Consider the following 109,859-nt stretch of genomic DNA (forward strand, 5'->3'; position numbering starts at 1 on the left):
CCGTTTTAATTGATGGTTTTTGGCATAGGTTTGTAACTGAAACCTTTGGCCAACTGAATGGCTAAATTGGTTTTCTATTCCGGTTGAAAAGGCTAACCAATCTTCATCTGTTAATCCGAGTCTTTGGATTATTGAAGGTGTATTTGGTGCGATGAACCCCCGTTTATCTTGCCTAATTTGTCGACCAGTCCAATCGACTAGTTCTAAATAATCAATTAATGAAAACGGAATATGGCTATTACAGCGCTTAAAGTTGGGTACTGACTCATTATTGGCTTTAACAAAAGGTAATAACTGAGCTGGTGCGATAGAAGCTAAATTGTCATTAGGTGTAGCTGTTTTATGTTTTTGAGAACCGTCTTTATTTTGATGATTATCTGTTTCTACTGTTTTTGGTGAAATGCCTAATCTTTGTTGAATAGAAGTGAAATCAGAGCTTTCAGGCGTATCTGCCATTTTGGCTCTAATTGGATTTAAATCAACATAAGCCATACAGGCTAAAACAGCGACATCATCTAATAAAGCTTGAGATTTAAACCGACCTTCCCAAAAGTGGCCTTTGCACTTATCTTCTGAATTTGCTTGTCTGGCAATAAACTCATTTAAAAAGCGCATAAACCAAGAGATACTCGTTAAGCGTTGGCGATAATCATGAACGCAATCATTCACGACCATTAGCTCGCACTCGGTTAAAGCATTACCTTGCTGCTTAGCCTGTAAATAACGGGCCACAATAGGTTTAGGCTGACACAAGGTATGCCAACGAGATAGAACCTCATCAGGGTTTAAAGTATCCGCAGCATCTGTATCGACTCTTAAAACTAAGTGATAGTGATTACTCATAACAGCGAAAGCAGCTACATCTATGGTGAAAATAGCGGCGAGCTTTTGAATGCGCTCAACTAACCAAACCTTCCTATGTTCAAAACTCTTTTTAGTGGTTTTATCATAACCACACAAATAACTACGCCTGACACAGCGCGCAATGCAATGATAATAAGGGGTATCAGATAATGATATTAAACTGCTTCTGGGTTTGGCCATAAGTTAACTGTGTTTATAGTCATGTGTGGTTATTTATACAGTTAAGTTTGGAGTGGATTGCTGATTTGTCAAATCAACAATTAAAAATAAATAGACATGAGTTGTAAGTAATTGTAATTTATATTTTTTAACAATGCCTGTCATTCAGGTTTTTCTATATTTTTTAACAATGCCTGTCATTCAGGTTTTTATAGATTACACATTTCACTCGAACCTCTGTTAACAAAATAAACATTTCCCCTGTTTAATTAACTATTTAGCAGGGAATTTTCACTGCATACGTTTGCATAAAACAGTCAGGTTCCATTTTTTTGTTTATAATTAAATTAACATATATTTAACGTCCCACTCAGGGACTGTTATCGACTCTAAATAGAAAAAGAGAAAAATGATTATGCGTAACAATAAAACATTGTTAGCTGCAAGCTTAGCGTTTGCTTTAACTGCCTGCTCAAGTAACGATACAAACTCTAGTGAAACAACCGACACACCTTCAAATGTATATGACACTAGTTACCTAACGCGCGATGTTAGAGACGATGTTTTTTATTTTGTCATGCCTGACCGTTTCGAAAATGGTGACAAAACAAATGATATGGGCAATCCTGATAAGCCTGAGTCATACGGAGGTTATGATCCAACACTTAAAAGTCACTTCCATGGCGGCGATATGAAAGGGTTGGAAAACAAACTAGATTATTTAGAAGGTTTAGGTGTTACTGCAATCTGGATGACCCCAATTCTACGTAATCAAGCAGTACAAGGTGAAATAACCGGTTATCATGGCTACTGGGTACTCGACTTTACCGAAATCGACCCTCATTTAGGCACCAACCAAGATCTTAAAAACTTAATAGAAGCAGCCCACAAACGTGGCATGAAAATCTATTTCGACATTATTACAAATCACACAGCAGATGTTATCAAGTTTGCCGAATGTCATGGTGAAGATGGCAGTAAATGGTCACTAGATGCAGGGCCTTGCCCATATAAAACACGGGATCAAGTACAATCTGGTGATAAATACACTTTGGTTATCCCTGAAGAATCGGCCAATATTAAAGTGCCTCAATGGCTTAATGACCCTAAATACTACCATAACCAAGGCGATTCAACTTGGCAAGGCGAAAGCTCTGTATATGGTGATTTTTCTGGCTTAGATGACATTGATACCGATAACCCAGAAGTTGTTGATGGCATGATTGATATTTTTAAAAATATCGTCACAGAATTACGTCCAGATGGATTTAGAGTAGATACAGTTAAACACGTTAACACTGAGTTTTGGGCTGGTTTTTCACCTGCAATTATTGAACACGCTAAAAAAGAAGGTATTCCGAACTTCCATATTTTTGGTGAAGTATATAGTGGTGACGTAAACGTTTTAAGTCACTACACCACAGATGGAAAAATGCCTGCTATCTTAGATTTTGGTTTCCAGGGTTTAACTTATGATTTATTTGTTAATGAATCTGCAACCGATAAGGCCAAGACATTATTTGATAATGACGATTATTATAATGATGGAGATAGCCGTGCAGACATGAATCCAACCTTCGTTGGTAATCATGATATGGGTCGGTTTTCTTACTTTTTAACCAAGTCAAAGACTCCATTATCAGAAGAACAAAGCCTAAATAAAATTAAACTTGCGCATGCACTTATGTATTTTTCACGTGGTATCCCAGTAATATACTATGGCGATGAACAAGGTTTTGTTGGTAAAGGAGGTGACATGGATTCACGCCAAGATATGATGCCTTCAAAAACTGCAACATATAACGAAGATGATGTATTAGGTACTGATTTATCAACCGCAGCTAACAACTTTGATACAAAGCACCCTCTTTATACTGCCTTTGCAGATTTAGCAAAAACCTTTAAAGCTCATAAATCTCTTAGACAAGGAGTACATCACACAAGAGCATTTACAACAGATGGCCCTGGTGTATATGCGTTTTCTCGCGTAGAAATCGACAACCCAGTAGAATATTTAGTGGTGTTTAATACATCAAATGAAGCGATAAACCCAACACTTTCAGCTACCAGCGCTCGTTATAACGATATTCACTCTAACGAAGCTATCGCTACACAAAATGGGTCAGTAACTGTTAATGTTCCAGCATTGAGTTATCGAATATTGAAAGCAAACTCGGCCGTCAGCTCAACCAAATTAGGTAATTTATCAATAACGAATTTTAACGATGGTGATAATGTAAAAGGTGAGTTCATATTTGAATACAGCCTTGCAGACGCAGGTAAAGCTGCCGTTCCAGTATTTGAGATGACAACCGAAGTGAGTGTTAATGGTGGTCAATTCGAAAAAATATCATTCGATAATACTTTACCGTTAAGTGCGCAATACGATGTTTCATTATTAAAGAACGGAACAAATATTAAGGTAGTATCAACTGTGACTAACTTTGCCGGTGAAGTTCAAAAACATAGTGCTAGTTTTGTAGTTAAAAATTAGCATATTATTGATAATAAACAGCCAGACTAATAAAATTGTCTGGCTGTTTATTTTTTAGTAAGTTTAATTGCTTGTTAATCTTTCTAGTTATGTGATCAAAAAAACGGCAACTATCTAGATGGCAATTATCTAGATGGCAACTATCTAGACAGGCATTCATAGAAAATAATTAAATCAATAGGTTATGGTTTATCCTATTCCTATTATTTAGCTTATTCTGTGTTAATTGATAGTTTAATCCTAGCCAGTACAGTAAAGGATGACAGTGGTCGTCGTAAAAACCGACGAATAGGGCGTTTATTTTTCCCAAATACCCTAATGGGAGTGATTAGAGCAATAACAATACTAATTGTTAGAACTGATTGACCGAAGCTTAATCCTTTTCAATTTTATCCACCCCTTGGGTATCCTTTCTCATATCTAATTTATGGTGAATAGCTGATTTAATCAAAACGTAACCACTAATTGGTGCTGTTATCAGCAGAAAAATTGAAATGAGGATTTCTTTAAAACTATAACTTGCGTGGGTTGCAGAGAAGTAAATCATGGCCGCGATTAACAAACATGCCATGCCTAGAGTGGTCGCTTTAGTTGGGCCATGTAAACGCATAAAAAAGTCTGGCATTTTAACTAAACCAATCGATCCAATTAAAATCAATATACCACCTAGTAATAATAAAACTGACACTATCCATTCGTATATCATGATTATTCGATTAAATCGCCTCTTAATAAAAATTTACATAGTGCAACTGTACTGACAAACCCCAGCATGGCTATTAATAATGCGGCTTCGAAATACAAACTGGTTCCATTATGTAAGCCGTACAGAACAATAATCGCAATAGAGTTAATGTACATGGTATCTAGGGCAAGAATTCGGTCAGGTACAGATGGCCCTTTAAATAGTCTCCAAATATTTAGAAGCAAAGACAACCCCAACATGGCAAATACTACAATAATGACACTACCTAACATTGAAAGATCTCCTTAAGTGGTGCTTCGTAACGCTTTTTAATTTGCTCAATAAGTTTATCTTCGTCGTTTAAATCCAACACGTGGATCAACAAATATTTTTGCTCTTGTTTATCCCAGTCATCATGCTCTTCACTAATTGGATAGACTTCCGCACTGACTGTACCTGGTGTAAGTGAGACTGTGCTTGCCAATAAAGTAATAGGTAGGGCTTCTGTCATATCTAAGGGCACTTTAATAAAAGCTGGGCGTAGCTTCTTATTTGGACCAATTATCAACATAGCAACTTGGATATTTGCACTAATAATATCAAACAATACCAGCAGTAATTGCTTGATTGCCAGCCATGGTCGTTTAATCTTTGGGTGATCATCTGTAAAAGGTTGGGTGATCTTAGGAATAACGAAGGCTAAAAAACTACCTAGTAATATTTGCCCAAAAGACACACTATTATTTAGCAATAACCAAACTATCAATAATAAAATGCTCGTCGCTGGAGCTGGGAAATAACGGTTCATTACTGGCCCCTTATTATTTGAGATAAAGCTTCTGCGTGGTGGATTTGCATAGCAGCCTGTAGACAAAAATCTGTAATAGGCTTAGCAAAAATCACCATCAATGGAGACACACAAACAAGTGTATAAACAGCTAAAACTTGCCAACGGTTGGCTTGTTTCACATCCACTTTAGCCATGTCATTAGATGTATTTTGCCAAAAAACAATTGCTCCAGCTCTGGTCACACCAGCTAACAATAACAAACTTGAAAGTAAATATATTGGCCAAAACCAAGTAAATTCACCCTGATAGGTGGCTTTTAATATCAAAACTTTACCTACGAATCCAGCCAATGGCGGCATACCAACCACAGCCAATGCGGTGACAAAAAATGCAATGCCGAGTAATAAACCTTGTTTAACGGGGCGGCCTGTTGTAATTCTATCTGCTACTTTTCCACGTTGGGTGGCTATTAAGTCAATACATAAAAACAAAGTCGCACAAATCAATGTGGAATGAATCAAATAATAAATCGCAGCAGCAGTCGCTTGAATATTTTGCATGCTCGCTAGTGCAATCAAAGTACCAGCAGACACAACAATTAAATTTGAGCACAATTTGCGTAAGTCCTTACTGGCAATTACACCTATAGTGCCGACAATAATGGTCGCTAATGCAGCATACCATAGCGTCTCTTGGCCCATAGAGCCAAGCGAACCACTTTCTGGACTAAACATTGAGTTATACACTCTGATAATCGAATAAATGCCGACTTTAGTCATAATTGCAAATTGAGCCGCTACAACAGGCATGGCATTTGAGTATGTATTTGGTAACCACATATGCAAAGGTAAAAGAGCACCTTTCAAGGCAAACACAATCAGCAACAATGAGCCGGCAATTTTTGCCAAGTAAATGTCATCTCTTTTTAATTGGCTAATACGAATACCAACATCTTGAATATTGAGACTACCAATTACCCCATACATTGTGCCAAGTGCAATTAGGAATATTGCGGATCCAACTAGATTAAGAATGACATACTGAAGCGCAGCGCGCGTGTTATGTTTGTCTGCAGCGTGTACTAACAAAGAGTATGACGCGATCAACAAGACTTCAAAAAACACAAATAGATTAAATAAGTCACCAGTTAAAAAAGCGCCGCATACACCCATCAACAAAAAGTGGACTAATGGATGATAAAAACTACCCGAAGTGTCATCCCCTGCACAGCTAAAGACAACACAACATAAAGTTAAAAAGGTCGCTAAACTGGTTAAAGAAACAGCAAACAAATCAGCATATAAAGCAATTCCAAAAGGTGCCTGCCAATTACCAACGGCATAACTTAATACGCCATCATTTAATATTTGTATTAATAAGCATAAATTAATACCAAGCGATACGATTAAAAAGCTTACGGATGCAACACGTCTTATTTTAACGCTTTTGCCACAAGGCGGCAGAAGCAAAAATAATGCACTCAATAAAGGGAATAAAATGGGTAATGCGACTAAATGCTGCATGACTATTTTTTCGCTCCTATTTTATTATTCACTTGAGTTTGTTGGTTAACATAATCATTACCTAAATCAGCCCTTGCTCTGATGGCTAAAATAATTGAAAAAGCGGTCATCGCAAAACCTATCACAATTGCAGTTAACACCAAAGCCTGCGGCAAAGGATCTGCATATTGCTCATTCGAACTCAAAATTGCAGCTTTATTTATGGTTAAACGGCCAGAAGAAAATAAGAACAAATTGACCGCATAAGACAACATAGTTAAGCCCAAAACGATAGGGAAACTGCGCGCTCTAAGGATTAAGAATACACCACAGCTAACTAATACGCCGACACAAACCGAATACAACAACTCCACTATTTGGCTCCTATTGATTTAGACTCTGACTTAGGATCGTCACTGGCAGTCTGCTGGCCTAAACTTGCTAAAATCATCATGGTTGCGCCAACAACGGTTATGTATACACCTAAGTCGAAAATCATGGCACTGGCTAATTCTGTTTTACCTACAAAAGGTATATCGAAGTAATCAAACCAGCTAGTTAAAAATGGTTTTTCGAATAACAAACTTCCTAAACCACAAATCGTCGCAATCATAACACCGCCAGCAATGGTTTTACGGTAGTTTAAAACCAGTCGAGTACCTACCCAGTTTGAACCGTGTGCAATATATTGCAAAATGATCGCCGTAGCCGTCACTAAACCAGCAATAAATCCACCGCCAGGTAAATTATGTCCTCGAATGAAAATAAAAGCCGAAACTAATAATGCCAAAGGCAATAAAGTTTGCGAAATCGTTGCAAGTAAAATTGGGTATTTTTCTTTGGCCCATTTACGTCCTTCACCATCTGTTGATGGGACAAACAAAGGCAAATTATTAAGTAACTTGTAAATACCGAGCGCAGCAATGCCTAATACGGTTATTTCGCCGAGCGTATCAAAACCTCTAAAATCTACTAAAATAACATTAACTACGTTGGTACCGCCGCCTCCAGTTTTTGCATTGGCAATAAAAAACTGAGAAATGGAGTCTAGCGGTCGCGTAATGAGTGCATAACAAATGCTACCGACAACTACACCGCAACCTGTTGCAATTAACACATCGCGTAGCACTCGAATGGAAGTTGATTCTTTAGGCGTTTTTTGTGGCAAAAAGAATAATGCTAACATCAACAAGACAATTGTAACTACTTCAACACTCAGTTGTGTTAATGCGAGATCGGGCGCAGAAAAACGGGTAAATGCAACTGAAACCATTAACCCAACAATTGAAATCATAATTAACGAAACCATACGTTGACGATGCCAAATTACTGTAGCGACAGCACCTGCGATCAGTAAAGCAGAACCAACAGCGTTAAACATATCAATAGGGCGAAGTTGGCTTTCACCAACTAGCTTTTGCATATCAAACAAAGGCGCACTGGCAAAAAACAAAAAGACCGCAATCAGAATTATGATATACCTTTGCAATGAACCATTTTCAAATTGCTCAATGCGCATTTGACACCATAGTAAAATACTTTCGAAACTTTTTTCAAATATGGAGCGACCTTCTAAAGTGGGTAAAGATGCCTGAAACTGAAATAGATGTTTCCTTAATGCATATATTGTTAATCCACCTACCACAGCCAGCGCGCTCATTAGTAGCGGGAGGTTAAATCCATGCCACAAAGCAATTTCAAAGACGGGGGTCTTAGTTGTTAAAACCGCACTAGATGCGACGTCTAATAGACCATCGACAACTAAATTTGGAAACATGCCAACTAACAAACAAATGGCAACTAAAATTTCAATTGGCACACGCATATAGCGAGGTGCTTCATGTGGTTGTTTGGGTAAATCAATTGGATCACCGTTAAAAAACACATCATGAATAAAACGTGCAGAATAGGCGACCGAGAGAGCCCCCGCCAATGTTGCTAACACTGGAATTAACCACGACATCGACCCTAACAGTTGAGAATGCAGAGTTTCCGCAAAAAACATTTCTTTTGACAAAAATCCATTAAGCAAAGGCACACCTGCCATTGCTGCAGCAGAAACCATAGCAAGGGTTGCGGTAAATGGCATATATTTCCACATGCCATTTAATTTCCTCATATCACGAGTACCGGTTTCATGGTCTATGATACCGGTAGCCATAAATAGTGAGGCTTTAAAGGTTGCATGGTTAATAATATGAAAAATGGCAGCAACGGTTGCTAATTCGGTATCTAAACCTAAAAGCAGCGTAATTAAACCTAAATGACTGATGGTTGAATAAGCAAGCAAGCCTTTTAAATCATGTTTAAACAAGGCGACATAAGCGCCTAATAATAGAGTCGCTAATCCAGTTAAGCTAACAATGATAAACCAGATATCTGTGCCAGCTAATACAGGATAAAAGCGCGCCATTAAAAAGATTCCAGCTTTAACCATAGTTGCTGAATGTAAATACGCACTGACCGGTGTCGGTGCTGCCATAGCGTGAGGTAACCAAAAATGAAATGGGAACTGTGCAGATTTAGTAAAAGCGCCTAACAGGATTAATACTAATGACACTTCATACCACTGGCTTTGTTTAATAAGTTCACCACTGGCCAGCACTTGGTCAATCTGATAGCTACCGACAATATTCCCCAATATTAATAAGCCAGCAAGCAGAGCTAAGCCCCCAGCGCCTGTTATGATTAACGCCATCAATGCGCCCTTACGCGCTTCTGCTTTATCTGACCAATAACTGATCAATAAAAAAGAACTTATGCTGGTTAGCTCCCAAAAAAACCAAAGTTGGAGCATATTGTTGGACATTACAATACCAAGCATGGCGGTCATAAAAAGCAACAGATAGGCATATAGCTTTGGCAGGGAATCTTTTTCGCTTAAATAATACCTAGCGTAAAAAATAACTAAGCAGCCAATCCCTAGAATGAGTAAGCTAAACAGCAGTGATAAGCCGTCAAATCTAAAGCTTATGTGTATTCCAACAATATCTAACCATTGGATATGGTCATAGAGTGTCTGACCACTATATACAGCAGGTGCATGGTAAAGACAAATAGCAAGAGCAATCAGCGGTGCGGTGAGGGCAATGGCTGCAGTTTCATTACGACTGAGTTTGGTCGTAAATGAAGAAAGTAAACTGCCTATTGTTGTTATTATTGGAACCCAAAACAAAGCCATATGAAGAAATCCATTGATTGTTAACGTGATGTCAGTATAGCAAAAACAATAAGATAACAGATTTTACTATAAGGTAAAAAGCATTCAACTCAAAAATAGTGGTTATCTTTTTTCATAATTTATCGGGCAAGGATTTATTTAGCTGATTTATTCTTTAACTGTTGAAATTAAAGCCTTTGTTACATTACTAGGGAAACCAAAGTTATCTGAGAAATCCGTAGATAATTAGCTAATTTCTTATCCAGAATTTAGGTTAACTAGGCAGGTAAAAAATTCGCTGTGCCAGTTTAGTCAATACTAAACATCAGCTTGAGATGAAGATTGGTTGGTAGGATCAAAAAAGCTCGCCGAAGCGAGCTTTTTAATTAAGCCAAACTGAAGCCTAAAGCAATACGCGAGCGCGGATTGTACCTTCAATTTGTTTCAATTCATCTAATGCTGCTTGGCTGTCGTCTGAATCAACTTCCAGTACAACATAACCGATTTTATCAGTTGTTTGTAAGAACTGAGCTGAGATATTAATACCTTTTTCAGCAAAAGCTAAGTTGATCTTAGTTAAGATACCAGGACGGTTTGTGTGTACGTGTAATAAACGACTGCGACCTTCATGAGAAGGTAAAGAAACTTCAGGGAAGTTAACCGCAGATAATGTAGAACCATTATCACTGTACTTAGCAAATTTACCAGCTACTTCGATACCGATATTTTGTTGTGCTTCTAATGTAGAGCCACCAATATGCGGTGTTAAGATAACATTGTTTATGCCACGTAATGGAGAAACAAATTCTTCATCATTAGACTTAGGCTCAACAGGGAATACGTCGATCGCAGCACCACCTAGTTTAGGTGAGTCACCTTTAAGTGCTTCTGCTAATGCATCAATATCTACAACTGTACCGCGAGAAGCGTTGATGAAGATAGCGCCATCTTTCATTGCCGCGAACTGCTCGGCACCAAACATATTTTGTGTGCTGTCAGTTTCTGGTACATGTAATGAAACAGCATCAGCTTGTGCTAAAAATTCATTTAAATCGTGAACTTGGTTTGCATTACCTAGTGGCAATTTATCTTCGATATCGTAAAAAGTAACGTTCATACCGATAGTTTCAGCCAAAATACCTAACTGAGTACCTATGTGACCGTAACCAATAATACCAAGTGTTTTACCACGAGCTTCGATTGAGCCAGTCGCTGATTTATCCCAGCCACCTAAATGAGCTTTTGCATTTTTCTCAGGAATTCGACGGAATAATAATAAGATTTCACCTATTACTAATTCTGCAACACTTCGTGTGTTTGAGAAAGGTGCATTGAATACTGGGATACCTAATTCTTGTGCAGCTTCAAGATCAACTTGGTTAGTACCAATACAGAAACAACCAATACCGATTAGTTTTTCAGCTTCAGCTAGTACTTTACTGGTTAATTGAGTTCTTGAACGAATACCAACAAAGTGAGCATCTTTAATTTTTTCGATTAGCTCTGGTTCTGCTAATGAAGTTTTTAAGTACTCAATGTTTGTATATCCAGCATTATTTAATGTTTGAATCGCACTTTGATGTACGCCTTCAAGCAATAAAAATTTAATTTTGTCTTTCGCTAATGAAAATTTACTCATTTGTATTTGGCCGTTTGCGTATCTGTTTGGAAGTATAGACGTCTAAAACTTTCGCTATTATATCGTTAAAAAAAGAAACTGCACTCTTTTTATGCACAGCTTTAACCGTTTTTAGCTAATTGTTTTAACGCCGTCTTTGCCTGCAACTAAAACAATATCTGCACCACGTTTGGCGAACAGTCCATTGGTCACAACACCAGTGATCTGATTCAAGGTGTTTTCTAGGCTGACAGGGTCAGTGATTTGCATGTTATGTACGTCTAAGATCACATTACCATTGTCCGTTACCACACCTTGGCGATAAACCGGATCTCCACCTAATTTCACAATTTCACGAGCAACGTAACTGCGCGCCATTGGAATTACCTCTACAGGCAGTGGGAACTTACCCATTACATCAACAGGCTTGCTATCATCGGTAATGCAGATAAAGCGTTTCGCAACCGCAGCGACTATTTTTTCACGCGTTAATGCCGCGCCGCCGCCTTTAATCATATGTTTTTGTGGATTAACTTCATCTGCGCCATCTACGTATATGTCGTAGCTGCTGACTTGATTTAGATCGAATACTTCAATGCCTAATGCTTTTAATCTTTCAGTTGAAGCTTCTGAGCTCGAAACCGCGCCTCTAATTTTGTCTGCTAAAGGTGCTAGTGCATCGATAAAGTAGTTTGTTGTGCTACCAGTACCGACACCTATGATGCTATCTTCTTCTACATATTGTATCGCTGCTTCTGCAGCAGCTCTTTTTTTATCTTTTTGATTCATTTTTATGATATATCCACATAATCAAGAGGCGGTATTATAGCTGACAACTAAGCTATATTTAAATTTGATTTAAAAATAATTATTGATTCTTTTGAGTAATTGATTTGTAGTAACTAACCTCAGTAATAAGAACTCGTTTTTTATAAGGGATTATATGTTTAATAAAAAAGAAGGAAGCTTGTTAAAGACGCTTATATCTAAAGAAATCGATCAACTAAGAGGGTCGTTAGAGTCTATAACCGAGCAGGCAGAAAGAGAAACAGCAGAAAACGAATTGATTTCTCTTGTGACTATCTACAACAAACTAAAACGCGATATTTTGAACCAACAAGACAATAAATTAGCTCATGCTATGCCTAGAGTTTTACTGGTTGATGATGTTGAATCAATGCGAGAAGTCGCTAAAAAAATGTTAAGTGAGCTGGGTTTTCGCAAAGTTGATGAAGCGAGAAATGCTGAAATCGCCTTAAAAATGTTAGACAAAGCTTACATAGAAGGCCAGCCATATAAATTAGTGATTACTGATTGGGAAATGCCGGGTAAAAGTGGTTTAGATCTGCTTAAAGACATACGTATTAATGAAAATATTTCTGAAGCAGACGTTTTTCTTTTAACCTCTCATGGCGCGCAAAAAAATATCGTTCAGGCAATTAATGCTGGTGTGACGGGCTATTTAGTCAAACCAATTAACTTTATAACCCTGCAAAAGAAATTTGGGAAATATTTAGCCCATATCGAAAAGCCAGCTATGGCTTAAATGTTATAGCTGGGAGATATTATTTTATCCAGTGGCACATCCCAAGATTCGATAGGAAGTTTATCTACTTTCTGGCAGTCGTGTGCTAAGCCTATTAGTTTGGTTTTAGGGTTTTTGTGCTCGAAAGTTCGGTCATAAAAACCGCCTCCCATACCGAGCCTGTTGGCCTCACTATCAAATGCAACTAAAGGCAAAAATACATATTCAAGCTGTTTGATAGGGCAAATGGTTGTGCAGTTTAATTCTGGTTCTAAAATACCATATTTGTTTTTTATCATTGGGGTTTCTGGCTGGTACAGATAAAAAGATAAATACCCAGTACAGAAGTGATGTAAAACGGGTAAGTAAACTTTTACATCTAATTGCCATAAAGCCTGAATAAGCAGATGAGTATCTAATTCTCCGTCATTCGATAAGTAAATCGCGACATGATCTTTGTCGGTAAAATCAAAACGATTTAACACTTGTTCTGCAATCTGTTGGCTTGCTATTTGTTGCTCGGTTGGTGTTAGGTTTTGCCTGAGCTTTCTTATTTTTTGTCTGATTTGTTTTCTAGATTCTGTCATCGTGAGTGTAGCTCTATAGAGATTGCTTTCTTCTTTGATTTATATAATACCAATCCATCCTAATTATTGCTCAATTTTACGGGTTAAAAAGCACGTAAACTGCGTTATGAATTTTGCTATTAGTTTACTAGTAGCGGCAATTCATGCCTTGTTAGCGCACTTTTTTTCTACGTAAACTATAGATCAAAAATTTAGGTGAACTGGTATAATTTATATTTGGGTTATAAAATTAATTATTTAAATTTAATTAATTTTTACATAAGTTTACTTATGAATGAGTTAACGGTGATTATAATTGCTGAAATGTAAACTTTGTGAAAAAAGTTCAATAAATAAAATGAAGGCTCTAGTTTAATGCCAGTCAGTAAAAAAATAACACTTTTGTTTAACGCGAATAAGGCGTACGACAGAAAAATAATATCTGGTGTTGCTAGGTATTTACAGCAAGGCGTAAATTGGGAGTTATTCTTAGAAGACGACTACCTAACTCATCTAGAAAAAATTAAATATTGGCAGGGTGATGGCGTAATCGCTGATTTTGATGACCCCAGTATCGTGGATTTTGTGTTAGAGCAAAATATGAAAGTTGTCGGAGTGGGTGGATCATTTCAAGATGCGAGTAAATACCCTGCAAACGTGCATTATGTTGCGACTAACAATCACACAATTTCAAAGTTAGCTGTTGAGCACTTTCTGTCTTTAGGTTACCAAGGTATGGCCTTTTATGGCGTACCGGATAGAGCCAACAATCAATGGTCTATTGAACGAGAAAATAGTTTTTGCCAATTGGTTGAGGAATTAACCGCGGGTCAAGTTAAGCCCAATATTTACCGTGGTCACCTAAGTAGTTATCGAAATTGGCATAAAGCCATGAAACGATTGCAGGATTGGATCATTAGTCTACCTAAGCCGATAGCGATTATGGCTGCAACCGATAATAGAGCTAGGCAGCTGATTGATGCTTGTCGTAATTTAGATATAAAAGTGCCAGAGCAGGTTGCTATTCTAGGGGTTGATGACGATGACATAGTTAACGTTTTAACCGGTAATAAACTCAGTAGTATTCGTCAAGGTACAGAGTATATGGGTTATTTAGCCGCATCAATTCTCGATAAGTTGTTAAATGATGAAGAAGTCGAGCCTCTAATTAATCTGGTTGAGCCAATTGGGGTCGTGCAAAATGCATCGACTGATCACCTCTCAGTTGATGATCACGTGGTAAAAAAAGCAATTAGTTATATTAAAGAACACGCTTGCGATGGTATACAAGCCACGCATGTTTTACGGCATTTGCAGTTATCTAGAGCGAATGTTGAAAATCGCTTTCGTGAACATTTAAACAGCTCTATCCATCAAGAAATCGTTAAAGTTCAGCTCGCGAATGTAAAGCAGATGCTGTTAAATACCGGCTTAACTTTGAGTGATATCTCGGAGAAAACCGGCTACAACACAGTACAATACATGATTATGGTATTTAAGAAGCAAACCGGACTGACACCAAGTCAATATAGAGAAAGGTTTATGTAATTAACCTTAACTCGGGAGAAAAATTTACTTTGTTGAGTGCTTTTTCCTGATAGCTGCATTGAATTAGCTAATTTCTTATCCAGAATCCAGAGTGGGGTGAATATAAATATAGGATAGGAAGTTAGCTAAAAGCCTCTTGATCTAACCTCAAGCATTAACGCAAACCCGAAAGTAAGTATAAACGCCACACAAACCTCAAACACAAAAGAAAATACGAGCGTTATGTCCACATTTATAGTCCGCCAATCAGGTGCATGGCTATCGATTTATATCTGTCTATTCGCCAATGTGAATACTTTTACTATGAATTAAATATGTAACTTAATTGTAAATTTAATGCTTATTTTTATTTGTATTGTTTTCTATTTATCGCTTAAAAATATCAGGTTTTGTTTAACCTTCTGATTTTAATTGTTTTATTTTTGTTTTTGTGTTTTTTTTAAATAAATGATTTAGATTCAATTTAATCATTTGTCACCTAACTGTCATGTTTTTGGCATGTTTCTGTCATTTTCTCTGCGTAATCTTCGACGCAAATAATTAAAGCTATTACTCAATTTAGAATAAATAAATATCGGAGATATTATGAATCTTAAGAACATTTTTGCGATGAGTGCTGTGGCAGCATCATTAGCTTTAGCAGGTTGTGGTGGTGATATAAACATTGACGCTAGTGCGGATGATAACAGCGTAACAAATATTACAAATGAAGGTGATAACACAGGTGGTGGCTCAACAGTTACTTTCCCAGCTGAATCACCAATTACATTAGGTAAAGCATCTAAAGATACTGTTTTATCTTCAGGTTTAGATAAAGATGTATATGTTTTATCTGGCACTATCACTGACGACATGGTTTTACATGCAGACGTTTACTGGGCAATTGAAGGCTCTGTTTTTGTTGGTAAAGATATCGCAACTGACGGTTATACAGCAGCTGATTCAGCTGAATTAGGTATCGAAGCTGGCACAGTTATTTTTGGTAAATCAGGTAGCGACGTTATTGTTGTTAGCCGTGGTTCAAAAATAAATGCAGTTGGTACAGCAGCTAAACCAATCGTATTTACAGCATTAAATGACGTAAACGAAACCGTAACTAAAAATGACTCAGGTTTATGGGGTGGTTTAGTTATTAATGGTCAAGCGCCAAATAGTAAAGGTGAAAACGTTGCTGGTGAAGCTAACACAGGTACATATGGTGGTAGCATTGCTGACGATAACAGCGGTATCTTAAAATATGTTCAAGTTAGATTTGCTGGTTTTAAAATTGATGGTGCTAACGAGTTAAACGGTATTGCTTTCCAATCAGTTGGTTCTGGTACAACAGTTGATTATGTACAAGTTCACAACAACTCTGATGATGGTGTTGAGTTCTTTGGTGGTACAGTTAATGTTAAACATTTAGTTTTAACAGGCAACCAAGATGATAGCTTAGATTGGACTCAAGGTTGGTCTGGTAAGGTACAACATGTACTCATTAAGCAAAACGAAATTGGCGGTGACCATGCATTAGAAGGCGACGGTGCTGCTGGTGGTATTCCAAATTCAGATCCAAAAATTGCTAACTTAACTTTCTTAGGTAGCAGTGCGCCAGACTCAAACGGCATGGATATCCGTAAAGGTTCACAAGGTGAATTTTATAACTTCCTATTTGTTGGCGGTAACGACAAAGCTTGTTTAGATATCGATGATGATAATGCAAAAGGATTCGCTGCGGATGATTCTTTAGATATCGAAAACTCAATTGTGAATTGTACGACACCTTATGCTGACGCTGATGGTGTTACAACTGTTGCAGATTGGTTCACAACGGCTGGCGAAATGAACTCATTAGCTGACGCTAAACTTGTTAACTACATGCCTGTTTCTAATTCTCCTGCGTTAGGCATGGGTAAAAATGTTGCAAATGAAGTTGATGGTTTCTTTGACTCGGTTGATTACATTGGTGCGTTTGACGGTCAAAATGACTGGACTCAAGGTTGGACATACGGTTTACACGATACAGTGACTAGCTGTCCGACAGGTACAACAGAAGTTGCTGAAGTTTCAGCTGGTCAATTAACATGTGCTTTAAGCGGCGTAATTACTGAAGATGTAACTTTATCTCAAGGCGCGGTTTATCAATTAACTGGTGCAGTTTTCATCGGTAAAGATGTTGCTTCAACTGGTTATACTTCTGCTGACTCAGCAACTTTAACAATTGACGCTGGTGTGACTGTATTTGGTCAATCAGGTGCTGATTACTTAGTTGTTAGCCGTGGCTCTAAAATTGAAGCAACAGGTTCAGCTGCTGCTCCAGTCGTATTTACTTCTTCTTCTGATGTTTTAGGTACTGTTACCGAAGACGATTCAGGTTTATGGGGTGGTTTAGTCTTAAATGGTCAAGCACCAAACAGCGAAGGTGTAAACGTTGCTGGTGAAGCTAATACTGGTACTTACGGCGGTAATATCGCAGACGATAACAGCGGTACACTTCAATATGTACAAGTTAAATATGCCGGCTTTAAAGTTGACGGTTCAAATGAATTAAATGGTGTTGCTTTCCAATCAGTTGGTTCTGGTACTAAGGTTGAGTACTTACAAGTTCACAATAACTCAGATGACGGTGTTGAGTTCTTCGGTGGTACAGTCAATGCGAAATACTTAGTATTAACTGGCAACCAAGATGATAGTTTAGATTGGACACAAGGTTGGAACGGTAACGTTCAGTATGTCCTAATCAAACAAAATGATTTAGGTGGTGACCACGCTCTTGAAGGTGATGGTGCTGCGGGTGGTACGCCAAATTCAAAACCAACTATCGCAAACTTAACATTTATGGGTAGCAATGCACCTAAATCAAACGGTGTTGATATTCGTAAAGGTTCAGAAGGTGCATTCTATAACTTCTTATTTGTAGAGCCAGCAACAGATGGTAGCTGTTTAGATATTGACGATGATATTGCAAAAGCAAATGCTGTTTCTGGTGAATTATCTATCGAAACTTCAGTTATCTCATGTGCTAAAGATTATGCAAATACTGAAGCTCAAGCTTGGTTTGAAAAAGCTGGTGCAGGTAATGAGTCTGTTGCAGCTGTCACTTTAGATGCAAACTATGTTGCTTCATCTACTGGTACTGTAACTGCGACTGACGTCAATGCTAAGAATACATTCTTTGATGCAACTGATTATGTTGGTGCTGTTAAAGATGTGAATGACACTTGGTGGAAAACTTGGACTCACGGCTTATAAGTAATATTAGCCGCTAATTAAGGCGCTATTTAGCGCCTTATTTTTTGTATCAAGAATAGTTTCCGAGGTAAGAATATGTTTAGTAATAAAAAATTGCTAACCAATAAAGTAAGCGCAGCGGTTTTGTTAGCCCTAGCTTCTACTGCCGTTAATGCAGCAGAAAGTGATGACGAGCTAATGGAAGAAGTTGTTGCAACTGCAAGTCGATTACAAGGTAGTGCTGCTGCGGTTATAGAAGAAAGAAAAAGCCAAGCTTTTGTTGCTGACTTATTGGGGTCTGAGCAAATATCTAGAACGGGTGACAGCGACGCAGCTTCAGCATTAAAACGTGTAACAGGTTTAACCCTAGTCGGTGGCAAATTCATCTATGTACGTGGTTTAGGTGAACGCTACTCTAGCACAACATTAAATGGTGCTAACGTACCATCGCCAGATCCAACTCGTAAAGTTGTGCCTTTAGATATGTTCCCAAGTGGTATTATCGAAAATTTATCAGTACAAAAATCTTATTCTCCTGATATGGCTGGTGAATTTGGTGGTGGCGCGATTGATATTCGAACTAAGTCAATCCCAAGTGAGTTTGTGTTTAAACTTAACTTTGGTTTGGGTTATAACAGTGAAAATAGCGACGATGGCTTGAGTTATGATGGCGGCAGTAGCTTTTTAGGTGAAGATAAAAGCAGAGCTTTACCTGAAACGGTTCGACGCAATGTCGAGCAATATGGCGTTATTAATGAATCTATTTTAGCTTCTACTTTAGGTGATGCAGATAAAGCTGCGCAAATTGTTGATGAGACAGTTCTAGCGTTTGATAATAGTAATCACATTCAGCCAGAGAGCCTTGACCCTGACTTTGGTTTTGGTTTTGCAGTTGGTAACCGATTTGATATTGGTGAAGACACTGTATTTGGTTTCTTACTCGCGTCAGAATATGACAATAGCTGGAGCAATTCTAAAGAGCGTAAAGTTCGATTTGATACAGCTGACGTTGGTATTAACGCTATCGAAGATAAGAAAATATTATCAACTGAGCACGAAGTAGAGCTCAGCAATATTTTGAATTTGGGTCTTGAATTAGGCAAAGATCATAAGTTTGAAACCACGACTATCTTCTTAAGAAATACACGCGATAAAGTCGACTTAGAGCAAGGCGACGATTTTGATTACGATGCGAATGCTGATGTATATGGTATTTTATACGAGCAACGTGAGTTAATTACGAATCAAATTCGAGGCATGCATAACTTCCCAAGCCTAATGAATTTAGGTGTTGACTGGCAGTTTAGTAAGTCTAAAGCAACGCGTAATGCTCCAGATGAAAGAGAAATTGTTTATTTACCACTTCAAGGTGAAATGGCGTTAGCAACAGATTCTGTGACGCCATCTTTAACTCGATTTTTTAGTGAGTTAGAAGATAAAGCAGAAACTTTTCAATGGAATGCGACTTTACCTATCTACTTAGATTCAGCTGAAATCGAATTAAAAGCCGGTGCTGACTTTTCTAAAAAATGGAGAACGTCTAACGGTTTATTCTTTCAATATCTTTCTAAGTTCACACCTGCAGAAACCGGTGAATCTAACTACTTAGCAGGGAACATTGATGAGGTTTATACTGACGAAGTGTTAACTTCTGACAGTACTAAGTTTCAGCAGTTATTGAGAGTTGATGATTATATTGCAGCACGTATGCTAGATGCTTACTATGGTCAATTTGATATTTTCTTTAATGATAAATATCGCCTAAGTGGTGGTGTTCGTTATGAAGATTGGCGCCAAGCTGTTGTTCCAATTGGTTTTGAAGATAACAAGAAGAAAGCATTGCAGCCAACTGCAATTTCTGAAGAAGAATTCTTACCTGCATTATCATTTACTTACATCATGAGTGATGAGCAGCAAGTTAGGTTGGGTTATGGTAAAACATTAGTTCGACCTGATTTAAAAGAGCTTTCTCCGGTACGTTATTTAGATCCATTAACCGATAACCCAGTATTTGGTAACCCAGACCTAAAAGTTACTGAAATTCAAAACTTTGATATACGTTGGGAGTATTACACTCCAACTTCAGATAATTTATCTGTCGCTGTATTTTACAAAGATTTAACTGCGCCAATTGAGAACGTTCAATTGCCAGGTGCGGATGAGTCGAATGTATCTTTTATTAACGCACAAAGTGGTGAAATATACGGTACTGAAATCGAGTGGATGAAGAGCCTAGACTTTATGGGTGATGGATTCGATCGGTTTTTCTTCTCGGGTAATATTACATTATCAGACTCTGAAATTGTGATTCCAGACCAATACTCATATTTCAGTTTAGCCAACCAAGCTTTATTGCCTATCACTAAAGACGATAATGCCTATGTGACTAATCCAACTAGAAAAATGACGGGCCACTCTGAGTACGTCGTTAATTTACAACTTGGGTTTGATTCGTATGATGGTGAGCACACAGCTTCATTGGTTTATAACCGATTTGCAGAGCGTATTATGAGTGCGGGTATAGATAGAATGCCTGATCTAATTGAATCGCCTTTCGATTCATTAGATGCTGTTTATACTTATTACCCAACGTTTGAAACAAAACTGACTTTTAAAGTTAAAAACCTAATGGGTGATTCTCAGGAATTTACTCGTAACGGTGAAGTTGCTGAAGCAGTTGAAACTGGACGTTCAATTAGCATGAGCTTTTCTTGGGAGCTTTAGGCTAAATAGCAAAGGGTGTGATATTTCACACCCTTTAACTTCTTATTTTTATTCACCAATCATCCCCTAAATCTCTTCTTAAACGCTATTACACCACAATAAAGACACTCTAGAATACATTCTTGTCTTTTATCTTGTCATATTACTGTCATTTCTGGTTAATCCAACTGTCACACAACCGCAATATTATGCTTCCAATTTCTTAGTTAAACTAACTTCAGGAAGCTTTCAGATGAGCCTTTCTCGTACATTAAAAGTAACAGTAAAAACGTCGGTCATTGCGACAGCAATCGCGATGAGCACATTTACTCAGGCTAACAGCCTAAAACCTGCAATCAATGCAAGTAAACAAATCAATCAGTCAGCTGAAAAATCGCAACAAAAAATCGATTCGATCAGTGACGATATCCAAACTCGTTTAGAACAATTCAAAGCAATCAATAAAGAAATTGAAGGTTTAGAAATTTATAACAAACAAGTTTCAGCGCAAATTTCTGATCAAGAAGCAACTATGCAAGATATCAATGATTCAATTGATAAAATCTCAGTTGTTGAGCGTCAAGTTATGCCTTTAATGACGCGTATGATTGACGGTTTAGAGCAATTTATCGCGTTGGATGTACCTTTCTTAAAAGAAGAGCGTAGTGAGCGAATTGCTAGCTTGAAAAAAATGATGAGCAGTGCTGGTTCTTCTCCGGCTGATAAATTCCGTCGCGTGTTAGAAGCTTATACAATTGAGCTTGATTACGGTAACACAATTGAAGCTTACACAAGTACGCTTGAAGTAGATGGTGTTGAACGTGATGTTGATTTTTTACGTGTCGGTCGAGTCGCATTTATTTACCAAACTAAAGACGGTAAGCAAAGTGGTGTATGGCAAGCAGACAAAAATGAATTTGTCGCTTTATCAAGTGACTACCGTACAAAAATTACCAAAGCATTACGTATTGCACGTAAACAACTTGCACCTGATTTATTAAGTGTACCGTTATTAACTGCAAAAAATGTAGCAGCTGAATAAGCCTGACATTCTGATTAGAAAGAGTATTTAACATGAAAAATTTAATTAAAGGTTTGATTACCTCAGCTGCATTAACATTTACGCTTACAGCAAATGCTGCAACTGAAAGCAATGCATTAAATCTTGATCAATTATTAAACCAATTAGAGCAAGGTAAGTTATTTCAGAATGAACAAAACCAGCAACGTGAAGCTGAGTTTTTGGCTAAAAAAGGTGAGCAAGTAAAATTACTTGAGCAAGCGATTGCACGCCGTGATGCTGAGTTACGTTTATCTGATAAATTAGAAACCCAAGCAGAAAACAACGACCAAACAATTAAAGATCTAGAAGCGTCATATGACAATAGATTAGGTTCTTTAAAAGAGTTATTAGGTGAGCTTCAGCGCACCGCTGGTGATGCAAAAGGTAGCTTAGAGTCGTCAATTATTTCTGCTCAGTATCCTAATCGTCATCAATTTTTAGGTGATTTAGCACAAAAAATTGGTGGTAGTTCAAAGCTAACTTCAATTGATGAAATTGAACGTTTCTGGTTTGAATTACAGCGTGAAATGACAGAATCAGGCAAAATCGTTAGCTTTAAAGCACCTGTTATTGAAGCAGAAACTGGCGCTAAAGTTGAAAAAGAAGTGGTACGAGTTGGCTCATTTAATTTAGTTTCAGATGGTAAGTTTTTAGATTATTCAATCGAAACAGGTTCATTATCTGAATTAGCACGTCAACCGGCTGCTCGCCACTTAGATACAGCGGCTGCAATCCAATCAAATGCTGAAGGCTTTGTTCAATTTTCGTTAGACCCAACTGCTGGCTCTATCCTAGGTTTATTAGTTCAAGCACCAAATATGCAAGAGCGAGTAGAGCAAGGTGGTACAGTTGGTTACATTATCTTAGCTGTTGGTTTAGTTGGTTTGTTAATCGCACTTGAGCGCTTCATTAGCTTAAGTATTGTTGGCGCTAAAATTAAGTCTCAGCTTAAAAATATTTCAACACCTAAAGCTAATAATCCACTTGGCCGAGTGTTAAGTGTTAAAGACCAGCACCCAACTGCTGACACAGAAACGTTTGAGCTTAAATTAAGTGAAGCTATTTTACGCGAAGTACCTAAATTACAACGTAACTTAACCTTTATTAAAATTATCTCTGTAGTGGCACCGCTTATGGGTCTACTGGGTACAGTAACCGGTATGATCAATACCTTCCAAGCGATTACATTATTCGGTACTGGTGACCCTAAATTAATGGCGGGTGGTATTTCACAAGCACTTGTTACTACTGTATTAGGTCTAGTTGTCGCTATTCCGACCTTATTACTTTACACCATGTTAAATACACGCAGCCGTGGCTTAGTTTCTATTTTACAAGAACAAAGCACGGGTCTTATCGCAGAGCGAGCTGAAAAAGCAGCTGAGTAAGGAGCATAAAGTGTTTGCTTTTAACGAAATGATGGAGGCTATCCAAGGTTTCATGGAAACCGGCGGTGATGTACTCCTTTATATCGGCTTGCTTATATTTGTCATGTGGTTGTTGATATTTGAGCGTATTGCTTTTTTCACAACCACATACCGAAAGTACCAAGCTGATCTTGTATCAGCTTGGGCTAAGCGAAACGATAAAAACTCTTGGAATGCGCATCAAATTAGAGAAGCGGTTATTTCAAGAGCAACAAACAAGTTAAACCAAAACCTGATGTTGTTAGGTGCTTTAGTTGCTTTATGTCCATTACTTGGTCTGATGGGAACAGTAACAGGCATGATTGAAGTGTTCGATGTGATGGCAATTTCTGGTACAGGTAATGCGAGATCTATGGCATCTGGTGTTTCTAAAGCCACAATTCCAACAATGGCAGGCATGGTTGGCGCACTATCTGGCGTGTTTGCATCTACCTGGTTAGGTCGAGTTGCAAAAAGAGAAGCGGAATTACTCGCGGATCATTTAGAAATAGAACACGAGAAAAAACATTAATTGTCTTCGCTTAAATTGATTAGCGAACAAAAACAGGATTGAAGAATTATGCGAGCAAGTCCTTTAAATCAAATAATGGAAGAAGAAGAGTCAACAATTGATATGACACCTATGCTAGATGTTGTATTTATTATGCTTATTTTCTTCATTGTCACTGCGTCTTTTGTAAAAGAAGCGGGTATAGACGTGAACAGACCTGATGCACCTACAGCTGTCGTTAAACCAAACACAAGCATATTAATTGCAATTAATGCTGATGGTGAAGTTTGGCTAGACAAGCGTCAAATCGATGTGCGCTCGGTTGAAGCAAATGTTCGTCGCTTAAAAGCTGAAAACCCTAAAGGTTCAGTTGTTATTCAAGCGGATAAAAAAGCAGACGTTGAAACCTTAATTAAAGTAATGGATGGCTCTCGCGCTGCGGGTGCTTATGACGTTTCAATTGCAGCGAATGACTAAAGATTATGATTAGATATTTAATAGCCATTGGGCTTGCCGTATCTGTTACTTTTTTGCTCTTTTTTGGCATGCAGTCACTTATTGCAAGTGGTGAAGGTGCTTTAAAAGAGCCAGCGAAAGGCAAGGTGTTAGACTTTGTTAGAGTTAAAAAAGAACAGGTTGTTGAAAAGCAAAGAGAAAAGCCGAAGAAGCCACCTAAGCCACAAGAGCCACCACCGCCAATGGATACGCCACCAATGGATACGCCAGATCCAGCGGCTAATGCAATTGTGACTAATTTTGCTGCAGAAGTTAAAGCCGATGTTGGTTTACAAGGCGGCTTGTCATTAGGTTCTGGTGATGGTGACTTTGTACCAATTACAAAAGTTGCACCTGTGTACCCAAGAAGAGCACAGCAACGTGGTATTGAAGGCTATGTCATCGTTGAGTTTACTGTGACTAAACTGGGTAAGGTAAAAGATCCAGTGGTCGTAAAAGCCGAGCCTGAAAATATATTTGATAAGGCGGCTGTAGCGGCTGCGATGAAATTTAAATATAAACCAAGAGTGGTTAATGGTGAGCCTATGGAAGTTGCTGGGGTTCAAAATAAAATTTCATTTGAAATTGATTAAGGTGATTTGAGATGAAAAAAACATTTTCTCCTTTGATATTAGCTTTAAGTTTAGCGATTGGTTTTAGTCCTGTTGCAACCTCAGTATATGCTGCGGATACAGCTACCACTAAAACTAAACGTGTACCAACTATGCGGGCTAAGGTTTATGAACAATTAGCTAGAGCTCAAGCTTTAGCCGATGAAGGTAAGCCACAAGAAGCCATTGCTGCACTGGATAATGTGAGCCGTAAGAAAAACTCTATGAATAGTTATGAAATCGCTATGATGAATAACTTTTATGCTTTTATTTACTACGGTTTAGAGGATATGCCTAACGCAATTGCGAGTTTTGAAAAAGTCGTTGCCGAAGAAGCCATTCCTGAAGGACTTAAGCTGAGTACGTTATACAGTTTAGCTCAGTTATATATGGCTGAAGAAAAGTTTGAAAAAACGGTTGAATATACCAATAAATGGATAGCTGAAAGTAAACCTGATACTAATTTTGTTAACGCTTATATCTTATTAGCCCAAGCAAATTATCAGTTGAAAGACTATGATGCAGCATTGGAACCTTTAATTAAAGCAATTAAGGTAACGGCTGATTCTGGCGAAACGCCACAAGAAAACTGGTTTGTATTACAGCGTGCAATTTATTATTCAATGAAGAAGCCAACTGAAGTTGCCGATGTAACTGAAACCTTGGTGAGACTATTTAATAAAGCTGAATACTGGTTACAACTAGCAGGCATGTATGGTGAGTTAGGTTGGGAAGAAAAGCAGCTTGCTATGATGGAAATTGCCTACCAGCAAGGTTTTGTGACAAAACGTTCTGATATTATTGCGCTGGCACAACTTTACGTTTATCACCAAGTGCCGGTTAAAGGCGCTGTCTTGATGGAAAAAGCCATGCAACAAGGCGTCGTTGAAAGTAATGTTAAAAACTTAACTTTTTTAGCGCAAGCCTACACTTTAGCTAAGGAAGATAGCAAAGCGATTCCGGTATTAGCTAAAGCGGCTGATTTATCAGAAGACGGTAATTTAGATGCTCAACTAGGGCAAACTTATTTAAACCTAGAGCAATTTGAGTTAGCTATTGAAGCGACAGAAAAGGCGCTTAAAAAGGGCGACTTAAAAGATGAAGGACGAGCTCAGTTAGTTTTAGGTATGGCTTATTTTAACCTGAAATACTTTGATAAATCACTCAAAGCTTTAGCTATTGCTGCCGAACATAATGGTAGTAAAAAAATGGCTCAGCAGTGGAAAAAATATGTCGCAAAAGAAAAGCAGCATGCAGAGCAGCTAAAACAAATGGCCAGCTAACTTTTATTTTCGCGGTAACCATTCTCCAGAAACGCTAAGCTGAAAAGCTAATAATGTTAAAGCCTGATTTTGAAATTTAATCGAAATCAGGCTTTTTTGTTCGTCCCCTTAACTAATTTAAAAATCCTGCCATAATTACTACAAATCAATTCTTCTTTAGTGGCTTATGGCGAACCAGTTAATTAATCAAAATCAATCTTTTATGCCTCTTTTTGATGTTATGCCTTGTGGCTTAATGCAAATCGATAAGTTGGGGGTTATTCAATTATTTAACCCTGCAGCAGAGCGAATCTTTGGTTATGAAGCTACAGACGTTATAGGTAATAAATTTGAAATATTACTACCCGAATCAATTAAGGCATTTCACCATAACTTATTTACTCAGTATTTAACTGAACCTGTTGCCAAAGGCATGAATAACCGGTCTGTATTTCCTGCGCTTAATAGTCAAGGTGAAACCATTTATTTAAAAATTAGCTTAGCACCAATAGATGAAGCGATTTGTGTGGTGATGGAAGAGGTAACTGAACTCACCATCGCTAAAAAACAAATTTTGTCACTTGATCAGCAAATGCAAATAGCGGCTGATGCAGCCAATATTGGCATATGGTGTTATGAACCTTCGGAAGATAAATTGATCTGGAATGATAAAATGTTCGAGCTGTATGGTAAAGCGCACAGTTCGTTCTGTTCGAGTTATCAAGATTTTATTAATTCAGTCTATCCAAGTGACGTGGATCATATAGATAAGGAATTCAAACAAGCACTAGCTAACCAGCAAAACTATAGCACTAAATTTAGAATTTTAGTTAGCCATAATCAAATTAGGTATTTATCAGCCTCAATTAAATTCAGCAAACTTGAAGCTGGCAAGGTGATTGTGACAGGCGTCAATCAAGATATTACAGAAGACGTCTTGGCTAAGCAGGAATTAGAGCGGAATGTAAAAGAGAATAATAAGCTCGCTAGAGTGGTAGAGTCCACAACTGAAGCTGTGATTATCACAGATGCGAAAAGGAAAATAACATGGGTAAATCAAGCTTTTACTGAGATTACAGGTTACAGCACAACAGAAGTATTAGGTTATTCGCCAAGTGTTATTTTACAAGGTAATAAGACAGATAAAGCTGTGATTCAGCGAATGAAAAATGCTTTAGATAATCGCCAGGCGTTTTGTGAAGAAGTCATTAATTACCACAAAAAAGGACATGAGTACTGGATAAGAATCAGTTGCCAACCTATTTATGAAAATGGCGTTTTTAGTGGCTTTATGGCAATAGAATCTGACATTACTAAGCAGAAGCAGGTTGAAAGGGCCTTAATTGAGTCCAGCCATTTTAATGAAGCCATTCTTAAAAGCGCAAACCTGTCGATTATCTCAACTGCGGTTGATGGTACGATTAAAACATTTAATCATATGGCTGAGGCCATCACAGGCTATAAAGCAAGTGAAATGATTAATCTCGCCACCCCTGCTATGTTCCATGATTTAGATGAGGTTACACAAAGAGCAGAGGTGTTAACCGCTGAATTAAACCGTAACGTCGAGGTTGGGTTTGAAACCTTTATCGCTAAAGCAAAACTCGGCTCTGTAGATGAAAACGAATGGACTTACATACATAAGAGTGGAGAAAGAGTTCCTGTATTACTCGCGGTTACAGCGATTGTTGATGATGATGGATCTATCTTGGGGTATTTGGGTGTTGCTCGTGATTTAAGGGTAGAAAAAGCGAAAGACTATGAACAATTACGGAACCATAAATTGCTTGAAGCGACCGGTAAAATGGCACAACTTGGCGGCTGGGAATTTAATTTAGTCAATGGCGAACTCTATTGGTCTGAGCAAGTTTATAAAATTCACGAGATAGAGGTAGGTACAGAAATTATTGTCGATGAGGCGATTAATTATTATGCCCCTGAACATCGCCAGACTATTTCAAATGCGGTTCAAAATTGTATTGAGAACGGAGCATCTTGGGATTTACAACTAGAGCTGATTACCGCGCTTGGCAATCGTATTTGGGTTCGCGCAACTGGAGAAGGGATTCGAGAACAAGGTAAGGTTGTTAAGTTAGTCGGCGCATTTCAAGATATATCCAGCATTAAAGCGGCAGAAGAAAAAGCCAAGGCAGCCAATAAGGCTAAAGGTGAATTTTTAGCCAATATGAGCCATGAAATTAGAACACCAATTAATGGCATATTAGGGATGAATGAGGTTTTATTAAACACTCAATTAACGGCGCAACAAACTCATTATGCGGAGCTCGTTGCACAAAGTAGCCGATCTTTGCTTAACATAGTTAATGATATTTTAGATTTTTCTAAAATAGAGGCGGGCAAGCTAAGCATAGAAAATATACGATTTGATTTAGTGGACTTGGTTGAGTCTTTGTCTGCTGGGATTGAATTAAGCGCAGAAGCCAAAGGGGTTAATTTTCAGCTCAAATTGATGGATACATCGGTAAGGTATCTGATGGGCGACCCAACCCGAACCAGACAAATTTTACTCAACTTATTATCTAATGCCGTCAAATTCACTGAACAAGGCGAAATTAACATGGAAGTGAATTTAGAGCAGCTTGAGTCGACTAAACAAGTTAAGGTTATTCTTATTGTTTCTGATACCGGAATTGGTATAGAGCAAAATAAATTAGATTTGTTATTTGATAAATTTAGTCAAGTAGACAGTTCGACCACTCGCTTGTATGGCGGGACAGGGTTGGGATTAGCGATTGTTAAAGAGTTACTCAGTTTGATGAATGGCTCTATTCAGGTGGACAGCAAAATCGGCAAAGGGAGTTGTTTTAAGCTTGAGATTCCAATGCAAGTATCGGAATCACAAGATAGAGAGGATGAGTTAGTTAAACCTGTATTAATTAGCCCTAATACCAGTATAGAGAAAAAGAAAATTTTGCTAGTTGAAGATAATTTTATTAACCAGCAAGTTGCTAAATCTATGGTCGAAAATCTAGGTTATTTGGTTGAAATAGCTGAACATGGCGAACAGGCTATTTCAATGCTAAATGAGTCTGAGTTTGATATTATTTTAATGGACTGCCAAATGCCCGTGATGGACGGTTATGATGCCACAAGAAATATACGTACTGGACATACTCAAGCTCAAATTCCCATTATTGCAATGACAGCTCACGCGATGACAGGGGACAAACAAAAATGTTTAGATGCTGGAATGAATGACTATATCTCGAAACCGATTGATAGCGAGTTATTAGAAAATTTAATAGCTAAATATAGCTATCCTTGATTTTGCTTTGAGTCACTATCAATTTTCAGCCATTTTTTTCAGGGACTTATTCTTTATTAAAGAAAGTATTTCGGATTATGTTGTAAAGAATTGCGCAAGCTAAAACTAAGGTAATGATATTCGCTATGATCATCGCCATATCTTGCTTTATCCAGCCATAAGCTAACCACAAGCCGACACCAATAGTAAAAATTAGATACATAGATAAGGATAGTGACTGTGTATCTCTCGTCTTTAGTACTTTTAATGCTTGAGGCATAAAAGCAATCGTAGTGCAAAACGCAGCTAAAAAACCTATTAAATCAGTTGAACTCACAGTTAACTCTTAGTTGTTATTTTTAATTGATAGTGTTTGCGTATAATACTGTAAAAATATACGAATTCTAGCTTTGAGGTAATATGTACGAAGAATATGACGCGATCATTTTTGATATGGATGGCACTTTAGTCGATAGTGGTCGCTTGCATCAAAATGCCTGGACATTAACCTTAAATAAATTTGGTATCCCGATTGAACCTGAACTCATGCGTTCTTTAGCTGGTGTGCCGACAAAAGAAACGGTAGAAATTTTAGTCGAACATTTTGAGATAGCCCTAAAAGCTTCAACTGACGAAGTCAATGATTATAAAGAAGCGATCGTCCAAGAAACTATTCAAAATTATGTTAAACCAACTCAATTAGCTGAATTTGCTTTGGATAATTTAGGTAAAAGGCCTATGGCGGTGGGAACTGGTGCCTATACTGAAGAAGCTAAATTAGTATTGGAAACCTGTGGTTTGAGCCATTTAATTGACTATGTCGTCGGTGCTGATCAAGTTTTAAATCCGAAACCAGCACCAGATACTTTTTTGCGATGTGCAGAACTGATGGGAATGAAACCAGAGCAATGTATTGTTTTTGAAGATGCAAAAGCAGGAATTAAGGCTGCACAAGATGCGGGAATGGACGTTATTGATGTACTGGAAGTATTTAAGATAGAAAACGATTATTTTTTGTCTTAGCTAATACAGCTAAAACTAAAGCAGGCATGGGCTTAGTTATATTGGTCGTTATTCAGCATAAAAAAGCCACGTCAAATAAATTTGACGTGGCTTATAAATTTCAGAAAAATGTTTTTCAGTGGGCTTATTCAGCTTGACCGAATTCAACACCTTTATCTATGTCGCCTTGTAATGTAGGTAACATATCATCTAATGCTTTTTGTTCAAATGCGCTTAATGAACCGTAATCAAGAATCGTTTCTACGCCATCTTTACCTAATTTAACTGGTTGAGCAAAGAAAGGTGCGTTGTCGCCACTACCTTGAACGTATGCACATTCAATTACTTCTTCACCGCTTAAGCCTTTAATTAAAGATAAACCGAAACGTGCCGCTGCTTGACCCATAGAAAGTGTCGCAGAACCGCCACCTGCTTTAGCTTCAACAACTTCAGTACCTGCATTTTGGATACGAGTTGTTAATGCAGCAATCTCTTCTTCAGAGAACTCAACACCTTCAATTTGAGAAAGTAGAGGTAAAATAGTTACACCACTGTGGCCACCGATAACGTCAACATCAACTTCAGAAGTAGATTTACCTTTAGCTTCAGCAACGAAAGTTTCAGCACGGATAACGTCTAAAGTTGTTACACCGAATAAACGCTTAGGATCATATACACCCGCTTTCTTTAAAACTTCAGCTGCAATTGGAACAGTTGTGTTTACTGGGTTAGTGATAATACCTAATAAAGCTTTTGGACAAACTTCAGCAACTTTACCAGCTAAAGTTTTGATGATACCAGCGTTGATATTAAATAAATCAGCACGGTCCATACCAGGTTTACGAGCAACACCCGCAGAGATTAAAACAACATCAGCACCTTCAAGCGCTGGTGTACAGTCAGGGCCACCAAAGCCATCAACTTGCACATCTGTTGGGATGTGGCTTAAATCAGCAGCAACACCAGGTGTTACAGGGGCAATATCGTATAAGCTTAATTTTGAACCAGCAGGTAAGTTAAGTTTTAGTAATAAGCCTAAAGCTTGACCTATACCACCAGCAGCACCGATAACAGCAACTTTCATTTTATTCTCCATTAGATTTGACAGATTCAACTCTGTTTTAATAGGCCTACAAGATAAAAGATCACAATTAAAATAACAATCGAACTTAATGCAATCTGCTATCAATAAACGCTATATTCAATATCAATTTTACAAACTTCACAATTATATACTTTATTCTACGTTGCAACACCCTTAGTTTGGACCAGCAAGTCGGATTGATTCTGCTACATCGTATTGTTCGAAGTTGGCTTGAAACAGTTTAGCTAATTTTGCTGCAGCTTGACGATATTTTTCATGGCTCTGCCAGTTTTTTTCTGGGTTAAGTAATTTTGAATCAAATCCAGCTAGGCTTACTGGGATATCAAGATTCATAATATCATTGCGTATGGTTTGGCAATTGACTAATTTACCTTCGACTATATTGTTAATTACACATCTCGTTTCTGGTATGGTAAACCTTCTTCCTTCACCGTATGACCCACCTGTCCAGCCTGTATTGACTAAATACACTTGTGCGCCTGAGTGCTCAATCCGCTTAATTAATAAATTCGCGTATTGAGATGCTGGACGCGGGAAAAAAGGAGCGCCAAAACAGGTGCTAAAGGTTGGTTTTATCGCTGAATCACTGCCGATTTCAGTTGAGCCGACCAGAGCAGTGTAACCACTTAAGAAATGATAAGCAGCTGCCTCTTTAGAAAGCAAAGATACAGGTGGAATAACGCCCATGAGATCGCAAGTTAAGAATATGACTGCTTTAGGTTGGCCGCCTGTATTCGTCGGGCTAATTTTTTTGATATGCTCAAGTGGGTAGGCTACCCTTGAGTTAGCTGTAATTGAGTCATCGTGATAGTTAGGGGTTTTATCTGAGTTTAACTGTACATTTTCAAGAACAGCACCAAATTTAATCGCATCCCAAATTAGAGGCTCATTTTCTTGAGATAAATCGATACATTTTGCATAGCATCCTCCTTCAAGGTTAAATACTTGAGTATCACTCCAACCATGTTCATCATCACCGATTAAATAGCGTTTAGGATCGGCTGATAGTGTCGTTTTTCCCGTGCCGGATAAGCCAAAGTAAAGGGCGCTTTCACCTCCGTCAGCTAAATTCGCAGAGCAGTGCATTGGGAGTACATCTTGTGAAACCAATAAATAGTTCTGGACTGAAAATATCGCTTTTTTCATTTCACCGGCATACGCCATTCCAGCCAGTAAAACTTTTCGTTGGGCTAGGTTGATAATGACCACTCCATCACTATTTGTGCCATCTAACTCGGGTTGGCATTTAAAGGAAGGCACATTTAACACCCGCCAAACTTCTTTGTTTTTAGGGTTGTAGTCGGATACTCGGCGGATAAACATATTGCTTGCAAATAATTGGTGCCAAGCCGTTTCGGTGTTTATTTCTAGAGCAATGTAATGTTCATCATCTTCGCCACTATGATATAGTCCTTGATATAGTGATTTATCTAATGTGTAGTTTTCGACCTTTTGCCAAAGTAAATCAAATTTTTCTTGTGGGAAAGGGCGATTTATCTCACCCCAATCAATAAATTTTGAGCTTGTTTCTTCATCTACTATGAATCTATCTTTGGGTGATCTACCGGTTCTTTTGCCTGTTTTTACCGAAATTGCACCTGTACTTGAAAACTCAGCTTCCTGATTTTTAATTGCATCTGTTATTAAATCTGTAGGACAAAGACGTTTAAGCATTTGCATAACCTCTCCTTGATAAATTTATATAAACAAAGATCAACAGACCCAAGGTTAGTCTAATCTTTTGATTAATTAAATTTAGCGCTCAAATTTATATTTTTCATTGATCCGAGACAATGAAAGTCGTGTCCAAGTTGTAAATTGAGGAAAATTGGATAGGGCTTGTGAGATATGTCTTAAAGTGGAAGGAAATGTAAATAAAGGTAAGCGCCTTAGCTGTTTTTGGTCTATCTTTCTTTTCCTAAGGTAATAATTAAGAACTAAGATTTACAAAAAGTAAAAGGAGCCAATATGTTGTTTAGCTTACCTCACTCTATCCGAATCGCTTTTGCGCTAGGTTCACTAGTGTTTTTATATGAGTTTGTGTTTGTTAAAGCAAGTGAAATTGATTGGTTTGCAGCCCCGGTAGTCACGGTTTTAACATTCTTATTGCTGCAATTCATCGGCTTACTACTTCGTCAACCAAGTGAATCACAACGAGATAACATAAGTTAGCTAACGTCTCGCCCCAAATGCAGGTTAAGTTAATTACACTTACTAAGCCTTATTACTTTATCTGATTTACTGCAAGAGCTTGTACGGTCAACTTTATTTTCCCAAACTTAAGAATGAGCTCCAGAGTTTAGTAACTCTGGATTTCAATTTTACTGAGGCGTTTCATTGGCATTAAGCAGATGTTGTAAATCTCCTGCTTTGAAAATATAGTCTTTTAAACAATACTCACACTTCACATTGATCTCATTTTGCTCTGCTAATATTTGTTTCAACTCACTTGGTTGAATGCTGGTTAATGCGTTTAAGCTCTTTTCCTTTGAGCAACCACAATTAAAGCTGACAAGACTCGGATCAAACAGTCTTACTTTTTCTTGGTGATATAAACGGTATAAAACTTCTTCAGCTTCTAAACTAAATAGCTCTTCTGTTTTGACTGTATTGGTTAATTGTGCCAAATGCTCTAAATCAGCAAAGTCTGTTGATACAGAAGCTTGACTCGGTAAACTCTGAAGCAGCATGCCTGCAGCAACTTGCTTTGTCGTGTCAGTAAACAACCAAATGTTGGTTGCCAGCTGTTCTGATTGTCTGAAATACTCTTCTAAGCAAGCTGCCAAATTTGCTTTATCTAAAGCGACTACACCTTGATATCTTTCCCCTTTACTCGGTGTAATGGTAATAACCATAATGGCCTTTTCACCAAGTAGATCTCTTAAGTCAGCTGATTTAGGGGCTTGGGTATATCTGGCTACGCCCCTTAGTTCTTGTTTGTGACTACCATTTATTGCGACATAAGAAACAGGACCATTATTACCTTGGAGCTGTACCGCAATTTCACCTTCAAATTTTAAAGTTGCAGTCAGTAAACTCGTTGCAGCAAATAGTTCACCAATAATTTGTTGAATTGGCTCTGGGTAATCATGATTTTGTAGCATAGCTTGGTAGCTTTCAGCTAGTTGAACTAGCTCGCCACGGACATTTACATTTTCAAAAATGTATCGATTCAGTTGATCTGTGTTTTTCATAAATTAAACTTTTTGCTGTTTTACTTGGATTAGTTGACGTCTTTGTTTTTTGTCCGGTTTGGTTTCTGGACTTGGGTTGTTATTGTACTGTAATTTACGCTGTAATGCCTGTTCTGTCCGTTTTTTTATACTCTCTTGGGTTTCTTGATAAAGTTGTTGCGCTTCTGTTGCACTACGTCTAGTTTCTGAAAGTGCTAAAACTTCAATTTGTTTAATCTCAACGCCTTGTTGCACTGTAATGAAAGCGCCGATTTCGACACTTCTGCTCGGTTTAGATTTTTGCTGATTGTATTTTACTTTTCCTGTTTCAACCATACTTTTAGCAATTGCTCGAGTCTTATAAAATCGGGCAGCCCAAAGCCATTTATCTAGCCTAGTAGGATTTTTTATTTCTTCTGAGGAACTTTTATGTTTCATATTTCACTAATATTTATTTGTTAATCCGAGTTTGTTTGATTAGCATGGTTAGCTTACTTTTTATCTGTAATTTAAATTAGCCCTAAATTTATTTTTGATTTAGGTATAATAAAAATTAAAAGTTTAAAAATTTGTAACTAAAACCTATTCATTTTGTCTGTATTATATAGGTTCAACTTGCAAATTAATAAAAAACGTAACATTCTGTTGGCATAATATTAGGCTTAACTATTTTTATTGCCGCTTTTTATATTTAAGTTTATTTGGTCGTTTATTTTGCAAGAAAAATTATTACACGGATTGCAGTTTTTACAGAAACTTCCGCAACATAAATTAAGTTTACTTACCCAAGTGATTCTCGGTGTTTATATTACTTGGTTATTTGCACAAATGACTTGGCAATTATTTCCTCAGCCAGTTCAAAATAGTATTTCTCAGTCTATGCCTGCACAAGCTAATCAAGCAGATAAGCAGATAGATGTTTCAAAGATATCTAGGCTGAATTTGTTTGGCAATTATAATGCTGCACCTAAGCCAATTGAGAGACTTCCTGAACCTGAAAACGCACCACAAACTAAATTGAACCTAAAGTTAACAGGGGTTGTCCCAAGTTCAGAACCAGCAAGAGCTGCTGCTATTATCGAAAAAAGTGGTTCTCAAGATGTTTACGGCATCAATGAAAAAATTGACGGTACACGTGCAGTGATTAAAGAGATCTTTGCCGATAGAGTTATTCTAGAGCAATCAGGACGGCGAGAAACCTTAATGTTAGAAGGCCGTGATTATAAAGCGGAAGCCGCAGGCTCTAGTTATGCCAGTTCTAATAAGTCTACTGCAACAAAAGAACAAGTAAGTGAACAAAAACAAGTTATTAAAGAAGAAGATAGAGCCGCAATTGAACAATTAAGAAAAGATGCATTTTCTGACCCAGGTAAATTAATTGATTATATAAAAGTTAATCCACTACGTAAAAATGGTGAGTTAATTGGTTATCGACTTTACCCTGGTAAAGATGCCAAACTGTTTAGCTCTGTCGGATTAAAAGCTGGTGATGTCGCGATTGAAATTAATGGCTATGACTTAACCAATTTATCTCAAGCCTTACAGGCTATGACCGAATTAAAGTCTGCTCAAGAAGCCAGTCTAATGGTTGATCGTAATGGATCAGTAACACAAATATTCTTTTCGCTTTATTAAAATGAAATTACTAAAAATAACGGAGCCCAAGGGCATGCGCACTAGAAAAAGCCCAAGTAAATCAGCTGCTATTCAAAAACGTTTAGGCGTTTTAGCTTTGTCTGCATTTTTCACCTTTATGAACCCATCAGCAGCGGTTTCAGCTGAGTATTCACCTAATTTTAAAGGTACAGACATAAATGAATTCATCAATATAGTCGGTAAAAATTTGAAGAAAACGATTATTGTTGATCCTAATGTACGCGGCAAAATTACGGTTCGTAGCTATGATTTATTATCGGAAGAGCAATATTATCAATTTTTCCTAAATGTGCTGGAAGTATATGATTACGCTGTTGTTGAAATGGGTAATGGTGTATTAAAAGTCATTCGAGATAAAGACGCAAAAACCTCTTCTATCCCTGTTGTTGAAGGTCAAGAACAAGGTGATGGGGATGAAATGGTGACTCGCGTTGTTCAAGTTTACAACGTTTCAGTTAAAGAATTATCACCTTTATTACGACAATTAAATGACCAAGCCGGTGGTGGTAACGTAGTTCATTATGATCCATCTAATGTAATCATGCTGACTGGTCGAGCTGCTGTGGTTAATCGTTTAGCTGAAATTATTGCGCGAGTAGACCAAGCAGGTGATCAGGAAGTTGAAATTATAAAATTAGAATTCGCTTCAGCTAGTGAAATTGTTCGAATCATTGAAACTTTAAATAAAAGCTCAGGAAAGGACAGAACCCCTGAAAACCTAATCCCTAAAGTAGTCGCTGACGACAGAACCAACAGCATTATTATTAGTGGTGAAGGCAAAGCACGTAAACGTACAATTCAAATGATCAAGCGTTTAGATAGTGAACTTGAGAATAACGGTAATACCAAAGTTTATTATTTAAAATATGCAAAAGCTGAAGACTTAGTTAAAGTTTTACAAGGTGTTAGTACTAGTCTAGCGGAAGATAAAAAAGCTGGTTCTTCTAGTAAAACTCGATCTAGTTCATCTTCTCGTGATGTTAATATTGATGCGCATGAAGACAGTAATGCATTGGTCATTACAGCTGAACCAGACATGATGCGTTCACTAGAAGATGTGATCCGCAGACTTGATATTCGCCGTGCACAAGTTCAGGTTGAAGCTATTATTGTTGAAGTGTTTGATGGTGATGGGTTTAACTTAGGCGTGCAATGGATTAGCGAAGAAGGTGGCATGGTTCAGTTCACTAATTCAACGCCAATTGGCTCTTTAGCGGTTGGTGCAGAACAAGCTCGCACACGTTATGGTCAAGATCAAATTACTTATCGTACTGATGCATCTGGCGACCCTGTTTACAATGCTGATGGTAGCCGAGCGATTGCAACTTTAGTCGAAGGTGAAGAAATTGTTGGTGACTTTAGTACGCTAGCTGGCTTATTAGGCGGTTTGAACGGTACTATGGTTGGTGTGGTTAAAGATGGATGGGGCGCAGTATTACAAGCAGTTACAACATCAACTAAGTCTAATATTTTGGCAACGCCAAGCCTAACCACGTTAGATAATGAAGAAGCTTCATTTATTGTAGGCCAAGAAGTGCCAACTATTACAGGTGCAACCGCTTCTAGCTCTAATTCAAACCCATTCCAAACAGTAGAGCGCAAAGAGGTTGGTATTAAATTAAAAGTGACGCCGCAAATTAATGAAGGCGACGCTGTTATGTTGACGATTGAGCAGGAAGTATCTAGCGTTGCTGGTGCAACCGGTATAGATGTGAGCTTTAATAAACGTGAAATCAAAACTACGGTTATGGCTGATAGTGGTGGCACGATCGTACTTGGCGGTTTGATTGACGAAGATGTGCAAGAAAGTGTGTCTAAAGTTCCTTTATTAGGTGATATTCCTATTATTGGTAACTTATTTAAATCAACCAGCAATACTAAGCGTAAGCGTAACCTTATGGTGTTTATTCGCCCAACTATTATCCGTGATGGTTTAAGTCAGAATAAAATTAGTCATGGTAAATATAACTTTATTCGCGCACAGCAATTAAAACGTCAATCAGAAGGTAGCTTCTTATCGTACAGCGATGAGATTCCGGTACTGCCTCAGTGGGATAGTTCGTTAACTTTGCCTCCTTCATTTGAGAAATACTTGATTGAAAAAGGTGCTTTGGATGAATATATGTCTGAAGAAGTACAAAAAGAATTAAATACTAACTCTAAATCGACGAAAGAGTAGGCAATAATGAGTGAATCGTTAGAGTCATTAGTTGACGCTGATCTAGTAGAAACGCCAGAAGACGAGATACTACCAATAGGTGCATCTCGTTTACCATTTAGCTTTGCTAATCGCCAAGGTGTGTTATTAGAAAAAGAAGATAACCAGTGGCGCGCTATTTGTCGTAATAATGTTTCTTTAGAAACCCTATTAGAAGTAAGACGCTTTTTAGGTGAAGAGTTTAGTGTAGATAAATTATCTGTTGATGCATTCGAACTTAGAATGACCACTGCTTACCAACGTGATTCATCAGAAGCTCGACAGTTGATGGAAGATATAGGTAATGAAGCTGATTTATTCTCACTTGTCGATGAATTACCAGAAACGGAAGACTTACTCGAAAACGAAGATGATGCGCCTATCATTAAGCTAATCAATGCTATGTTGAGTGAAGCGATTAAAGAAGGTGCGTCAGATGTTCACGTTGAAACCTTTGAAAAAGAGCTAAAAATTCGATTTAGGGTTGATGGTATATTACGTGAAGTCTTAAAACCAAATCGTAAGCTTGCTTCTGTGTTAATTTCGCGAATTAAGGTTATGGCTAAGTTAGATATCGCAGAGAAACGCGTGCCGCAAGATGGCCGTATTTCACTTAAAATAGCAGGCCGTGCGGTCGATGTGCGTGTATCGACTATGCCTTCTAACCATGGTGAAAGAGCGGTACTCAGACTATTAGATAAAAATAATGCACGCTTAAATCTTAAAGATTTAGGCATGACTAAAGCTAACCGAGATATTTTTGATCAGCTTATTCATAAACCGCATGGCATTATTCTGGTAACTGGACCAACTGGTTCAGGTAAATCAACGACTCTATATGCCGGCTTAACTGAACTAAACTCAGTCGACCGCAATATTTTAACCGTGGAAGACCCAATTGAATTTGCTTTGGAAGGGATAGGTCAAACTCAAGTTAACTCGAAAGTTGATATGACATTTGCAAGAGGATTGAGATCGATACTTCGTCAAGATCCTGATGTAGTCATGGTTGGTGAAATTCGAGACATGGAAACCGGTCAAATTGCCGTTCAAGCGAGTTTAACGGGTCACCTTGTTATGTCTACTTTACATACCAATACGGCTGCAGGTGCGATTACGCGTTTAGAAGATATGGGAATTGAACCTTTCTTATTATCTTCCAGTCTACTTGGTGTATTGGCTCAGCGATTGGTTAGAACTTTATGCCCGCATTGTCGAGTTGCACACATAGCCGACGAGAGTGAATGCAGCATACTCAATGTTGAACCAAGTGAAAATGTAACAGTTTATCGAGCAGCTGGTTGTTCTGAATGTAATCACACGGGTTATAAAGGACGAACGGGTATTCATGAGCTACTTGTTGTGACTGATGAGGTTCGTGAAATGATACATAATGGCGCTGGTGAACAAGCTATTGAAAAAGTGATTCGCTCTACGACTCCGAGTATCCGACAAGATGGTTGTGCAAAAGTCTTGACTGGAGAAACCTCTCTTGAAGAAGTGATTCGAGTAACTCGAGAGGATTAAGCCATGGCGGCATTTGAATATAAAGCAATTGACGCTAAAGGGCGCAATAAAAAAGGTTTAATAGAAGCTGATACAGCGAAAGGCGCGAGACAGTTACTCAGAGAGAAAGGCTTAATGCCGACTGAGATTAATTCTGCAGCGTCACAAGAAAAGCAGCTTGCAGGGCAAGCAAAAAGCTTTTTGAGTTTTGAAAGTAAAATATCAGCAGCCGATTTGGCCTTGATAACACGTCAATTGTCGACTTTAGTTGCATCAGGTTTACCAATAGAAGAAGCCTTATTAGCGGTTTCTCAGCAATGTGACACAGCTAAGATTGAGCGCATGATCATGGCGGTTCGTTCTAAAGTAACCGAAGGTTATACATTAGCAGACAGCATGGCTGAGTATCCGCATATTTTTGATGAATTATTCTGTGCCATGGTAGCAGCCGGTGAGAAATCTGGACATTTAGATACAGTTCTAGAGCGTTTAGCCGATTATACCGAGCAACGGCAAGCAACTAAATCTAAAATCACTCAAGCATCGGTTTATCCAACCATGCTAATGGTAGTTGCCTTTTCCGTGGTATATTTTTTATTGACCTCTGTGGTCCCTAAAATTGTTGATCAATTTGATCGTCTTGGTGGTGACTTACCTGCAACAACTCAGTTTATGATAGCTGTCAGTGAATTTTTAACGAGTTATGGTGGAACTATCATTTTAGTTGTTTTAGCCGCATCAGTTGCATTTCAACGTATGATTAAAAAACCTGATTTTAGATTTAAATATCACAAAGCGTTACTCAGCATGCCTATGATAGGTAAAGTTTCGCGTGGCTTAAATACCGCTAGATTTGCACGCACTCTGAGTATTTTAACAGCAAGTGCAGTACCGCTTTTGGAAAGTATGAAGATCTCTGGTGAAGTACTGACTAATGATTATATTCGCCAAGCAATTAAAGAAGCTGGGGCGAATGTACGTGAAGGGAGCAGCTTAAGAGCTTCGTTACAACAAACAAAATTATTCCCACCTATGATGCTGCATATGATAGCAAGTGGTGAGAAAAGTGGTGAGCTAGAAAACATGCTGGCCCGAGCAGCAGATAATCAAGATAGAGAATTTGAAGCCTTAGTCAATATTACTGTGAGCATCATAGGTCCTGCTATGGTGTTATCTATGGCTGGGATTGTCTTTTTTATAGTTATTTCAATTTTACAGCCAATTATGGCACTTAACTCAATGGTAGGATAAAGCAAGATGAACCGTAAACAACAAGGTTTTACCATATTAGAAATTATGGTTGTATTAGTTATTATTGGTATTTTGGCCGGTATGATAGCGCCAAACTTTTTAGATAAAGGTGAAGAAGCTAGAATTAAAAAAGCGGCAACTGATATTGTTTCGCTAGAGCAAGCTATGGATATGTATAAATTAGAAAACCATAGATACCCGACAACAGAGCAAACATTATCAGCATTAGTTGAAGAACCTACATTTGAACCAATTCCAAAGAAATACCCAGAGAACGGTTATATAAAGCGTTTACCAAAAGATCCTTGGGATAATGATTACATTTTGGTTAGCCCAGGTGAGAATGGCAAGATAGACATATTCTCAGTTGGACCTGATGGTGAAGCTGATACCGAAGATGATATTGGTAACTGGAATATTGACGAATTTTTATAAGCCAATACAGAAGTTTATTCGGTGACACAATTATACTCAGTTAAAAGCCGCAATCGCGGCTTTACTTTACTTGAAATCATGCTGGTTATGGTCTTAATGGCTGTAGTAATCAGTAGTGTCACCCTATCTTTTGATATTCGTAGTACAGACAAAAAAGTAGAAGATGAAGCTAAGCGTTTTCATGCGGTTTATCAGTTAGCATCTGACTATGCTTTGTTAAACAATTTGCAGCTAGGCATGGCAATTAGCCCAACCCGTTATCAGTTTTTAGTTTTCGATGGCGAAGGTTGGCAAACTATCAATGATGATAAAGTACTTTCGCCACACGAATTAGAGGAAGGCTTCCAATTAGAGCTCACATTAGGGGAGCTTGATTGGTTAGATGATGGCGGTTTTGATTTAGATAAAGGTCTATTTTCTGACGACGATGAGGATGACGATTCTAAAATTAAGAAAGTGATTCCGCAGATATATTTATTTTCGAGCGGTGAGATCACGCCTTTTACACTCAAGATAAGTTACGAATTAGCATTCTCTGGCGAAGATAAAATTGAGTATCAAATTGTTGGTGATAGTGAATTGCCTCTAAAAGTTGAAAATATGGCGGAGCTGACACTTGAATAAGCTACGCCAACGAGGTTTTACGATATTAGAAGTTATGGTTGCTATGGTGATTTTAGCAACCGCGGGCATAGCAATAGTGCAGTCGGCTTCTGTTCATATCACAAATCAAGATAGATTGAAGCAAAATACCTTTGCGACTTGGGTGGCGAGTAATAAATTAAACGAATTATTAATTGTCAAAAAATGGCCAATTAAAAACAATGAAAGAGGCAGTTCAGAGTTAGCTGGACAAGAATGGTTTTGGCAAGTCTCAAGATTAAAAACTGCCTATGGTGATGATTTAGTCGCTGTTACTGTTGAAGTGTATGCAGACGAAGCCCGAAAAGAATATGTCACAGAACTGACAACTTATATGAGTAAGCCATAATGACTTTTCCATATAAAATGCAGAGACAACAAGGCTTCACCTTAATTGAAATGCTTCTAGCAATTTCAATTTTTGCCTTAATGAGTTTGGCTGGATTTAATATTTTATCGAGTACAGTTGATAGTAACGAGTTATCGCTTAAACATGGCGATAAGATGGCAAAGTTACAAAGAGCTATGCTCACGATAGAAAGAGATTTTACCCAAATAAGTCAGCGTAAAGTTCGAATTAATGGTGAAGCGCCGAGTGCTAATTTATTAGCACATGGCGAGCTAATTTTAGATAGCGAATCGCAAGTTTTGGCTTTTAGAAGAGTAGGCTGGACTAACCCTATGAATATGTTGCCAAGAAGCGAAGTGCAGTCACTGGCTTACCGTATCTTTGATGGCAACTTGGAGCGTTTGCATTATGTGTTTCCAGATCCGGTGCAGGGAGAAGAGCCTAAAGTACGAGTGCTTTTAGAAGATGTGGAACAAATCGAATTTGAATTTTTTGACCCTGAAGCAAAATCTTGGCAAACCACTTGGGAAAAAACAAGCTTACCATCTGGTGTCAGCATTAAATTATACAGTCAAGATTTTGGTGAAATTCAGCGTGTTTTCAATTTGGTTAACTAGGTAATAATAAAGAATGGTTAAGCAAAAAGGGGTTGCCTTAATAACAGTTCTGCTGATTGTCGCTTTAGTGACTATAGTCGCTGCAGAAATGGCTGTGAGGTTACAGTTTCAGATTAAACGTACTGAAAATTTGGCTTTCAATCAGCAAGCCTATTGGTTTGCAATGGGAGGCGAATCTTTAGTCTCTCTTGTACTGAATGAATCGCTTGCTGCTAAATCAGGACAATTTAACTTGTCTCAGCCTTGGGCAGTTGAAGAAATGAGCTTTCCACTGGAAGGTGGCGCAACGATTAGTGGCAGTGTAAAAGACTTAAGTAGTTGTTTTAATTTGAATGCGAGTATTGAACCGCCTGCTAAAAATGAAGATGGCTCTAAGCCAAATGTTTCTAATGAGCAAAGCCGCAATGACGCGAATGACTCTGGACGCACTGAGAATTCAAAAACCTTTGATATTGAACCCGAGCAACAGTTACAATTTTTATTAGAAAATGCTGGACTGGATTCGTACGACGCGGAGCAAGTAAGGGATGCTATTTTAGATTGGTTAGATGCTGATAGTATAACACGTGGATATGGAGCGGAAGATTATGTGTATGAAGCGAAAGCAGCCCCGTATATTACAGCAAATGGCCATTTTGTTGATTTGTCTGAGTTAAAGCTTATCCAGGGGTTAGATACAATTGCTTCTAAAAATGTTCTGGATGACTTACTTGAGTTAGCCTGCGTTGTGCCTAATTATGCTGAGCAAACGCTTAATGTGAATACCATTAAGGACGATCAAGCAGGTGTGTTGACTGCTATGTTTGGTAATAAGTTATCGATGCAGGATGCTAAGAGTATTATTTCGACTAGACCGATAGAAGGTTTTGCTAAGATTGAAGATTTTTGGGATTTATCAGAGATCAAAGCAATCGGGAATATATCAGCCCGAGTTAAAAAGCAATTTAGTGTGACCAGTAAATACTTTAAGTTGAAAACAAGAACAGAATACAATCAAAGTTGGGTCGATCTTTCGTCGATATTTGCACTAGATAAAAATGGCAAGTTTGTCGTTATAGCCCGAAAAATTGGAGTTTAAGAGTGTCAGAACAATTATATATTCGACTTGGTTCTAAACGAGAGCAGCCTGTTTTTTGGTTGATCTGGTCTGATACTGAAAAAGAAGTGATTGCATCGGGTGAGCTACCATCTGCATTTGAATTAGCAAGTTTAGAGCAAAGAGCCGGTGGTCGTAATGCTAGTATTTTAGTGCCGAGCTCATGTGTATCATTTAAAAAAGTCATCACCCCGGCAAAAGCAAATCGACAGGTTTTGCAAGCTTTACCTTATATGCTAGAAGAAGAGCTAGCTAATGATGTTGATGAGTTATTTTTTGCGATAGGCGATAAATACAGTGCAGACGAAGGTAATGTGCTTGAGACTGCGGTTGTCAGCCAAGAACAGATGACAGAGTGGTTGGACTGGCTCGACGAAGCTAAAATTCAGTGCCGCAAAATACTGCCTGATAGTTTAGCACTTCCTTGGCAAGCGGGATGTATCTCTATAATTCAATTAGGCGATGAGTGGTTGGTTCGTAGCGAATCGTTTTTAGGCTTAGTGTGTTGTGAAGAAAATCTAGATTTTTGGCTTGAACATACTGCAGGGGAATCAACTAAACTAATTCATTATTCCCCTCTACCTGAATCTTTAACTGTAAATTCTAAGTTTGAAGTGGAGGCGGGGGATTATAGCCTAGCATTAGAATTATTGGCTAAAGGCTGCAAAGAGAGCAAATTTAATTTACGCCAAGGCCAATTTCAATTTAAAAAAGATAGTTCGCAATTTGTCAAAATATGGCGCAATGCTGCCATCGTCGCTGCTATCGCCATTGGTGTTAATATCGTCAGTAAAGTAATTGAAGTAAATAACTTAAATGAACAAGTTGCTAGTTTGGATAAGCAAATTAGACAGACTTATTCGAGTGTCTTCCCTAATGCAAGAAACTTAAGTGTTGCTTTAATTAGTAAAGAAATAAAGAAAAAGCTGGCCGCTTCAGGCACAAGTAGCGATGCTAGTTTTTTGCATTTAATTGATGCTAGCGCACAGGCATTCTCAGCCGTGCCAGATTTAAAACCTGATAGTATTCGTTATGATGCTAAAAGGGCGGAAATACGAATTAATGCAAGTGCCAATAATTTCCAAAGTTTTGAGCGTTTTAAGACGACGGCAGCTCAATCAGACCTGGTGGTTGAGCAAGGTTCGTTAAATAGCAAAGGTTCTCAAGTTGTGGGTGCGATTAGTATTAGGAGTGCATCATGAAGCAGTGGTTTGAAAGCTTAGCGCCAAGAGAGCGTCAGTTAGTGATTGCTGCTGGTATAGTATTAGTCATAGGTTTATTTTTCCAATTGGTCATAGGCCCTTTGAATGAAAATTTGTCCCAAGCTCAATCTAAATTAGAGAAAAAACAAAAGTTACTGAAATTTGTTGAAGAGAAGACGGCTGTTTTAAAGAATAGTAAGTCACAAACAAAGCGCAGCGTATCTGGCTCTTTAACTCAAATTGTCAATAATTCAGCTAGAAAATCTGGAATTGCTTTAGCTAGAATGCAACCGCAAGGTGCTTCATTACAAGTTCAAATTGATGAGATCGAATTTAATGCGTTACTAGGTTGGTTAAATGAGTTGACCGCCAAGCAAGGTCTAATATTAGAATCTCTAGATATTTCTCAATCAGACAAAACAGGTGCAGTAAAAGTGAGACGGTTACAGGTGACTAAAGCATGATAAAGCAGTGGATTAATCGTTTTACTTGGGCCTTGTTATTATATTTAATCTTTTTAATTGCTACCCTACCGGCTAACTTAGTTGTTACTCAAGATAAAATAGGTAAACAAGCTAAATTAGGCAATGTTTCAGGCTCTATTTGGTCAGGAAAAATTGACGCGGTCTTGGTTAATAACATCTTAATTAAAGATGTTAAATGGCAGTTTAATTTTTTACAGCTGCTGACAGCCAAAGCGGGTGTTGACCTTGAATTTGGGAGCAAACGTAAAATATTAGAACCTCAAGGTACGGGGCAAGTCGCTTACGGCTTTTCTGGGATTTTAATTTCTGATTGGCAGTCAAGTTTTCCATCTGAATTGATTACGCAAAATATTCGTTTACCGATAAAAGCTAGCGCTTCAGGTCTAGTTAAGTTAACGGTTGCAGAAGCTCAATTAGGTCAACCTGTATGTAGTGTATTATCAGGCGAAATTAATTGGTTGAATGCGTCAGTTAATGCAATGAAGAGCCAGATTGATTATGGGGACATCAAAGCCGCGCTTTCTTGTGATAAGGGGGCTTTGGTGGCTAAAGTTTCTGGTAATCAAGATGTGCTAGATTTAACGGCGACGGCTAAATATCAAGGTGGCAATAAATACTCGCTCATTGGTCAAGTCGCTGCTGGTGACAAAGCAGATGCGGTATTGGTTAATACACTTAGTCTTTTAGGCAATAAAAATAGTCAAGGTAAGTACCTTATTAACCTTAGCTCGGGATAACAACTTGCTTTCTTGAGGGCCTTGTTATTAGAAACAAGGCTTTTAAATAAAAAATTAAATAATTAGCCCTGAATTGGGCCAACTAAATCAAGGATGATTTATGCCGATTTCCTCACACCACGTAGCTAAATTACTCGTTAACCGTATTTTATTAGGCTGGGTGACAAACTTTTCTATTGTTTTAATTTGTTTACAAATTATTCTTCAATTTAACGCGTTTTATCAATATGAAGATTTTACCAAGAAACTTGAGCTATATTGGCTGCAGGAGGAAGGGATCGCTATTCTACTAATTTGTTTCGGTGTTGTGTTGGAAGGTCGTGAAATCTTATTGAAACGGTTCGCGTCTAAAAAACAACTCGATATTCAACATGATACCAATGAAGCTTGTGAATATTATGGACTAATGCTGTTGATTATTGGCTTGGTGATTGAGGTTTTTGCCGTTTTTGCTCATTTAATCGATCTTCACCCAATATTTAATTTTTATAGTCAGGTTTGTATAACTATGCCACTGAATTTATATAGTGTGTATTTATTGATAGGCTTGAGTATGGCCTTGTATAAAAGCCATTGGATTAAGCTTATACAGCTTTGGGCTGTGAGAAGCCGGTAGAAAGTAAGCACCAGTCATAAACTGGTGCATAATTTATGCTTAGAAGGGATTGGTTAAGATTTTATATCTGTCATTTCATACTTATCAAGTAGCGAATATAGCGTCGGCCTAGTTACGCCGAGTAACTCTGCTGTTCTTGAAATATTCTTCTCAGACAAATTATAGGCATGGCGAATTGCAGCCGTTTCTGCTTTCTCTCTCACTTCTCTTAAATTTAAAGAAGTAAATTCAGGTGTTGGCGTATCGCTTGCTACAAAGAGGCCTAAATCATCTGCGGTAATAAAGGGGGTATCTGCCATAACCACAGCTGTTTTGAGCTTGTTTTGCAGTTCTCGAATATTACCTGGCCACTTGTGTCCAGCTAACGCTGCTTTAGCGTCGTCACTAAAACCGCGAATTGATTTATTAAATTGATCGTTGTAACTATCTAGGAAAGATTTTGCGAGTAGTAAAACATCATTTCCTCTGTCTCTAAGTGGCGGGATATTGATAATTAACTCACTGATCCGATAGAATAAATCTTCTCTGAATGTTTCTTGCGCTGACATGTCTTGTAAGTTTCTATGAGTCGCACAGATAACTCTGATATCGACGGGAATTTCTTCTCTTCCGCCAACTCGTTCAATCACTCGCTCCTGCAAGAATCGTAACATTTTAGCTTGCAAAGCGATTGGCATATCACCTATTTCATCTAAAAATAAAGTGCCGCTTTGTGCCGTCTCAATTTTCCCTTTAGTTGTTTTATTTGCACCCGTGAAAGCGCCTTTTTCATAACCAAATAGTTCAGATTCAAGTAAGTTCTCAGGTATCGACGCACAGTTTATTGCGACGAATGCTTTATTCGCTCTGTCACTTGAATTATGAATTGCTCGGGCAAAAACTTCTTTACCCGTACCACTTTCACCAAGTAATAAAGTTGTTATTTCGGTTTTTGCTATTTTCTCAGCTCTTTTCGCTGCGGCTAAAATAGAATCACTATTACCTATAATAGTGCCCATAGCAGCATCGGTTTTTGATAAGCGACGATTCTCTTGTTCAAGTTCGACTAAATTGAAGGCGCGGGCAATGATGGTATTTAAAGTATCAACATCGACAGGCTTTTGATAAAAGTCGTATGCCCCGAGTTCAACTGACTTCAACGCATTTTCTTTATCTGTATTCCCTGTTAGCACGATAACTTTTGTTTTCGGTGCTAGTGACAATATCTCAGTGAGAGCGGCTATTCCTTCTGATGCATTTGCCGCGTCAGGTGGTAAACCTAAATCAAGTGTAACCACTTCAGGTTCAAACCTTCTTAATTGAGTGATTGCACTTTGCCTGTCATCTGCAAAAATTATTTCGTAGTCGGATAAACCCCATTTTAATTGTTTTTGGATGCCTTTATCGTCATCCACTACGAGTAACTTAGCCATTACGAGTCCTTGAATTTTCTTGGTTTAATTGATTGGCAATTGAATTGTAAAACGTGTGCCGACATCTTCGACTGAATCAACTTTGAGATGTCCGCCTGCTTGCTCAACATAGAGCTGAGCATCATAGGCACCTATGCCCATTCCTGCATTTCCTTTCGTTGTTACAAAAGGTTTAAATAGCTTATCACGAATAAACTCACTCGACATGCCACAACCATTATCTTTTAGTTCAATAATTAAATTATTTTCACTTCTATTGATCGAAATACTGACTTCACCGTCGTCAGGTGTCGCTTGTTGGGCATTATCTATCAAGTGGTACATGATATTTGAGAATTTTTCACTATCTAGAGATAATTCCACTGTCTCAAGTTCGATTACCTTAGGTTTAGGTAAAATATTGAGGCACTTATCTTTGATTAACTGCCTAAGTAAATCACCAATGTTAAGTTTATTGACACTGATATTCTCTTCTACGGATTTATTCATCAACTGAGACAACATTTTTTCCATTCGTTGTTTGGTATATCCTAATGTCTCAAAAGTATCGTCGATAAAATCTGGATTATGTTTATGTTTTTCCGCATTCGATAAAATCATATCGACTTGGGAGAGCACATTTTTTAAATCGTGAATGACAAATGCAGACATGCGGCTGAAAGCGGCAAACTGGGCATTTTCTGTGATTAATTGCATTGCCTCATGCTGAAAAATGTAATGTCCTACTTGATTCGTCACAACTGTCATATAGTCTCTTATTTCCCAATTAAAGATGAGTTGTTCACCACTCAAGTTGTTGAGACATACAACCCCCCATAATTCGGCTTCTTGGTATATTGGGATAATTACGTGATATGAGCAGGATTCAATTAATTCGTACGAAATATGCAGTCCTGGATAATTTTGACTATTTGATTGGTAGTCTTTTAAATCGACGATCCAATGTTTCTTTTGAATAAATGGAATGACTAAGTCTAAAACTTGATCACAGCTAGAATTTGCCGGGATGTTTTTATATTGCTCTGTTGTTTTGGGGTAATGATAAGAAGCTAATTCTGGTGTGCCTTTTTTCAGTTTTATCAGCATGCCAGAGTCGTACTCTGTCGAGTATAAGAATGCCTGTAAGCTTCTGTCGTAAAAATTATTGTCCTCGTCCAATGGCAAGTTGAGTAAGTTAGTTAGATTTAACCATCTAACACGATAATCAAATTGATTGGCAAAGAAGTTTTTCTCTAAAAAAACTTTAAAATTACGCTTTAAAGTTTCGGAAATAAATAGTGCAAAGAGGATAGTGAAGGCCAAAGCGATAAAGATGCTTTGAATCATTCCTGTCCATTGTGATTCTATACTTTTGATATAAAAACCGACTATAGCCATTAAGCATAAATAAAATCCTGCAGCAATCAGTAAACTACTTTGAAATACCATTTCTCTGGATATGTAAACCTTAATGCCTAAAGATTTACTTCGCTTCACAGACCAGAGTAAAAGAGGCACTAAGGCTGTATGTAAGTAACCCCTTGCTAACCACATGTCGTTGTTTATCTGAATAACTAAGCTTGCATCTGCAAAAACAATGAAATCAAAAATTAATAGCGTCCCCAACCCTAAAATAAGTGGTTTTAAACCCCAGAGTTCCTCCGCTGCTCGGCGGTATAAAATCTCTAAAAATATCAGGGCAGCAACCGTCAGTGCCAAATAGCCGATGAAGAATAATGCTGGTGAAATAATGTTGTAATGTGAAAAAAGAGGAATACAGATAGCAACTAAACTTATTCCTAAGGTGTATTGGTTTGTTAATAACGTTTTCGCTGTTGCTGTTTTATTGAGCATACTAAATAAAAGTATGCAGGTTATTGCTATTCGAATACTTTCAGCCCAATTTACAATAGTTTCATTTATCAAAGAAAACTCAGCTAATAAATGAGTTGCGCCCCAAATTAAACTAGCAGAAGAGAATAAGATAAATACTCTATGAGGGAGGTTTTTGTTTTTACCGATACAACTCAGTAAAGTTAAAGCTAAATAAGCTATAGTTGCGAGCAAAAAGCCGAGCCAGGTAAGTATGTCCATGTTATTATTCTTGATTATTTATTTGATTCGTTCACAATATTACTCAATTGACACGCTTAAGCATATTAAAACTGTCTACTTTTTTTACAATAAAAAAAAATAGATGTTTTATCAGTATAAAAGTTCAATAATAACAAATACTTGTTCTTGTTGGTGCGTATCTTGCTTTTGTTCATGTATATAGTATAAATTTGCTTAAGCTGTAAATGTCTTTGACAAATTACAGTTTTTAAATGGAGACTGAGATGTCTAATAAAACAATTCAAAGTAACTCAAGTAATCCTCGCCGTAGCTTTATTAAAAAAGGGGCGCTTGGTGCAGCCTTAGTTACCACTATCAGTAGTAAATCAGCTTGGGGTAGTGTTACTAGCTGTACTGTATCAGGAACACTCTCAGGCAACTTATCTAATACACATGATTTCTCTGCTTGTCAGTTAAAAGGTTATAGCCATGGGAGTTGGAGCAAACCGCATGGTAACGGAAAGGCTAGATGGGATTTTATTAAACAAAATACCAGCCCTAAAGTGAAACCAACGCATCCAATTCAAAATATCTTAGGTACAGGTTTGAACGGTATTGATGATGACGCTGAAATACTTATGTTCTTGAAAGATAAGAAAATTAAGCATATGGGTGATAATGAAAAAACTAGGTTAAACATCACGCAGACTAACGAAAATAAGAATACAAAATATTCAGAGTTGGTACTGGATAATAAAAATGATGCAGGTATTTGGAGGCAGAGAATTACAGCTGCTTTAAATGCATTTTTATTCTACACTATGAAGAAAGTATACGAAGCAGATAATAATGCAAACTTTTCAAACATTGTTGCTTCGGATTTCTTTTATGAAATAAGAAGTGAGTTACCAGGCGCGAACTCTGAAGATCATTTAGAGGCTACTATTTTATGGATTTTAGCGTCAAATGACGAGAGTGAAATTATGGGTGGGTCTGATTGGGCTTATTAATTAATCTAGCTCTTTAAATGTATTTAAAATTAAGCCATGCACTAATTTACTCTAAATTAGGAGAAAGCATGGCTGTATATAATAAATTAACCGATGATACACATATTATCGGTTTTCCTTATTCTAGTGTGTTGAGTGGGTTAAATAACTCAATTGATACATTCGATGATCTGAACGAATTTTTATCTACTAACTTTTCAATTGAAGAGTCAACTGAAAATTTAATCATGCATTTAGAAAAGCTCGGTGTAATTGTTGTGGTGCCAAGTTGAATTTGTGTCGTTTCACAGTCCAAACTGGACCTTTTTCCTTTTCAATAAATAGTAATATTAGTTACCTAGTCCAAGAACTTGGCAAAATGTATGAAGGGTTTTCTGAGTGCACTCCTAATCAGTTCATTGACTTTAATATATCAATCCAGCATAGCAAGGGGTTGAGGCGCATTATCAAACCTCAAGCAAATTTCTTTCTTGATGAGTTTTCCCCATTTAAACCACTTCCTGCTATACAAGCCTACCCAATGTTAGAGTGGGGGATGAATTGGTGCATGGCCCAGCATGCGCATCATTATTTAATGTTACATGCTGGGGTTGTCGAAAAAAATGGAAAAGCGATAGTGCTACCTGCAACGTCGGGTTCTGGAAAAAGTACTTTGACAGCTGCACTTGTATTTAATGGGTGGCGACTTTTCTCTGATGAGATTGCATTATTTTCTTTGAAAGATGAATTGCTCTATCCTTGTTCCAGACCAATTAATTTAAAGAATGAATCAATCGAAATAATCAAAAATTACATTCCAGATGCGGTCTTTAGCAATATTGCATTGGATACACATAAAGGCACAGTGTCTTTATTAAAACCTCCTGCGGATAGTGTGAGGAGAATGCATGAACCAGCACCTTTAGGTATGTATGTTTTTCCCACATACAAAGCAGGAAGTGCCGCACGTTTAAATACTATTTCACCAGAGCAGGCTTTGCGTAATTTAACTCAACATAGTTTTAATTATCATATTATTGGAAAATCAGGCTTTGAGCTTTTAGTGAAACAATTACAAACAACGCCTTGCTATGAGTTTCAATATAGTTCATTTGACGATGCAATTGATGTTTTTAATGGTTTGGTCGATTAATGTCTATATTAATAGCTGTATTGAATGATGCTGAACTTATAAATAACTTTGGTGTTAAAGAGTGGAGTTTACTTAAATTAGAAGCTAAATCTGCTAATTTAGTCGGGCCATTATTTACTTATTTAAAGTGTAAAGAAAAATCAATACCAGAGTATGTTTCTTGGCACTTTGAATCATCACTGATTATCGCTAATAAACAGCGCAGACAAGCTTTAAGAGAAATTAAAGATATAAACCTTTCTTTAGCTGCATTTAAAGATGTTACTTTTCTAAAGGGTGCTGCTTATATAATTCATCACCTTGATTGTAGTGTAGGGCGGTTGTTTTCTGATATAGATTTACTTGTTAATAAAGCTGAGTTAGCTCAAGTTGAAAGAGCGCTGTATTTTAATGGCTGGCTACAGACTGAAGTTGAAGATTACGATGAAAAGTATTATCGCGAATGGATGCATGAGATCCCACCTATGCAGCATGTAAGCAGAGGAACTGTGTTGGATGTTCACCATAATATATTGCCGAAAACCAACCAACTATGTTTAAGCCCTTCACTTTTTGAATTTGAAGATGTTGATCTAGAAGATATTGGTCGAATTAAAACATTATCTAAAAATGATATGTTTATACATTGTGCTGTTCATCTGTTTACTGAGAGTGAGTTTCATAATGGGCTTAGAGACCTATGGGATTTACACTGTATGATTATACAATTTTCAAAAGAAAAAAGTTGTTTTATTGATGATGTTTACACACGTTCATGTGAGTTAGGTTTAGAGTCTTACGTATTACTTGCCTTTAGATATACTAATAAAGTTTTTTTTACTCCATTAAATAATGATATTAGAAATGTATTGGATAATGAGAGATTTATACAAAAATTTTGTTGGGATTTCGCATTTTTAAATATATTTAAACCAGATGCTAAAGCTTGTCGAACTTGGAAAACACCTATTGCAACGTTTTTAACTTATTGGCGCGGTCACTTAATTCGTATGCCATTACGCTTGTTAGCTCCCCATTTAATGCGTAAGTTATGGATGCAATTTAGAGATGCTTTAGATAAGACTCCTAAAGAAGAAGCACAGAATTTACCTTAATTATAACTTTTCGATTAACTCATTTAAATATTTGATTGGTATAGCATAAGTAATTGCACTGGGATCACTTAATACAGATTCTTTAGTTTCTTTTACAAATACCTTGTTAACGATTGCAATGACTTCACCTGTGTCATGTAAATATACAGCACTGCCGCTGTTTCCTGGGTAGGCAGTAGCATCTAACTGATAAGTATAAAATGGGTTTCTAAGTCTTTTTAATGCCGCTATGGTTAACTGGTTACTATTAGATGAAGGCGTTACCACAGGCGTTTTAGCCGAAATAATACCTCTGTGAGTCACAGGGTATAAGCCTAATACAGCACCGATTGGAAATCCAGTAAAGGCAACTTGGGTTCCGTCTGGCTTAAATTCAGTATTGGATAATTTTACAGCCGGTAGTTTACCACTGATGATTTTTAGAATGGCGATATCGTGGACTGGATCACTTGAAACTATTTCGACAAAGTAAATTTCTGGTTTATTTCCGATACCAGCAAAGATAACTCGTTTCTCATTTGCGTTTTCGTCAAGTGAATTACTAACTACATGATAATTGGTCGCTACATGCTGGCCTAGCATAATGACAAATCCAGTACCTTGTAAACTTGCTCTTGGACTGTTTAATGGGTTATATACGCCAACACCTACAACAGACGGTTTGATTTTTGCTATAGTCTCGACCAAGTTAGCTTTGGCTGTGAAACTGATTAAAATGATCAGTGTTAAAATAAAAACTAAGCTTTTCTTCATAATTAAACTTATCGGATTTGGTTAATTTAATGGATATTTTATTTACAATCAAAAAGGTGCTTGGTGTTATTATTTCACCTTTCCCAATTTGTTGCTTTATTATTTTTGTAGGCCTTATTATTTTATTTAAAGCAAAAAGGGATTTAAACAAAATTAAGCGAGCTAAATGCTTTCTGTCTATCGGAATCCTGTTATTGTTGCTTATATCCTCACCTATCGTTTCTTTTCAACTTCTTCGACCAATAGAAACAGTTTACGCTAAATATCAAGATGTTGAGCAAAGTGTCGATAATATCATAGTGCTGGGGTGCTATAATACAGAGGATGCTTCACTTCCTTTGGTAGCAAACATTAAACCTTGTTCTTTATACAGAGTCGTTGAGGCAGCTCGGCTTGCTAGAGTATACCCTGAAGCTGAAATTATTTTATCAGGCTGGCAGAAAACAAAAGGTCGGGAATATAGCCACCCAGCTTACATGGCTCAATTATTAATATCTTTAGGCATAGATGAAGAAAGAATCGTTTTAAAAGAAGAAAATAATGATACCTCGGAAGAGGCAATTAGCTTAAAATCAATAGCAGTTGGTAAATCAAATTTATTAGTAAGCTCTGCGAGCCATTTAAAACGGGCTGTAAAAATATTTGACGCACAGGGAATTAGTGTAACGCCCGTGCCTGCAGAGTTTTTAGCTAGAGAAGTGGGAGGGAGCTTTCATGCTTTATTACCATCTGGTGATGCGATTAATAACACTCAGCGTGCATTTTACGAATTATTAGGTAACATTTGGGTATGGATGCTTTCCGTACTAAAATAAATTTGGATTTATATGGATACCCTAGCAGAAACACTTGCTCAATTTGAGCAACTTGATCAAACCAAAATCGTTCCCGTTTTCTCTGGCGGTGGAACCCGAGCTTCGGCGCATATTGGGATACTACAAGCATTAAAAGAATTAAAAATTGAATTTGATAACCTTGTCGGTGTTTCTGGCGGGAGTATTATTTCAGCATTGTACTGCTCAGGAATGGATATTAATGATATTAAGCAACTCGCTTTAGATACTGATTTTAAGCAGTTCAGAGGTTACAGCCTGATTCGCTTATTTCGAGATGGTGGCTTAGATTCAGGTGATAAGTTTGAAAAATGGATGGATCATCATTTAAAAGGCGCAACATTTGCTGATTTAAAATACAATTTAAATGTATTAGCAACGGATGTAAATGGAGGCGGTCCAGTCGTCTTTAATAAAACTAGAACACCTAGTTTAAAAGTTTCTAAAGCTGTTCGATTCTCTATGTCTATACCACTCATGTTCAGCTTCCAAAAATATGAGGATCACATTTTAACAGATGGCGCCATTTTAGCTGAAGATGCTTTATTTAATGATTGGGCTGGGGATGGAACACCAACGATTTGCTTCAGATTAAAAAGTAAACCGGGTAAACAAAAACCGCAAAGGGCTTCGATTTTTCCATTGAAAAATTATGTCCTAATGCTAGTTAGAACTTTTATGACAGCAGTTTCTCGAGAATATGTTCAAGCAAATCACTGGCATAGCACAATTGTAATTGACACAGGCACGATTTCACCGGTCGATTTCAACCTAAATAACGAACAAAAGGAAGAGTTGTATCAAGCAGGCTACTCGACAGTGTTATCAATAATTCCTAAGAAGCTTTTTCAACCTGTGAAAGGTTAGCGTTTGCTGTTGGCAATAACTCGCCTTTTATCGGCTCTGATTAGCATTGTTTATTTTGCCTAATATTCAATTAGATATATCAATTTAACTTACACGAAGCTAAACTGATTTATATTTTTATTTTTTATTTATTTAGAAAATAACTTTATATATATTAATCTTAGTTATTATGCTGAATTGTTAGAATTTTCTAACTTTGTTATTACAGTCGAATTTTATTTAAACAAGGCTAGTTAGGTATAAAATGAAAGCATTACGGAAATTAGCAGATAAGCCTATTATTGGTCCAGTTGTAAAAGCTGCTATTCGTTATTTTGCAGATAAAGAAGTCGATGGTATCTCTGGACATTTTTCCCAGTTTTTAACTCCTTTACTTGCGACAACTCCTGAGCTTAAACAAGATACATACAGAGTTAGACATAATGTGTACTGTGAAGAGCTATCATTTTTGGAAAAGCATGAATCTGGAATGGAACAAGATCATTTTGATGCCCATTCCATCCATTGTGCTATCAAGCACAAGCATACAGATGCATATGCTGGTACGGTTCGTTTGGTCGTTTCATCTAGCCTAGATGAAAAGTTGCCTCTGGAAGAATATTGCCCTGACTCTATCGACAATGATGAAGTCCACCCTAGTGACTTTAGCCGCGATAAAATATGCGAAATATCTAGACTTGCAATCCCCGCTGACTTTAGGAGGCGTAACGCAGATAAATTCTCAGGAGCAGCAACCGGTGCTATTAATGAGGTATCTTATTCAGAATCTGAATTAAGATGTTTCCCTTTTATCGCCGTTGGTTTATACATGTCTTGTGCGTCTATCGCCCATCAACGTGGGATTAAGCATTGCTTTGTTATGATGGAGCCTAGATTGGCCAGAAGCCTAAAATTTGTCGGCATTCAATTTAAAAAAATAGGCCCGACAGTGGAATACCATGGTCAAAGAGCACCTTATTATATTAGTAATAAAATGTTAATGGATAGCTTAAGTCCTGGCTTTAAAAAATTAATGTACCGAATTGAAGATGATATTGAACTTCAATATAAAGACGCATTTAAAAAAGGCTTAATGTAAAGTCATCATTCTCTTTTAAAATGGATATAAAGGTTTAGTAAAATGTTTAATTACGAGAACGCATTTTCAAGAAATATTGGTTGGGTCACAGAAAGCGAGCAACAAGTTCTCAGAAGCAAAAGAGTTGCAACCGCAGGGGCTGGGGGAGTTGGGAGTGAGCATATAGTTACCTTAGCTAGATTAGGCATAGGTAAATTTAATATATCTGATTTTGACGAATATGAAGTTCATAATTTTAACCGGCAAGCTGGGGCATTTATGTCTACTATAGACAGACCAAAGGTTGAAGTTATGGAAGAAATCGCCAAAGACATCAATCCAGAAGCTGAAATTAAGTCTTTTCCGGAAGGAATTAATGAATCTAATGTTGATGAGTTTCTTCAAGATGTTGATGTTTATGTTGATAGCCTAGATTATTTTGCACTCCAAGCCCGTAAATTAGTTTATAAAAAGTGCCTTGAAAAAAATATTCCCGTTGTAGTTGCTGCGCCAATTGGGATGGGGACTGCACTATTGTGTTTTACGGAAGATAGCATGAACTATGAGGAATATTTTCGCTTTGAAGATTGTAAAACTGAAAATGAACAACTCGTTAAATTCTTAATAGGTTTGAGTCCTTCTTTAATTCAACGAAGTTATTTAGTCGATCCATCAACAAGTGATTTTATTGCTAAAAAAGCGCCTTCATTACCTATGGGAGTTAAATTGTGTGGAGGTGCTGCGGCTTCTTATGTTCTGAAAATTTTACTCGGACGTGGAGAGCTCGTTAAAGCGCCTTATGGAATACACTTTGACGCTTATAAAAATAAAATGGTTAAGACGTGGCGTCCTTGGGGGAATAGAAACCCAATCCAGCGCTTAATGTTTAGCATCGCCAAGAAAGTTGTACTTAAAAAATAACAAGTTTTTAAAATTCTAAGCAGGTGAAACGGTTATTTCACTTGCTTTTTATTAAAAAAACACGTCTAGTGGGCGTGGATATTTACTTTAAAATATGTTGGTGACTATATAATTTATCTTGGAGTGAAATAATTAGTCATAACATGAATAGGAAGTAAAGTACTCAGAGGAATGTATTCTAATTGCTTTTCCTTCGGCAAGGAATATGGCAATAATAAAGCTATATAGTCAACTCAGTGGCCAATAAAAATGTTAGAATTATTAACGAAAAAGTTAAGACCAGACTTTAACTTGAAACTGTTCTGTTCGATTCTATCTACCTAGCTATAAAATTACCCACTTAACAAAGCTTGACTAACGCTTTAGGCATGCTATTAGGCATGCTATTAGGTATGCTATTAGGCATGCTAGTTACCGCGCGTATATTATCTTTGACTCTCGTTACGTATATGCTCAAGCAAGCGCTTTCCCCATATTTAATGTTAACTTGAGTTTCTTTTCTAGGAGTTGTTGACATCGCTCTCGTTTTAAATTCTGTTTGTATGTCAGTATTTTTTACACTAGTGTTTCGGTAATAATTGAAATATTTACCAGGGCCCCTTAATTTGTTGTTTTTATTGGGTTTTTTAAAGTTGGCATTGGGGTTGCATTATTGTGGTTACAAGCAACATAATATTCTTAACGATACAGGAAACTTAATTATGAAAAAGTTAAATAAATTAGCTCTAGGGATTGCACTAAGTACAGTATCTGCTTTTTCTCAAGCTGGTACTATCATTACTAACTGGGGCTATATCAATGAAGCTGGTTTCGCAAATGCGACTACTGGTTATGCTAAAGAAGTTCAAACAGTTAATGGCGCAAAAAACTCATTTTTAGATCCGAATACATTACAGCCACTAGATTCAACTGGTGCAGCATCACCGACTAATGGCAATAACTGGGCACTAAATTATGAAGATGGTTTAGTATATGATTTGGGAACAGCGGGTTATGTTAGTGGTTCTTCTAACGTGAGTGATAGCTCTACTGGTCTTTCAATTTTCGAAGAACCTACTGTTAACAACCCTGCAGGCATTCCAAGTGGTGCTTTATATGATGAAATATGTTGGGGTAAAGGCCCTAGCTGTTTGTCTTTTAAAGACGGAAACGGCGCTGATGTATCTCGTTTAGAAGGTACAGCGACAGTTAACGCAAATGGTGGTACCAACTGGAATACTGGTACAACAATGTCACACAAAAATAAAATTACTGGTTCTCCTTCATTAACTTCAATCGATTTGATTGACGGTTTGAAATTATTCAGTAATGAAGTTGTTGGTGGGCAGTTACCGTTAATCGAATTAGGTTTCGACATCATCTTCAATGAAACATATGATGCGCCTGAATTGTTTGACTACGCGCCAGATGATGCATTTATCGTATCAATTCCAGCTGAGTTTAACTCTCTTGTAACTTTTGGTGCTGACTATATTGATATCACTTTAGGTTTAGACCTTACTGGTGCAGTAGCTGCTGGTTATCACACTGATTATGAAGTTGTAACTCGTATTAGTGGTTTAGAAGTTGTTTCTGTCTCTAATAACCAAGCGTTTGGTTTAATTACTCCTGAAGGCGGAACTAACCTTTTAAATGCTGCATTCGCAATTCGCGCAGTAGGTGTTCCAGAGCCAGTATCGATCGCTATCTTCGGTCTTGGCTTGTTAGGTTTAGCTGGTGCAAGTCGCAGAAAAGCTTAATTTAAATAGTACTAAATACTAAAACCGTTACTATATTAGTAACGGTTTTTTTTATTGTATGTCAGTGTTTTTTACACTTTCTGTTGATTAATTTTTAATGTCATTATATTATCCGAGACATTCCATTCCTATTAATCGATATCTAATCTAATCATTTTTTATGTTGTGAAGATAATATTAATATTTTTATTACACATAGCGATTTAAAAGTTATAAGCTATAAATACGATGTATAGGTTTTAATAAATATGAGTATATGGATCATATGAATAATAATATTGGCATTTTGGGAGTTTGTTTTTTTTGTTTAGCGTTGTCCGGTTGCTTTAGTTCAAAGTCAACAGATACTTATATTGCAGAGTCTAAAGCTTACATCGCTAATAATGATACATCAGCTGCCATTATTGCTTTAAAAAATGCGGTTGCGAGCGAACCATCAAACGCTGAGGCGCGTTATTTACTCGGTAATGAATATTTAAAAATAGGTTCATATTTACAAGCTCAAAAAGAGATTGAAATAGCTTATGAGTTAACCCCGACCGAAGATATTGCGCTCAGTTACGCTAAAGTGTTATACCTAGTTGATTCATTTACTGAAAGTTTATCTGTTATTGATGGTATAAAGCCTGAAAATTTATCTCTGGATGAACTGCATTATTATAAATACTTGAATCTATTTGCGCTTGGGGAAATTGACGAAGCGCTCTCTGTACTTTCCCTAAACAAAGCTAAACAAGAGCCTTATATTAGTTTATATAAGGCAATTATGTTATTAGAGCAAAAAAAGGGTGTAGAAGCTTATACATTAACCAAAAATATTGCTGAGGCACATCAGAATCATCTAGAGTTTGTTCAAGTTCACGCTAGGTTAGCTAATTTAAATCAAGATTTTGGCGTTGCTGCTGAGTTTTATGAGCATTACTCACGTTTGCAGCCTGAGCAGCATATTATTAAGCTCATGCTTGCTGACGCGTATATCAAAGATAAAAATTTTAAACCCGCATCATTAATACTAGACAAGCTATTGAAGGAATTTCCTTCTAATGGATATTCTAACTTGTTTAGAGCTATGGTCCATTTTGAGCAGCAGCAATGCAAGCAAGCACATTCTAGAGCGGTAAAAGCAATTCAAGCAGGACTATCAACTAACACGAGTCGACTAATCGCAGGTACTTGCGCATATAAAATTGATAAATTAGAAGAAGCTTACAGCCATTTAATTGCACTTCAAAAAATATCAACCTTGGATGAGTCAATTAAACGTTTGTTGTCTGTTGTACAACTAAGACTAGGTTATTCTGATGACGCAGTTGATAATTTGATGTCGTTAACGGAAACTTCGGAAGCTGACTCATCACTGTTTATTGAGGCAGGCATGCAAGCATATAAGAGTGGAAATGAGTCTGTTGCTAAAGCGATGGTTGAGCGCTCTAAAGCACTTTCTCCTTCCAAAATAGAAGATCTGACTAAGTTGGGTCTTTTAGATTTTTCTGTTTCTCAAGATGATAGCTTATTAAGAGACCTCTCTGATACAGATAATGCTAACGGTAAGAGTCGATTAGCATTAATCGCAGTATATTTACGCCAGAAGAAATTTTCTGACGCTTTAAAGGAAGCGGAAAAGTGGCTTGCTTTAGACGGAGAAAATGTAGAGGCGCTAAATGTTGCAGGGTATAGCGCTATGAATTTAACCCGTGACGATTTAGCTGCTAGTTACTTTGAAAAGTCGCTGTCGATTAAATCAGACAATACTATGGCTATCACGTTTTTCGCGGATAAGTACATCGCTCAAAAAGACTTAGAAAACGCTCAAAAAATGTTATCTAAGCTGATTGGCTCTGAACAAGCAAGCCTGATTAATTACACCTATTATTATGCTGGCTACAAAAGAATGGGACTAGAGGAACAAGCTATACAAGTCCTCGCCTCCAAATACAAATCAAATAAAGAAAATGCGGACTTTCTTTATTTATACACTAAAGCGCTTTTCTCTGAAAAAAAATATCATAAAGTGATAGATTTGCTAAGAAGTACTTCGGCGAATAAAATTTATCCTGAACAACATTGGTACATGCTTGCTGAAAGTTATGTTGCTCTAAAAGAGTTGGAAGCAGCGTTTAGAGCTTTCGAACTTTGGACTAAATCTTCGCCTAGCTCTATCCGCCCTTGGTTAAGATTACTTTCTTTGTCAGAAATGACAATGCAATACTCAAAAGGTAGCTCTATTGTCCGCCAAGCGAAAGTTCATTTTCCAGATGATGTAAAGTTGGATATTTATGATATTAACTTTAGGCTTAAACTAAAAAATACAACAGGTGTCGAAAAGCTTATTGAGAAGGTAGAACTATTTGATCCTAATTTAGTTACATTATGGAGATTCAAGAGTGAACTGGCGTTATTGTTGAATAAGCATGATGACTCAGTACTTGCACTAACGGAGTATTATAAGCTGAAGCCAACGAATAAAGCTGCATTAAGTGTATATCAATTGATGAAATCCGATATTAAAACTAAAAATCGTTCGTATGAATTTTTAACGACTCATGCTGAAAAGTTTCCTCAAAGAGCAAAAGATATGTGGTTTATTTTAGGCAATGATTATTTGTCTACGGATCCCAACAAAGCTAAATCTGCTTATTTAAAAAGCATCGATTTGAATGACAAAAATTATATTGCTCATAATAACTTGGCTTGGCTATATTCTCAGAGTGGAGAGATGGATAAAGCAATAGAGCATGGACTATCTGCCAACAAACTTAGTCCTAATAATCCTCAAATTATGGATACATTAGGAATGGTATATTTAAAAAATAAAGAATATAGCAAAGCTTATGGTTATTTGTTTGAGGCATTTCAAGTAGATTCGGATAATACGGCTATTGCTTCTAATCTGATAGAGGTGCTTATTGATATAACAGATAAGTCTCAATTAAATGATGCCATTAACTTAATTGAATCTAGTCCTGTTGGGAGTGAAGCTTCTTTGTCTGAAAAACTCAATGACATTAAAGCTAAACTATAAGGTTATGTGCAAGGGAATGGTTCAAACACTCTCTTGCTGATAAATAAAATGTTTAATTTCTCTTGTGACTGACTCTTCATTTAGTATTACGCCAATTGATAAAAGTAATTTGCTTCAATTATCTGAATTATGGAGAGCTGTAGAAAGCACGGCTGACAATTCTTTTTTTATTAGTTGGGCGTGGATTTCTAATTGGATAAATACCATTCCTGATCCTGTATATTTATTGAAATATATGGAATCAGGCAGTTTGTCCCTAGGTATTCTTTGCCACCAAAAAACATTCCTAAGCAGCACATACTTACTTAATAAAACGGGTTCTAAAGCAAAAGATCAAATTTGGATCGAGCATAACGCCTTATTGCATGGCCCTTCGTTCCCTAAACATATTAATCTGCTCAAGCATTTTTCAGAAGGAAAAATTAAATCCTCTCTTGTTATCGGTGTTAGCCAGTCAGATTATTTATCACGCTTTGATACTCTTGGCTATATTGCCAGATGTGTTTGGAGAGCTCCATCGTATTCTAAAAAATTGACTAAGAATTGCCAAGATTATGACTACCTATTAAATACGTTTTCTAAAAATACCAAAACACAAATTAAAAGAAGTTATAAATATATTTCGTCGTTAGGTGAGGTGGAGCTACGCCGTGCAACCTCTCAAACGGAGGCGCTTGTAATCTTTAAGAAAATTGCAGGGCTTCACAAAAATAAATGGGGAGACTCAAGTGGTTTTTCTAATCCGTATTTTGTAAAGTTTCATACTCAACTTGTTAAAGCGCAGTGCGAATTGGGCTTGGTTGATTTAGTGAGCTTAGAGCTTGATGGCAAAATGGTTGCTGGTCTTTACAATTTCGTATATAAGGACAAGGCGTACTTTTATTTATCTGGTATTGATTATTCAATTTCGGACAATAAATTTAAACCAGGGTTGCTGATCCATACATTGATTATGCAACAATATGCCAAAGACAATATTGCTGAATATGATTTCATGGCAGGTGAGGCTAGATACAAAAAATCTTTGGCTGATACTGATTGCGAAATGCAAGCGGTATACTTTGAGCGAGATTCAAGATTGAATCGATTTTTAAATAATGTCAGGTGCGCGAAAAGCAGATTCAGATTTGGATAATTTCAAACGACTTGCATAAGTTTAATAATGAATTTTTATAGTTATAGTGTAACCCTTAGGGAACGCCATTACTGATATATTTTGATATGGTGGTATTAATATGGATACTTTAACTTTTGTGGCTTGCATTTTTGGTGTGCTCTGGCTGTGTTTTAAGTGTAATCAGATAATGTCTAAGTCTGAATCAGAAAAAAATAATAAGAATGAGTCATGAGAGATCTGTTATTACTGGGTGTATTACCTTTTTTAGTCTATTTCGCCCTTAAAAGACCCATAATCAGCCTGTCTTTGTGGCTTTGGACCTCACTTGTGCCAATGCAGCAATGGAGTTACGGCATGGCAACTAGTGTTCGTTGGAATTTGATGTTTGCGGCCTGTACCTTACTCGGTATTCTTTTTCAGAAAAAAGAATACGACTTTAGGGCCTCTGGGTTATTATTTTTAGTTTTACTCTTTTTCTTTCATAACACTATGTCAACTGTGCTGAGTGAAGCAGATTCTAAGTACATTTGGCAAAGATGGGAAAACTATTTTAAAGCGATTATTTTCTTTTTTGTTTGTTGCTCGATGCTCCGCCAAAAAATTCATTTTGAAGCCGTAATGTGTGCATGTCTAATGTCAGTGTTGGTGATTGCTGGTTTGGATGCTGTGAAGTTTATTATATCTGGCGGCGGTCATAATATAAATGGGATTTCTAGTACCTTTAACGATAATAATTTATCAGCCTTAGCAACATTGATGTGTATTCCAATGTGTCTGTACTTATTGACCCAATATAAACAATATACCTTACTTAAGTATATATTGTTTGGGTTTATTTTAGGCAGCGTCATGTTTGTTTTAGGCTCTGATTCCCGTGGTGGTTTTCTGGGACTTGTTGTTTTGACCATTTATTACATTTTAAACTCTGAACGTAAAATGTTTTTAATCGTGATGGTATCTATTATTGCTATTGGAGCATTATCTGTCATGGGAGATGAATGGTTTAATCGAATGGACAGTATCAAGTCTGCTGATGAAGATAGCTCATTTATGGGCCGTGTTATTTCTTGGAAATTGTCATTGTTATTAGCAATCGAAAATCCATTCTTTGGTGGCGGATTCGATGCCATAATTGATATACCTACTTGGGAAGCTCTGAAGCAATCATTTGATAAAGTCAGTTTTATCCCTAGCCCTGAACCACATATCCCACATGTAGCGCATAGTACATATTTTCAAGTTCTTGGAAATCAAGGATTTCTAGGAATATTTATATTTGCATTAATGTTGATGAAAACGACCTCTAGTTTCAGCAAAGTAAAAAAACAAGCAGAAAAAGGCAGTTGGTTATATCATGCTGCTTTCTTCTCAAAAATTTCAATTGTTGTTTTTATGGTTTCGGGAGCTGCACTCAATTTCGCTTACCGAGAGATATTACTAGTCTACTTTGCTTTTGCTGTGTGTTTAGAGATAGTTGCAAAAGATAACATGAAGAAAGAACAAAAAGCAGTAGCGTTAGATTAGAGAATAAATGGGAACTCCCCTAAAGAGTAAAAAAATTGAAAACGATACTAAGTAAATTGGTTCTGGACTTAAATCGCTGGTTTGAGAATACTTATGTTATTAAATATATTAGGTTGTGTGTATTTATATATGAATATTACTTAAAACCTAAAGTATATAAATCAGACAAAAAAATAATTTTAATTAAAACTTGCAACCCTGCTAATAAAAATCGATTTAGTTGGGGGGATTATCATTTAGCTGAAGCACTTGCCAACTCCATAGAGCTAGATCCCAATTACAAATGTATTATGGTACCTATTGATTTTTGGCATAGTCAATTCTTAAATAATAGAGCGTTTAAAATTATTTTTATTCGTGGCGTATATTCTGAAAGTGACAACAATCCATACTTTGATAAAACTTACATGTATCTTATTTCTCATCCTGAAAAGGTATCTGGAGATGAACTCGCACGTTACAAAGGAGTCATTGTTGCGAGCTTAAAACTGTATGATGAACTGAAATCGATCAACAAATACCTACATTATATCCCTCAGTTCACTGATGAAGAAAGGTTTAAGCCTCAGATCGATAAGTCGTTTGAGCATGATGTATTGTTTGTCGGTAATACAAGGGGTATTTACAGAGAAAGTGTGAAATACTGTATCGAAAATGATATTAACATAGATGTATATGGGGCTGGTTGGGACAAGTTTATTCCTCAAAAGTACATTAAAGGACACCATATTAGTAATGCTGAGCTTCCGAAGCATTATGCAAACGCAAAAATAACACTGAATGATCATTGGCAAACGATGAGAGATCAGGGTTTTATATCTAACAGAGTTTTTGATGTTACAGCTTGTGGCGGGTTTTTACTGACAGATCACTTTGATGAAATTGAAACTTTATTCCAGGGAGCGGTTAAGACTTATTATTCTGAAAGTGATTTAGTTTCGAAAATAAATTACTACTTAGAACAAGATCAATTAAGAAAAGACAGTGCGATTTCTGCGCGTCAGATTACACTAGCTAAACACTCAAAAGCGGCAATTGGCAAAGCATTTTGTGACATTATTAATGAATAACTATATTCTAATAAAAATTAATGAGTTTGAAATGCTTTATTTAAGGAGATAATGTGGAAGTTGTTAAGAGTAAGTCTTCGAAGTTTTTGGTTTTTACCTCAGCTGGTCGAAGCGCAAATGTTAAACAATGGGCGAATGGCGCACAATTTGATTTGTTTGTCGTTGACTATTGCAACGGTGACAGCAATACCAAACAATTTGCCAATTATTACTTAGAGCGTAAAGGTGGAAAGTTTCAAAATATTCACTTTTGTTATACTCAAGATCCGGACGTATTTTCGGCATATGATGCCATTATGGTGATGGATGATGATATTCTTTTACCAGCTGATAAAATAAATGAGTTATTTGAGTTTTTGATGAAAGAAGAACTGTCGATAATACAGCCTGCTTTTAGTGCAAGAGGGAAAATCAGTCATAAAATTACTAAGGTTAACCCAAATTATCAATACAGGTTAACCAATTTTGTTGAGGTGACTTGCCCTATTTTTAAAACTTCAGAGTTAACTTCTTTTCTTGAATTTTTTGATCCTGTTGCAAATGGTGGGGGCGTAGATTGGTGGTTTTGCTATCATGCAGAAAGTCGTACAAATAAACCTTGTATTGCGGTTGTCGACAGCATTGTTTGTTTAAATCCTCATGATGTGCATAAAGGCGGCACTCGAGAAATTGATAGGTTTCGTTCTCGGGAGCAACGTAATGCAGATTGGGCTGAAGTCCGTGAAAGAAATAAATTATCTTTTAGCGAAAACGAGTTTAAAACTTATGAGGGGCTTGGCTCTGCAAGTGTACTACATCACTGCTTTTGTTTATTCGACAATATACTGGCGTTTGCTGGTCGGATTCAAAGGAAAATAGGCCGCACATTAAGCTCTTAACTAAAGCTGCTATAAACTAGGAGAACCATTTGAAAAAAATCGTGTTATTTGGCGCATTTGACCGTTATAACTATGGTGATAACTTAATGCCAATCGTTTTCCAGCGCTATGTTTCTAAGTATTTCCCGAAGGTGTTGGATTCATACGAATTTGAATTCGCAGCAATTAGTGCATCAAATTTAGAGAATTTTCATTGTGAAAAATCAGTGAAAATAAACGATATTGTAGACTCTCTGCCGGCTGGATCTTCAATCATTGTGATTGGAGGTGAAGTGCTTTGCGCCTCCAATGCTGACTTAATGCTACATATGCAAAAATCTCAGATTGGCCATAAAGTTGCCGTGTTCTGTCGCAAGAATCTCACAAAGATTTTTAACCTATATGCACAATTTGCCTATTCTACTAAATGGGACTATCCATTTATTATTGATAAATCTTGTTTACCTGATGGTGTTAAGGTGCTTTACAACACGATTGGTGGTCAGGTAAACCCAAATAATAAGCATATGTATCAAAAAGTAATGAAGCGAATCATATCCGCTGATTATTTTTCAGTTCGCGATAGTAGAACTCTAACTCAAACAGCTGGTAAGAGGGATGTTGCCTTGTCACCTGATTCTGTTTTTTTATTACCAGCCGTTGTGGATGATGAGTTTTTAAAAAAACAAGTTAAATCGTCTATATATGAGTTAGCTTCCCAGTCACCTAAGTATGTATTTCAAGCTGCGCCTGCAAAAATTGACTGCACTGTTGACGCTTTAATAGAACAAGTTCAAACACTCAGTGACGAAACTCAATCTAAAGTTATTTTGTTACCGATAGGTTATGCGTCAGGACATGATGATTTGCACTTGATGCAAGACATTCACGAGGTATTGCCCGATAAAACTATTTTGCTATCTGACCTTAACGTCTGGGAAATTTTATTTGTCATAAAACAGGCTAGAGCATTTATGGGGACTAGCCTTCATGGTGTTATCACGGCTATGGCCTATGGATTGCCACATTTTGGTTTAAACATCAATATTGGAAAATTAAATGCTTTTGTGGCTGAATGGAGCATTGCACCTTACAATCAATCATATAGCGTTGCTGAGTTATCGAAGCTACCTAAGTTGATTAAAGAAGACGATTTACCTGATTTGACTCGCAACGCATCTGCGATTATTCAAAAGGTTAAAGCGAATAATGAAGCTATGATCAACGTCATTACTTCTGATTCACCTTCAAAGAATAAGGATGCGAGCTAGATAACACTCATGACATCTGATTTGAAAAGTAAGGTCGTTAAAGGCGCATTTTGGTTGACATTATCTACTTGGATTGTTTCAAGTTTAGGGATTGTGTCTACGCTTATTTTAGCGCGTATATTACTTCCAGAAGATTTTGGATTAATTGCTACAGCGACGATTGTTACTGGCTTTTTCGACTTATTCGCTAAACTCGGCACTATGCAGTATATAGTGAATAAGCAGGATTTAGTGAAGGAAGATATTAACACAGCATGGACAATACAGTTGGTTTCCCAGATACTGATTGCTAGCCTAGTGTATCTTTCCTCTGATTACGCCGCATTATACTTTAATGATGCAAGGCTTGAGTTTGTATTAAAGGCATTAGCCCTTATTCCTTTGTGTATTGGTTTAAAAAATGTAGGTCTAGTTTTATTGCAAAAAAAACTAGAGTTTAAGCGTATCGTTTTTATTCAATCAGGTGCTAAATTTCTTTCATTTCTAGCCTTAGTTATTACTGCTTATCTATACCAATCTTACTGGGCTTTTGTAATTGGCATGTTAGTTCAACATTTTTGCATCAGCATTTTCAGCTATGTTATTTCTAACCATCGACCGCGCTTATGCTTGGCTAAGTGTCAAGAGCAGTTTTCTTTTTCATCTTGGGTATTGTTGAAAGGTTTTGTTAATTATGCGGGGAATAAAGCCGATGCATTTTTAATTTCAAAATATCTCTCAATTGATAATGTTGGTTATTTTAATCTAGGTACGCGTATCGCCACAATTCCGAATGATTATTTATTGAAACCTTTAGATAATGTTATATATTCCGGTTTGGCGGAATCTCTTTCTGAAAAAGAGCTATTTTTCGAACGTTGCCAAAAAACGTTACTATTTATATTCTTTTTGACCATTCCTATTTGTTGCTTACCTTTGCTAAGCTCGACTGAAATCGTCACTTTGTTTTTAGGCGATGCAGTGAAGTGGTCGACAGTTGTTGATCTTTTACCTTTCCTCAGTTTTCTGATTCTACTGCTACCTGTATGGAGCCGGCTATACGATTTTATTACTTTGATCGGAGAAGTTAAACGAGTATTCTTTTTAGATTGTGTGTACGCAACACTTTCTATATCGGCTTTGGTGGCTGCTATTTATTATGGTGCGGGTTTACTTGAAATTATTTGGATCAGCTTAGCTGTGCGCTTTATCTTTATTTTATATTTAATGTTTGTATGTCATACATTAGTTAATTTAAACATAACTCGGATTGTCATATTTGTAGCTCCACTTGTTTTTAGTGCCATTGGATCTGCATGGTTGGTATTCTATAGCCATTCATTCATTGAGTTTGACTGGGATTTTATTCAATTAATTGCTAATTCCGGCGTGTTTGTTATTTGTTATGCGCTGTTAACTGCGCTAGTGACTTTGATACTGAAAAATAGTAATCCAGATTACCTTGTTTTATCTGATACAGTAACCGCTTTGTTACGCAAGGCTAAATTAAAGAGTGCGTTGTATTAATGATGAAGAAAGAGGGATTAAAGACATCAGTGTCAAATTTATTACCTAAACGGCAAGTTATAAGTGCGGGCACATTATTGGATGCCGTTGAAATTAAGCCATTAAAAAGCACTTCTATGTTGCTAACTATTGATATGGAAGAGTCCTTTGATTGGGATGAACCTGAATCTAGTGAGCACTCTTCGGGTGAAATATCAGGGCTTAAGGTGTTCCATTCAAAATGCATAAATCGAAAAATAACACCTTTATATTTGGCAACATATCAAATATTGAAGAACCCTGTTGCAGTTGCATTTTTACGTGATGCGCACAAAAAAAATGAGTGTGAGATAGGGATACATTTGCATTCCTGGAATACCCCTCCGAAATTGGATGTTGAAGAAAGTTTTCAATGTAATCTATCACTCGAAAATGAAAAGCTGAAATTAGATAGTTTAGTCAATCAATATATTGAAGTTTTTGGTTGTAAGCCGCTTGTTCATAGAGCTGGTCGATACGGTGTCGACTATTCTTCCTTTGAAAATTTAGCCGCTTTAGGTATTAAAATTGATTTAAGCCCATCTGCTGGATTTGATTTCAGCTGTAAAGGTGGCCCCAGCTTTAAAACTATCGATAATAAGGCTAAGTGGGGAGACGAAACTCAAAATTTGTTGTGTGTACCGGTACCATATTCTATGTTCTCGCGAGGACCGGATCTGATTACCAAACATTTTCAATTTATTTCTAAACACATTTTTTCATGTGAAGCTGTTCGTTTATCTCCAGAAGGGAATACAGCAAGCCGAATGAAAATACTCACTAAAAACTTGATTAAAGAACAGCTAGATAGTTTGATTGTGACTGTACACAGTACCTCCTTCGAGGATGGTGAAAACCCTTATTCAACAGGGGATGGTAAAGTTGAAAAATTAATGGATACTCTATTTGAGTACCTAGACTGGTGTTTAGTCGATATGAAGATCGCTCCTATAAAAACCGAGCAATTGTGGCAAGCATACTCAGATAAAAAATTTAATTGTGAAGAGAAAATAATATGATTAGATATTGGAATAAAGTGGTTTCTCTAGTAGAGAAAAAGGCATGTTCAAAGACTTTCCAAAAAGTCAGAGATTCCAAACCAATTCAATATACGTATAACCCAGAGCTAGTCATCGTCTCACAAGTATATAGTGGCGCTTTAGATATGTCTTTATTGGCTTTAAAAAGCTTCATTAAAATGATCGGTGAAGGCCGTGTTGAGGTGATTGATGACGGTTCTTTGACAAAAAGTGATCACGAGTTACTCCACCATCACATTCCTCATTTAACCATAGTTCACATAGATGATATTGATGTCGGCAGTTGCCCTAAAGGGAGCTGTTGGGAGCGCTTAATTCATATTTTAAAATTATCGCAAGACGCTTACGTTATTCAGGTTGACACAGATACTTTAACTATAGCGCCTGTACCTGAGGTTTATAATGGGTTTAAAGCCAATAAAGCATTTACAATTGGTGGCGAACCAAATTGGCCAGAGCCGATACCCGTTGAATATATAAGCCATATTTCTCGAAATAAAATAAGCGAACATATTCAAGTTAAATCTGAGCGGCAACTAGAGCATGTGGAATCAATTAATTTGACGCATTATTGTCGGGGATGTGCAGCATTTGCAGGTTTTCCTAAACAAGCTGTTACATTTGATCAACTACAGGCTTTCTCAGCCGAGATGGAAGAGCGAATTGGAGCTGATACATGGCGCAATTGGGGGAGTGAGCAATTCTCTGCGAATGTGATGATTTCATTATGTCCTGAGCCTAGCGTGTTACCTTGGCCTAAATATTTGAACCATGGTTTTCCTTTTGTCGAAAATGGCCAAGAAAAACTAGAGTCATATACTCGGTTGACATCTGTCTTACATTTTATTGGCACATACAGATACAAACACGGGGTGTATCGAAAATTGGCCAAGTTAGTTTTGAGCGAGTTATAAGCTATTCCTGAAGTTAGTCAGTTTCAGCTATTGCTTTGAGGTAGCTGAAACGGGAGCTTTCACACCGAATTGAGAGCAGACTAGCTAAAGTCAGTTAAATTAGCTGAGTTATAGGTAATCGCTTTTTTTCCCTAGTTTTTACACATCAAAATTACTCCCAAACGACCTTTAATTTTGTCATTAACTCGATAGCTGAAAGTTTTATTCTTTAAGTTGACCTGATCTGTTATTAGTATAGTATTCTAATAAATTACACTTATTTGGTAAGGCATTTTGCAATTTAGAAACGATATTAATGGATTACGAGCTATAGCTGTAATCGCTGTCGTCCTGTTTCATTTTAACCCTAAATGGCTTCCAGGCGGCTTTATTGGTGTAGATGTGTTTTTTGTGATTTCAGGTTTTTTAATGACAGGCATAATAATGCGAGGTATAGAGAAAGATAGTTTTTCTATACTTAAGTTTTATTACGCTCGTGCTAAAAGAATCATCCCAGCTCTGGCTGTTGTCTGTTTTATCATAATTGTATTTGGTTGGTTTTATCTAACTTCTTTCGATTTTGCTCCTCTCCTTCAACATGTAATTAGTAGTGTTGTCTTTTTATCTAATATTGTCTATTGGGGGGAATCTGGATATTTTGATGCCGCTTCTAGTGAAAAATGGTTATTACATACTTGGTCTTTATCCGCCTAATGGCAATTTTATATAGTTTACCCTTTACTACTGTTATTTTTAGCTAAATTTGTTTCTATTAAACTCATTAAGCCTATTCTTCTTGTCGGGACTATTCTGGGGTTCATATTTTGTGTTTTTGCAACCTATCATTCACCTTTAGCATCTTATTTCCTTTTGCCAACTAGGGCTTGGGAAATGATGTTTGGAGGAGTGGCTTACTTATATCCTTTTAAAATCAATAATCAAATGAAGAGGCTTTCTGAATGGTTAGGAATCATATTAATTATTGCTTCTTGCATCTTTATTTCAAAAGATGATCTTTGGCCTGGATATTTAGCATTAATTCCAGTTTTGGGTGCATACTTTATTATCCAAGCTCAGCGTCAGGATAGTATTATTACAGGAAATATTGTTGCTCAGAAAGTAGGAACTTGGTCTTACTCCATCTATTTATGGCATTGGCCGTTAGTTGTTCTATTTTATTATCAACACGAAAATAATTTAGTTGGAATTCCAATTGCAATAGCAATGGGAGTTGTTAGCTATTACACCATTGAGAAAAAAATCAATTTTAAAAAAGTGTTACTAGGGACTAGTGTATTATCGATTCCGTTTTTTGTCGTTGCTCTAAATTCAAATACGAATCATAAAATTGCAGAGCAAAGTCATGAAGAACTATTAAACTTTAGATATCATTACTCGAACCCTAAATGTAACTTTAGGGCATACCATCCAGAAACTAAACAACAGCAAGAAAAAGAAAAAATTCATGAAGACTGTTTTACTTATTTAAATAAAAGTATCCTGATACATGGAGATTCATATGCTTTACATTTTCACCATGGTTTACAAAAAAATTTAGATGAGTTTGATATTTTGCAGATAGCCGCTTTTAGTTGTCGACTTCATGGCAGCTCCACCAAAGGGTGTCGATCATCTAATACTTTCTTTGATAATAACATCACCAAGATATCTCCAGATATATTGATACTATCAGAAAGAGATGGATATGAAGACTTAGATTGGGAAACATATCTCGGTAAATTGGAAAAGTTGAAATCAGTTATTATTTTGGGACCTTCCCCTGAAATTAGAATGAAAAAACTTGTTTATCTAAATGAAGCATCAATCAGCAACTTTGATTATATGAAGAAAATTGATTTTATGTTTCTTAAACCTGATAGTATTTTGAAATCATTTCCCAATGTGCATTATGTTTCTATGAAATCATTGCTTTGTAGTGATGAGCGTCAATGCGATGTATTAGTTGATGGGGTTAATATATATGCCGATGATGGCCATTTTTCTAAATTTGGTTCAGACTATGTTGTTAAAAAGTTGCTCAGTCATAACTTAATTAAATAAGACGTTATAGTCATACAATGCCTAGCTTAATTATGAGTAGGTAACGTAGTGGCCATTATAGGCCACTACCAATCGAAGCCTTTATCTATCTTCTTTAAATAAATTAAAGTTGGTTTTGCTGCTTGCAATATGCAAATAGCCTTCGAGTTCTTCGATATAAAGTAAATGGCTACCAGGCAATAACTCCATCGGTTTCGCTAATATTTCTACTGTCTTAGCTTCTTTATTAATTTCAAGGTAATAAATGGTATCTTTTTTATTCCAGCCAACTATTTGATTCAAACGTGTGTTGTAAGTTAACGCAGGTCGTTCCATTTCAACTAAGCTTAAATCGCCTACCAGCTCCCATCCTTCGCTTTTGAGTGAATCCATTTCCATTGATAGGCCGTCTAAGCTGTAGCTACGAAATGTGCCTTTTCCAATATAAAAAGCTAAATTATTTTCTTTATCAACTATGGTATTAACACCCGGTGTGTTTAGCCCTACACCTACTTTTTTGTAGACTTTCGTCTCTGTATCATATAAATATGTTCCCTGATTGTGGGTAATAATATTTATGTCGGTATTGGCATCATGCACTATTGCGCGTGTGGTTGTTCCTTTAAATTCCTCTAATTCATCATGCAGCAAAGTCCAATTGTTATTATCGAGCGAATATAGCCAGCCATCCGTTGTTTCCCTATTAGACCCGCACCCAACCAGTCCGCCTTGTACAAACAGACTGTTACTCGTGGTATTGTAAACCAAGCTGTTAAGTAAATTGCGTGAAGATGGCACATAGTTAATGTTATCTTCTGTCCAAAGTCCTGAACAGTTTCCCCAGTTAAATACATCCCAGTAGTTACGGTCACCCACATCAAATATGGTGAGTTTTTCTATGTCAGTTCTTTCATGCTCTAAAGATAAGCTTCTAGATGATACATCAAACGAAAAAATCTCATTACCAAAGTAGCTTCTTTGTCCACCGCCTGCGATGTAAACTTTTCCGTTTTGAGGTACATATACTGTGCTAATTGTATTACTAGGCCAATATTTGTTTACGCCACTTACATATGGGTCTGTTCGATCTAAATAAGGGTTTATTTGGGTGTCTGCTATTTCTTCTCGACTTAAATCAGGCAGTAGTGCAACTTTAGGAGAGTCTAAAACGTCGATATTAACTAGCGCTGTAGAGTTTCCGCCTTGCCCTTCACAAGTAATGACAAATTGACTGTCTCGAAATAATTTTTCAGTGTTAATTGTTCCGTTATATTCAATTTTTCCTTCCCAAGAACCAGAGGCGTGGCATGATAATGCATTTTTAACCTCCCAATTTAATCTAGTATCGGTTAAATAACCGATACTATATTCATCGGCACTAAAGCTGATTATTGGTGTTTCGTGTATGGCACCATCATATTCAAATGCACCTATATCCGGGGTGGCATCAATAAGCCTCATTTTAATTTTCCCACCCGGTAAAAATTCTGTAGTTGGGAAGGCTAAATAACTGCTAAGTTCATTTGTAATCGGTTGGCCTTGGTCTATCGCTGCAGAGCTTTCAGTTAGGTAATAGTTATCTAAGCCAAAATTTTCAAAATCTTCTTCCAATGCGACTTGGTTATTATAATTTTCCAATAAGTTTTTAGTGGCGCTATTACGGTGAATAATAAAATTGGAATCGGATAAACCATAATATAAATTGTTACTGATAACACCGGTTTGGAAATCAGACATATTGTCATATAGCTTCAAAAATTGACCTTTAGGGTGTTTATTGATTATGGTGTTGTGATTAACAAATAGCTTTTTATTTGGGTTGTTTCTGGAACCTTCTCTTGATTCAGCTGCATAAGCTATCATAGTGTAATTGGGGCTATTTTCGGTCTGTATCATTAGGTTTCCCGAAATATATGTTGGGCCACCGCCTGTTACATCTATATGGTAGCTGGACTTACCTTCGGTATTATCCGATAACTTATTTCCAATAATGTAATTATTTTTGGCAATAGTTTTGATTAGGTGTCCAGTATCAACGCTATGGCTATAACTATTAATGATTGAGAATACATTTGTATTCGTGATGTACATATTATGGGATTTTCCATCCTTATACCCATTATATGAAAACTCTGAACTAGTAATGAATACGTTATTACCAACTGATGGATATCGACTTGTAATTGGTGTGACGAGAATGCCATTTTCATTGTGGTGGAAATAACTATTTTTAATGATTAGGTTACCACCTCCGTCATGTCGAATTCCGGCGCCATTATGATCCGAAACTTCAGCGTAGGATAATTCAATATTCTCTATGGTGACATTATAACCTAAAGTGTTCCATATCCCTTTACCGCCAGGAATACTCCCACTGCAGTCTTTCCACGTGATGTGAGGGCGCCCATTAACGCCTCGAATTGTTAGGTTACTTGCTCTCCATTTTACACCAGCATCACAAGAGTAAACTGCTGCATCAATTTCAATTACATCTCCTTCTTTGGCTATTGCGGCTGCTTCAGATGGTAATTTATAAGTTTTTTCTGGACCGACTTGAATAATATTTTGGGTTGCTGATATTGCAGATACTGGATATATACTTGTGGCGAGAAATGCCAATTGGATAGAACGTTTAATACAACTCATTTTAAGGTTCCTTTAAGTAACAACTAAATACTTTTACTTAGATTTATCTAAGCCTTTCAAGTCTAGTATAGAAATTGAGCAACGGTAGGAAATTTTGGTTAACTTGTAATTATCAGAGATATCTCACAAATATTTTGGGCGAATATCAGGCGGCTAAATATGGATAAATAGTTATTTTGAAGCTTTATTCTGGTATTGAATGCTGATTAATAGCTAAGTGTTTTTTGTTACTTATATTTTAAGGCATTAATTAGTATCGACACCTAAAGTGCTGATTAATTGATTGTTATACATGTTTATGTTGATCGAATTGTTTAAGTAAATTCCGGCACTATTTGGGCAGTTAACTATCTTATTGTTGATTAATGTTCCATTTTTATGTTCAAAAGTACATTTTTCGTTAACGCAATTTTTGTGCGCTGTACCTCCACCGCCAAAAGATAAGCCAATTCTTACATCTAATTTAGTTTTATGTTTAATGTGCATTTCACATATAACTAGGTTATTACTGAACTGGCCATTTTGACCACCTCCCTTTAAAAACGCACCGTAGGATATGCCGTTACCTTCTAACTTTGCGAAATCTGCAATCAAGTTGCCGTCGATCTGCCAGTGTTCCCCGCCCACTATATCTATAGGCGTGACAGGGGAAGCTGTTTTTCTAGGCCAATGATTAATAAATTGGTTGTGAGACAAGGTAACGTGGTTAGGGAATCGAACTCCATTGGGTGTTTTAATGCCATTTGATTTGATATGTGCATTGAAGTTGTTAAAAATATTGTTCGAAATAATTAGGTGGTCAGATTTTCCTACTATATGAATTGCATGCTCACACTGTGAATCTAATTCACATTTTCCTTCAAATTGTATCCCGCTTATTTGAACATAAGGTGCATTTATCCATAGTCCTTCGTTACCAAAAAATTCAATAATTACTCTTTTGTTATTGACCGCTGTAATTACTATTGGTTGACTTAAGCTGCTATTCGCGTCTATTTTGATCTTGTTTCGTTTAATTTGATATACCCCACCATTTAAACTCAACATGGTATTAGGTTTCAGCTTACTCAACGCATCACTTAAAGACTGACTATCGGAAACGAGCACTTGATTTAGTGGGTGATAATGTTGAATTAATGGAGCATTCTTTGTATGCCAATCATTAATATGCACTTTAGTGTCTATAGTTGAAATTTCAGGCAGTATTGTACTGCTGAGATTAGCTAGAGTTGTCGCCGAAACTGGCAATATTTGACTTTTCTGTTGAATTAATTGCTGGATCTTTATATTTAGCAGGTAAAGAAATTCAGGTGGAGTAATTGTTTTGTATATCAGCCCCATTATTAGGATGGTTAAGGCGATTACCCATTTAAATTTCATTCGTTATTGTTTAGTATTTCGAGTAATAAAGGGAGGTTATTGATTTCTGGTAGCTGGTAGCTGGATAAATTAGCACCTAGTCTATCGTTATAAAAGCTATTGCCTTCTTGGTAGTGTTTAGTATCAGTTGCTTTGCCAACAATAACGTTTTGATTTACCAATATCTTAATGCCACTTTTTTCTTTAGGCAGGGCCAAGAAAGTGTTACCTCTTTCCCTTTCTAATATAATTAGGCTCTTTGTGATTTCTATCGAATTTTTGCGTAGCGGACTCGTGCCTTCTAGCCCAAAACCAATTGCTTGTTTGTTTACAGTGCTATTTCCTTGCTGCAAAATACAATTGTTAATGGTTAACTCACCACCGTTTGATATGTCTATTAATCTACTATCGTTTCCTGTTAACGATGCAATTAAAGTATCTTCTATTACAACCCGACGCGATCTTGCCTTTATTTCGTGCCCTTGGTCTTTACTACTTAAAAATACACTGTCTTTAATGAGTAATGATTCACCTTGCGCGTATATTGCGTGTGCTCGACCTGCTTTGCCTAGATTTTCAAAGCGGCTATATCGTATTGTCAGGCTATTCGTTTTTGGATTTTGTAGAATTCCTTGCTGGCTATTGTGAAAATTGACACCTAGGACAGTTAAATCTTTCCCTTCTTGGCGTATACAAGCGCCGTTGTTTGAAGATGCTTTTACTTGGCTACATTCGATATTTTCAATGGTGACATCATCACCACTGACAACAAAGGTCCCCTTATCTTTAATTACTGCATTAATGAAGTGTGTATTAGCACTTCCTGTAATCGTTACATTGTTAGATTTTATATGCATACCTGTAATATATATGCCGGGCCCTATGTATACTTGGCTGTTGTCTTTTATTGCTTGGTTTGCTTTCTTTACTTCCTGGTAACTAATACCATCAACAATTATTTCATTGTTTTTAATGAATGCTTGGCTTGAAAAACATAGTAAGCAAAGTGTCCAGCATGAGACGCGAGTGAATAAATTGATTAAATGACGAATCAAGTTCATGAGTGTTTCCTCTTAGCTACCAATTAAATAGCGGCTACTTCGCCCAAATAATTTTTGGATGCCTAATATGATACTGACACATAAAAAAAGCGTGGATAGCGTGATGACTATATGGAGTACTGGATTACCACTCGGTAAGTCGCCTACTAATTGAGTATAGGATAATTTCCCAGCAGTAAGCACATATGAATGTATAAAGAAAATACCAAAGCTTGCATTTGCGACTACATTAATAATTGGGGATGTGAGCTTGTCTCCGTAGTATATTAATAATCCTAAGAAAAACAGGCAAGCTGATATTTTTTGTAAGTAATTTACCCAAGTCATTGTACCTTTCATGAAGAAAAATTCACCTAGGGCAAAAGCTAAGATCATACTGCCGAGTAGTAATAGGGTTTTGGGTTGGCTTAAAATCGGGTTTAATTTATGTTTAAAGTGACTACAAAACATCCCAAGCAGGTAAGCTGAAAAGAAATGGATAAAGCTGATGTAAGGTAACCCTCTTTCTATCCAACATGAAATTAATAAAAAGATGGGTAGCAAATAATATATTTTCTTATTTTTATCTGCTGCAATAAGCAGTGGAGAAATTAGGAAGAATATTGAAATCATTGGCACAAACCACAGAGGTGCAAGATGCCGACCTGTTAAATAAAAATAAATAATTTGGAGCCACTCTGGATTATCGTAAAAGCTTTCCCACACACGCTCCCTTTGCTGAAAATATACAAAGACGATGATTGCGGGTATGGAAATTATCAGGTAGGGTAAAATGACATTTTTGAGTTTGTTAATATAGTATTTATTTGGGCTATATTTTACAGAGAGGTGCTGAAACAAATATCCGGCTATAAACACAAATAGAACGCTACCGTTACTCATAAATATTCTGACAATACGGGATAGTTCAAAGCTATTTGTCCATATCATGCGATCAATAGCATGCTATCAATAGCATGCCCAGACACAATAAAGAAAATAGCCAAAGCCCTGAATGCATGTATGTAACTCAAAAACATTTTATTACCTATTGTTATTGAATTCGATTTTGTTTGTCGAAGGTATATTTGTTTCGCCATCTCTCACAATTAACATTTAACAGCTTTTCTAAGTTACTTACGTCGGTATCTAAGGAAGACCATAGTAAGCGTTTTAGAGCGGGTTTAAATCTAACCTTAATTGGCAAGAAACGAGATAACTTATAAGAAAAAGGTAGCTTTTCAACTAACTTAATTAACAATTTTAATATACGTCTATTTTTAAACTTTAGCGATGCATCTGACACATTCTGTGCCTCAAGATTGACTTCGTCTCTCGTCGGCTGCTGAATTTGTAAGAACTTACAAACACTAGTTAAGGTTTGATATGGCTTCTTAATGTAATCTTCAAAAAATATGACTTCGATTTGTTCTGCAGGAAAGTATTCTAAATAAGCTGTGATTTGTTTGAAATACATTGATCGCTCTAAAAAGCAAACATGCTCGCCGATGGTTTCTAATGCTTTATTACTGATGCTTCCGTTTCTTAATCTATGGTTAAAATGAGATTCGATACGTGCAACAGGGTCTCTGAGCATGAAAATTATTTTTAAATCGGGATTATGCTCGAATAGGATTTTTGGAACTTGTGGGTACTCATCGATAAAGGAATATGTCGTTGAAGCTTCCCCTAGAATTTGATCATTTTGAACATCAAATAAGCTGAGGTAATGGCTCATTTTTTCTTTGATATTCGGTGTTTTACTAAAAAAATGAGGTTCTTTTTCTTTACAAAAACAAATCGATTTCAGTTGACTCAATTGGGCTGCCAAACTTGTCGTCCCACACTTTTGGCCACCGGCGATGACAAAATTTAGTTTGTTATTTTCCATTTATAACGAGCTCTCAGTTTTTAATTTAGAAATGACCAAAGATAGTGCTTGTCGCCAATCAGGTAATAGTTCAAACAACACTTCCGCTTGTTTTGCATTCGTCAATACTGAGTATGACGGACGTGGAGCTGGTAGGGGGTATTCATCAGTGTTGATTGCCCTCAGGACAGGCTGTCTTGGTAAAATTTTATGGGTAAATGCATCTGAAAAAATAGCTCTTGCAAACCCATGCCAAGTTGTTGGCAAATTCCCCGTATAATGGTATGTTCCCCAAGGTTTTAAGCCATTCTCTATTTTTAAAATGGCAGAAAAAATGGTATTTGCTATATCACCTGCATAAGTCGGGCAGCCATACTGATCAGCGACAATCGATAGATTATCTCTTGACTTCGCAAGCTTTATCATTGTTTTTACGAAGTTATTACCGTACTCACTAAATACCCATGACGTTCTGAAAATAATGTGTTGTCGGTGGGTTTTTGCAAGCGTAAGTTCTCCTGCAAGTTTAGACATCCCATATACGCTTTGAGGATTTACTTCATCATCAGGCAGGTAAGGTGCTGTTGCTTCACCATCAAAAACATAATCCGTTGACACATGAATGAGAGGTATATCGTATTTTGCAGCAGCCAGGGCTAAATTTTCTACACCCGATTCATTGACTAAATACGCTTGTTCAGCATTTGATTCAGCTTTATCTACAGCTGTATATGCAGCGGCATTTACGATGTAATCAGGTCGCTCATCATTAATTGTTGACATTACGCTGATTTTGTCAGTAATGTTCAATTCATCAGATGCACGGGCTAATAGTTCAACTTTAGTATTTTTTGTTAGATTAAACCTACGAATTACATCTTGGAAGCACTTCCCAAGCTGTCCATTTGCACCCGTTAACAATATTTTCATCACTGTTCCTAAAGCTGTTCTAATTTTAATCCAAGTTTATCTTTTTCGGATAGCTGAGGACAAATACCTTGTGGCCATTCTATGTTGATGGTTGGATCATCCCAAGCTAAACAACCTTCATCACTAGGATCATAATAATCAGTGCATTTGTACTCAAAATCAGCTGTTTCTGATAAAACGATAAAGCCGTGAGCTAATCCTGGTGGTACCCATAATTGACGCTTGTTATCTTCGGATAATATGATGCCAGCCCATTGTCCATATGTAGGAGAATCCTTACGGATATCTACAGCTACATCAAAAACTTCCCCTTGGACGACTCGGACTAATTTACCTTGGGGTTTCGTTTTTTGGAAGTGTAAACCTCTTAGCACATTTTTCTGAGATCGTGAGTGGTTATCTTGTACAAATGGAGTCGTTATTCCACATAACTCTTGGTATCTTTTAGCTTGGAAGGTTTCTAAAAAAAAACCTCGCTGATCACCAAATACTTTTGGTTCTATGATTAGTACATCTTTTATTGCTGTTTGAATAACTTTCATTTTATTTGTATCCATTTGCGACTTTTAACAAGTACTGGCCATAACCGGTCTTAGATAAGGCATTACCTTGTGAGATTAGTTTTTCCTTATTAATCCAGCCTTTATCATATGCAATTTCTTCTAAACAAGCTACTTTCAAACCCTGTCTGTGCTCTACCGTTTGTACAAAGCTGCCAGCTTCTAATAAAGAGTCGTGAGTGCCTGTATCTAACCAAGCAAAACCTCGGCCGAGAACTTCTACATTTAAGGTCTGTTTATTTAAATAAGCATTATTTACATCCGTAATTTCGAGCTCACCTCGGGCTGAAGGTTTGATTGATTTTGCAATCTCAATGACTTCATTGTCGTAAAAATAGAGCCCTGTGACTGCGTAATTTGATTTAGGCGTTGCCGGTTTTTCTTCGATGCTTAAAGCTTTACCTGAACCATCGAACTCAACGACGCCAAAGCGTTCTGGATCGGATACGTGGTAGCCAAATACAGTTGCGCCCGTATCATGTGCTCTTGCATTTAGGAGTTTATCGGAGAAGTGTTGGCCAAAGAAAATATTATCACCTAAAACAAGTGCAACATTATCATCACCTATAAATGACTCGCCAATTAGGAACGCTTGTGCAAGCCCATCAGGACTTGGTTGGACGGCGTACTCGATGTTTAGGCCAAATTGACTGCCATCTTTAAGTAATTTTTTAAAATTATCTAAGTCTTCAGGTGTTGTAATTATTAATATTTCTTTAATACCGGCTAACATTAATACGGAAAGTGGGTAGTAAATCATAGGTTTATCGTAAATAGGCATCAACTGTTTTGACGTTGCCATTGTTAGTGGATGTAGTCTTGTGCCACTGCCCCCAGCCAAAATAATGCCTTTGTAATTTTTCATTTTTCAGTCCTATTATTTATTTCCGACGCGCTCTAACTTGTACTCTCCTGAAAGCACTCGTTGCCACCAAGGTTTGTTATTTAGATACCACTCAACCGTTTTCTTAATTCCTGACTCAAATGTTTCTTCGGGCTGCCAGTTTAGCTCATTGGCCATTTTACTGGCATCGATAGCGTATCTCACATCATGGCCGGGTCTATCAGCAACATAAACTATTAAATCTTCGTATTTCTGAACACCCTCTGGTCTAATTGGAACTAATTCTTCTAGTATTTCACAGATAGCTTTGACGACTTCTATATTACGTTTCTCGTTGTGTCCACCTATGTTATAGGTTTCACCCACTTTACCATTGATCGCTACTTCTAATAAGGCTTTAGCATGGTCTTCAACATATAACCAATCTCGAATTTGACTACCATCACCGTATACGGGCAAACTCTTACCAGAAAGTGCATTTAATATGATATGTGGTACTAACTTTTCTGGAAAGTGGTATGGACCATAGTTATTTGAACAGTTTGTAATAACAGTCGGTAAACCATATGTTCGTTGCCATGCTCGAACTAAATGATCTGAACTGGCTTTACTCGCTGAATATGGTGAGCTAGGTGCGTAAGGTGTTGATTCAGTAAATAGTGGCAATTTTGCGTTAGGTTTTGATTCGTCTGGGTGTGGAAGATCTCCATAAACTTCATCAGTAGATATATGATGAAATTTAAATGCTTGTTGGTTTTTTAGATCTAAAGATAACCAGTGGTTTTTGGCCGCTTCTAATAAAGTATATGTCCCAACTACATTCGTCTGTATAAACTCGCCAGGACCATCGATCGATCTGTCTACGTGACTCTCCGCAGCTAAATGCATGACGATATTTGGTTGATGGCGCTGAAAAACTTCAGTTACTTTTTGGAAATCACAAATATCTACTTGTTCAAATATATACTTATTAGAGATTAAATTCTCAGGTATTGATTCAGTGTTGCCAGCATAGGTAAGCTTGTCTAAATTAATGACACTGTAATCTGTGTTGGAGAGTATATGTCTTATTACGGCACTACCGATAAACCCAGCACCACCTGTGACTAAAATTTTCATATCACTTTATCTCTTTTAATATTTCTTTGTTGCACATGACAACAATATATTGAAATTTTGAACAATTTTCTTAGCATTTTGTTCCCAAGTTAACGATTTGCGTTCAATCGTTTTGGCTGCTTGAACGCCTAATTTCTGTCTAAGATCAGCAGACTTCAATAGTTTTGTGAGTTGCAAACTAAAAGAATCTTTTTGGTTAATATCAAAGAGCACGGAATTTTCTTCGTCCGTTAATAGTTCTTTGATATTTGGCGTATCTGGGGCTACGATTGCTTTACCTAATGCTAAGTACTCAAGCATTTTCAAAGGAGATGCATATGCTACTACATCAGGCTGTAGGGCTACTTCCATTTGTGCCACCCAGTTAGGCATATCTGCGCGCTGTACGATTCCAGATACAAAAATTTGTTCAGATAAGCCCAGCGATTTTGCTTGTTGTTTTAATCTTTCTACAGCAGGCCCATCACCTACAATTAGAAAAAACAGGCTAGAGTCATCAAGTTCTTTCATGATAGTGAGTACTCGATCAAGCCCATGCCAATCTCTTACAAACCCTACAAAACCTATTACTGTTTTGTTGCTTAAGTCTGGTAACTTAGTCGGTATAGTTGTCGGTGCGTAAAAACTTTCTTTGTTGATACCATTTGGAATAACGTCAATATTTTCTTCTTTGACTCCGATTTCTCTCAAGTAATCAGCGAGTACGTTAGTAACAGGTAGTGCTTTATCTGCTTGACGCCAACAGTAATTCTGACTCCATTTAGCTAACCAATCTATGCTTATGCCATCGTATTTTTTTCTTTCTTGGTATAGCGGGGCATTAACTTCGAGTTGTAATGGAATTTTGAATACCTTACTTGCCCATATACCGGCAGGGAAAAATAAGTTGTATCTTTCATATATCACGTCTGGCTTAAACTGTAAAATAGCCATGCTTAGCTTGATAAAGGCATAGAAGGAGTAGCTGAATTCGAGTAACTCATAGACAAATTGGGGTAATTTAGCTTTTAATGCATCGACCCAGCCACCATCACTTCCAAAATCACTGTTTTCTGCAACTTGAGGCGCAACTATTTTAATTTCATGCCCTTGTTTCGTTAAAGCGTTGATAATTTCTTCTACATGGACATATTGACCATCTTTTGAAGCGATTCTGTGGTGATAAAGAATTTTCATAAATACTCTGTTTTATTTATTCTGTTTTATTATTTGCTGGAAAATATCATATTGCTTATCTGAAGTTTCTTTCCAGCTAAATTTTTCTGCGTATTGTCTAGTTTCTGTTCTATCTATTTTGTTAGCTAGTACTTGTTTTATACCAGCCGCTATTGAATCTGAGGTTCTTTTTACCAGCACACCTGCTTCTGGTGCTGCTACGACCTCTGGTGTTCCCCATATATCTGCGGCAACAACAGGGGTACCGCTTGCCATGGATTCTAACAAAACGTTTGCCCATCCTTCTCGGCTAGATGCTAACACTAGCGCATCGGCAGCTTGATAATAATGACTCAATTCTGCTTGTGGCAAAGCACCTAAGAAAGTAATGTTTTCAGCTAGGTTCAATTGCTTTACTAATTGAGACAATTTTTGTTTGTCGGGACCATCGCCGGCGATAAATAGATGGTAATCGGTTAGCTGTTTCATTGCTTCAATGACTAGGTAGTGTCCTTTGCGCTCGATTAGCCAGCCAACTGAGATAATTAATTTTTTATCCCCAACTAATTTAGATCTTTTTTCTGCTTGTTCTTGGTTATTACTTGGTTTGAATAAATCTAAATCGACGCCATTTCTTAGTACTGAAACTCTGCTGTCATCAGCACCTAAAGTAACCATTTCGTCTTTTAACGCTTTGCATACGGACATCATATGGGCGGCTTGTTTAAATACCTTTTGGATCATTTTTTTAGGCTTTTCAATTACAGGTATTAAATTAATATCTGTGCCTCTAGCCGTACAAGTAAAAGGTATTTTGAATTTGTTGGCAACTCTAGCTATGGCTACACCATCAGGGTAAAAGTAATGACCATCAATAACATCGAAGCGCTGACCACTTTTAATGATTCTTTGTAAGCATTTCTCAATAGCTCTAGCCATAAAAATAGGCGTTAAGGCCATGCCTAGTTTGGGAATAACTAGGTACTTTGGGTGATAGACAGTTACGCCATTTATTTCTTCAACATCTTTTACACCTGCGAATCTAGCATACTCTCCAAAACATTTTGCAGAAAATGGAAACCATGGCACAGGCGCGATTACAGTCGACTCTATCTCCGGATATTCAGCCCTAAGATGTTTTAAGCGAGTTTCTACAAAGACGCCATGTTTAAAGTCTTTATTGTTTGGATATAAACTTGAAATTGTTAATATTTTCAATGCTGTGCCTTTATTTCTTAAGCTCTTGTTCAAGGAATAAGCCTAACATTAATATTGTCCACAAACCGGCTGAGTGATCACTTGTTCCATCTTGATGTTGCTTGAACATTTTTCTTAATTGTTTGCTATCAAATATATCGGCAGCTTTTATGGCATCGGAAAATAATACACGTTCTAATTTTTCTTTTAATGGCCCCTTCAGCCATTGTGCTAGAGGGATTCTGAATCCCATTTTTTTGCGATATAAGTTATCTTCACTTAGGTGAGGTTCGAGTGATTTTTTAAGGCAAGCTTTACCTTCGCCCTTAGCTAAATTTAGGTTAGATGGGGTTTTAAACGCCCATTCTACAAAAGTATGATCAAGCATAGGCACTCTAACCTCTAGTGCATGAGCCATACTTGCTCTGTCCACTTTAGTAAGGATATCTCCAGTCATCCAAGTTTTAAAATCTAAATATTGAACCATTTTTAATGGGTCTTTAAATTCTTTACCTGCAAGCGCTTCATCAAAAACTGCTCGAGAGTCATAACCTTTTAACTTCTGTTTAAAAGACTTACTATAAAGCTTTTGTCTTTCATCGGCTCTGAGTTTACTCATGCTGTTTAAATAAGCATGGCTGCTGCTCATACCGATAGATTGGAATGTTGTTTTTGCTCTTAAAAATTGCGGCGCCCAATCGGCTTTCGGATATAGTTTACCTAAAGTGCCGAAAACAGGTCTTCTAAGTGCATAAGGGATTTTTGAACGTGCTTTTTCTTCTTGTAAATGAAGCTTATAGCGTCTGTAGCCAGCAAAGATTTCGTCTCCACCATCACCAGATAAACATACAGTGACATGTTTTCTTGCGACTTCACATACCCTATAAGTTGGCAAAGCAGAGCTATCTGCGTATGGCTCGTCGTATACTTTTGTGAGTTCATTGATTAACTCAAAGTCTTCATGGTCAACGACTTCGACGTTATGATTTGTTTTGTATCTATCTGCAACAATTTGCGCAAAATCTGTTTCGTTAAACTCTGGGACATCAAACCCAATAGAGCATGTTGTCGCAGCTTGCTCTTGAAGTTGAGACATCAAGGCAACAATGGCGCTTGAATCCACACCGCCAGATAAAAAAGCACCCAGTGGTACCTCGGATACTAGGCGTAAATCAACAGCTTTCTTGAGGCGCTCAATTAGTTCTTCTTCTACTTCTGTTTTATCTAAATAACTCGTTTCTTGCCAAGGTAAATCCCAATATTCTTGTGTAATTACTTCAGTATCTTTGCCTTGTTTTAGGTGAATGTAGTGTCCGGCTTCTAATTTATATACGTTTTTATAAATACACTTAGGATCTGGGATGTAGCCTAGAGTTAGGTAATCTTCAATTGCTCTAGGATCTATTTGACTAGGGCAGTGTGGGTGCTGTTTTAGCACTTTTAATTCAGAACCAAATATCAGTTGGTTCTCAGACGTTACAGCATAATGTAAGGGTTTTTCGCCAATACGATCTCTGGCGATAAATAATTCTTTTTTGATATTATCCCAAATAGCAAAAACAAACATACCATTAAAATGGTCAACACACTTCACTCCCCATTCTTCCCATGCATGGACAATGGTTTCAGTATCGCTATGGGTTTTGAAGCTATGACCGAGTTGCTTTAATTCGTCTGCTATGGATTGAAAGTTGTAGATTTCACCATTAAACACCACGACCACATCACCCGTTTCATTGTAAATAGGTTGGTGTCCACCGGAGAGGTCAATAATAGAGAGTCTTCTATGAGCTAGGCCTATGCTAGTATCAAAGTGGTAACCTTCGTCATTAGGCCCTCTATGCTGCTGAGCATCATTCATTTTTTTTAAAATGTTTTGGTCTATCGTTTCATTTTGATTAAATGAAAAAATCCCTGCAATTCCACACATATATTTACTCTAATTATTTACTTTCTATGACAGCTAACTCATTAAATTTGGTTAGCGATACAAATTTTGATATTTGTTTACCATGCTTTGTTCACTGAAATTTTCTGTTGCTAATTTTCTTGATGCCACTTTCATTGTTACCAGGTGTTTGTTGTTACTATGCATTTTTAGCATGGCTTCGGACAATGTTTTTTCATCCTTAGCCGGTACTAGGATAGACATTTCTGCTGTGGTTATTTCAGGTATACCGCCTACATTGGTACTGATAACCGGAAGTCCAGATGCCATAGCTTCAAGCATAGTCATAGGTACACCTTCTCCAATCGATGACATGATAAAGGTATCAAATGAGTGGTAAATATCTGCCATGTCATGTCTTGCCCCAGCAAACCAAATGTTTCGTTTGGTAATTTGAGCCTGCTGCTCCAACTCTGCCCTAAGTGGACCATCTCCGACAATGGATAATTGGGTACTATTAGCAAAGTTTTCATTTTCACTACATGCTATGTCGTAAGCTTTTATCAGCCTTTGGTGATCTTTAATACCTTGTAATCGTCCAACACAACCAAATACAAATTTCCCATTCTGACTATCATGAATAAGCGTTTTGCTATCTGCAGTTTGATAGCTGGTGGTATTTACCCCATTGTAAATGAGTTCACATTTTTTCGGTGTTATTTGTACCGTATCTTTAAGCCAATCATATAAGTCTTTCGATACTGTCACAAACTTATTAATAAATGGAGATATCAATCTTCTGAGTAGTTGATATTTTTTGTTTTTTCCTTCCGGATCATATATATCTCTGCCATGTTCAGCATGTACTCTATTGGGTACACGGGCGAGAAAAGCACATAACTGGTATTCTAAGGTCGGTAAATTATAGCTGTGAAGCACATTAGGTTTTGTTTGTTTAAGGAGTTTATAAACTTGATAAAAAGCTTTCCAACTATGCCCCTCAGGCTTGTTGATTGAATATAGGGCAACTGAGTTCGAATTAATTAAATTGGCAAAGTCATTGGAATATTCTGTCAAAGCAATAATGCTATGGCTATATTTATCTTCAGGCAACGCGTTTATAGAGTTGATAAGAACACGCTCTAAGCCACCTATATCTAGCCGATAAACTAAATGCGTTATGTGTTTTCTCTCATTCATTGATCTTTCTGCCAAGTTTGAAAAATATTTAGCCAGTTAATTAGCTCTTTTTCGTTTATCCCATCAGTTATATTGATTGCTATAAAATAACCACCTTGATACCTATTCATTAGTTGATCCGGTAATTGGTTGAGTTTAACCGCTAATTTATTGGGAGACTGTAAGCTGCTTGTCTGATACCAAGCCAAAATTGATTTCTGTTTTCCAGAGATGGATACTAATTTATATATTATAGCTGCCTGTTTGGCTGATAATTTTATCTGCTTTTTATTTAGAAGTGTCCAATTTTCAATATCATAGTGCCTATGGGTACCACTGATTAACTCATACTCTTGGTTCTCAAATGGATAAAACGCAATAAAAGCTTGCCTGTTATTGATGACACCCTGCCAAGTTTCAAATGCGCCTTTAAATATAGGCAACCAATCGATCCCAGCTTCGCTTTTTGTTATTGGTAGCTGTTGTAGCTTTTCGCTTAGGCTTACATTGTGTACTGCTTGGCTTGCATCGATAACAAATGCTTTATATATAGGTGTGGTGATTAATATCCCGGATAACAAGAATACAGCTGAGTAGGTTGTCTGTTTTGATTGGCTAATTGTTACAGGTGTTATTAACTTTTCTGATTCTTGCCCAAATCGTCCAGCCCAAAACAATATGGCGATAATAAACATGAAAAAGAACCAACCGTAGACTAGATGGTCTGCACCTGTTGCATGCTGCATATCTGAATAATGGCCAATTAATATAATGCCAAAAGCCCTGAGCCCGTTCGCTAAAATGGGTAAGGTACAGGCCACTAGAATGAAAACTGCTCGTTTCCAATATGTTTGATAATTAAGATAAGCGTATAGTGTGCCTAACGCAATGGAGGCAATTAAAAAACGGATACCCGCACACGCCTCTGCAACTTCAAATGTACCGTTAGGTATATAGAGGTAAAGTCCTTCTCTGAAAACCGGGATATCAACTAGGTTTAACATCCAAACACTGAATAGTGCTGTAATATCTTGTAACTGGGGAACAAACTCTTCACCAAAAGGGATAGCAAAAATAAGATAAAACAATGGAAAGAAGAGTTTGAGGCAAACTCGATAGCCGATCAAATATACGACTATTAATATTAAGCTAGTGTAAGCACATAACTGGTTTAATAAATTGATTCCAAGTGTACTTGTAATTAAATATACAATCTGAGTAATCGCTAATGGTATGAGCCATAACTTTTCATTTTGATAGGATGATTCGAGTAGCGGCTGACGATTTCGCCATATCAGCCATAGTGATATAGGCAAAATGAAAAAGCCATGGGTATAGGTATTGGATTGAGACCAAACTCTAACCATATCTAATAATGGACCAGAGTAGGTTATTCCCCAGATAGTCAGAGATAAGAAAAAACTAATCCCTAGTTTCGATTTGATATACTCCATTAGCTTATTCATTTTTTATAAAATTTTATCTAATGGGGCTAAAACAGCGTCCCATTCATACTTTAGTCGAATCGTATCTAAGTTGTCTTGACCGATCTTTTTACTTAACTGATCATCTTGATACAACAGAGCTATCTTAGCTGCAAATTGCTTTGGTTCAGTTTGGATTAATTCGAGCTGTGAAGCTGGTAGATTAATTCCTTCAGCAGCCATTGGCGTCATAACAATTGGCTTAGAAAGCGCCATTGCTTCTAGTACTTTATTCTGTATACCGCGAGCGATTCTCATCGGTGCAATTGCTGCAAAGGAAGCATTTACATATGGGATTACATCTTTGACTCGACCTGTGACAAATATGTCTTTGCCATTAGCTAAGTTTTTTACCGCTTCGGTTGGGTTTCCGCCAACTATGTAAAATTCTAATTCCGGAATTTGTTGTTTTATAACAGGCCAAACTTCATTTTTAAACCAAACAACAGCGTCAACATTAGCCCAATAATCCATAGCCCCAGTGAAGCATATACTCGGTTTATTAATATCTAACGGTTCAATATCTTTATTATCTATAGAGAAGTACTGAGTATCCACACCATTTAGAACATAACCAACTTTATTATGTAAGCTAATATCAACTAAAGACTTGAAGTGCTCTGCTTCTTGAGGCGAGACAAATAAGCTTGCATTGAACAGCTGACAAATTTTCTTTTCGTAAGCTTCTAACTTTTTATACTCTCTTTTATAGACCCAACGCATAATGCCTTTTTTACCATCTGCATATTGCCTCCATTTATCCGAATCTACGTCGACAAAGTCTATTACTTTATTGATGTGATCATATTCAGGATCTTCTAAATATTGGGCTACAGCAGAAGAGAATATAAAAGCTTTCTCTAGGTTTGAGTTCATATCAACTATTTGTTTTACCCAAGCTGACATTTCCCAATTATGATAATAAGGGAGGGTAATTGGTTTGCCTGTTAAGAAAGACGTTAGCCCTTTTAACGTCGCTCTTTTTTTTGTCAGTGGTAATAATTGAACCGATTTACAATACGTACTTAATTCTTTTTCATACTGCCAGTCGTTCGGATCATCCACAAAGGCACCAAGGTGAACTTCATATTTTTGACTCAAATACTTTAGTATGTTGAATGAGCGAATTTTATCCCCTTTATTTGGTGGAAAAGGGATTCTATGACAGAGAAATAGAATTGGTTCCATTTTACTAACCTAAATACTTGGATAAGAAAGGACCTAAAAATTGACTAACTTTGACGGGAAGTTTTTGCCACATTTTTATGAACATTTGGTATTTTGGGTTATTTGGACTCAAATTAGGCAGCTTTGAAGACTTAACCAAATAGTATTGGTAATGTAACGGTATTGCTTCCATTCCCCAGTGCTTTTTATATTTGAATGAACCAGAATCATTTTTACTTCTGCCAAAGTCAAAATTAGTACAGTTTTTATTTTGTTGAGCGTGACACATTAAAGCGTAATACATCAAGTCATTACTTTTTAGTGCTCTCGCTTCAAATAAACCACCGCCGTAATAAGGCAAGACTTGTTGTTTATAATAAAAACTCATCACAGCCGATGCGATTTTTCCTTCTTTAGCGACTGTCATTAATTCGCATCTTTCGCCAAATTCTTGTTTTAAGTTCTCGAAATATTTGGCTGGAAATACAGGTGTTCCTAAATTTCGGACGCTTTCAGCATATACGTCATGAACCATTTTTGTACTTGCATTAAAATCAGTTTCTAATGATTCTTTTAATGACTGCCTGATTACGGCTCTTTGTTTCTTTTTAACGCCGGCTAAGATTTTGTCATCAGAATCTTCTAGATCGTAAGTGAAGTAGCAGTGAGTATCCTTAGTTAAAAATTTAGGATTATTTTGTTCAGATTTATACCTTAACTCTAAGTGATCTACGTTGAGTTTTTTTGCTATTTCGATCGCTTCATCTTCAAGTTTTGTTTGTACTTCTGGTGAATCTGCAATTGCACCGCCATAAACACAAAAAGGTGTTGAGACTAATGTGTGGCCGAATAAAAAGCTTTTTTGTTCTACTAAGGGTAATAAACCAATGATTTGGTTGTCTTTGTTTGTCGCGTATATATAGTGGCTTTTGTGTTGATATGTTTTCGCTATGACACGCATCCAACCAGATAAGTGGAAAAAAGATCCTTCTTGATGATTATCAACATAATCATCCCAAGCTTTAGAGTCCGAATTTTGGTTAAGTTGATGTATTTGCATGTTTTCCAATTCTTTTTAATTATATCCTGAAACCAGTATTATTTTATTTGATAAACATCTTTCATAGTTGACCAATGGTACCTATCTAACAAAGTAGAAAGCCTACCTTTCATTTTGCTTAAATTTAAGTAATGGCGAAACTTAGATTTAAATGGTGCATCTGTTACTCTTGGCTGTTCTGGATCAATTTCCCAAGGGTGAAAATAAAAAGAGTAGGGTTGTTGTTCTTGCTCTAGATATTTATCGACCAATTTATGAGCTAAAAAGGTAGGGTATAATCTAAAGTAACCACCGCCACCAATTGGCACTTGTTTGCCGCCAAGTTTTAGGGTTGGAACTGGAATTTCGATGATTCCCTCTGGTCGCTCATATTTGAATCTGGGCCAGTGAGGCGTTCCGTATAAATCGTGCTTAACTGGATAGGTACTAGAAGTGTATTTAAAGCCGAGTTCTTTTAGTACTTCGAAAGCCCATTCATTTGATTCATCTATTGAAAAGCTGGGTGCTCTATAGCCAATGACTTCAGCACCTATGGTGTTTTCTAAATGATCTTTTGAACGTAGTACATCCAGTCTAAATTCTTCTCTTGTCTGAGTTGTTGCTCTTTTATGAGCATAACCGTGACTTGCGACTTCGTGCCCTCGATTGTGTATGTCTTTAAGTAATTGAGGATATTGTTCACCGACAGCGCCAAGAATAAAAAAAGTGCCTTTACAACCTTTTGAATCAAATAAATCTAAAAGTTCATAGGTATTTTTTTCTACTCTTTGTGGCAGTGTTGCCCAGTCATCTCGGGTAAATTGTTTCTCAAAAGCAGAAACATGGTAATAATCTTCAACATCCACTGTCATTGCATTTTTAATCTCAAACTTTTTTTGTGCAATCACAGGTTATCTACCTTTTCCGAATAAAATAACTTCTACCGTTCTTAAAAGAATAAGTAAATCAAATAAAATAGATCTGTGTTTTATATAGTAAAGATCAAATTTTAATTTTTCGATTGTGTCGTCACTTGTTGAGCCATAAGGATACTTTAATTGTGCCCAACCAGTTAAACCTGGCTTAACGTTATGACGTTGGTTGTAATAAGGTATTTGTTTTATAAAGTCAGTCACAAACTGTGGACGTTCTGGCCTCGGCCCGACAAATCCCATTTCGCCTTTTAATACGTTGAATATTTGTGGTAATTCATCTATTCGGTACTTTCTAATAAAAGCACCAATCTTTGTTGTTCTATTGTCATTTTTCTGAGCAAATTGAGCACCACCTTTTTCAGCGTCTGGTCTCATGCTTCTAAATTTTATTATTTTAAATACTCGACCATCTAGACCAACTCTTTCTTGTTTGTAAAATACCGATGCACCTGTTTTTCTGCCGTCTTCTAAGTAAATCCAAATTGCAGTGAAGATCATGATTGGCCAAGTGAGCATAACAACGAATAAGCCCATGAAGGCATTAAAAAGGTAATCTACAGATTCTCTTAAATGGTTTGTTGTTCTGAAACCATTTGAGTATATAACCCAACTAGGATAAATAAGGTTTACTGCAACTTGACCAGTTTCTCGTTCGATGAAGTCAAGAATATCTGTTATTTCAATGCCGCGAATTTTAAAGTTAAATAAAGCTTGAAGTGGTAATGCATCTCTTCTTTCATCACAGGCGATTACGATTTCATGGATGTCATTCTCAATCACAAATTTTTCAATATCTTCGTGAATATTAATATCGACAACAGTTTCGTTTTTAATACCTTTGCATTTATCGCCATCTAAAGGAATAAAACCAACTAAATTTATACCTCTTCTGTCGGCTTTACGGCGCATTCTTTTCTCGATAATAGAAGCTCTTTCACCTGCTCCAATAATTAAAACGTCCTTTTTAGAAAATCCAAACCACTCATTATTCATGATTAGCATTCTAAAACCTGTCAAAGACAGAACACTTAAAGCCCCTGCAATTGCAATGAATATGGCATTTACTTTTAGATCAGGTACTAGATTTAATAAGACACCTTCATGAAGAAAGAACGCAATACCAACACTGACTAGTATTCTTCTGGAAACCCCACGGATAGATTCTCTTAACCTGAGCTCATACAAACCAACAGATAAAAGTGAAAATTGTGTGATTAACACAAAAATTAGTATGTTTGATAGGTGAACTTGCACCGCAGAGAAATTGTTAAAAGGGTATTGCAGAGATGAAAGATACAGAGCTATATAACTAACAATACATAAAATTGTTGTTTCAATTACAATGAGTGGTTTTATTTTTTGGTGTGTATGACCAGCGTAGGTATAAGCCATTTTTTATTATTTCCAATATCCTGCTGAATTTGTTAAGGGACTAATCAAATTGGGTTTTTATATGATCAGACTTAAATTTGTTGTGAGTATACTACGCAGAATCTACAACAACAATATGAAGCAGAGAAGCTTTGTCGACTAATACCAGATAATTCAATAAACAATGGAGAGAATTTAAACATTGATTGATTTAATTTTGCATTGCTCTATTATTGCAGCAGTTTGTTTTATTCGGCTAAATGATAGTGAAAAGGAACGTCTTTGATGAACAATAAAATATTAAAACTTTTTGTTGTAAGCTCAATTTTATTTATAAATGCTTGCTCAAATAATTATTTACCGACAGCCACACTTTACGCCTCGAAAACTTCAGACATTTCTCAATACAATTACTTAATTGGTCCGGGTGATTCTTTAAATATATTTGTATGGCGAAACGCGGAAATATCAGGGACTTTTACTGTAAGGCCTGATGGTAAAATAACAACTTCTCTTGTTGAAGATATACCTGTTTCTGGCAAAACACCAACTCAGCTCGCTCGAAATATTGAACAAATATTGAGTACTTATATCAAAGATCCTATCGTGACAGTTAGTGTTGGTGGCTTTGTTGGCCCATATAGTGAACAGGTTAGAATCATAGGTCAAGCATCTGAACCTAAAGCTATTAATTATAGAGAGCAGATGACTTTGTTAGACCTAATGGTTGAAGTCGGTGGTTTAACTGAATTTGCCGATGGCGATTCAGCTAAGTTAATCCGGATTGTTGCAGGCGAGCAAGTTACATATGATTTAAGAATAAGCCAATTGATTAATCAAGGTGATATCAAAGCAAATGTTGATTTGTTACCTGGTGATATCATCATTGTCCCTGAAGCTTGGTTTTAATTAATACTGAAATGCGATTAGAGGTTTTGTTTTAATGGATAATATCCAACAGACGATAGAAGAGATTATCGGCTATATAAAAGGGATATGGATCAAGAAGCGATTCATTATCGTTTCTACGTGGTTGTTATGCCCGCTAACTTGGTTATATGTTGCTAATATGCCTGATGTTTATCAGTCTTCAGCTAAGGTTTTTGCTGATACCAGGTCTATTCTTCAACCCTTATTAAGAGGGTTAGCTTTGCAAACTAATATAGATCAAGAGCTCCAATTAATGGCTAAAACCTTATTGAGTCGACCAAATCTAGAAAAAATAGCAAGAAATACTGATTTAGATATCAAAACGAAGAATGATGCTGAGTATCAAGCTTTACTTAATATGTTAAAGAAGGAAATTAGATTCAATACTTCTGGACGTGAGAATATTTATACTATTAAGTTTGAGCACTCAGATCCTAAAATTGCGAAGCGAGTAGTGGAAGAAACTTTAACCTTGTTTGTCGAATCAACACTAGGTTCAAACAGGCAAGGGTCCGACACTGCAAATAAATTTCTTGATTCTCAAATAGCAGAATTCGAAAAGCGTTTGGCGTCATCGGAAATACGCTTGTCTGACTTTAAACGAAAACATTCAGACATTTTAGTACAAAGCACAGGCGGTGTTTATGGACAACTTTCTAAGCTTAATCAAGAGTTAGAAAATATCAACCTGAGGTTAGATGAAACTGAGTCTAGATTAACGCAAGCTGAAAGTGCTTGGGAAAAGTCAAAAACTGTCACATCTACTGGTCCAAATAATTCGGCAATTGAAACTCAGTTTGATTCTAGAATCGAGTCTTTAAGAGTTAAATTGGATGACTTATTGATCAAGTATACAGATCGACATCCTGATGTGATTGAGTCTAGAAGTGTTCTCCAAAGATTAGAAACGTTAAGAGAAAGTGAAATTGCAAATTATCAGAAATCAATTAACACTGATTCGCCAGAACTTTCAAATGTACAAGGTCGAGTCGGTCAAGAGTTAGTTATTTCTATCCAAAACTTGAAAAATGAAATCGCTTCCTTAACCGTTAGAAAAAAATCTTATCAAGCTAAAATAGCATCTCTAAAAGATAAAATGGATTTAATCCCTCAGATTGAAGCTGAGATGGTTGGCTTGAATCGAGATTACGATATTACAAAATCTAAGCACAGGGAACTTCTGAATAGGCGTGAATCAGTATTAATGTCACAACAGGCAGATTTACAATCAGATGATGTTCAATTCCGAGTCATTGAACCACCAATGAAGGCCCTTAAGCCTTCTGGTCCTAAAAGAATGGTGTATTATGTATTAATTCTTGTGCTTGGGTTTGGTTCAGGGATTGCCGTAGCTTTTTTAATTAGCCAGATGCAACCCGTTATTTTGCGACCTTCTCAATTAACTAAGCTGACAGGTGTACCGGTTCTAGGGACAATTTCGCATGCAAATTTAGCCGAATTGAATCAAATCGAAAATAAGAAAACGATGTTCTTTTGGGCTTCTAATAGTATTATTCTTATTGGGTTTGCTGGCTTAGTTGTGATGGACATTATGGGGTATAGATTAAACAGCGAGTTCCTGAATCGCTTATTTGAAGTCGCTTCTCAACAGGTGAGGTCTTTCTTATAATGAGTACTATTGAAAAAGCTTTAGCTAAGAAAAAATTATCTGCTTCAGCACCTAAGCCTGATGCTATAGACGAACAAGCTAATGAGCCGCTGATACCAGCTCACGCGACAGAGGAACGTCAGGTTGAACCTAAGGTCTCTACCTCTAGTGAGACTCAGAAGTTTGATGCTAAGAAATCATTAATATTTCCTTTAGAAAAGCTAGATGAGCTAGGTTATGTATCTGTTAGCTCTAAAAGAAAACTAGTTAACGAAGAGTTGAGGGCAATTAAGCGTAAATTATTAAATAATGCTTTTGGAGGACTCTCTAAAACGCTTAAAGGTGGTAATTTAATAACTGTATCTAGTACTCGACCAGGCGAAGGTAAGTCCTTCACAGCAATCAACCTTGCGCTTTCGATTGCTCTTGAGCAAGATAAAACGGTTCTTTTGGTTGATGCTGATGTCTTAAAGCCCTCAGTGAGTAAAAAGCTGGAAGTCACAGAGCAGGTTGGCGATGGATTGATGGAGTATTTGTTGGATGAAGTACAAGATGTTAAAGATATTATGTACTCAACCAACTTGGATAACTTAAAGTTTATTCCTGCTGGTCGACCGAGTCACTTATCTACAGAGTTACTTGCCAGCCAGAAAATGGCAGATCTTGCCGAAGAGTTTATTACTCGCTACCCTGATCGTGTTGTGATTATGGATTCTCCACCACTACTAGGTATCAATGAAACAGTTGTTGTTGCAAACCTTTCTGGACAAGTTGTCATTGTAGTGGAAGAAGAAAAAACAAAAGTTTCTGAGTTAAAAGCTGCAGTAGCCCAATTGGATAAAGACAAAGCGATTGGCTTTGTTATGAACAAATCTAAAAAGCAAAGCTCTGATTCAGGCTATGGATATGGATACGCATATGCTTATGCTGGGAAAGAATAAATTTTTCTACTTATTTGCTCTTATGATAATAGTTCCTTGCTTGAAATCTTATGCAGGGCAACTTGAATTAGGTGCAAGAACAGCGATTGATTACTATAACGTGGAGGTCGAGAGCCTCCAGTTAGGCTCGATTAATGAAAATGTGACTAAGTATGGCTTAAATTTATCTAGTGAATTTGATAGTAAAAAAGCAGATATTAAAGCAACTGCAGCCTATTCATACATTACGCACAGTGAAACTGACGACGCTAAAGAGAAATTTTTTAATTATAATTTAAGCTCTGAATTAAAAATTATAGGGGATTCACTGAAACTCTTAAATTCTAAAAGTTTATCTCAAAGAGTTTCGAGTTCACAACAAGGTGTGTTTAGTGATGAAATAGTTGGTTCTGAAAATCTCGTGGATGTGAATAGCACTTCCTCTAGTTTGATTTACAGCATTCCAAATCCACGAGTCATTCGATTAAATGCGAATCTCTCGTATAAATCGACTAAAGCGGACTCATTAGAAGATTCAGCAACCCCCCAACAATCATCTGCTCTGCTAAATACAGATACTTCCAGTTTTAGTTTATTTGTTGGTAGTGGTAGTTCGCCTCGAGCAGTAAACTGGGGCATTAATATGGGGAGCTCAACGTCTGAGAGAGGAGAGTCGCTGAATACTTATAAAACTAATTTTTTGTCTGCTAATTTGGCCGTGGGCTTTAACCCCATGTTATCTTGGGTTTCAAATGCTTCGGTTAACAAAAATGAGTTAGACGGAGGTGGCTTTATTGGCGAGCAAGATCTAAATTTCACTCAATTGGGGACTGGCCTGGAATGGAGCTTTATTAGAGATAGTTCACTTAGTATTTTTGCTAAAACTTCAAAGTCGGGTGAGCAAGAGCGTCGGAATTATATTGCTGGTGAGTTTAATTGGGTGTTATCTAAGAGAACTTCGCTTAAGTTGTCAGTTGATAGGAATCAATTTGGTGAAACCTATGGTTTTAATTTTCAATTAGCAAACCGTTATATTCAATCAAGTGCTAATTATAGAGAAGGGATCGATATTAACTCTAACCAATCGAGTGCTTTTAGTACTGAGTTAAATGATGAAGTTGTAAGAGTTAATAATGGATTCTTCAATCTAACATACGACAACTTAAGGAAGGTAAAAATTTCAGCTAGAGTGTCATATTCTAAGCAAGAATCATTAGAGCAAACTCAGTCAATTAATAGTAATCGAAAAACAAATGGATTAAGTCTAAGCCTTCAATATCAACTTTCAAGAAAATCAAGTTTTAATGCTTCTTTTAGACAAAATGACATACTTTATTTTATACCAGAAGGGAGCGTTTTGAATGTGAATGAAAGGAAAGATGAAAACCAATCACTTAGCTTTACTCTTGATACTAAATTATCAAGGAGACTAAATTCAAAGGTTGAATTATCTAAAAGAAAAAGAATTTCGAATGAATTAAACGCAGACACAGCAGATAACAGAATTAACCTAAGTGTTAGTTATCAATATTAAGTTATCCAAAGTTCAGTTCAATCCTCAGCGCTATTCCTAAGGTTTGCTTGAATTCTCTGGTTTTTGGATAATGTATGAATGGCTCTATTTCATAATAAAACCAATCGCGTAGGGCCTGCTGCCTATAGCGGATAAATACCCCTTTGTTTTCTAGTTGGTAGCCCTGCTCAATATTACCAGTGTAGAAAATACCTTTGACCACAGCGGCTTTTTCATTTAATTGATAATAGTAAAGTAAGCTGTGGCGCCATGTTGTTAAATCTTCTTCTGATTCATGATCCCATCGATTGTTGAGTTGCCACATACAGTCTTTAGAACACTGCCATTCAAAATTGAATAAGAGTCGATAATGCCAGCCATGTCGAAGGTAATAATATATTGATGGCTCAATAATGGTTTGAAAGCTGTCAGTGTGTTGAAAATTTCTTCTGTATCGAGTTCTTAAATATATATCAGCCCCTTTACCCAAGCCAAGGCGAGTGGTGATATATTTCTTTTTAGTTGCGGAATGGGTAAAGCGTATGGCTAAGTTTAAATCATCATCTTTATTATTTTCGATATCACTAATGACTTCGTCTGCTGTTGAATCTCGATTGGTATCGTCATGATCAGAGAAAATAACATCCCATTTATTTTTTAGATTCGGTAACTTAGCCTTTAGTTTAATTCTATGCTCTAGACCTGCGAGGTTGGTTTCAGCAGGGACATATCCTAGCCTTAATTTTGCTGTAGCCTGTGCTTTTTCAAGCGTTTTCTCTTGTTTAAAAAAACCATCAAACCAGTTGGCACTTTGGTAAATTGAACTACTCACACCTTGGTGCAGGTTATCAAGCCATTTTTTATCATTACTTTTGGCTTCAGAGGCAAATAAACCAGTCGAAATGAATAAAAAACACAACAATATGATTTGAGTCATTGGCAAACTATACCGAGTTACTTTAAGATACAGCAAACTAATAAAGTTTGGGTATGTTTGTTTATTTAATTGCAAATATGACCTCACTTACAACTTAAACTGGAGTTATTAATGCTTGGTGGAATTAGTATCTGGCAATTAGTCATTGTATTAATCATAGTCGTATTATTGTTTGGTACCAAAAAGCTTAAAAATTTAGGCAAAGATTTAGGTGGAGCGGTTAAAGGCTTTAAAGATGAATTCAAAGGTGAAGATAATGCCTCGGATACCCCTGAAGAGTCAAAAAAAATAACCGAACAAGAATCAGCTAAATTAAAAGAAACCATTACTAATAAAGAAAAAGCTGAGTAGTTATGCTTGATATTGGATTTTGGGAGTTAGTCATAATTGCGGTTTTGGCACTGGTTGTACTCGGGCCAGAACGATTACCAAGCGCAGCTCGCTCTATTGCTAAGACGGTTAGAAATCTTAAACAAACCGCCAATAACCTAAAATCAGAACTTAATCATGAACTTCGCGTCTCTGAGCTTCATCAGCAATTGAAAGAAGCAGAAAAAAAAGGGATGCAAGGTCTAAATGATAAAGAAAACTCAGCAATTAAAGAGCTTGAAGAAGCTGCAGCCGAAGTTAATCAGGGATATAAAAACCTGGTAAATGAAAATTCTGATAAAAGTGAAAAGAACTAAAGATGAGTGAACAGCCGCTAATTGCGCATTTAACAGAACTCAGAAATCGGTTAGTTAAAGTTGTTATTTTTGTCTTATTGATATTTGTTGCAGCAGTCAGTTTTGCTAATGACATTTATCATTTGATAGCTTTACCTTTGATTCAATCACTGCCTGAATCGACAACTATGATCGCAACAGGGGTTGCAACGCCATTTTTAACGCCTTTTAAGTTAACTATGGTGTTATCCATTTTTGCGGCTATGCCTTATGCGCTATACCATATTTGGTCCTTTATCGCACCGGCTTTATATCAACACGAAAAACGTTTAATTGCCCCTTTGCTATTTAGTTCCTCGTTTTTGTTTTACGCTGGGATAGCATTTGCTTATTGGGTTGTTTTTCCGTTAGCGTTTCCGTTTTTTGTTGGCTCAGCCCCTGAGGGGGTAACTGTCTCGACTGATATTAATAGCTACTTAGACTTTGTTTTAAAGCTGTTTTTTGCGTTTGGTCTTGCTTTTCAAATTCCAATAGCGACAATTTTATTGGTTTGGGCTGGCGTGACCACGCCTCAGCAGCTTGCAGAGAAACGAAGATTTGTGATTGTAGGTGTATTTGTTGCTGGGATGCTACTGACGCCACCTGATGTTATTTCTCAAACTTTACTCGCTTTACCTATGTGGTTGTTATATGAAATAGGTCTACTTGCTTCTCGCTTTTATCAAAAGAGAGATACAGACGAAGAGGACGATGAAGCTGAAGAAGACGATAATACAGAAGTTGAAAACAAGTGAAGCTATTTGATATCGGTATCAATTTAACCAATAAACAGTTTGATCTAGATCGAGAGGCTGTTATTCATCAGGCTATGTTAAGTGGCGTTGAGCGTATGGTTATAACTGGAACTGATATAGACGAATCTATTACTGCGAATCAGCTTTGCAAGGGGTTTGATGGGCTTTATTCTACAGCGGGGATTCATCCTCATGATGCTAGTCAAGCCCCAGCTGAGTTTGTTGAAGATATTAAAAATTTATATTTAAATAATCAGAATGTAGTGGCGATAGGTGAGTGTGGCTTAGACTTTAATCGAAATTATTCACCTCAAGATATCCAGCTAAGCGTTTTTCAACAGCAACTCATATTAGCTTCAGAACTGGATGCACCTATTTTTAGTCATCAACGCGATGCTCACAATGCTTTCATTCAAGTGCTAGATAATGTTGCGATTAAGCCAAATCGGCTAGTTGTCCATTGTTTTACTGGTAGTGAAGCTGAGCTAAATGAATATATTGACAGAGGTTATTATATCGGAATAACTGGTTGGATTTGCGATGAGCGAAGAGGCAAATCAGTTTTGGATATTGTGCCTTTGATCCCAAATGATCGGCTACTAATTGAGACTGATTCACCGTTCTTAATACCAAGAGATTTAAAGCCTAAACCCAAATCTAGACGTAATCTACCCGAATACTTACCGCATATCCTACAGACGATTGCTGAAGTAAAAGAAGTCGATACTGAAGCCTTAGCGTCACAAGTTTGGCACAATAGCTGTGAGTTTTTTAAGTTATCAAAAGAGAGCTGCTTATGATGACGTTCACGTCGGCTTTTGTATTAGGCTTTAGTTTTATTCTTGCCATCAGTGGTTTTTTATTTTGTTACTTAACGAAGAAAAATAATTTTTTATTTATCTCTGTTTATAGCTTTGCTGCTAGCTTTATTGCGCTCGATTTTTATTTTGAGGTTAATCTTGGCCAAATAAATCCGATATTTAAATTTGCTGCGATAGGCTTGTATTGTTTTTCTTTTACCCTGTTATTTAATGCCGTCTCTGCTCAAACAATCAAATTCAAATCGATTCGATGGCTTATCATTCCAATGCTTTTTCCAAGCGTCATTTCTTATTACCATATTCAATTCGCAACTTGGCTTATACTTGCAGTTAGTTTGAGTGCTTTAGTTTATACATATTTGAGAGTAGTAAACACCCTGCCTAAACTTGCCATTAAAGCTCTGTTTATAAATATCATTTTTCTAGTTGGCTTAGTGTTGAACTTGTTTCCACAGTTATTATCTCACGCGGAGTTAAGTCAAAACCTTGTATTGATTACGGTTGTTTTACTTGGTGCCTGCTATAGCTACATCATTTTTTCTGAGTATATATTAAAGCAGCAAGTTCTAATTTCAGATCAGGACGCTAGGTTAACTAAAACAGAAAAAGAAAAACTTGAATATTATGCGTTACTTCAATCTCAGGAGGAAGAGTACCAGTTACTTGAAGTCGAAATGCAAGAGCGTAATTTTGAATTGCAAGAAACCCTAAGGGAGCTGCAAGATAAAAACTCAGAGCTCGAAAAAATTAATACTATAGATGCGCTGACACAAGTGAAGAATAGACGCTTCTTTGATCAAAAAATGCTTGCTGAATTTAGACGAGGGCGCAGAGAGCAGTCTTGGCTAAGTATTATAATGTTGGATGTTGATCACTTTAAGTCGGTCAATGATGAGTATGGACATTTAGCGGGTGATCAAGTGTTAATTTATTTGGCTAAAGTCATTAAAAAGCTACTCTGCCGACCATCAGATTGCTTGTGTCGTTATGGCGGTGAAGAGTTTGCCATTATTTTACCTAACACACCTTCTCAAGGGGCGTTTCAGGTAGCAGAAAACATGCGGCAAGCAATTGAATCCGAGACATTTGAAACAAGTGAAGCCAATTTAAACATTACGGCTAGTTTCGGTATTGCTACGATTAAAGTTGAACCTAGTTCAGATATAGAGCAAACCATTAATTCTGCAGATAAAGCTTTATATTATTCAAAAAAGAATGGCCGAAACAAAGTCAGCTTAGCAGAAGAAGTTATTAATTTAAGTTAATCCTAGAATCGAGTTATTACTATGAACCTATCTCCATTTCCTTTAGCAAGAATGCGCCGTATGCGTAAAGACGATTTTAGTCGTAGATTAATGGCAGAAAATCAGATTACGGCTAATGATTTAATTTATCCTATGTTTGTTGTGGAGGGTAAAGATAGACTTGAAACTGTAGATTCTATGCCTGGTGTTTCTCGTATGTCGATAGACTTACTGCTAAAAGAAGCTGAAACTTTAGTTGAACTAGGTATTCCGGCTATCGCATTATTTCCAGTGACGCCTGCAGAAAAAAAATCTCTCATGGCTGAAGAAGCATGGGCCGAAGATGGTTTAGCGCAAAAAACGGTGCGAGCTTTAAAGTCTGAATTCCCAGAGTTAGGTGTGATTACAGATGTTGCATTAGATCCATTCACATTACATGGACAAGATGGAATTATTGATGATGATGGCTACGTATTAAATGATGTGACTACAGAGATATTAGTTAAACAGGCGTTATCACACGCTGAAGCTGGAGCTGATATTGTTGCGCCATCGGATATGATGGATGGGCGTATTGCCGCGATCCGAAATGCACTTGAAGATAACCAGCAAGTTAATACTAAAATACTAGCTTATTCAGCTAAGTATGCATCAGCTTATTATGGACCATTTAGAGATGCAGTTGGCTCTGCAGGTAATTTAAAAGGCGCGGATAAGAAAAATTATCAAATGGATCCAGCAAATAGTGACGAAGCGTTAAGAGAAGTTGCGCTAGATATTGCAGAAGGTGCCGACATGGTGATGGTTAAACCTGGCATGCCGTATTTAGATATTGTCCGAAGAGTAAAAGATACTTATAAAGTGCCAACATTTGCCTATCAAGTATCAGGCGAGTACGCCATGCATAAAGCTGCTATACAAAATGGTTGGTTAGATGAAAGAGCTTGTGTTACTGAATCTTTACTAGCATTTAAGCGTGCGGGTGCCGATGGTATATTGACCTATTTTGCGAAAGATATGGCGAGCTGGTTGAAAGATCGTTAGAAAGCATCCATATTAAATTAAGCTGTAATTTAATATTAGCAGGGATTGCAATGAAAACTCATTATTGTTCTTTTGGAGTAATGCTTCAACATGATAGCCATCTTGTCGAATTTTGCGTTAATGAAGGCATAGAGCTAACGGACAACATGGTTGATGAAGCTGCGATTATTTTATCGCAGCATTTTCAATACCCACACATCTCTTTAGTGAATAAAACTAACTCATATACCTATTCCTATTCAGCATTAAAAGTGCTGAACAAAATATTTAGTCCAGTTGCGACCGCTATTTATGGCGATTGCTCATCCGCGAGCATTAGTATTAATACAATTAAATCTTTGCCTTGGAATAAGGGTTGGCTGGTTCAGTGTTTTTCAGACAAAGAATCTGCAATATCTTGGTTAATTGAACAGCAGAGGCAATTTAATTCACAAAGCGTTAAAATGGGAACTTAATTGCTTTTAACGAGTCCATTTACCCAGATTAGTTAAATAATTAAGTTTTATCTTTTATTTATGCTGATTAGGTAGATTCTTGTTTAATCAATGTCCAAATAAGTCTATTATTAGCGCCGTTTATATTTAACTATGTTTTCAATACTCAAAGTAATTTTAAAATTGAACGTGGTTTACAAATCTAAGAATATCGAGTTACTAAGGGGTACTCATGCGTATGTTTAAAGTTGGAATGCCTGCTCTAATGTTAGGAGCTGCTTCTATTTTGTCTGCTTGTGGTGGTAGCGATTCAGACAACACAGTTGAGAAAAGTTATTTAACTTATTACAACTTATCTTCTAATGCACCTATCACAACCATTTATTCTGATGATAGCTCTATTACAAGTGTAAGTTATTTGAACACTTCAGGCCGACGCACACTGGCTACAGGTTCTCAAGATATTAAATTATGTGTGGAAGAAGATGAGATTGAATCTTGCTTGTATGAGCAAGCTATCGACTTTAAAGCAAATGATCTTAATTTTTTAGTTTCGGTTGGTACTTTAGCTGAAACAGGTGGTGATGAGCCTTTAATGTTTACTTTTTCAAGTGAACTACCAGAAGATAACTATGTTAAATTTAACTTAATAGACTTAGCTAAAATTTGTCATGAAAGTGACATGTGTGCTGACAATATTGACGTGACTTTTTATGATGCAGGCACTGCAAATGTTGTAGATTCAATGCAAGCTAGTTATGGTCAAGCGACAACAAAAAGCATTGTTGAAGGTACTTACGATATTGTTGTGACGAGTGGCGATGAAGAGTTAATTCGTACAGATGCTTCTTCTTTATATTCAAGCGCATCAGCTGGGATTAACGTGTTTTTTGCTATCACAGATAGAGTTATAAATAATCAAGATAATGTTGCTTTAGTATTATTAAGTGCAGCGTCATCAACACCATTTACCTATTCAAACGAAAAATTAGAGTCTTATTTCAGAGTTTACAATAGCTTAGATTCTTTAGGCACTTATGATTTAGTTGATAACGTATTAGATACGCCAGTAAAATTAGTTGATGCTAAAGCATCTGATACTTTGACTGACTCAGCAGCTGTTACGCCTAAAGATTATACAGTTGATTTGGTTTCAAGTGATTTAAGCAACACTGCTTTTACAGGTCGAAAACTTGCTTTAACGCGTGGTGCGGATAATACGATTGTTTATTACCGTAATGATTTAGGCAAGGTGCAGACGGTTACTTTTGCTAATATCGAAAGGCCAGAAACGTCAAATCACTATATCTACTTTGTTAATCTTTTAAATGATTCAGTGTTAAAGCATTATCCAGATGAAGATAATGAAACACCAGATTCAATTAGTTTGTTTTTAACTAAAGATGGTAACTTTGATGCAGCGAATCCTAGTTCTTTTGAGTTAGGTGATGTAAGTAATGCACTGATTACCTCTGGCACTTATACAGTTAAGGTTGCTGTTGTTGCTGGCGTTAATGCTGGTAAAGATGAATACACTGTAATTAAACAGCTAAATAGTCAAACCTTCGGTGAAGGTGGCATGACTGGTGATTATATTTTAATTGCTGAGCCTGTAGATGATAGCGCAGATACAGCTGCTGTCGGAGCTGGTGTTAAGATAACATTACATAAGATGTAATCAAAAGCGAGCCAAATGGCTCGCTTTTTGTTTTAACACAAGTTATTTGGTTTAAGAACGGCGAAAAAATCAAAAAAAGTACTCAATATCATAATATTTTCGCTATAATCCATGCAAAAGTAAGCTGATGTATTTTCAATAAGTATCACAGCTTATACAAATTAACTACTTTTTTAATGCACGGAGAATTTTGTGGGCATTTTGAATAAACAATTTAAAGCGATTGCTGTGCTATCAGCTTTACTAACAAGTGTTTCTGTTGGTGCTGATGACATGTCATACGATTCAATAAAAGAACGAATTAAACCTGTAGGCTCGGTTAATTTAGCTGGTGCTGATGCTCAAGCTGCCGGCGGTGCTCGTTCTCCTGAAGATATATTTAATAGCTCTTGTACAGCTTGCCATACCGCTGGCGTGTTAGGCGCTCCAAAGCCAAACAATGCCAGTGACTGGAAACCAAGATTAGAACAAGGCATGGACGTTGTATTAGAGCATGCAATTAAAGGCTTTAATGCTATGCCGCCAAAAGGTACATGTATGGCTTGTTCAGATGATGAAATTAAAGCTGTAATAGAGTTTATGATTAAAGATCTTTAATCGCTAAAACCTTTTGATAAAAAACCGCTTTAATAGCGGTTTTTTTGTATCTCGAATATTAATAATCACATAAATGTTACATTTCTCTTTTCTTCACTGGTGCACTTAAGAAAAGCAGGTTAAACTTATTTTGAATGTTTTTTGAACTTTTAGTTAATGTTTATCTTCAAAAAA

The 109,859-nt window shown here is 36.9% G+C and carries 96 protein-coding genes and 1 pseudogene; 60 read left to right on the top strand and 37 right to left on the bottom strand.

Annotation, left to right across the window (positions count from 1 at the left end):
• Positions 1-1,044, bottom strand: a 1,044-nt coding sequence (locus tag XM47_RS13100) for a transposase (protein WP_078061906.1), incomplete at its 3' end; no start/stop codon positions are given.
• Positions 1,045-1,438: 394 nt separating this feature from the next.
• On the opposite strand from XM47_RS13100, the gene XM47_RS13105 reads away from it, so the two are divergent.
• Positions 1,439-3,517: an alpha-amylase family glycosyl hydrolase gene (locus XM47_RS13105; protein ID WP_077066565.1), complete on the top strand. Its 2,079-nt coding sequence runs from the start codon at positions 1,439-1,441 to the stop codon at positions 3,515-3,517.
• 373 nt (positions 3,518-3,890) lie between these two features.
• Here the strand turns inward: XM47_RS13105 and XM47_RS13110 are convergent, their stop codons facing one another.
• From XM47_RS13110 to rpiA, 8 genes are all read right to left on the bottom strand, one after another.
• Positions 3,891-4,223: a Na+/H+ antiporter subunit G gene (locus tag XM47_RS13110; protein ID WP_048693333.1), complete on the bottom strand. Its 333-nt coding sequence runs from the start codon at positions 4,221-4,223 to the stop codon at positions 3,891-3,893.
• 2 nt (positions 4,224-4,225) lie between these two features.
• Entirely contained in the window at positions 4,226-4,495 is a 270-nt protein-coding gene (locus tag XM47_RS13115; protein WP_048693335.1) for a K+/H+ antiporter subunit F, read from the bottom strand.
• On the bottom strand, positions 4,489-5,010 hold the full coding sequence (locus XM47_RS13120) for a Na+/H+ antiporter subunit E (RefSeq protein WP_048693338.1): 522 nt from the start codon (positions 5,008-5,010) through the stop codon (positions 4,489-4,491). Before XM47_RS13120 ends, XM47_RS13115 begins: the two co-directional genes overlap by 7 nt.
• Positions 5,010-6,515, bottom strand: a complete 1,506-nt coding sequence (locus tag XM47_RS13125; protein ID WP_048693342.1) for a monovalent cation/H+ antiporter subunit D — start codon at positions 6,513-6,515, stop codon at positions 5,010-5,012. The genes XM47_RS13120 and XM47_RS13125 overlap by 1 nt, the downstream gene beginning before the upstream one ends.
• Positions 6,516-6,517: 2 nt before the next feature.
• Positions 6,518-6,868, bottom strand: coding sequence for a Na+/H+ antiporter subunit C (locus XM47_RS13130; RefSeq protein WP_048693345.1), 351 nt, complete (start codon positions 6,866-6,868; stop codon positions 6,518-6,520).
• Positions 6,868-9,675, bottom strand: a complete 2,808-nt coding sequence (locus XM47_RS13135; protein ID WP_048693348.1) for a monovalent cation/H+ antiporter subunit A — start codon at positions 9,673-9,675, stop codon at positions 6,868-6,870. Before XM47_RS13135 ends, XM47_RS13130 begins: the two co-directional genes overlap by 1 nt.
• Before the next feature lie 382 nt (positions 9,676-10,057).
• Complete coding sequence (gene serA / locus XM47_RS13140) at positions 10,058-11,293, bottom strand: phosphoglycerate dehydrogenase (RefSeq protein WP_048693349.1); 1,236 nt, start codon at positions 11,291-11,293, stop codon at positions 10,058-10,060.
• A 111-nt stretch (positions 11,294-11,404) separates the two neighbouring features.
• A complete protein-coding gene (gene rpiA / locus XM47_RS13145) occupies positions 11,405-12,061 on the bottom strand; it encodes a ribose-5-phosphate isomerase RpiA (protein ID WP_048693352.1) in 657 nt (218 codons plus the stop codon).
• Positions 12,062-12,215: 154 nt separating this feature from the next.
• Here rpiA and XM47_RS13150 point away from each other — a divergent pair, with 154 nt between their 5' ends.
• Positions 12,216-12,818, top strand: coding sequence for a response regulator (locus XM47_RS13150; RefSeq protein WP_048693353.1), 603 nt, complete (start codon positions 12,216-12,218; stop codon positions 12,816-12,818).
• On the opposite strand, the gene XM47_RS13155 is transcribed toward XM47_RS13150, so the two are convergent.
• A complete protein-coding gene (locus XM47_RS13155; RefSeq protein ID WP_048693356.1) occupies positions 12,815-13,384 on the bottom strand; it encodes a 5-formyltetrahydrofolate cyclo-ligase in 570 nt (189 codons plus the stop codon). The two genes, XM47_RS13150 and XM47_RS13155, sit on opposite strands and share 4 nt — an antisense overlap.
• Positions 13,385-13,738: 354 nt before the next feature.
• Here XM47_RS13155 and XM47_RS13160 point away from each other — a divergent pair, with 354 nt between their 5' ends.
• From XM47_RS13160 to XM47_RS13205, 10 genes are all read left to right on the top strand, one after another.
• Positions 13,739-14,911: a XylR family transcriptional regulator gene (locus XM47_RS13160; RefSeq protein ID WP_048693358.1), complete on the top strand. Its 1,173-nt coding sequence runs from the start codon at positions 13,739-13,741 to the stop codon at positions 14,909-14,911.
• Between the two features lie 585 nt (positions 14,912-15,496).
• The gene (locus XM47_RS13165; RefSeq protein ID WP_048693359.1) at positions 15,497-18,142 is read left to right on the top strand and encodes a hypothetical protein; all 2,646 of its coding nucleotides are present in this window, start codon (positions 15,497-15,499) and stop codon (positions 18,140-18,142) included.
• A gap of 75 nt (positions 18,143-18,217) precedes the next feature.
• The gene (locus tag XM47_RS13170) at positions 18,218-20,845 is read left to right on the top strand and encodes a TonB-dependent receptor domain-containing protein (protein WP_048693361.1); all 2,628 of its coding nucleotides are present in this window, start codon (positions 18,218-18,220) and stop codon (positions 20,843-20,845) included.
• A gap of 232 nt (positions 20,846-21,077) precedes the next feature.
• Positions 21,078-21,866, top strand: a complete 789-nt coding sequence (locus XM47_RS13175) for a DUF3450 domain-containing protein (RefSeq protein ID WP_048693364.1) — start codon at positions 21,078-21,080, stop codon at positions 21,864-21,866.
• 32 nt (positions 21,867-21,898) lie between these two features.
• Positions 21,899-23,275, top strand: a complete 1,377-nt coding sequence (locus XM47_RS13180) for a MotA/TolQ/ExbB proton channel family protein (protein WP_048693367.1) — start codon at positions 21,899-21,901, stop codon at positions 23,273-23,275.
• 31 nt (positions 23,276-23,306) lie between these two features.
• Complete coding sequence (locus XM47_RS13185) at positions 23,307-23,825, top strand: MotA/TolQ/ExbB proton channel family protein (protein ID WP_048693539.1); 519 nt, start codon at positions 23,307-23,309, stop codon at positions 23,823-23,825.
• Between the two features lie 48 nt (positions 23,826-23,873).
• Positions 23,874-24,281 carry an ExbD/TolR family protein gene (locus XM47_RS13190; protein WP_048693369.1) on the top strand — a complete coding sequence of 136 codons (408 nt, stop codon included), beginning with the start codon at positions 23,874-23,876 and terminating at the stop codon, positions 24,279-24,281.
• Between the two features lie 5 nt (positions 24,282-24,286).
• Positions 24,287-24,892 (top strand): energy transducer TonB, encoded by a 606-nt coding sequence (locus tag XM47_RS13195; RefSeq protein WP_048693372.1) that lies wholly within the window; start codon positions 24,287-24,289, stop codon positions 24,890-24,892.
• Positions 24,893-24,903: 11 nt separating this feature from the next.
• Positions 24,904-26,193: a tetratricopeptide repeat protein gene (locus XM47_RS13200; RefSeq protein WP_048693375.1), complete on the top strand. Its 1,290-nt coding sequence runs from the start codon at positions 24,904-24,906 to the stop codon at positions 26,191-26,193.
• Positions 26,194-26,359: 166 nt separating this feature from the next.
• The gene (locus XM47_RS13205) at positions 26,360-29,458 is read left to right on the top strand and encodes a PAS domain S-box protein (protein ID WP_048693376.1); all 3,099 of its coding nucleotides are present in this window, start codon (positions 26,360-26,362) and stop codon (positions 29,456-29,458) included.
• A gap of 46 nt (positions 29,459-29,504) precedes the next feature.
• Here XM47_RS13205 and XM47_RS13210 read toward each other — a convergent pair whose 3' ends face one another.
• Positions 29,505-29,774 (bottom strand): SemiSWEET transporter, encoded by a 270-nt coding sequence (locus XM47_RS13210; RefSeq protein WP_048693379.1) that lies wholly within the window; start codon positions 29,772-29,774, stop codon positions 29,505-29,507.
• 83 nt (positions 29,775-29,857) lie between these two features.
• Between XM47_RS13210 and XM47_RS13215 the strand changes: the two genes are divergently transcribed.
• Entirely contained in the window at positions 29,858-30,460 is a 603-nt protein-coding gene (locus tag XM47_RS13215; RefSeq protein WP_048693382.1) for an HAD family hydrolase, read from the top strand.
• 124 nt (positions 30,461-30,584) lie between these two features.
• On the opposite strand, the gene mdh is transcribed toward XM47_RS13215, so the two are convergent.
• Entirely contained in the window at positions 30,585-31,523 is a 939-nt protein-coding gene (gene mdh, locus XM47_RS13220; RefSeq protein WP_048693384.1) for a malate dehydrogenase, read from the bottom strand.
• Positions 31,524-31,697: 174 nt separating this feature from the next.
• The gene (locus XM47_RS13225; protein WP_048693388.1) at positions 31,698-33,224 is read right to left on the bottom strand and encodes a phosphoenolpyruvate carboxykinase; all 1,527 of its coding nucleotides are present in this window, start codon (positions 33,222-33,224) and stop codon (positions 31,698-31,700) included.
• Positions 33,225-33,512: 288 nt separating this feature from the next.
• On the opposite strand from XM47_RS13225, the gene XM47_RS13230 reads away from it, so the two are divergent.
• Entirely contained in the window at positions 33,513-33,716 is a 204-nt protein-coding gene (locus tag XM47_RS13230) for a hypothetical protein (protein WP_048693391.1), read from the top strand.
• A gap of 149 nt (positions 33,717-33,865) precedes the next feature.
• Here XM47_RS13230 and hslO read toward each other — a convergent pair whose 3' ends face one another.
• Together hslO and hslR are read right to left on the bottom strand one after the other, a co-directional pair.
• Positions 33,866-34,738: an Hsp33 family molecular chaperone HslO gene (gene hslO / locus XM47_RS13235; RefSeq protein ID WP_048693394.1), complete on the bottom strand. Its 873-nt coding sequence runs from the start codon at positions 34,736-34,738 to the stop codon at positions 33,866-33,868.
• A 3-nt stretch (positions 34,739-34,741) separates the two neighbouring features.
• On the bottom strand, positions 34,742-35,155 hold the full coding sequence (gene hslR, locus XM47_RS13240; RefSeq protein ID WP_048693397.1) for a ribosome-associated heat shock protein Hsp15: 414 nt from the start codon (positions 35,153-35,155) through the stop codon (positions 34,742-34,744).
• A 276-nt stretch (positions 35,156-35,431) separates the two neighbouring features.
• Here hslR and gspC point away from each other — a divergent pair, with 276 nt between their 5' ends.
• From gspC to XM47_RS13305, 13 genes are all read left to right on the top strand, one after another.
• Positions 35,432-36,352 carry a type II secretion system protein GspC gene (gene gspC / locus XM47_RS13245; protein ID WP_048693541.1) on the top strand — a complete coding sequence of 307 codons (921 nt, stop codon included), beginning with the start codon at positions 35,432-35,434 and terminating at the stop codon, positions 36,350-36,352.
• 34 nt (positions 36,353-36,386) lie between these two features.
• Positions 36,387-38,552 carry a type II secretion system secretin GspD gene (gene gspD, locus XM47_RS13250; RefSeq protein ID WP_048693544.1) on the top strand — a complete coding sequence of 722 codons (2,166 nt, stop codon included), beginning with the start codon at positions 36,387-36,389 and terminating at the stop codon, positions 38,550-38,552.
• A gap of 6 nt (positions 38,553-38,558) precedes the next feature.
• Positions 38,559-40,097, top strand: a complete 1,539-nt coding sequence (gspE, locus tag XM47_RS13255) for a type II secretion system ATPase GspE (protein ID WP_048693398.1) — start codon at positions 38,559-38,561, stop codon at positions 40,095-40,097.
• Between the two features lie 3 nt (positions 40,098-40,100).
• On the top strand, positions 40,101-41,327 hold the full coding sequence (gene gspF, locus XM47_RS13260) for a type II secretion system inner membrane protein GspF (RefSeq protein ID WP_048693400.1): 1,227 nt from the start codon (positions 40,101-40,103) through the stop codon (positions 41,325-41,327).
• A gap of 6 nt (positions 41,328-41,333) precedes the next feature.
• Positions 41,334-41,762, top strand: a complete 429-nt coding sequence (gene gspG, locus XM47_RS13265) for a type II secretion system major pseudopilin GspG (RefSeq protein ID WP_048693402.1) — start codon at positions 41,334-41,336, stop codon at positions 41,760-41,762.
• A gap of 21 nt (positions 41,763-41,783) precedes the next feature.
• Positions 41,784-42,386 (top strand): type II secretion system minor pseudopilin GspH, encoded by a 603-nt coding sequence (gene gspH, locus XM47_RS13270; RefSeq protein ID WP_048693405.1) that lies wholly within the window; start codon positions 41,784-41,786, stop codon positions 42,384-42,386.
• Complete coding sequence (gene gspI, locus XM47_RS13275; RefSeq protein ID WP_048693408.1) at positions 42,379-42,753, top strand: type II secretion system minor pseudopilin GspI; 375 nt, start codon at positions 42,379-42,381, stop codon at positions 42,751-42,753. The genes gspH and gspI overlap by 8 nt, the downstream gene beginning before the upstream one ends.
• Positions 42,753-43,370, top strand: coding sequence for a type II secretion system minor pseudopilin GspJ (gene gspJ, locus XM47_RS13280; RefSeq protein WP_245623472.1), 618 nt, complete (start codon positions 42,753-42,755; stop codon positions 43,368-43,370). The genes gspI and gspJ overlap by 1 nt, the downstream gene beginning before the upstream one ends.
• Positions 43,371-43,383: 13 nt before the next feature.
• Positions 43,384-44,448, top strand: a complete 1,065-nt coding sequence (gene gspK, locus XM47_RS13285) for a type II secretion system minor pseudopilin GspK (RefSeq protein WP_048693410.1) — start codon at positions 43,384-43,386, stop codon at positions 44,446-44,448.
• 2 nt (positions 44,449-44,450) lie between these two features.
• Positions 44,451-45,668 carry a type II secretion system protein GspL gene (gene gspL / locus XM47_RS13290; RefSeq protein WP_048693413.1) on the top strand — a complete coding sequence of 406 codons (1,218 nt, stop codon included), beginning with the start codon at positions 44,451-44,453 and terminating at the stop codon, positions 45,666-45,668.
• A complete protein-coding gene (gene gspM / locus XM47_RS13295) occupies positions 45,665-46,132 on the top strand; it encodes a type II secretion system protein GspM (protein WP_048693416.1) in 468 nt (155 codons plus the stop codon). Before gspL ends, gspM begins: the two co-directional genes overlap by 4 nt.
• Positions 46,129-46,890, top strand: a complete 762-nt coding sequence (locus XM47_RS13300) for a type II secretion system protein N (RefSeq protein ID WP_048693418.1) — start codon at positions 46,129-46,131, stop codon at positions 46,888-46,890. The genes gspM and XM47_RS13300 overlap by 4 nt, the downstream gene beginning before the upstream one ends.
• Before the next feature lie 100 nt (positions 46,891-46,990).
• Positions 46,991-47,506: a hypothetical protein gene (locus tag XM47_RS13305; protein WP_048693421.1), complete on the top strand. Its 516-nt coding sequence runs from the start codon at positions 46,991-46,993 to the stop codon at positions 47,504-47,506.
• Between the two features lie 53 nt (positions 47,507-47,559).
• Here XM47_RS13305 and prsR read toward each other — a convergent pair whose 3' ends face one another.
• Together prsR and prsK are read right to left on the bottom strand one after the other, a co-directional pair.
• Entirely contained in the window at positions 47,560-48,918 is a 1,359-nt protein-coding gene (gene prsR, locus XM47_RS13310; RefSeq protein WP_048693423.1) for a PEP-CTERM-box response regulator transcription factor, read from the bottom strand.
• 24 nt (positions 48,919-48,942) lie between these two features.
• A complete protein-coding gene (gene prsK / locus XM47_RS13315; RefSeq protein WP_048693425.1) occupies positions 48,943-50,991 on the bottom strand; it encodes an XrtA/PEP-CTERM system histidine kinase PrsK in 2,049 nt (682 codons plus the stop codon).
• Between the two features lie 245 nt (positions 50,992-51,236).
• On the opposite strand from prsK, the gene XM47_RS13320 reads away from it, so the two are divergent.
• From XM47_RS13320 to XM47_RS13335, 4 genes are all read left to right on the top strand, one after another.
• The gene (locus XM47_RS13320) at positions 51,237-51,962 is read left to right on the top strand and encodes a hypothetical protein (protein WP_048693427.1); all 726 of its coding nucleotides are present in this window, start codon (positions 51,237-51,239) and stop codon (positions 51,960-51,962) included.
• A gap of 68 nt (positions 51,963-52,030) precedes the next feature.
• Positions 52,031-52,234: a hypothetical protein gene (locus tag XM47_RS13325; protein WP_149865512.1), complete on the top strand. Its 204-nt coding sequence runs from the start codon at positions 52,031-52,033 to the stop codon at positions 52,232-52,234.
• Entirely contained in the window at positions 52,231-53,094 is an 864-nt protein-coding gene (locus XM47_RS13330; protein ID WP_077066562.1) for an HprK-related kinase A, read from the top strand. The genes XM47_RS13325 and XM47_RS13330 overlap by 4 nt, the downstream gene beginning before the upstream one ends.
• Positions 53,094-54,188, top strand: coding sequence for a nucleotidyltransferase family protein (locus XM47_RS13335; RefSeq protein WP_048693431.1), 1,095 nt, complete (start codon positions 53,094-53,096; stop codon positions 54,186-54,188). The genes XM47_RS13330 and XM47_RS13335 overlap by 1 nt, the downstream gene beginning before the upstream one ends.
• Here the strand turns inward: XM47_RS13335 and XM47_RS13340 are convergent, their stop codons facing one another.
• The gene (locus tag XM47_RS13340; RefSeq protein ID WP_048693433.1) at positions 54,189-54,941 is read right to left on the bottom strand and encodes a S1 family peptidase; all 753 of its coding nucleotides are present in this window, start codon (positions 54,939-54,941) and stop codon (positions 54,189-54,191) included.
• 29 nt (positions 54,942-54,970) lie between these two features.
• On the opposite strand from XM47_RS13340, the gene XM47_RS13345 reads away from it, so the two are divergent.
• From XM47_RS13345 to XM47_RS18745, 16 genes and pseudogenes are all read left to right on the top strand, one after another.
• Positions 54,971-55,756: an ElyC/SanA/YdcF family protein gene (locus tag XM47_RS13345; protein WP_048693434.1), complete on the top strand. Its 786-nt coding sequence runs from the start codon at positions 54,971-54,973 to the stop codon at positions 55,754-55,756.
• Between the two features lie 12 nt (positions 55,757-55,768).
• Positions 55,769-56,641: a patatin-like phospholipase family protein gene (locus XM47_RS13350; RefSeq protein WP_048693437.1), complete on the top strand. Its 873-nt coding sequence runs from the start codon at positions 55,769-55,771 to the stop codon at positions 56,639-56,641.
• Between the two features lie 244 nt (positions 56,642-56,885).
• Positions 56,886-57,719: a PEP-CTERM/exosortase system-associated acyltransferase gene (locus XM47_RS13355; protein ID WP_048693440.1), complete on the top strand. Its 834-nt coding sequence runs from the start codon at positions 56,886-56,888 to the stop codon at positions 57,717-57,719.
• Positions 57,720-57,761: 42 nt separating this feature from the next.
• Positions 57,762-58,619, top strand: a complete 858-nt coding sequence (locus tag XM47_RS13360) for a ThiF family adenylyltransferase (protein WP_048693442.1) — start codon at positions 57,762-57,764, stop codon at positions 58,617-58,619.
• A 701-nt stretch (positions 58,620-59,320) separates the two neighbouring features.
• Positions 59,321-60,358, top strand: a complete 1,038-nt coding sequence (locus tag XM47_RS13365) for a PEP-CTERM sorting domain-containing protein (protein ID WP_048693445.1) — start codon at positions 59,321-59,323, stop codon at positions 60,356-60,358.
• 265 nt (positions 60,359-60,623) lie between these two features.
• Positions 60,624-63,380, top strand: a complete 2,757-nt coding sequence (prsT, locus tag XM47_RS13370; protein ID WP_172656537.1) for an XrtA/PEP-CTERM system TPR-repeat protein PrsT — start codon at positions 60,624-60,626, stop codon at positions 63,378-63,380.
• 64 nt (positions 63,381-63,444) lie between these two features.
• Entirely contained in the window at positions 63,445-64,515 is a 1,071-nt protein-coding gene (locus XM47_RS13375) for a GNAT family N-acetyltransferase (RefSeq protein WP_048693450.1), read from the top strand.
• A 210-nt stretch (positions 64,516-64,725) separates the two neighbouring features.
• Positions 64,726-66,021, top strand: a complete 1,296-nt coding sequence (locus XM47_RS13380) for a putative O-glycosylation ligase, exosortase A system-associated (protein ID WP_077066563.1) — start codon at positions 64,726-64,728, stop codon at positions 66,019-66,021.
• Between the two features lie 35 nt (positions 66,022-66,056).
• Positions 66,057-67,091 carry a glycosyltransferase family protein gene (locus tag XM47_RS13385; RefSeq protein WP_048693453.1) on the top strand — a complete coding sequence of 345 codons (1,035 nt, stop codon included), beginning with the start codon at positions 66,057-66,059 and terminating at the stop codon, positions 67,089-67,091.
• A 53-nt stretch (positions 67,092-67,144) separates the two neighbouring features.
• Positions 67,145-67,969, top strand: coding sequence for a DUF707 domain-containing protein (locus XM47_RS13390; RefSeq protein ID WP_048693455.1), 825 nt, complete (start codon positions 67,145-67,147; stop codon positions 67,967-67,969).
• A 29-nt stretch (positions 67,970-67,998) separates the two neighbouring features.
• Positions 67,999-69,219, top strand: coding sequence for a polysaccharide pyruvyl transferase family protein (locus XM47_RS13395; protein WP_048693456.1), 1,221 nt, complete (start codon positions 67,999-68,001; stop codon positions 69,217-69,219).
• A gap of 9 nt (positions 69,220-69,228) precedes the next feature.
• Positions 69,229-70,725, top strand: a complete 1,497-nt coding sequence (locus tag XM47_RS13400; protein ID WP_048693458.1) for a lipopolysaccharide biosynthesis protein — start codon at positions 69,229-69,231, stop codon at positions 70,723-70,725.
• 29 nt (positions 70,726-70,754) lie between these two features.
• On the top strand, positions 70,755-71,762 hold the full coding sequence (locus XM47_RS13405) for a polysaccharide deacetylase family protein (protein WP_149865513.1): 1,008 nt from the start codon (positions 70,755-70,757) through the stop codon (positions 71,760-71,762).
• Positions 71,759-72,697 (top strand): hypothetical protein, encoded by a 939-nt coding sequence (locus XM47_RS13410; protein ID WP_048693462.1) that lies wholly within the window; start codon positions 71,759-71,761, stop codon positions 72,695-72,697. The genes XM47_RS13405 and XM47_RS13410 overlap by 4 nt, the downstream gene beginning before the upstream one ends.
• Before the next feature lie 273 nt (positions 72,698-72,970).
• Positions 72,971-73,900, top strand: a pseudogene (locus tag XM47_RS19475) (acyltransferase family protein); the annotation flags it as partial.
• Positions 73,901-74,737 carry an SGNH hydrolase domain-containing protein gene (locus XM47_RS18745; RefSeq protein WP_342669145.1) on the top strand — a complete coding sequence of 279 codons (837 nt, stop codon included), beginning with the start codon at positions 73,901-73,903 and terminating at the stop codon, positions 74,735-74,737.
• An 81-nt stretch (positions 74,738-74,818) separates the two neighbouring features.
• Here the strand turns inward: XM47_RS18745 and XM47_RS13420 are convergent, their stop codons facing one another.
• The 18 genes from XM47_RS13420 to XM47_RS13505 all read right to left on the bottom strand — a co-directional run bounded on the left by XM47_RS13420 (position 74,819) and on the right by XM47_RS13505 (position 96,520).
• Positions 74,819-77,362, bottom strand: coding sequence for a right-handed parallel beta-helix repeat-containing protein (locus XM47_RS13420; protein ID WP_048693465.1), 2,544 nt, complete (start codon positions 77,360-77,362; stop codon positions 74,819-74,821).
• A gap of 246 nt (positions 77,363-77,608) precedes the next feature.
• Complete coding sequence (locus XM47_RS13425) at positions 77,609-78,742, bottom strand: polysaccharide lyase domain-containing protein (protein WP_048693467.1); 1,134 nt, start codon at positions 78,740-78,742, stop codon at positions 77,609-77,611.
• The gene (locus XM47_RS13430; protein WP_048693470.1) at positions 78,739-79,782 is read right to left on the bottom strand and encodes a hypothetical protein; all 1,044 of its coding nucleotides are present in this window, start codon (positions 79,780-79,782) and stop codon (positions 78,739-78,741) included. Before XM47_RS13430 ends, XM47_RS13425 begins: the two co-directional genes overlap by 4 nt.
• Positions 79,783-79,794: 12 nt before the next feature.
• Positions 79,795-80,712 (bottom strand): acyltransferase family protein, encoded by a 918-nt coding sequence (locus XM47_RS13435; RefSeq protein WP_048693472.1) that lies wholly within the window; start codon positions 80,710-80,712, stop codon positions 79,795-79,797.
• Between the two features lie 103 nt (positions 80,713-80,815).
• Positions 80,816-81,652 carry a sulfotransferase domain-containing protein gene (locus tag XM47_RS13440; protein ID WP_048693474.1) on the bottom strand — a complete coding sequence of 279 codons (837 nt, stop codon included), beginning with the start codon at positions 81,650-81,652 and terminating at the stop codon, positions 80,816-80,818.
• Positions 81,653-82,561, bottom strand: coding sequence for a dTDP-4-dehydrorhamnose reductase (gene rfbD / locus XM47_RS13445; protein ID WP_048693475.1), 909 nt, complete (start codon positions 82,559-82,561; stop codon positions 81,653-81,655).
• Between the two features lie 8 nt (positions 82,562-82,569).
• Positions 82,570-83,103, bottom strand: coding sequence for a dTDP-4-dehydrorhamnose 3,5-epimerase (gene rfbC / locus XM47_RS13450; RefSeq protein WP_048693477.1), 534 nt, complete (start codon positions 83,101-83,103; stop codon positions 82,570-82,572).
• A gap of 1 nt (position 83,104) precedes the next feature.
• Positions 83,105-83,986, bottom strand: coding sequence for a glucose-1-phosphate thymidylyltransferase RfbA (gene rfbA, locus XM47_RS13455; protein WP_048693480.1), 882 nt, complete (start codon positions 83,984-83,986; stop codon positions 83,105-83,107).
• 12 nt (positions 83,987-83,998) lie between these two features.
• Positions 83,999-85,084: a dTDP-glucose 4,6-dehydratase gene (rfbB, locus tag XM47_RS13460; RefSeq protein WP_048693483.1), complete on the bottom strand. Its 1,086-nt coding sequence runs from the start codon at positions 85,082-85,084 to the stop codon at positions 83,999-84,001.
• 15 nt (positions 85,085-85,099) lie between these two features.
• Positions 85,100-86,260, bottom strand: a complete 1,161-nt coding sequence (locus XM47_RS13465; protein WP_048693486.1) for a glycosyltransferase family 4 protein — start codon at positions 86,258-86,260, stop codon at positions 85,100-85,102.
• 12 nt (positions 86,261-86,272) lie between these two features.
• The gene (locus tag XM47_RS13470; protein ID WP_053084572.1) at positions 86,273-87,457 is read right to left on the bottom strand and encodes a glycosyltransferase family 4 protein; all 1,185 of its coding nucleotides are present in this window, start codon (positions 87,455-87,457) and stop codon (positions 86,273-86,275) included.
• Between the two features lie 10 nt (positions 87,458-87,467).
• Positions 87,468-89,366: an XrtA/PEP-CTERM system amidotransferase gene (locus tag XM47_RS13475; RefSeq protein ID WP_048693492.1), complete on the bottom strand. Its 1,899-nt coding sequence runs from the start codon at positions 89,364-89,366 to the stop codon at positions 87,468-87,470.
• 51 nt (positions 89,367-89,417) lie between these two features.
• Positions 89,418-90,524, bottom strand: coding sequence for a TIGR03088 family PEP-CTERM/XrtA system glycosyltransferase (locus XM47_RS13480; protein WP_048693495.1), 1,107 nt, complete (start codon positions 90,522-90,524; stop codon positions 89,418-89,420).
• Positions 90,521-91,957, bottom strand: a complete 1,437-nt coding sequence (gene xrtA, locus XM47_RS13485) for an exosortase A (RefSeq protein ID WP_172656539.1) — start codon at positions 91,955-91,957, stop codon at positions 90,521-90,523. Before xrtA ends, XM47_RS13480 begins: the two co-directional genes overlap by 4 nt.
• 15 nt (positions 91,958-91,972) lie before the next feature.
• Entirely contained in the window at positions 91,973-93,175 is a 1,203-nt protein-coding gene (locus XM47_RS13490) for a TIGR03087 family PEP-CTERM/XrtA system glycosyltransferase (protein ID WP_053084569.1), read from the bottom strand.
• A 4-nt stretch (positions 93,176-93,179) separates the two neighbouring features.
• The gene (locus XM47_RS13495) at positions 93,180-94,214 is read right to left on the bottom strand and encodes a FemAB family XrtA/PEP-CTERM system-associated protein (RefSeq protein ID WP_048693499.1); all 1,035 of its coding nucleotides are present in this window, start codon (positions 94,212-94,214) and stop codon (positions 93,180-93,182) included.
• Positions 94,215-94,252: 38 nt separating this feature from the next.
• Entirely contained in the window at positions 94,253-95,065 is an 813-nt protein-coding gene (locus XM47_RS13500; RefSeq protein WP_048693552.1) for an XrtA system polysaccharide deacetylase, read from the bottom strand.
• 39 nt (positions 95,066-95,104) lie between these two features.
• Complete coding sequence (locus XM47_RS13505; protein WP_048693502.1) at positions 95,105-96,520, bottom strand: TIGR03013 family XrtA/PEP-CTERM system glycosyltransferase; 1,416 nt, start codon at positions 96,518-96,520, stop codon at positions 95,105-95,107.
• A 264-nt stretch (positions 96,521-96,784) separates the two neighbouring features.
• Here XM47_RS13505 and XM47_RS13510 point away from each other — a divergent pair, with 264 nt between their 5' ends.
• The 4 genes from XM47_RS13510 to XM47_RS13525 are packed head-to-tail and all read left to right on the top strand — an operon-like array spanning position 96,785 to position 101,492.
• Positions 96,785-97,408 (top strand): XrtA/PEP-CTERM system exopolysaccharide export protein, encoded by a 624-nt coding sequence (locus XM47_RS13510; RefSeq protein ID WP_048693505.1) that lies wholly within the window; start codon positions 96,785-96,787, stop codon positions 97,406-97,408.
• Positions 97,409-97,442: 34 nt separating this feature from the next.
• On the top strand, positions 97,443-99,059 hold the full coding sequence (locus XM47_RS13515; protein WP_048693507.1) for an XrtA system polysaccharide chain length determinant: 1,617 nt from the start codon (positions 97,443-97,445) through the stop codon (positions 99,057-99,059).
• Positions 99,059-99,979, top strand: a complete 921-nt coding sequence (locus XM47_RS13520) for an XrtA-associated tyrosine autokinase (RefSeq protein ID WP_048693509.1) — start codon at positions 99,059-99,061, stop codon at positions 99,977-99,979. Before XM47_RS13515 ends, XM47_RS13520 begins: the two co-directional genes overlap by 1 nt.
• Before the next feature lie 40 nt (positions 99,980-100,019).
• Positions 100,020-101,492, top strand: a complete 1,473-nt coding sequence (locus XM47_RS13525; protein WP_149865514.1) for a porin family protein — start codon at positions 100,020-100,022, stop codon at positions 101,490-101,492.
• Position 101,493: 1 nt separating this feature from the next.
• On the opposite strand, the gene XM47_RS13530 is transcribed toward XM47_RS13525, so the two are convergent.
• Positions 101,494-102,408 (bottom strand): hypothetical protein, encoded by a 915-nt coding sequence (locus tag XM47_RS13530; protein ID WP_048693513.1) that lies wholly within the window; start codon positions 102,406-102,408, stop codon positions 101,494-101,496.
• A 111-nt stretch (positions 102,409-102,519) separates the two neighbouring features.
• Here XM47_RS13530 and tatA point away from each other — a divergent pair, with 111 nt between their 5' ends.
• The 9 genes from tatA (at position 102,520) to XM47_RS13575 (ending at position 109,685) form a co-directional block, all read left to right on the top strand.
• The gene (tatA, locus tag XM47_RS13535; RefSeq protein ID WP_048693515.1) at positions 102,520-102,759 is read left to right on the top strand and encodes a Sec-independent protein translocase subunit TatA; all 240 of its coding nucleotides are present in this window, start codon (positions 102,520-102,522) and stop codon (positions 102,757-102,759) included.
• A 2-nt stretch (positions 102,760-102,761) separates the two neighbouring features.
• Positions 102,762-103,094 (top strand): Sec-independent protein translocase protein TatB, encoded by a 333-nt coding sequence (gene tatB, locus XM47_RS13540; RefSeq protein ID WP_048693518.1) that lies wholly within the window; start codon positions 102,762-102,764, stop codon positions 103,092-103,094.
• A gap of 2 nt (positions 103,095-103,096) precedes the next feature.
• Positions 103,097-103,867, top strand: coding sequence for a twin-arginine translocase subunit TatC (gene tatC, locus XM47_RS13545; RefSeq protein WP_048693520.1), 771 nt, complete (start codon positions 103,097-103,099; stop codon positions 103,865-103,867).
• On the top strand, positions 103,864-104,667 hold the full coding sequence (locus XM47_RS13550; RefSeq protein ID WP_048693523.1) for a TatD family hydrolase: 804 nt from the start codon (positions 103,864-103,866) through the stop codon (positions 104,665-104,667). The genes tatC and XM47_RS13550 overlap by 4 nt, the downstream gene beginning before the upstream one ends.
• Positions 104,664-105,953 carry a GGDEF domain-containing protein gene (locus XM47_RS13555; protein WP_048693526.1) on the top strand — a complete coding sequence of 430 codons (1,290 nt, stop codon included), beginning with the start codon at positions 104,664-104,666 and terminating at the stop codon, positions 105,951-105,953. The genes XM47_RS13550 and XM47_RS13555 overlap by 4 nt, the downstream gene beginning before the upstream one ends.
• Positions 105,954-105,974: 21 nt before the next feature.
• Positions 105,975-106,976, top strand: coding sequence for a porphobilinogen synthase (gene hemB, locus XM47_RS13560; RefSeq protein ID WP_048693529.1), 1,002 nt, complete (start codon positions 105,975-105,977; stop codon positions 106,974-106,976).
• A gap of 50 nt (positions 106,977-107,026) precedes the next feature.
• Positions 107,027-107,431 carry a hypothetical protein gene (locus XM47_RS13565; protein WP_048693532.1) on the top strand — a complete coding sequence of 135 codons (405 nt, stop codon included), beginning with the start codon at positions 107,027-107,029 and terminating at the stop codon, positions 107,429-107,431.
• A 211-nt stretch (positions 107,432-107,642) separates the two neighbouring features.
• Positions 107,643-109,088 (top strand): hypothetical protein, encoded by a 1,446-nt coding sequence (locus XM47_RS13570; protein WP_048693535.1) that lies wholly within the window; start codon positions 107,643-107,645, stop codon positions 109,086-109,088.
• A gap of 201 nt (positions 109,089-109,289) precedes the next feature.
• Entirely contained in the window at positions 109,290-109,685 is a 396-nt protein-coding gene (locus XM47_RS13575) for a c-type cytochrome (RefSeq protein ID WP_412731125.1), read from the top strand.
• The last annotated feature ends 174 nt before the right edge of the window (positions 109,686-109,859 follow it).

This window comes from Catenovulum maritimum (genome assembly GCF_001050375.1).
GTDB classification, from domain to species: Bacteria; Pseudomonadota; Gammaproteobacteria; order Enterobacterales; family Alteromonadaceae; genus Catenovulum; species Catenovulum maritimum.

Coding starts and splice junctions, on each gene's coding strand:
- XM47_RS13305 (WP_048693421.1), top strand. CDS start 46,991: ATGCCGATTTCCTCACACCACGTAGCTAAATTACTCGTTAACCGTATT.
- XM47_RS13125 (WP_048693342.1), bottom strand. CDS start 6,515: ATGCAGCATTTAGTCGCATTACCCATTTTATTCCCTTTATTGAGTGCA.
- XM47_RS13495 (WP_048693499.1), bottom strand. CDS start 94,214: ATGCAAATACATCAACTTAACCAAAATTCGGACTCTAAAGCTTGGGAT.
- XM47_RS13420 (WP_048693465.1), bottom strand. CDS start 77,362: ATGAGTTGTATTAAACGTTCTATCCAATTGGCATTTCTCGCCACAAGT.
- XM47_RS13465 (WP_048693486.1), bottom strand. CDS start 86,260: ATGAAAATTCTTTATCACCACAGAATCGCTTCAAAAGATGGTCAATAT.
- rpiA (WP_048693352.1), bottom strand. CDS start 12,061: ATGAATCAAAAAGATAAAAAAAGAGCTGCTGCAGAAGCAGCGATACAA.
- gspG (WP_048693402.1), top strand. CDS start 41,334: ATGAACCGTAAACAACAAGGTTTTACCATATTAGAAATTATGGTTGTA.
- XM47_RS13155 (WP_048693356.1), bottom strand. CDS start 13,384: ATGACAGAATCTAGAAAACAAATCAGACAAAAAATAAGAAAGCTCAGG.
- rfbA (WP_048693480.1), bottom strand. CDS start 83,986: ATGAAAAATTACAAAGGCATTATTTTGGCTGGGGGCAGTGGCACAAGA.
- hemB (WP_048693529.1), top strand. CDS start 105,975: ATGAACCTATCTCCATTTCCTTTAGCAAGAATGCGCCGTATGCGTAAA.
- rfbD (WP_048693475.1), bottom strand. CDS start 82,561: ATGAAAATATTGTTAACGGGTGCAAATGGACAGCTTGGGAAGTGCTTC.
- XM47_RS13515 (WP_048693507.1), top strand. CDS start 97,443: ATGGATAATATCCAACAGACGATAGAAGAGATTATCGGCTATATAAAA.
- XM47_RS13430 (WP_048693470.1), bottom strand. CDS start 79,782: ATGAACTTGATTCGTCATTTAATCAATTTATTCACTCGCGTCTCATGC.
- XM47_RS13300 (WP_048693418.1), top strand. CDS start 46,129: ATGATAAAGCAGTGGATTAATCGTTTTACTTGGGCCTTGTTATTATAT.
- XM47_RS13410 (WP_048693462.1), top strand. CDS start 71,759: ATGATTAGATATTGGAATAAAGTGGTTTCTCTAGTAGAGAAAAAGGCA.
- XM47_RS13175 (WP_048693364.1), top strand. CDS start 21,078: ATGAGCCTTTCTCGTACATTAAAAGTAACAGTAAAAACGTCGGTCATT.
- tatA (WP_048693515.1), top strand. CDS start 102,520: ATGCTTGGTGGAATTAGTATCTGGCAATTAGTCATTGTATTAATCATA.
- gspF (WP_048693400.1), top strand. CDS start 40,101: ATGGCGGCATTTGAATATAAAGCAATTGACGCTAAAGGGCGCAATAAA.
- XM47_RS13480 (WP_048693495.1), bottom strand. CDS start 90,524: ATGAATGAGAGAAAACACATAACGCATTTAGTTTATCGGCTAGATATA.
- hslR (WP_048693397.1), bottom strand. CDS start 35,155: ATGAAACATAAAAGTTCCTCAGAAGAAATAAAAAATCCTACTAGGCTA.
- XM47_RS13105 (WP_077066565.1), top strand. CDS start 1,439: ATGCGTAACAATAAAACATTGTTAGCTGCAAGCTTAGCGTTTGCTTTA.
- XM47_RS13160 (WP_048693358.1), top strand. CDS start 13,739: ATGCCAGTCAGTAAAAAAATAACACTTTTGTTTAACGCGAATAAGGCG.
- tatB (WP_048693518.1), top strand. CDS start 102,762: ATGCTTGATATTGGATTTTGGGAGTTAGTCATAATTGCGGTTTTGGCA.
- XM47_RS13475 (WP_048693492.1), bottom strand. CDS start 89,366: ATGTGTGGAATTGCAGGGATTTTTTCATTTAATCAAAATGAAACGATA.
- XM47_RS13115 (WP_048693335.1), bottom strand. CDS start 4,495: ATGTTAGGTAGTGTCATTATTGTAGTATTTGCCATGTTGGGGTTGTCT.
- prsK (WP_048693425.1), bottom strand. CDS start 50,991: ATGGACATACTTACCTGGCTCGGCTTTTTGCTCGCAACTATAGCTTAT.
- XM47_RS13215 (WP_048693382.1), top strand. CDS start 29,858: ATGTACGAAGAATATGACGCGATCATTTTTGATATGGATGGCACTTTA.
- hslO (WP_048693394.1), bottom strand. CDS start 34,738: ATGAAAAACACAGATCAACTGAATCGATACATTTTTGAAAATGTAAAT.
- XM47_RS13205 (WP_048693376.1), top strand. CDS start 26,360: ATGGCGAACCAGTTAATTAATCAAAATCAATCTTTTATGCCTCTTTTT.
- XM47_RS13555 (WP_048693526.1), top strand. CDS start 104,664: ATGATGACGTTCACGTCGGCTTTTGTATTAGGCTTTAGTTTTATTCTT.
- XM47_RS13510 (WP_048693505.1), top strand. CDS start 96,785: ATGAACAATAAAATATTAAAACTTTTTGTTGTAAGCTCAATTTTATTT.
- XM47_RS13500 (WP_048693552.1), bottom strand. CDS start 95,065: ATGACAGTGGATGTTGAAGATTATTACCATGTTTCTGCTTTTGAGAAA.
- XM47_RS13355 (WP_048693440.1), top strand. CDS start 56,886: ATGAAAGCATTACGGAAATTAGCAGATAAGCCTATTATTGGTCCAGTT.
- rfbC (WP_048693477.1), bottom strand. CDS start 83,103: ATGAAAGTTATTCAAACAGCAATAAAAGATGTACTAATCATAGAACCA.
- XM47_RS13170 (WP_048693361.1), top strand. CDS start 18,218: ATGTTTAGTAATAAAAAATTGCTAACCAATAAAGTAAGCGCAGCGGTT.
- XM47_RS13325 (WP_149865512.1), top strand. CDS start 52,031: ATGGCTGTATATAATAAATTAACCGATGATACACATATTATCGGTTTT.
- gspD (WP_048693544.1), top strand. CDS start 36,387: ATGCGCACTAGAAAAAGCCCAAGTAAATCAGCTGCTATTCAAAAACGT.
- XM47_RS13440 (WP_048693474.1), bottom strand. CDS start 81,652: ATGGAAAATAACAAACTAAATTTTGTCATCGCCGGTGGCCAAAAGTGT.
- XM47_RS13505 (WP_048693502.1), bottom strand. CDS start 96,520: ATGGCTTATACCTACGCTGGTCATACACACCAAAAAATAAAACCACTC.
- gspK (WP_048693410.1), top strand. CDS start 43,384: ATGGTTAAGCAAAAAGGGGTTGCCTTAATAACAGTTCTGCTGATTGTC.
- XM47_RS13490 (WP_053084569.1), bottom strand. CDS start 93,175: ATGGAACCAATTCTATTTCTCTGTCATAGAATCCCTTTTCCACCAAAT.
- XM47_RS13565 (WP_048693532.1), top strand. CDS start 107,027: ATGAAAACTCATTATTGTTCTTTTGGAGTAATGCTTCAACATGATAGC.
- XM47_RS18745 (WP_342669145.1), top strand. CDS start 73,901: ATGGGAGTTGTTAGCTATTACACCATTGAGAAAAAAATCAATTTTAAA.
- XM47_RS13380 (WP_077066563.1), top strand. CDS start 64,726: ATGAGAGATCTGTTATTACTGGGTGTATTACCTTTTTTAGTCTATTTC.
- gspE (WP_048693398.1), top strand. CDS start 38,559: ATGAGTGAATCGTTAGAGTCATTAGTTGACGCTGATCTAGTAGAAACG.
- XM47_RS13225 (WP_048693388.1), bottom strand. CDS start 33,224: ATGCAAATGCTTAAACGTCTTTGTCCTACAGATTTAATAACAGATGCA.
- XM47_RS13230 (WP_048693391.1), top strand. CDS start 33,513: ATGTTGTTTAGCTTACCTCACTCTATCCGAATCGCTTTTGCGCTAGGT.
- XM47_RS13400 (WP_048693458.1), top strand. CDS start 69,229: ATGACATCTGATTTGAAAAGTAAGGTCGTTAAAGGCGCATTTTGGTTG.
- xrtA (WP_172656539.1), bottom strand. CDS start 91,957: ATGGAGTATATCAAATCGAAACTAGGGATTAGTTTTTTCTTATCTCTG.
- rfbB (WP_048693483.1), bottom strand. CDS start 85,084: ATGAAAATTTTAGTCACAGGTGGTGCTGGGTTTATCGGTAGTGCCGTA.
- XM47_RS13570 (WP_048693535.1), top strand. CDS start 107,643: ATGCGTATGTTTAAAGTTGGAATGCCTGCTCTAATGTTAGGAGCTGCT.
- mdh (WP_048693384.1), bottom strand. CDS start 31,523: ATGAAAGTTGCTGTTATCGGTGCTGCTGGTGGTATAGGTCAAGCTTTA.
- XM47_RS13185 (WP_048693539.1), top strand. CDS start 23,307: ATGGAGGCTATCCAAGGTTTCATGGAAACCGGCGGTGATGTACTCCTT.
- XM47_RS13520 (WP_048693509.1), top strand. CDS start 99,059: ATGAGTACTATTGAAAAAGCTTTAGCTAAGAAAAAATTATCTGCTTCA.
- XM47_RS13340 (WP_048693433.1), bottom strand. CDS start 54,941: ATGAAGAAAAGCTTAGTTTTTATTTTAACACTGATCATTTTAATCAGT.
- prsR (WP_048693423.1), bottom strand. CDS start 48,918: ATGGCTAAGTTACTCGTAGTGGATGACGATAAAGGCATCCAAAAACAA.
- XM47_RS13190 (WP_048693369.1), top strand. CDS start 23,874: ATGCGAGCAAGTCCTTTAAATCAAATAATGGAAGAAGAAGAGTCAACA.
- XM47_RS13200 (WP_048693375.1), top strand. CDS start 24,904: ATGAAAAAAACATTTTCTCCTTTGATATTAGCTTTAAGTTTAGCGATT.
- prsT (WP_172656537.1), top strand. CDS start 60,624: ATGAATAATAATATTGGCATTTTGGGAGTTTGTTTTTTTTGTTTAGCG.
- XM47_RS13350 (WP_048693437.1), top strand. CDS start 55,769: ATGGATACCCTAGCAGAAACACTTGCTCAATTTGAGCAACTTGATCAA.
- XM47_RS13425 (WP_048693467.1), bottom strand. CDS start 78,742: ATGAAATTTAAATGGGTAATCGCCTTAACCATCCTAATAATGGGGCTG.
- XM47_RS13435 (WP_048693472.1), bottom strand. CDS start 80,712: ATGATATGGACAAATAGCTTTGAACTATCCCGTATTGTCAGAATATTT.
- XM47_RS13150 (WP_048693353.1), top strand. CDS start 12,216: ATGTTTAATAAAAAAGAAGGAAGCTTGTTAAAGACGCTTATATCTAAA.
- XM47_RS13195 (WP_048693372.1), top strand. CDS start 24,287: ATGATTAGATATTTAATAGCCATTGGGCTTGCCGTATCTGTTACTTTT.
- XM47_RS13135 (WP_048693348.1), bottom strand. CDS start 9,675: ATGGCTTTGTTTTGGGTTCCAATAATAACAACAATAGGCAGTTTACTT.
- XM47_RS13110 (WP_048693333.1), bottom strand. CDS start 4,223: ATGATATACGAATGGATAGTGTCAGTTTTATTATTACTAGGTGGTATA.
- gspJ (WP_245623472.1), top strand. CDS start 42,753: ATGACTTTTCCATATAAAATGCAGAGACAACAAGGCTTCACCTTAATT.
- XM47_RS13360 (WP_048693442.1), top strand. CDS start 57,762: ATGTTTAATTACGAGAACGCATTTTCAAGAAATATTGGTTGGGTCACA.
- gspM (WP_048693416.1), top strand. CDS start 45,665: ATGAAGCAGTGGTTTGAAAGCTTAGCGCCAAGAGAGCGTCAGTTAGTG.
- XM47_RS13345 (WP_048693434.1), top strand. CDS start 54,971: ATGGATATTTTATTTACAATCAAAAAGGTGCTTGGTGTTATTATTTCA.
- tatC (WP_048693520.1), top strand. CDS start 103,097: ATGAGTGAACAGCCGCTAATTGCGCATTTAACAGAACTCAGAAATCGG.
- XM47_RS13530 (WP_048693513.1), bottom strand. CDS start 102,408: ATGACTCAAATCATATTGTTGTGTTTTTTATTCATTTCGACTGGTTTA.
- XM47_RS13365 (WP_048693445.1), top strand. CDS start 59,321: ATGAAAAAGTTAAATAAATTAGCTCTAGGGATTGCACTAAGTACAGTA.
- XM47_RS13320 (WP_048693427.1), top strand. CDS start 51,237: ATGTCTAATAAAACAATTCAAAGTAACTCAAGTAATCCTCGCCGTAGC.
- XM47_RS13165 (WP_048693359.1), top strand. CDS start 15,497: ATGAATCTTAAGAACATTTTTGCGATGAGTGCTGTGGCAGCATCATTA.
- XM47_RS13180 (WP_048693367.1), top strand. CDS start 21,899: ATGAAAAATTTAATTAAAGGTTTGATTACCTCAGCTGCATTAACATTT.
- XM47_RS13120 (WP_048693338.1), bottom strand. CDS start 5,010: ATGAACCGTTATTTCCCAGCTCCAGCGACGAGCATTTTATTATTGATA.
- XM47_RS13335 (WP_048693431.1), top strand. CDS start 53,094: ATGTCTATATTAATAGCTGTATTGAATGATGCTGAACTTATAAATAAC.
- serA (WP_048693349.1), bottom strand. CDS start 11,293: ATGAGTAAATTTTCATTAGCGAAAGACAAAATTAAATTTTTATTGCTT.